Raw genomic sequence first — 115,343 nt, forward strand, 5'->3', positions numbered from 1 at the left:
TTGTTCAACAAAGACTAAGTAATCAACACCTCCATAATTAAAAGTATATTTATTTTTGTATATACCTGAGGAACTTATAGTTGAACAAACCTCTAAGGTTTCTTTATTGAAAATTAATTCATCTGCAAAGTGGTTATCATTAAAAGGTAAATGCACCCATGGAGCAGGTAATCCTGTACTGCTATTAACATCATAAGGGAAATTTAATTTTACTCGTTCATTTGCCACAATAGGAGTATTGTTGTCAAGTACAGAGAAATCATAGAAGAAAAGTTTACCACGTTTAGCTAGTTCACTTTTCTCTGAACTCGTAATGATAGGGTTTGAAAAACTAAAAAGATTAGGACCAGACATTATAGCAGTATTAGGAATAGGTAAAAAGGAAGAAATGAGATGAGAAGAATATGGTTTTATAATCAGTTCATCTGCGGGTACATAATTTCCATATACTTGACCACCTGTGCCTAAGGTATTAAACATTGAGCCGTTTCCATAGTAGTTTCCGTCATTAATGTGAAAGCCAATTCCAAAATTCGGAGTGACATAAAAATAATAATCTGTTTCATTAATAAAATAATAATCAATTTGATTATGCTCAATATTTGATCCAGACCCATAGAAATTGTAAGGGGATTCATAACCAATGTTGGAATCTGAGGTTTGGATGCTTTTATCCAATTGCGTTGATGTTGATGAGGCATCATCTTTTGAGCAAGATAGTAATGTTAATGTTAAACATGCTAATAAAACTTTTTTCATAATTAAATAGTTTAAAAGATTAGTTAGTTAAATTTAACAAAAAATATTTTAACAGATATGATTATTTTATTTTTAATAGTGATTACTGCTTAAATAATCAGTATATTTTTATTTTTTTAAAGTTAAATCAGTTTATTTAAGGTATTTTGAAATGGAGAGATAATTATAAAACATTAATTTCTCTTGCTATATTCAGTCGAGCTTGATTTTCGTATTTTGACTTGAAATAATGAGTATTAAATATAGTTTCAAAGGTTAAAAAATGAGTAAGTGCTTTTTTTCTACCTTGGCTATATACACCATCAGGGTAAATGGCATATTCTTTTCTGATATTTTGATAATAACTTTTGTATTGCTCCCAATCCTCTCCTAAAATACTAAGATCTGCATCCAAAAAGTAATTGGTGTCTGAATTTGTCGATTTTTGATGTTGCTTAGTTGCTACTATTTGATTGAAAATTAAGTCTATTTTTGATTCTGGTAGTTGTAGAATGGTTAATCTCTCTTTTGCAAGTTGAGCACTTTGTTCTTCATTATCTTGAGCGCGGGCATCATAGATGATATCATGATAAAAAACAGAGAATAAGATTGCCTCCCAATCGTTTATTTCAGCACGTATCTCATTTAACTCCTCTAGTATATTCTTGAGATGGGTTAAGTTGTGATAATATCGCCCAGTTGTTTCGTATTGCTTTTTTATTTCAAACCAATAGGATTGTATTAAATTTTGATTTGTTGAATATTGACCAACGATGTGTTGGAATTCAAGTTGAAGAGAAGTATACATATGGATTGGGTTAGTAGAAATAAGTAAAGCGTGGAATAAAAAAATAATACCCTTAGATGTTATGTGCAATTCTCCAAAGTACCCCAGAAGGGTCAATGAGAACAAAATCACGCATTTTCCATGCTCGATCTTCAGGATCTGTCAGAGTGAAAGTAAAGGTATGGTGTAGATTTAATTCTTTTATGTGGCTATGCCAAGCATCTGCATTTTCTACCTGCAAATGGAGCATGGTGTTTTCTGCCCACTCTTTGGTATAAAAATTCTGTAAAAAGAATTTGGTCTGTCCTAGTGCAAATAGACATAGTTGTTCATCTTGCCACAAAATTTCGAAACCCAAAGCGGTGTAAAAAGCTAGAGAAGTTTGAAAATCCTTTGCCGGAATAAAACTCTTTAGTTCTATTGTTTTTAAGTTGAAAGAAGATATGTTCATCGATGCTAACAATTAGAAAATAAAGATAGTTTTTTTATGTATTGAATATAAGGATGAAAGATAATTGGTCGACAAAATTATAAGAAAACGTGATTTCATTCGATAATAAGGTTCATTTGAGAAGTTTAAACTGTCTGCCTACCGTAGTTAAATTAGTTTATCTGCTTAATTTTTAGTATCTTACAAGAATATCATTTAAAATTTAAAAATATGACCTCAAATGAGATTTTTGAGCTAGATACCACTAGCATTTGCGAATTAGTTGGAAAAAGGTTTATGGTTTCGTATAAAGAAGAACGCAATGGAAAAGTAGAATCTGTAAGTAGAGATAAAAAATTAATTGCGTTAGATTATACAGATAAACAACAAGTCAATCATTATATTTTTAGTGATGGTATGCAGCACTTTAAAGTACCTCATGCTCAATTAGTAACAATGACTCAATTGTAAAATAATAAAAAAGGCTCGTGAAAACGAGCCTTTTTTATTATTTTATAGGTTTAATTATTACTCGACCTGGTGTTATTGGGTCTCCAATACCAATATAAGAAGAGTATTCAATATCAAGTATTCTTACATTAGGATAAAAACGTGAAAGTTCTCCATATTGGCAGATTTGATCTGAAACTTGTTGAACAATAGTATATAAAATACCCGTAGGTGGTGTGCCATAAATGGTTTGGTATATTTCTGCTGTAAATTTCTTGTACTTTGGATTCCTATGATCTGTAATTCGGTGGCCATTACTGTCACAAGTATAGAACTCATATCGAAACCAGCCTGATATATCAGGTTTTGGTGCTGGTTTATCATACTGTGCAAAAGCACTAAAAGACAAGAGTAAAGTCAATACTAAAAATAAATTTTTCATAATCGTATAAATTAAAAATTGGTTACCCTAATTTAAGAATAAATACGTATTTTTATTAAAATAAGTCTGATTGTTAACTATTTAGGAGGTTTTTCTGTACTTGTTGTTAAACTTGTTTTTAGGATAATAGTAGAGAAATAAGGAAAGATAGAAAGTCTAATAGCATTGATTTAATAAAAGCATTTTATTTTTTTAAACTTTATCTTTGTTTTTATTTAGTAGACAAACTGCAGGAAGTGAAAATCAAATACTGCAAGATGAACTCATCTAAAGTACTCATGAAGACAAAAGCAAAAGTTGTTCAAGTTCAGCAAAGTGATAAGAATATACCCATTGAATTTTACAAAATCGAAGAGAGTATTGATCTGTTTGAATTTGAGGGACATTATCAGTACGACTTTTATCAAATCTATTGGTTTGTATCTGTCGATTCCCCTCAAGAACACGAAATAGATTTTATATCTTATCCGATTAAACCCCAAGAAATTTGGATTATTTATCCAGGTCAGGTTCACCATTTTGATCCGCGTTTCAGTAGAGGTTATTGCTTAGCTATTGATAAACATTACTTTCACAGTGTCTTGTTTAAAGAAGCCAAACAGCAATTTTTTACAGGGCATAACCAGTTGAAATTCGAGGTTACTGCTGAAGAAAGTTTACGCTTAGAGTATCTGCATTTGTTGATTGAAATTGAATTCAATACGCATCAACGACCTGTCGTTTTGGAGCAATATTTACAATTGTATATTGTTCATTTACAAGATTTACCCCTAATAGCAGAAAAGCATATTGTGTTAGATGAACGCATGCATAAATTATTGCAACTCATAGAAGAACATTATATTACGCAGCGAAAAAACGAGTTTTATGCGGATCAAGTTGCGCTCTCTGTCAAGCGAATGAATGAAATTTTATATCAGGCTATTGGGAAGACATTAAAACAACAGCTACAAGAACGTTTAGCACTGGAAGCAAAGCGATTAGTAGGCTATAGCGAAGAGAATATTCAAACGATAGCTGATACATTGAATTTTTCTGACGTCTCCTATTTCAATCGTTTTTTTAAGAAACTTACAAATCAAACTCCCAAAAATTTTAGAGCCCAGGTGAAAAAAGTCCAAGGATAAGTCCTATTAGGATAAGTTTTACTCTTTAACCTCGACGTATTTTTGCACTTTTAGAAAAAGAGTATGAGTAAGTTAAAGAAACAGCAGTTTATTGTGGTCTTTATTTTGGCCCTATTATCTGCATTAGAGCCTTTTAGTATTGATTTGTATTTACCAGGATTTTTAAAAATCTCACAATACTATCAAACCGATTTAAAGGCAGTTCAATTTTCTATTTCAACGTTTTTAGCAGGGTTTGCTGTTGGTCAATTATTCTGGGGAATTATTTCAGATAAGTATGGACGTAAATGGCCCACGATTGCCTCTTTGTTGCTTTTTATAGCCGCGACTATTGCTTGTATTTATTCCGTGAATATTGAACAGTTTTGGATTGCTCGTTTTTTCCAAGCTTTTGCGGGTTGTGCAGGTGTGGTAATCGCGAGGGCAATTGTCAATGAGTATTTCGAACAAGATGATACCATGCGTGTATTTTCACTTTTAGCTATTATTGCTGGTGTTGCTCCAATTATTGGACCCGTTGCAGGAAACTTTTTAGTGTCGCATTTTACATGGCAATCTACGTTTATTACCCTCTTAGCACTTGGTATTATTTCGTTGCTTTTGGTTGTGTTTTTCTTACCAGAAACGAAAGTCAAGACAATAGCTCCTGTACAAAAGCGCAATTTAATTCAAGATTTTAGAGCGGTATTACGAGTGAAAATCTTCTTGAAATATACCTTAATTGGAAGTGTAACTTACAGTATATTGATGATTTACCTGGCCAATGCACCTTATTTGATCATGGAATATGGTCAATTATCCTCTGCTACATTTAGCTATATCTTTGCTTTTAATGCAGTTGGATTGATGGTAGGGGCTTGGGTATCGAGTGCCTTTACCCGTTGGTGGTCCATTCGTCAGATTATTTTATACACCACGATACTGGGACTCTTTTGTAGTATAATTTTCCTCGGGTTATGTATGATGCAACAACCCATTGAATGGCTTTTAGTTCCTTTGTTTTTTATTATTTTTACCTTGGGTGTTTTATTCCCAGCAACAACTAAATTAGCCTTAGAACCTTTCCATGAAAATAGCGGATCTGCATCTGCTTTGTTGGGGTCTTTGCAGTTGATGTTAACCTTTATTATTTCTGCAGCTACTAATTTAATTCCTGTAGATTTATTGCTCTTAACCGGTTTAGCTCTACTTGTTTGTCATGGGCTATATCTAGCTTGCTATGCAATTAAGGAAGAATAGATTTGTTTGGAATTGATATTCTAACTCAGTTGCGAAAAAGAAGCGAATATATTTTGTAAAAAAAATAGGGTGCCCCAAAAAGACACCCTATTTGTATATTATTTAGGAGTAACGGGCATAGTTGTGTATATTCCACAAACATCATCAGGCATTTGATGAGGCATTAAAGGTATTTGTACTAATATCCCTGTTTGTGTTTGACGATCGTAATGGAACATCCCGTCATACGAGGATACAACCTCTTGATACCAAATACGAGATTCGCTATCTGTACAGCTTTTATGATGTATTCCAATTCGTGTAGAATTTACTTCAACCCCTTGGTTCAATGTTACTGCATAAATTTGTATTTCGTAACAGTTGATTCTTTCTAATCGTTGCTCTTCTTGTTTGTCTATTTCTCCTGTGTTGCCAAATGAACCAAAAGAAAGTGCTAAGGCTAGCCCTACTAGTAATTTTTTCATTGTTATATCGTTTAAAATTGGTTCTTTTAAAGATAGAAGAAGTTAAAATGTTAAAAAAATAAAATACTGATTTTTAACAAGATAGGTGGTTTTTCTTTCTTTTATACCTAATGTATAGCAAACAGTGATATACTGTTGTATTCATTTTTTTGTAAGAGATAAAATGAGAGATATTCTTTGAACAAGTAAACCTGACGGGTATTACCAAGAGAATTATTTGATGGAACTACTACTTTTAGGGTTGGTAATATTCATAGTATTGTATACCTAAAGCATTTTCTAATTTTATAGGGTAGCTATACTTATTATATTCATAATGGTAATCACTATTGTCGAAGCTTTTAATATTTTCTGTTCCTCCAATAAATTTCTTTAAATAATTCTCAGGTAGTGAATATTTACTAATATTGTTTTTATTGTCCAACCAGTAAGTTAATGTTTCTTTATAACCATCATTATAGATATTAGAGGCAGTGATGATATTTTTAGCTGAATTATAATGTAAGGTAACAGTTTGATAAGGCATAGATTCATTACTCTTGTAGAATTCAGTACCAATTAAATCCTTATTTTCATTGTATTTATAGTAAGTGGTATAAGGAATGCCAATTTTTGGAAAAATGTAAGTTGATTTACTTAGCCTATCATTTTCATAGAAAAAATCCTCTTTGTAAAACAAGAAATCACCCATGTAATAGGACCTAGATATTAAATTATTGCCTTCATATTCATAAAAACCGTACTCAATGTCTGGCATGTAATCATGTGTTTTTATCGTTTTTTCTATATATCCATTTGAGCCATAGTAGAACGTAGTATTACTTGTTTGATATTTTGTTTCACTACCTGTGGGAGTTTTTACAAGTTGTTTGTCTATCATTTGCTTCAACTTAAGTTCTGTCTTGTGTAAGTTATTATCTTGGTATTCATTAAGATATGTATTGTCATCGTTACTGCAGGATATTAGGAGCGAAAGTATTAAAATGAGTAGGATATGCTTTTTGATTATAGAAATAAAAGATCTCATTGTTTTTTGTAATTTAAGTTAAATTTGTTTTATATTAACTGCAAATGTAGTTATAATTAACTAATATAAGATAGATGTAGGCAAGAGTTGTTTTGTGATGCTTTGTTTTTAATATCACGAGTTTGGTTGCGAATTTATTCGATGCTTACTGTCTTGAAAGAAGAGAGCATTTAATGAAAGTAAGAGATGATAGAAGAATAAACAATAGGTTGCTTAAAAAAAAAGCTACTAATTTTACTTAGTAGCTTGGTGCTTTTATAGAAAGAAAGTTTTTCTTTTCTTTTACATGATCTCTGAAGGTAATGGCTTTGTTACAACACTGAATCCCAAATCATGACATTGATTTTTTGCTAATAGCTCAGGCATCAAAGGAATTTGGATTCGAACTTCGGTTTTTGGTCAACGGGTTATATCCACCTACACCATCATAAGAGGCTATTATTTCATTATACCACGCCCACGCTTCTGAACTCGTACAGAGATTGCGATGGGTTCCAATTTTCATGGAACCAAGCTTTATCCCTTGAAAAAATTCAACCGAGTATATTTCTATCTGATAACAATTTTGTACTTCTACAACTTGTTCGTTTTTATTGTTTTCTTTGGTGTTGGCTAATGAACCAAAAGAAAGTGCTAAGGCTAACCCTACTAGTAATTTTTTCATTGTTATATCGTTTAAAATTGATTATTTTTAAAGATATAAGAAGTTAAAATGTTAAAGAAATAAACCTTTAATTCTTAACAAGATAGGTAGTTTTTCTTTCTTTCTTTCATAGCGTTCTTTTATTTCCATTTATTTGATCTTTGTTTTTGCAGAAAATAAAAAGAGAATAACCAAGTTCTAATTTTGCATCAAAGAGTGAAGCCTGGATTTGTAATTGGACAACTTGACTGCATTGTTTTATCAGAAATAACAAATTAACTTTACAACAAAAGATAAAGTAACTGCATGAATCAAAAAACCTCCTCCATCTTACCGCCGTTAATTCACAGGATATTGCAAGAGCACAGGAGGTATCATAAAATTTACTTTTCTATCTCAGGTGTTGCGGCTTGCTTCTCTTTGGTTGTACTCCTCGTTGCTATTAATGCTTTTATGGGGCAAAACATAGGTTTTCAATTGGCTTTAGGGCTTATCTTATTCTTTTTTTTTGCGCTATGTAGCTACTTTGCCTGCTATCATTATAAATGGATGAAATCGTTAGATAATACGCTGGATAAAGGGAATTTTTCAGTGATTAAAGGACAATTGGAACGTATACAGTCGTTGCCTAGAAAACGCGTAAGGTATATCATCGATGGACAAGCTTTCGAAAGTACATTAATTGTTCCAGGATTTGGAACATTTCGAGGGATTCAATTTAAGGAGGTTGTTGCTAAAACCAATGAAGCGATAGAACTCTACTTATTACCGAATGGGAAGATTGCTGGAGCTATTTACCCTAATCAAGATCAAGGCATGAAGGACCGACAGGCAACTGCAGAAGATTGGCGAATCGTATCTCGTAGGCAATGGAAAGGGGTAGGGGAATTTGCATTACTTGCAGGGATTATTTTTCTTATCATTCTTGGAACTTTGAGATTAGTTGAATATCAAGAGGGGAGTGCAAGTTGGGACATGTTTGGTTATATGTGTGCCATTTTTGGCTCGACGATCCTTTTACTATTTAGTATATATCTATTGATGAATCTATCCCAAATACAGGCACTTAGAAATAAAAGAGATGCATCAGTAGCAGTACAGGTTTTTCGGGGTACTGCCGCAGAGTGGTATCTGACGGAAGTACGACATAGAAGTGCTGCAACGCAAGAGGGGTGGATTAGATTATCAGGAGGTTTACATCATATTCAATCTAACCTATCAGCTGTCAATAATGCTTTCTTACATTCGGTAGAGATTCCTATGCAGGTAGAATATCTGATTTTTAAAGACCGTTTGATTTTTCTGAGAAGTACGAAAGAAGAAAACGGACTTGGTAATCCGAAAGCCTAGACTTAAGCTTCCTTTAAATAAATAAAAAAAGCCTTCGATTTTTCGAAAGCTTTTTTGTGATCCAGTCAGGATTCGAACCTGAGACCTACTGCTTAGAAGGCAGTTGCTCTATCCAGCTGAGCTACTGGACCATTAAATCATGAATGATTTAAAGACCATCAAAAAGAAATAGTACTGATACTTTCTCATTTTGATGGTGCAAATATATTCTATTTTTTATAGAAACACCAAGGATAATCGCATAAAAATGAAAATAATAAAATAACTGATTGGAAATTAGAAAATTGAATCCTTTTCTTTTTAGCGATTCCCCTTGGTTTCTAAGCTAAATTAGCGGTCATACTGACAACAACCGTGTAAACTGTTGTAAGTTTTGTCCTGTGCTTTGTCAAAAGCAGTATCATGACCTGCCGCTGCAATGACTTTACTTACCTTTTTTTCATCGGTTTTAGCCTTGTCAAAGTTGAGGTGTAATACTTTTGCATTTACATCCCAAGTAGCCGTAGAAACGCCTGCTACACTTTTAGCTGCGGTTTCAATACGCTCTTTACACATGACACAGTTTCCTTTCACCTTCAGCATGGCGTGTCCTTGATGACCATCTTTTGCCATTGGTTTCGTAGGCGTTGCTTGATGTTGATCGTGTTTCATCTGTTCTTGTTGCTTCGGTTTCGCTTGATCTCTGCTATACAAACAACAAGAAGGTAGTGCATCGTAGGCTTTGTCTGATGCCTTATCCAATTCAGTATCATGACCAGCAGCAGCAATGGCTTGACTTACTTTGCGTTGATCTGCTTTGGTTTTATCAAAGTTCACATGTAGCATTTGGTCTTTGGAACTCCAGGTTGCACTTACTACACCAGCTACGCTTTTCGCCGCTTTTTCAATTCGCGCTTTACACATATCACAATTACCAGAAACTGTAAACATCGCATGTCCTTCATTTTCTGCCTGCGTAATAGTAGGTGTATTGTTGTTCATCATGCTTGGTTTTCCTTCCAATTGCGCACTAGAATCAACAGTAAATACCCCTCTAGTTACAATTTCTTCTCCATCTTGTAAGCCTGAAGTGACCACGTAATTATCCCCTAAAGAAGGCCCTAAAACAATTTCTCTCATTTTGAAAGCAGGTGTATTAGTATCAGGTTGTTTCACGTAAATAACAGAGCGTTTTCCCGTCCACAATACAGCTGATTTCGGAATAACCAATTGATTGTTGTGCTCTCGAATTGGTGCTTGAACCGTTGCTGTAGCATACATCTCTGGTTTTAGCGCTTGATCCTTATTGTCTGTTTCCACTCGAATTTTGGCTGTACGAGAAGTTGCATCAATAATAGGATTGATGAAGGAAATCTTGCCACGGTATACTTTTCCAGGTATACTTTGAAGGGTATATTCCAATACATCTCCCTCTTTTAAGAAAGGTAAATCCGCTTCATACGCCTCAAAAACGGCCCAAAGCTTGGTCATGTTCGAAATACTATACAAGACTGATCCCTGATTGATGTAATCCCCTTGATTGACGTTTTTTGCTGTTACAATCCCACTCGTATTTGCTGTTATACTCACATAAGGCGAAACTTTGCCTGTTGAAAGAACTTTGTTGATTTGAGCATCAGACATTTTCCACAACCTCAATTTCTCTTTGGCTGCATCGAGTAATAGCGGTTGGAAATCTGTTAATTTCTTCGCTTCTAACAACTCTTGTTGTGCATTTAATAAATCAGGTGAATAGATGGTTGCAATAAGCTGCCCTTGTTTAACAGATTCGCCAGTGAAATTGATAAATAATTTCTCGATACGCCCATTGACGTGTGACGTTTGGGATTGCTGTAAACGTTCGTCTACCTGAATGGTTCCATAGAGCTGTAGGTCTTTGATTGCATCTTGACGACCTACCACTGTAGTCTGAATATTCGCTAAAGCAACGGCTTCTTTTGACATTTGGATGGCGTCATCATCAATGGCATCATCTCCGCCACCTGAAGATTTCAGTGGAATTAAATCCATCGCACATAAAGGACACTTTCCTGGTTTGTCCATTTTGATTTGAGGGTGCATGGAACAAGTCCAAACGACTGCAGCCTCTTCTGTAGGTGCAGGTTCTCCATTGTGTTCATGCGTAGCTGATCCTCCAAAAACCAACCAGCCCAAAAGAAGTCCAACTAGTAAAATAGCTCCGTATTTTACTGCATTATTTTTAAATATATCGTTTAATTTACTCATGGTTTCTGTATTATAAATCGTTAGGAGTAGCCGTGATATTTTCAATTGAGGCTACAAGCGTATTGTAATTGGCAATGGCTTCTGCTTTTTTAAGCTGATAGTCCAATAATTGGCGTTGAACTTGAATCACATTCGTTAAATCGCTCTTTCCTGTTACAAACTCCTTGACGATTAGGTTAAACGTCGTTTCTGCTAAGGTGGTTTGCTTTTCTAATAAAACAATGGTGCGTTCTGTATCTTCCACTTGATTTTTAAAGCTGTAATACGAAGCAAGCAAAGTATTGTACGTGTCTTTGTACTTCTCCTCACTAGACTTCCACCATTTTTTTCCTTCTTCTTGTTGGGCTCTGTATTTTTTTCTAAATATAGGAAGAGACACCGTTACCATGGGCATGATCATATCTTTTCCATTCATATCACCCATGGCCAGCATAGGGTCATTCGTTTTACCAATAATCATGTATTGGACACCCAATCCGACCATAGGATAGCTCATTTTTTTATCCATGGCCGATTTTGCCTGATACGCCAAACCTTCTTCTGTTAGCATGGCTAACATGGGGTTATTGGACTCAATCATGGTTTGTGCTTCTTCATCCGTGAGGAAAAAAGGCACTTTCTCAATGGCATGCGGTACAGTAACTGCTGCTTGGATTTCTTGGTCAAGTAAGGCATTGAATTTTACCTTTTCAGCTTTGATTTGTGCTTGTAAACTTTCGATGGTATTTTCAATTTCAATGGTTTCCAATCGGATGCGCAATACATCGGACATTCCAGAACCACTACCACCACCGCTCATACCACCCATAGCGCTACTGCTAGAGGATGAAGGAGTAGAAGTAGGTGTATTAGCCGTTGCCGTTGCACCACCTCCCATATTCATGCCTCCCATGCCACCACTGGTATTCGTTGTAGTGGATGCTGCTGGAGTACTTGAAGCCATGCTGTTAGAAGCACTAGCTCCAGAAGGAGAGGAGAATTTCTTAATCGCTAATTGTTCCAATTGCTCCAAGAGATCCTTGTTTTGTTTGGCATTGTTTACTTGCTGCTGTAGCTTTTGTAGTACATACCATTGGGTATGCACTTGTAAAATAACCATTTCTCTAGCTTCTCTATATTGTTGCATCTGCATACTAGCCATGTGATTGGCTTCCTTTTTGGCTGATTTTTTTGTGCCAAACCACGGGAGCATCTGCATTAAAGTAATATCTCCAATTTGTCTTCCTCCTACAATATCCATGGGTTTAGTATAGAAACCCATCGATAGTTCCGGATCCTCAAATGCACCAGCTTGTGGAACTTTTTCTAAAAAAGCTTCATAGGCCAATCGCTGCGATTTCAGCCCAGGATTGTTCTCTAGTGCCAATTGGGTATAGTAGGCCAACGAATCTACCTTGCTTTCTTGTGCCCACATCGTTGTCATTGGTGCAAATAGCCCCATGACAACAAGAAGTATAGCATATATCTTATTCATTTTCGACGATTTTTTCATTTGATTTTTGTTCTTTTTTAATGGCCCATTCTCTCCACCAGCATTGGAATACAGGAACAACAAACATGGTCATGGATTGGATGAGCATTCCTCCAAAGGTTGGAATTGCCATCGGGATCATAATCTCAGCTCCTTTACCGGTTGAAGTCATAACAGGAAGCAGTGCAATTAAGGCCGTAGCGGTTGTCATGGCTGCAGGACGAACACGTTTTAGTCCAGCATAAACAACAGCCTCTCGGATATCGTGTTTAGTTTTTGGATCTCTAGCTTCAAATGTATCGTGTATATAAGTTCCCATCAATACACCATCATTGGTAGCTAATCCAAATAAGGCAATAAATCCGACCCAGACAGCAATACTTAAGTTGATGCTGTGCATTTGGAATAGATCTCGCATATTCATATCTCCAATAGAGAAATTCATAAACCACGGTTGTCCATATAACCACAACAAGATAAATCCACCTGCAAAAGCAACAAATACACCAGAGAAGTGAATCAAAGAAGCAGTGATGGTTTTAAATTGGAAATATAAAATCAATAAAATTGCCAATAAACTCATCGGAACAACAAAAAGTAAGCGTTGTGAAGCGCGTTCTTGCTGCTCGTAATTCCCAGCAAACGTATAGGTCACCCCTTTAGGTAACGTTAGTTCACCCGATTCCAACTTTGTTTTTAAAATTTGATCCGCTTCACGTACCACATCTACTTCTGCTTTTCCACTAATCTTATCAAAAATAACATACCCCAATAAGAAGGTATTCTCACTTTGAATCATCTGTGATCCTTTGGCATAGGTAATATCAGCAACATCACTAAGCGGAATTTGCACTCCGGTAGCCGTTGGAATTAATAGTTTACCTAAAGCATCAGGGCTATCTCTTAATTCTCTTGGATAACGCAAGCGAACAGGGAAGCGTTCACGGCCTTCAACAGTTGTTGTCAGCTGCATGCCTCCAACGGCAGCTCCTAGTACTTCTTGCAAATCCGCAACGGTAATTCCATAGCGCGCCATATTGTTTCGATTCAGGTGAATTTCAACATACGGAGCTCCAACTGCACGGTCGTAGAATACCGTAGACGACATGATAGAAGGGATGTCTTTCAGAGCCGTTTCTAAGGCTTTTCCTCCCTCTTCAATCGATTCCAAATCAGGACCCGAAACTTTTAATCCCATAGGGGCACGCATTCCCGTTGACAGCATCACCAAACGCGCTTCAATCGGTTGAAGCTTCGGTGCTGAGGTTAACCCCGGAAGGTGAGAAACATTGACAATTTGTTGCCAAATATCCTCTGCATTTTTAATTTCTGGACGCCATTGTCTAAAGAATTTACCTTTTTTATCTGGAATTAAACTATCCCTTGGAATTTGACGGTAACCATTTGCTACTGCATAGGTTGAGCCATCCAATAATTCGAATTCGCCATTTTTGGCCACTTTAAAGCGCTCTCGATGTCCATCTTCATCCAGGAAATATTCTGGTTTATAATTGATGGTATTCTCAAACATCTGCGTAGGAGCAGGGTCAAGGGCTGAGTTTACACGTCCCCATTTTCCAATGGTTAGTTCTACTTCAGGAATATTTTGAATGCGTTTATCTAAGGTTTGAATAAAAGCCAAGTTTTGTTCAATTCCCGTATGCGGCATACTCGTTGGCATCAATAAGAAAGATCCTTCGTTTAAACTCGGCATAAATTCTTCTCCAATACCTGGAAAAGCAGCGGAAGATTTCTGCCAAAAGGTGGTTTCTCTAAATGATTTCCATCCTACAGTTTCAAATCCTTTGGCAACAAAACCAAAAGACGTATTGAAGCCTAGCCAAACCAACATACCAAAAACAACCGTAATAATTGGAATAGTCATGAATTTCCAACGATTGGCTAAGGCCCATCGCAAGATTTGTTCATAATAAATTACCAGCAACCACAATACCCCTAGGATAACGCCAATAGCTAAAACAACAAAAACAAAGTTAAGCCCTGTGCTGGCTTGCGTTCCTAAAGGCAACCATTCAATAGCGAGATAGTAAACAGCAATAAATAATGTAATAGCAACATTGACATAATTTGCCGTTTTTTCATTGCGCCAAGTTGGAGTATAAAGGTTGTTAATTCCAATTAAAGTTAGAGCAAATGCCGTGAATACACCGGTGTAAATCCACAAAGCAATACCTAATATACACAAGATATAGTTGGCAATTCTACGCACTTTAGCCTTGTCTGTTTTTATGGAATAGATGTAATAGGCTAGGGTAGGTAAAATGATAATACCCAGTAAAAAAGCAGAAACTAAGGCAAATGTTTTAGTATAGGCTAAAGGTTTAAAGAGCTTCCCTTCTTGTGCCTCCATCGCAAAAACAGGCAAGAAACTGATGATGGTCGTTAGCATGGCTGTAGACAAAGCACTAGAAACCTCAGAAACCGCTTTGATAATCAAGTTGATAAATGCTTGTCCTCGACTTTCTACCCCGCGTTCTCGCTCTTCTTCCATGTGCCGGATAATACTCTCCACAAAGACGACGCCGACATCGACCATAACTCCAATGGCAATGGCAATTCCAGATAAGGCTACAATATTAGCTTCAATTCCCATGTATTTCATGATAATGAAGGTTGCCAATACACCAATCGGTAGAATACTAGAAATAATGACCGAAGCCCTAAGATTGATGACAAGAACAATAACGACAATAATACAGATTAATATTTCATGTGCTAAAGCCGTTTCCAATGTACCAATGGTCTCTTTGATTAAACCAGAACGATCGTAAAAAGGAACGACAGTTACTTTGGAAATTGTTCCATCAGCAAGTGTTTTCTGTGGAAGACCTGCTTCCATCTCTTTGATTTTACCCTTTACGTTGTCAATAACCTGCATTGGGTTTGCGCCATAACGAGCAACAACAACGCCACCAACTGCTTCAATCCCTTCTTTGTCCAAACCACCTCTTCGGGTAGCAGGACCTAAGTTGACAAAGGCAACGTCTTTTATTTTGACCGGAACATTATTTCGTACGGTGATAACAGCATCTTCCAGGTCTTTGATACTCTTGATGTAACCCAAACCGCGAACCAGGTATTCCGCCTTATTAATTTCAATGGTTTCAGCACCAATATCCAAGTTGCTCTTTTGAATCGCACCCATGATATCCATAATAGATACATTATACGCGCGCATCGCATCGGGTTTAACTTCTACTTGATACTCTTTGACATAGCCTCCAATAGAAGCTACTTCAGATACTCCCTCAGCTGCTGCTAAACTGTATTTCGTGTAAAAATCTTGGATGGTACGCAATTCGTCAGGATCCCAACCCCCAGTAGGCTCTCCCGTTTGAGGATTTCGACCTTCTAAGGTATACCAGAATACTTGACCTAAGGCCGTAGCATCAGGTCCTAATGTAGGAATAGCTCCTTCTGGAAGTGTTCCTGCTGGTAGAGAGTTTAATTTTTCTAAAATACGAGAACGACTCCAGTAGAACTCTACATCTTCTTCAAAAATGATGTAGATAAAAGACATACCAAACATCGAACTGCTTCGAATGGTTTTTACTCCTGGAACTCCTAATAAGGAAGTCGTTAGAGGGTATGTGATTTGTTCTTGAATGTCTTTGGGTGAACGTCCCATCCATTCTGTAGCTACAATCTGCTGGTTTTCACCAATATCAGGAATAGCATCTACAGGAACGGGATCACTTGGCAATAGGTTTTGATGCCAATTAAATGGGGCTGTGATTAATCCCCATACGATAACGATAATTAAGATTAACATCGTAATTAATCGATTATGTAGGAAATACTTAATGATTTTATTAAGCATATAGATTTCTTTAAAGTGTTAATAATACGCTAGAGGAAACACCAAGGGCTTCGCATGAATTGATATCTTTCATGCGAATTGAGCAATCTTTTTAGTTAAAGATATAAAAAAAGCACGTACAAATGATTGAAAATAAATCAGTTGTGCGGTCTGTTTTTAGCGTGAACTAAACAGAAATTGGGTTTCGAAAAAATAATGGAAAATCATCTGAGTTAGCTCAAAAAGAGGAAGAACCCTCATAGAGTATGGTGGCTAACTAAGATGTAGCGGTATCATATACGATAAAGACAAATGTAGGAAAGCCGGTCGACGGAAGTAAATTTAAATCCATCACCAGCAATAGGAGTAGTATAAGAAGCGGTAAGATCAACCGATTGTAAATCGGTCAAGTAGTTGGAATTAAACCATTTTACTTGAATTACAGCTCTTTTTTCTTTGTTTTTAGGTGTTGCTGCCGTTTGTTCAATTTGCAAGTCAGCCTGAACGGTATGAATACGCGCCATAGGCGAACAGCAAATCATATCAGCCATATTACTGTGGCTGTCCATGCCATCCGTAGCACAACAAGGCATCACATCTTCCTCCATCTCCATACAACCAGCCATAGCCGTACTCATGTCATTGCAATTCCAACTAATGATCGGATTCGCTGTAACAAGTACGGATAACGAGAGTAATACTATGGATAAATATTTCTTCATTAACTTGAATTAATAGTTAAAAGAGGTGATACATTTCAATACAAAGATACTGTTTTTTTTTAGTTTAGTATAAAATGTTATTCGTTTACTCACTGTTTATCAGTTTACAATAGAATTTAGTAAGAAAACCTTTTTATTTTTGTTATTTAGCACTGTTTTTTTTAACAAGAATAAAATGAAAGAAAGTATTTATAGTGAAGCCTATATTAAAGGTCTTTTTAATCGAATGAGTAGTTCATATGAAAGAGTAAATTATTTATCCTCTTTTGGTTTTTCTCTTCGTTGGAGAAAGCAGTTTTTACGTCCTATGAAAATTTCATCAACTGCTCCAGTTAAGATTATTGATCTAATGACAGGAATGGGAGAAACTTGGGGCGCTATTCATCAAGTGTTTCCTATGGCTAAACTCACAGCTTTAGATTTTTCCGAGGGTATGTTGACTTATGCTCAAAATAAAAATAAAAAGAAATTTAATGCACAAGTTGAAGTAACATTGCAAAATGTATTACATAATGATTTACCTTCTGATTTCTATGATGGTGTAACTTGTGCTTTTGGATTAAAGACTTTAAATCCAGAGCAGGTAGAAATTTTAGCTCAACAAGTAAAAAGAATCTTGAAACCAGGAGGGCAGTTTTCATTCATTGAGGTTTCTGAACCTACTAATATTATTTTGAAATTATTATATTCTTTTTATCTCAGTACAATCATTCCTTTATTGGGAAAAATGTTATTCGGTGGGGTAAGAGAATATAAAATGCTTTGGGAATATACCCATCGATTTAAAAATGCAAAAGAAGTTGAGACTATCTTTCAATCAACAGGTTTAGAAACGACGTATCAATCGTATTTCTTTGGTTGTGCAACAGGAGTATATGGTAAAAAATAATTTGCGGTTGGTCATAGTAAATGACCAACTGCAAACTATTAATTATTTATCGTCAACTGTCAACTGTTAACTAACATTATATCGGATAACTGCATTAGCTCTAGGACTTCTAGGATTACTAAAAAACTGATTTAAACTATACGGAGATCTTGTTTCTTCACATGTTTGTTTAATCTCTTCCATCGAATTTTGAGAGAAAAGGAGTAATTCAAGTGATTTTAAGAAACGTTCTTTTCTTTGATAGTTAGTCAAAGTATCCCCATAAAAGTATAGGAAGTTGTTGTGAAACTCTTCTAGTGATAAATTGTGGTTTTGTAGTAGGGAAAGTAGTTTTAGATCATCGGCAGTTTCTGTTTGTAATAAGTTGTGATAGATGGTTTGATGTTTGTTTTTGTCTTTGAGATAAAAATTAAAATCTAAAAGGAGATCTTCCAGTTGGGTTTCAATTTTGAGGTAAAATAGGTTAACTGTAAATTCCCTATTTGTTGAGATGTGAATGGTTCCAACTAGGGAGCACATTTGTTTGGTTCGATCTAGGCAGTTGAAGTGGATATTGGTGTACGTATTAGCCAGTTGATGACTAAACTTATCCTTAATTTCTTGACGAACTGCTGCTAGTATTTTTTCTCGTTTGTCTTGTTTAATTCTGGTGAATTCAATTTCCCTGATAAGTCCTAAGGATTCATTAAGTGTAAGAGAAAAAGGAGTGTTGTACGTTATTTTGTCTTCACTTTTTTGAAGTTGTGCATAGTTGATATGCAATAGGGCTTCAAATAAGGTAGAGGTCATTGCTTTAAAATTATTAAAGTGATAATGTTGAAAAGCAAGGGAATTTAAATTCCCGCAGGGGGCAATTTTAGAAAAATGCCGTACAAAGTGCTGCAGCGTACTTTGTACTTCTTCAAATAATTCAAGTTTCATAAGGTTAGCTCGTGTTGTTTGTTGGTTAAAATCACATTTATGGGGTAAATGCAATTTCAATGCTAGTTTAGTTAGAATTTCTCAAGTTTCCAAATCTAAAATTAGTAATATTGTAGTTTTTGTCTGTTAAATTACTGAAGGAAGTTTGGTTTTTTACCAAGAAGTATAAGGAACGCAGTTTTTATTTAGCGTTAATATTTAATTATCATTGTGTAAACTGTATGAATTTTAAATTAAATTTTTTTTTCAGTAAAGTCGTTTTTTGTGATAATTTTTAGGAATTATGTGTGATTTCTTGCGTTTTTTTATCTTTCATTTTTGTGAAGTTGAAAGATTCGCTGTGATAGAAGGTTTATTTTTTTTTTATAAGGAATTACCAGTCCGATCGCGCTCACGAATAGTATGTCTCCCTGACGCAGGAAGGGTCGCATCCAGCGCTCACCTATTACTGAACGGGAAATAACTAGTGTTGAGTGACAGATGCGACCCCTCCTTCGTCGGGGAGACATACTGGGGGCAGATTACGAGATGATGATAGATTCTTCTTTAATCGATAAATATCACAAAGAGCAAACCTCACAAAGAGCAAACCTCACCCCCTCATAACCGATAACTCTTTTATGTAACAATCCTCTTTAATCGATAAGACCTACGATTTCACAAAAAGCAAAAAAGCGACTTCACAAAGAACAAACCTCACAAAGAGCAAACCTCACCCCCTCATAACCGATAACTCTTTTACATAACAATCTTCTTTAATCGATAAACCCTACAACTTCACAAAAAACAAGAAAGTTATTCTTCCAACAAGTACAAGTAAGCATTCGGTAAATGATGAGACATTGTATTATCTGGATTATTGAATTTCTTTTGATAAGCTTCATTTTGCAAACCATCTAAGACAATAGGGTTCCCACAACGATTGTAATTGCTTTCTTGACGATATACAGGTTCTCGTAACTCAGGTAATGTTTTTTGGATTTGTTTGAATAAAAACGGGCCGAGTAATTTGGCGTAGCGTTTTACGCTTTTCTTCGTAGGATTGTTGACGCGATTATAAATACCGCGGGCAAACCATCTTTTCGGCCAACTGATTTTTTTAATGGCTTTGTCAATATTATCTTGGCTGAATGGACTAATAGGAGTGAAGTCTTGAAAGCGTTGTGTGGTAGGGGGTACTTCGGGCACCCAATCTTGTGTGTTGACTACAGAGTAGCTCCATTGCTTCATTTCCTTTTCATATTGGTAAGCAAAATATAGATTTCCGGGTTTAGGAGCTGCTAAGGTGTAGGTTTTAAAACGAATATCCTTAGGAAGGATATCTTGTTTTTGCCACTGTTTCAGTTGAGCAGTAATTAAATAGGCAATTACTCCTCCTTGACTATGACCTGATATGATGATTTCTTTGTGATTGGTTTGGTATAAACTATCTATTTTCGGTTTCATGTCTTGTAATAAATAAACCGATGCAATTGCCCATCCAGCGTGAACACTGGCTTTTTCATCCGCTGAGAATTGATAGGCCACAGGTTGATCATGAGTAAGGTAAATGGTTCCATTAGCAGGAAGCATAGCGGCGTAGTAATTAGCCAACCAGCTAATACCTCGGTCAACAGATCCACGAATAACCATTTCAGCTACTTGCTTTTCTTCATTATAATAAAGTCCCCATTGGTTCGTTAATCCCATTTCAGGAGAACGATATAAATTTTTGTAATGAGTGAGTTGATATAAGGAGTCTGTAGCAAATGGTTTTTGAATATCTTGAGCCAAGTGCAAGCTATTTTTAATCTCTTGTATCTCTACCGTAGGTTTTAGTTGTTGAGCAAAAGAAGAGAGACCTAAAAAGGCAAAACAAATACAAGCGAGTTTTCTCATGGTGTTCGTTCTAGTTTAAAATAATTACCTTATAAAATTACAGGATTGAAGTGATTAAATACGTTTTTTAGGAATTTGTTTTTTTCTTTGCTAAAAGAATCTTAGTTTTAGAAATATAAAAGAAGATTTTGTTAGGCTTATAGTGACTTAAAGTGCTAAAAATGTCTTAATAAGGGATTCTAATTATGAATTAAACGATACATTTGAAAAAGGTAAAAAGAAAATCTTATGAAAAAATTGATATTAGTATGTACTATAGTACTTGGAGCTTTGTTTACAGTAAGCTGTGAAGGACCTCGTGGACCACAGGGACCTCCAGGAGGAAATGATATTGCAAATGTATTTGAGTATCATTTAAATTTTAATCAAAATTTAAATGCAAATATTGCAAGTCAAATTGTAAAACACCCAACGAAGGTATACTTAGGAGATGCTGTTTTTGTTTATGTGTTAGAAAAAACGGATAAGAATGGAGATCCAATATGGTCGCCTTTACCGATGCGTTATTTTGTAGAGAATACTACAACACAAAAAGATGAGGAATTAGAGTATATCTATAATTTTGGATTAGATGATTTTGAAATTGTAGCACGTGCAACAGCTCCTTTAGGTATGTTTAATGGAATACCAGGAGATAAAAACAATCCGGGTTATGTGACGGATATGATTTTTAGAGTAGTTTATGTTGCAGGAAAGGATCCGATTCAGAGAAACGCAGCGGTTCAATCCAAGGATGTAGCTCCGTTGAGTTATGATGAATTACTTTTAAAGTATAATTTGACTAACTCACCAGTTAAAAAAATGTAATAAAAAAATAAGGAAAGCGATACCGATGATTCAGTATCGCTTTTTTTGTAGCCTTATGTTTTTGGATGTCTTTCTCGTTTTATAGTATAAGCAAAGCTTAAAGCAGAAGAAGTTTCAGTCTATCGAAGTCTTAGTGAAGATTGAATCCTTTTCTTTAAGTAGTAAAGACCGTACTTACTTGGTAAGTATTGAAAAGATATATTATATAGGAGACAAATGAAATGAACAGTATTCCTATTTTGTAGTAGGAGATAGGTTGGATATTCCTATTGAAAATAGAGGTATAGAAAAATGACTCCTATATCAATAAAAAAATGTCGTTATAAAAGAGTTGATTGGTTAAATAAAAAAACACATAAAAAAAATAGGGGGTATAGTGTTGTTTTTTGTGTTTTTTATTACTTTTGTGTCATCAAAATAGGGGGTGTCCCTTTAAAAAGTGTAATTATGTCAACATTTCGTTTTCGAGCAATTGAAAAAGCAGCCTCAAGAAGTGCTGTGAAGGTAGAAGAACTGGGTAGAAAATCATTAATTTTTGGTGATCATGTCTTTAATGACAAATCGATGCGCCAATTTTTGACACCCGAAGCCTATCAGGCGGTAAAAAATGCACAACTGGGCATTAAGATTGACCGTCGATTAGCGGATTACATCGCATTAGGGATGAAAGAATGGGCACTTTCTAAAGGAGTGACACATTATACACACTGGTTCCAACCTTTAACAGGAACAACAGCAGAAAAGCACGATGCTTTTTTCGAAACACAATTTGATGGAGATCCTGTAGAACAATTTAACGGAGGGCAATTGGTACAACAAGAACCAGATGCTTCTAGTTTTCCAAACGGAGGAATCCGAAATACATTTGAAGCAAGAGGATATACTGCTTGGGATCCTACATCACCTGCATTTATCTTTGGTTCTACTTTGTGTATTCCAACCGTGTTTATCTCATATACAGGAGAAGCTTTAGATAATAAAACGCCACTTTTAAAGGCAATCAATGCAATTGATGATGCAGCAACAGAAGTAGCGCGTTATTTCGATAAAAACGTAAAAAAAGTAACACCAACTTTAGGGTGGGAGCAAGAATATTTCCTTGTTGATGCTGCTTTAGCTGCATCAAGACCAGATATCTTAACAACAGGTAGAACCTTATTAGGACACACTGCTGCAAAAGGACAACAATTGGATGACCATTATTTTGGTTCTATTCCAACACGTGTATTAAACTATATGCACGATTTAGAAAACCACTGTATCTTATTGGGAATTCCAGTAAAAACAAGACACAATGAGGTTGCACCAAATCAGTTTGAGTTAGCACCTATTTTTGAGGAAATTAACTTGGCAGTGGATCACAACTCATTATTGATGGATGTGATGAAAAAAGTAGCGGAAAAACACCATTTCAAAGTGTTATTCCACGAAAAACCATTCAAAGGAGTAAATGGATCAGGAAAACACAACAACTGGTCTTTAGCGACAGATACAGGAATTAACCTATTAAGCCCAAGTAAAACGCCAAAGAGTAACTTACAGTTCTTGACGTTCTTTATCAATACAATTAAAGCGGTAAACGACAACGAAGAGTTATTGCGTTCAGCAATTGCCTCAGCGAGTAATGATCACCGTTTAGGAGCAAATGAAGCACCTCCTGCGATTGTATCTGTATTTATCGGTCAACAGTTAACTAAAGTATTAGAAGAGCTGAAAGAGGTAACCGATGGTAAACTATCACCAGAAGAAAAAACAGATTTAAAATTAAATGTAGTAGGAAAAATTCCAGATGTATTGTTGGATAATACGGATCGTAACAGAACATCTCCTTTTGCCTTTACAGGAAATAAATGGGAGTTCAGAGCGGTTGGATCAACAGCAAACTGCGCGGGTCCAATGACTGTTTTAAATACGATTGTTGCAAAACAATTGAAAGAATTTAAAATAGAAGTAGATCGCTTGGTGGAACAAGATGGATTGAAAAAAGACGAAGCTATTTTCAACGTATTACGCGAATATATCAAACAAAGTGAGCGTATTTTATTCGAAGGAGATGGATACAGTAAAGAATGGGAAGAAGAAGCGGCAAGACGCGGATTAAGCAACCATAAAACTACACCAGAAGCATTAAAGGCTAAAGTATATCCAGAGTCGATTGCTGTATTTGAAGAAATGCAAGTAATGACGAAAGTGGAAGTAGAGGCACGTTACGAAATTGAGTTAGAAGAATATGTAAAACGCATCCAAATTGAAGGACGTGTTTTAGGTGATATCGCTAAGAACCACGTAATTCCTACTGCTATTAAATACCAAAACTTGGTTATTGAGAATGTAAAAGGATTAAAGGAAATTTTCGGAGAAGAAGAATACAGAGAATATGCAGAAGAACAAATGCGTATGTTGAAGAAAATATCGTTCCACATTGCTCAAGTTAATACGAAAGTAGCAGAAATGGTAGATCAACGTAAAATTGCAAATGCCGTTGAAGATATTGAAGAACAAGCGAAAATGTACTGCCATGTAGTAAAACCTTATTTCGATATTATCCGTTACCACAGTGATAAATTAGAAATGATGGTGGATAATGAATTGTGGACATTGACCAAATACCGTGAATTGTTGTTTACAAATTAATGAATTAGAAAAGGGAAATCGGAACGCAGTTTAGATTCATCGAACACCAAAATCAATATAATATAGGTGAGATAAATGGGAGATGAGAAATGTGACAAACCGATAACCAATAACCGATAAAATGTATAGAAGTTTAGGAGGCGACCTTTCGTTCCTCAAGGTAATATACAGACAAGAATCGTAAATCATAGACTAAAAAAAGGATGACTTGCAATCGCAAGTCATCCTTTTTTTTTGTTTACAGTTATCGGTTATTAGTTATGGGTTATCAGTTATGGGTTATTAGTTATCAGTTATCACGCATTCCCCAATTACCTCATAACCCATAACCTCATAACCCGTAACCTCATAACCCGTAACCTCATAACCCGTAACCCATAATCCCATAACCCGTAACCCATAACCCCATCACTCATTTCTCTTATTTCTATACGCCCAATAAAACACTTGAGGCAAAATAGTAAAAGCTAGTATCATTCCGATGATTAATCCTCCAACAATCATAATTGCTAAAGGTTTTTGAATTTCAGATCCCATACCATTAGATAATGCCGCAGGAAGTAATCCCATAGACCCCATAAGAGCAATCATGATAACCGGGCGAATACGGCTTTTTACTCCATCGCGAATAGCATCTTCCAAAGACATTCGCTTCTTGAGGTTTTCTTTCATTACCCCAATGAGGACAATACCATCAATGGTCGATACCCCAAATAGAATAATAAACCCAATACCTGCTGAGATTCCAAACGTTGTACCCGTTACCCATAGTGAAATAAATCCACCAATAAAGGCAAAAGGTAGGGTTAAGGAAGCAATTGCGGTATCTTTTACATTGCCGAAATTGAAGTATAGCAAGATTAAGATCAGTACTAAAGAAACCGGAACAACCAAAATTAACTGTTTCGCCGCTCTTTCCTTACTTTCAAATTCTCCTGCCCATTCCATTTTATTGATTGCAGGTAATTGCACTTCTTTTTCCACTTTTGCTTTGGCTTCTGCAATTGTACTACCTAAATCACGACCTTCGATACTGAAACCAATACCAATATAGCGGCTATTTCCTTCGCGATAGATAAATGCAGGCCCTGTATGATAATCAATCGTTGCAATCTCTTTTAAAGGCACTTGTTTACCATCTAAACTCGGAATTAGAATATCTCCAATTTTCTCTGCAGAGTCACGGTAATCCTTGTCAAAACGCAGGACAACATCAAACATACGTTCGTTTTCATAGAAAGTTGTTGCTGCCTGACCACCAATGGTCATCGCAATTACAGCTTGTGCATCTGCCGTTGTAACAGCGTATTTTGCCATTTTAGAATCGCTCAAAGAGATGCGCAATTCAGGAAGACCAATATTTTTGAATATATTCAAATCGGTAACTCCGGGTACATCTTTGATACTTTTAGCTACTTGAGTGGCGTATTTTTCTAAATCAAAAAGATTGTCGCCAAATATTTTAATAACCAAAGAACTCTTCACACCAGCTACATATTCCTCTACGTTATCTTGAATTGGTTGACTAAACCCAAAGTTAATTCCGGGGTATTTCTCTAAGGCAATACGCATTTCTTCCAGTAACTTATCTTTAGAAATGGAGCGTTTCCATTCGCTTTCAGGTTTTAGTTGGGTGTGAAATTCAATATTAAAGAATCCCGTTGGATCCGTTCCATCATTTGGACGACCTGTTTGAGTTAATACAAATTTTACTTCCTCAAAATCGCGTAAGATGCCTTTCATCTCGTTGGCTAAACGAACCGATTCATTCAAGTTGATACTACTCGGTAAAGTAGCGCGAATATAGATGGCCCCTTCATTTAGTTTCGGTAAGAATTCAGAACCATAGTAGTGAAAACGCACCCCACAAACAACTAAGATTAAACCAAATAAGGCAAACGTTAGTTTTTTGTGATAAAAACTCCAGTTGAACATTTTGTAAATAGAGTTTTTAAAGAATCTAGAAACGAAGTTTTCTTTTTCTTCAATATTCTTCGTTAAAAGGAGCTTACACATGGCAGGCACGTAGGTTAAGCTTAAGATTAAAGAACCTAATAACGCATATCCTAGTGTAAATGCAAGTGGTGAGAACATTTTACCTTCTACTTTTTCAAAAGAGAAAATAGGCATCAAGGCTACGATTAGAATTAAAAGAGCAAAGAAAATATACCCCGCTACGCTGCTCGCACTTTTTCGAATGGTTCCTAATTTAGACATCTTATTGAAGCGCTTCATACCAACAACTTGGGCTTTCTTCTCCAGTCCAACAAAGACATGTTCAACAATCACCAGCGTTCCTTCCAAGAGTAAACCAAAGTCTAAAGCCCCCATAGAGATTAAGTTGGCTGGTAATCCTTGGATTTTTAGCATGATGATAGCAAACAAGAAAGACAAAGGAATAACAGTTGCTACAATAAAAGTGGTACGCCAATTGTATAAAAAGATAAATACAATAACGGATACCAATAAAACCCCTTCAATTAAGTTTTTAGTTACCGTATGAACGGTTGTATTGACTAAATCAGTACGGTCAATAATCGGTACGATTTTTACATTTTTCGGTAAAATACGGTCGTTTAAGTCGTCGATTTTTGCTTTGAGGTTGGTGATCACTTCACTTGGGTTTTCACCGCGTAACATCACGACAATTCCTTGAACCACGTCGTTTTCGTCTTGATATCCAACTTGTCCTAATCGTGGTTTAGCATTGATTTCTACCTTAGCTACGTGTTTAACTAAAATAGGCGTATTGCCTTTTACCTCGATGAGGATGTTTTCGATGTCTTCTACATTGTCCAATAATCCTACACCGCGAACTACATAAGCTTGATCACCGCGTTGAATCACATCACCTCCTACGTTGATGTTGCTCTTTTCTACTGCTTCATAAACATCCAATGGAGATAGGCCATAATTGACTAATTCCGTTGGGTTAATCTGAATTTCGAATATCTTTTCTTCTCCACCGAAACTCACTACATCAGCTACACCAGGTACAGCTAATAATTCTCTTTCAACTACCCAATCTTGTATGGAGGTAACTTCTTTAATCGGTAAGTCACTTTGGATAATATAGCGAAAGATCTCGCCAGTTGCTCCAGATGGTGGTTCAATTTCGAAATCAGCACCATCGGGTAGGTTGACGTTTCCCATGCGGTTTGATGCATATTGCTGCGCATAGAAATCATCGATTTCATCATTGAATATAACTGTAACTACAGATAATCCAAAAAGTGAAATGGAACGAACTTCCGCTTTATTGGGAATCGTATTCATCTCTTTCGAAATCGGTAGGGTAATAAATTTTTCTATTTCTTCAGCACTACGCCCAGGCCATTGTGTAATAATACGCGCACGGGTATTGGTTACATCAGGAAAGGCTTCAATAGGCGTGTGGATGTAGCTATAAATTCCACCAAACAACAATAACAGTACGCCAAAAAGAACGATGAACGTGTTTTTGAGGGAAAAGGCTACAATATTTTTGACAAATTTTTGCATGTTTTACTTCTCTTTTGGATTACAAGTGATTGTTTAATTGCTCGTAAATTAATAATTCATTGGTGGTAATCACCGTTTCTCCTTCTTGTACACCGCCTTGAATGTAGGTGTATTCTTGGTTTTTAGTTAGCGGCGTGATTTGGCGAATTTCTTGGTGACATTTATCCTGATACACAACAACATAATTCTGATTGTTGTCAAAAATGATGGCATTATTCGGTACCGCTAAAGCCTCTCCTTGATTGTCATCAATCAATAAATGAATTTCTGCAGACATACCAGGACGCAATTTCATCTCGTGATTGTTTAACACAATACGCGCTTTCAATACACGCTCTTCTGCATCAAATACCTGTGAAATATTAGATATGTGCCCTTTAAACTTTTCATCGGGATAGGCAAGTGTACTCACTTGTACTTCTGCATTAAGGTTGACATAACGCATGGAAGTCGCATAAACATTGGCTAAAATCCATACATCGTTTAAATTGGCAATGGTAAATAATGGCTCATCCGTGTCGGTGATTGTCATCCCTGTTACAATGCTTTTGGTTACGATATAACCATCTTGTGGAGCAATGATTTGATATATTCCTTCTTTATTCTGACCATTGAACATGGATAAATTGCTTTTTGCTGATCGCAATTTACTTTCCAATACCTGTACGTCTTCTTCCGCTTCTAGTAATTCTTTTTGAGAAGAAATACCATCTTGATACATGGATGAAACCGATTCTAATTCGCGTTTAGCTACTTTTAATTCTGCTTCTGTTGCACGTAACTCTGTTTTGAATTCGTTTAAATCTGTACTTCTAATTTCGGCTAATAATTGTCCTTTTTTGACGAAATCACCTAGTGAAAATTTAGCACTTACCACAATTCCTTCTACTAAACTGTAAAAAGGGATGGTCTTATCTTGGTTGTATTCCACCGTTCCATTTAAACTCATTGTTCGTTGAATGGGACGTTGTGTAACTTTAGCAAAGTTTAAGCCTTTGCCAATTTCTTCTGGAATACAATAAGAATCTTGGGCTTGTGGTGCTACTTCTTGTTGTTTACAAGCCGATAAGGTCAATGCAGCTAAAACAGCATAGCCAATAGTATGTTTTGAGAATGTTTTGATGCTTTTCATATTAAATATCTTTTCCAATAGCGAATTGTAAATTTTCTAGTTGTTCGTTTAATTCCTTTTTAGTTTCGAGTAGAATATTTTTGTTGTCCACATAAGCTTCTACAAAATCTAAATACTCAATCATGCTGACGTTCTTTTTCTGGAAGTTTTTGACATAAGCCTCCAGTAGTCTATCTAGTTGAAGTTCATAATCAGCATCAATTTGGTTGTATAAGTCTTGTGCTTGTGTATAGTTTCTCAAGGCTTCTATGATGTCATTGCTAATTTCATTCTTCTTGTTTTGGGCCTCTAACTCTGCGATTTGAACCCCTAGTTTTGCTTCTTTGATGTTGCCTTTGTTGCGGTCAAATATGGGAAGATCAAATGACAGTCCGAAACCAACAAAATCGCGCATAATATTTCCACCTCGATCATAATCAACCCCTAGTGTGATATTGGGTGTACGCTCAGCTTTTTCAATCTCTACCTGTTTTTTTGCTTGATTGATGAGGTTGTCGTTGAGCATGATATCAGGTCTATTCTCTTGGGCGTGAATAATCCAATCTTCAATTTGTAGTTCACTAACCAGTTTAGTAGGTATTTCTAGCTCATTAGTAACGTAAATCGGTGTATTGGTTCCAATGTTGATGAAATTTTTCAATTCCTTCAAAGCCTCTTCCAATTCCTTCGAAACATCAACTAATTCTTTTTTGAATTGCAATTGAGCTGCTTTTAATCGGATATATTCACTTTGACTAATATTCCCTTGGTTCAGCTGATTTTTATAACCTGTAATCAAGAGGTTGGTATTGTCAATTTGTTTTTGGTAAATCTCTTGCTGTTGTTGTAAAACTTGAATGGACGTTAAGGTATTGCGCAAGGAAAGTTTGGATTCGCGTAAAACGATTTCAAAATCCGTTTGGCGTTCTTCAATACTCAATTTTTGAAGATCAATGCGCTTGCGTCTTTTTCCTGCAGTTTCTATTTCCTGTTCAAGGTGAAGAGAAATTTGCTGGGAAGTTCCCCAATTACCGAAGATAATGGGTTGCTCTTCAATATCTGTGGTGCGCCATACATTGACTTCTGAAATTTCAAAAGTAGGATTCGGCCATAATCTAGCCTGAATCAATTGGGCTTCCGCTTGAGAGATTTCCAATTTTTTAGCCAATAGATCTAAATTTTGTTCTAGAAATAAAGTCTCTATTTCTTCTTTGCTCAATTTTAGTGCTTGCTTTTTTTCTTGTGCTTGTGAAATACACGTAGAAAGAACTAAAATAGATAAGGTTAGTACACGTCTAAACATCTTGCTCATAATTTATGGTTCAAAATTACATTCCTCATATTATAGGGACTTTGGAGTCGCATTAATAGGATATTAAAACTAGATTAGAATTCGATTAGAACTTCTTTATCCTGCTATTTTCAGGTAGATAAACAAAAGGTATGCCAATAAGGATAAATTGTTGATTGAATTACATATTATGCTTTGTTTTATTTTTGTTTTTATGTGAAATAAGGAATTAATGTGTAAGTTAATTTTAAAAATTTTATAAAATAAAATACAAGTTAAGTATTTTTAACAAATTTATCTAAGAGCGTCTATACCTGTAAGGAAAGGTGTGTGATATAACCTAGTATTTTGAAGAGTTTGGTCTATTGTTAGGTTAATGTACTTCGTTTTTTTGGAGTTTTTTTCTTATACTGAATCGAAAGAGAAGGATAAGGAGAAAATTACAATTTAGGAGAGAAATAGGAGAGAGGGAAAATAAAAAAGCCTATTACCGAGCGGTAATAGGCTTTCTTTTATGTTTAGAAATAAAATTATTTCTTTAAATGTTTTCTGTATTGAATGAAAGATAATATACTGATTACACTTACAAATCCAATAGACCACCAAATGATTGTTGGTGTAATTACTTTATCACCTGATGCGTATGAGTGTAATCCGCTTAAGTAGAAGTTTACTCCAAAATACGTCATCATAATCGCGTAGTAAGCAAGAATACTAAATACGTTGTAAATCCACGTACCGCGCATTGCTGGAACTAAACGAGCATGGATAACAAAAGCATATACCATAATACTGATCAATGCCCATGTTTCTTTTGGATCCCATCCCCAGTAGCGTCCCCAGCTTTCGTTGGCCCACTGACCACCTAAGAAGTTTCCTATTGTCAAGAGCACTAAACCAACAGTAAGTGCCATTTCATTGATATAGGTTAATTCCTTGATGTTTAAATCCATTTTCTTTTTGTTCTTGCTGTTGGTTAAGATCATCAAGATTAATGCAACAATCCCTAGAATCATTCCCAGTGTAAATGGACCATAACTCGCTACAATAATCGCAACGTGGATAATTAACCAGTAAGAGTCTAATACAGGTTGTAAGTTTGAAATTGCAGGGTCCATATAGTTTAAATGGGCAGCCCATAAAATCATTCCCGTAACGAAAGCTGTTGAAGCAATGGTTAACTCTGATTTCTTACCGAAATACAATCCGAATAGAGTAGTTGCCCAAGCAACATAGATTACTGATTCATACGCATCACTCCAAGGAGCGTGTCCTGAAACATACCAACGTACCGCTAAACCTAACGTGTGGATAACAAATAAGGCAAGGGTTAACCAATGACCAACTTTGATCGCTTTACTCGCAAATTTATTTGGTTTTAAAATCGTCCAAATGATAAATATGAAAGAGAAAAGCGCAACTATCATATAGTATTTATACAACGTTTTGAAAATATCGTATTGGTTGTATAAAATTTCAAATTTGATTTTACTGTCTGATGGCATTACGTTTTTACCATACGAATGCTGGAACGTATTGATGTGTTCTAAGTATTCTTCTGCCTTTGTGTAATCACTTGTACGTTTCGCTTCAAATAAAGCAGGAACATACATACGAGAGAGGATATTCTTTGTAAAAGTAGAATCCATACCCGTCATACCTGATTCGTTTAACTCTAAAGGAGAAATCCATTTATCGTTATCGTGTTTTGGAATCGGGAAGATGGCTAACATTCTTCCTGTAAAAGCCGCATTTAATAAAGCTACTTTACCATCCAAATCCAAGAAATCAGTTTGGAATTTATTTTTCACGCTCGCGTGGTTGGCCTCGTCTACGTATTTTACAATTTTGTAATTGCCATTTTCATCAAAGAAATCAACAAATGAAGCATGTTTTGTACCCTTAGGTAAACCTAAAATTTCTGTAATTTTATCGTTTCCTCTTTGTAATTCAATGATAGGAGCAAAATACCAAAAGTTTGGAGCGCCTTCCATTTGTTGTGCAACAGTAAATTGCGTAATAGATAAGAAGACTTGATCCGGAGTTAATCCTTGGTAATTTTCTTTTTTATAAACCTTTCTCAATAATTCAGAAGAGAAGGTATTGATTGGTTTCATACGTCCACCGTAATCTTGAATTACCAAAGAACCGAATTTAGCTGCGTGTTCTTTGCTTATTGTATTGGCGTGTATGATTGAATCAATAACAGCAGCGCTTGGTTTTTCAGGTGCATGCATGTGTTGAGCTGAAGCTCCAACAGAGAATAAAAGAACAAGTAGAGTCAACATCGACGCTTTTTTGTCTCTTACTTTATTTAATTTGCGTTTTAAGTCAGCAAAACGCGAGTTTTTGTCAAATAAAATCCAAATTAAACCTACGTATAAGAAGAAATATCCGATATACGTGATCCAAGTTCCCCAGAAATCGTGGTTTACAGATAGGATAGTCCCTTTTTCATCCGGGTCAAATTGCGCTTGGAAGAAACGGTATCCTTGATAATCTAAAATATTGTTCATATAAATACGTGCATCAAAAGAGTTTTCACCATCTAAAACAGTTACTTGACTTTCGAAAGCAGAATAACTCTTTTCTGTACCTGGGTATTTATCTGCGATAAATTTATTCAAACGCACTTGGAAAGGTGTGGTATAAACTTTACTACCATAGAGTAAAGTAAACTCTAAATCACCCAATTGAATTGCTTGAGGTTCACCCATTCTACCTGCTTTTCCTTTCAAGATTACTTCTTTTTCAAGTCCTTGAGAACGCACAGTAACAATAAGCGCATCAGCAGTTTGTAGGTCTTTAAAATTACCGTTAGAAACTACTTTTGTTTTTCCTTTCATTGGCAGTTCAGGTAGTACAAATTGAGTACCTGCCATCGTGTAAAGTGAACGGAAGTTTAAAGGTTGTTTTTCATTAGCAGCTACATCTCCTGTCGATTGATCTGCCATTTTCATGTAATTTCCTGTAAAAGGAGAGTCAATAAAGAACTCGCCATTTTCAGTAGAAATATTGATTGCTCCATCCGTAGGAACGTTATAACTAAATAAAACGCCGTGAATGCTTGCTACTTTTCCTTCTTCTAGGTAGTGTTCGTGGCGTTCACCATCTCCAGATTCTACTAGTTTTAAGAAGTTTGTACCATTGGGATCTGCTTCAATCACTTCTTCCGCAGCCATGATAAAGTCTTTATATTCAACTTCAAAAGGAATTCCGTTGAAGTCTTTTTTCATTTTGAAATGGTTGTCGGTTACTTGTGAAAAGTATTGGTTCATTTCAAATGTACGTCTTCTGGTTTCTCCTTCGTATTCTCCATCAGCCATAACCGTTAAGAAGGTTTTGTCTGAAAAGATACTGTCCGCTGTTTCTCCTTCGCGAATAGGCATCATCCCTTCAAAGCTGATGTATCGCGTGATAAAAGCCCCAATCATAATCAAGATGAAGGCAGCATGCAGCATAAAAGTGGACCATTTTTCTTTGGATAGTAAACGATAACGTTTGATGTTTCCAATAAAGTTGATTAGGAAAATCAACATGATTAACTCAAACCATTTGGTATTGTAGATAAGAATCCGAGCGGTTGTCGTGTTGTAGCGATCCTCAATAAAAGTTCCCAGGGCAAGGGCTACTGCAAATACGATGAAAAGAACAGCCATTAATCGGGTTGAGGAAAAAAAAGATATGATTTTTTTATCCATGAGTTGTTGATACGTTGTTTTTATAATGGAACAAAAATAACCAAAATGCCCAGCAAACCTGTATATTTAACTTATTATTTAGGAATGAAAATAACTTTTTTTATGCGTAAAAAAATCTAAATTTGCAAAGATCTTTACCTCATTTGATCGATGATTAAAAAATCAACAAGGTTTGGTCGCTATTTAGTGAATTAATAAAAAATTAACCATGCCAAAAATCTCTCAAAAAGGCATCCATATGCCTGAGTCTCCGATTAGAAAATTGGTTCCTTTTGCTGAAAAGGCGAAACAAAAAGGACATCATGTTTATCATTTAAACATTGGTCAACCCGATATTAAAACTCCAGTAGATGCTTTACAAGCGGTAAAAGATGCAGATATAAAAGTACTTGAGTACAGCCATTCTGCAGGTTTTGAAAGCTATAGAATTAAATTAGCGAAGTATTATCAAGCGCATCAAATTGATGTAAATGCTCAAGATATCATCATCACAACAGGTGGATCAGAAGCATTAATGTTTGCTTTAGGTAGCACCATGGATCCAGGAGATGAAATTATCATTCCAGAGCCATTCTATGCGAACTACAATGGATTCTCAATTTCAAATGGGGTGAACATTGTTCCGGTAATGTCAACCATTGATACAGGTTTTGCTTTACCTGCTATTGCAGAGTTTGAAAAGTTAATTACACCAAAAACAAAAGCAATCTTAATCTGTAATCCTGGAAACCCAACAGGTTATTTGTATTCAGAAGAAGAAATGAAGCAATTAGCGGCTTTGGTAATCAAACACGATTTGTTTTTAATTGCTGATGAAGTGTACCGCGAATTTGCTTATGATGGATTCAAACATATTTCTGTAATGAGTATGCCAGAGTTGGCGAATAACGCAATTATGATTGATTCTGTTTCGAAACGTTATAGTATGTGTGGAGCTCGTATTGGTTGTATTGTTTCTAAAAATAAAGAGGTAATGGATGCAGCAATGAAATTTGCACAAGCGCGCCTTTCTCCTCCTACATTTGAGCAAATTGCAGCAGAAGCAGCTTTAGATACGCCACAATCGTATTTTGATGAAGTAATCACAGAATACAGAGAGCGTCGTGATGTTTTCATTAAAGCGCTACAAGAGATTGACGGTGTTTTTGTAACGGTTCCGAATGGATCATTTTACTGTGTAGCTAAATTTCCAGTAAAAGATGCGGATGCTTTTGCAAAATGGTTGTTAGAAGAATTTGACTTAAATGGAGATACAGTTATGATTGCTCCTGCTGCAGGGTTCTATTCTACACCAGGTGTTGGATTGAACGAAGCGCGTATGGCGTATGTCTTGAAGAAAGAAGATTTGATTCGCTCTGCTGAAGTGTTGAAAGAAGCATTAAAAGTATATCAAACGATTGAGAAATAATCGTCACTATTATATCGTATAAATGAAAACCACGCCTAGGCGTGGTTTTTTTGTTTTAAACAAACTTTAAATAGTAGAAACTAAAGGATAGGATCATACTTCCTTGAACATTACTAAGGGTTTTCTTTGAGTTTTCTTTGAGTTTGCTTCGACATTCCTTCGACAAAAAGGCCTTTTTACCAAGTATACTCCTAGGATACTCCAAGTATACTCGAACAAAGCTACTTCTATAGTAGTATAAAGGGGCTCTAATTCCTTTGTGATTTACCTAGCATCTCTTTTGTGATGAACTCAAAAAATTAGGTTTATTTGAGCTTAAACTCGTTCAGTATTTAGGAGATTGGTCTGAACTCCTCTTTTTTTATAATATGAAAAACAAGCTACCTTCATCAAGCTATAAAGTATTCAATTTTTAATTACTCTTTTTAATGTAGGAAAAATTACGTGGATTATTTTCCATAGCAACTAAAATAAATCGCTTTCCACAAGATTCGTTTGACACAAAGAAGCAACTTGTTTTTTATTCTTCAGGATTAGATCACAAATAAATTTAACCATCCTTCAGGGGGCAAAACTATAAAAAACGCAAAATAAGACGTACTGTTTGATTATTGTTTTATTCAAGGTCTCTTAGGTGTTAAAATAAATAAAAATGGATTAGCGTTAAAATATGAAGGTCGTTTTTGGATCGAAATATGTGTTTATTCCTTTTATAGGGAAAAAAGGATTTATAGGTCGTTTATTTTTTCTGAAAAAAGGAAAAAAAGAAAGGAATAAAAAACGCAAGTACAAGTTGTGTAATAAGGACATTTCTCTCTCCTTTTTCTCCTATGTTTTTCAATGCTTCAGCAAGACTACAGCTCGTATTTTACTTTTTTTAACAACAAAAAGCGGAATTGACTTTTTACTTATATGATTTATATCATGTTTTTGTACTTTTTTTTCGTACGTATAGAAAATGAAACCTACTGGCTCTTTTCTTTTTATTAACTAATTGATTATTAAGTTTTTAATGTTGATTCATATTGTTGGAATGTAGTCCTTGCTAATAATGTGAAACATGTATTATAGATATAATTGAGATTTTTGTTAAAGAAAAATGATAGCGTGAAAAGCGTTTCATCGCATCGGTTGAATTTGAGTTCAAGCAGAACAAAAAGGAACGAATTGATGCGAATAGAAGAAGTAACAAAATGGACAAATTGAATTGAAGACCTCTGTTAACTACGTCTAGTTTTAATTGCCGAAAAGATATATAAAGAATAATACGACACAAAATAATAAGTTATGAAAAAAAGACTAATACCAATTGCACTTGTTATGGGAGCAATATCAGCAAACGCACAGGTGGGTATTGGAACATCAACACCAAATAAGTCAGCTGAATTAACAGTTCACGCTAAAAAAGGTGATCGAGGAATTTTAATTCCTAATGTGTCTTTATCTAGCACTAAAGATATTGAAACGATCAAGAATGGAAACGTAAATAGCTTGTTAGTATTCAATATTAATACCGTGAGTGATGTTACTCCAGGTTATTACTATTGGTATATTGATACATGGCAACGTTTAACAACAGAGAGCGATATTCCAGCTATTGTTGTAAATAACTTTGAAAATATCCTAAATATGGAAGGTGATAAGGTGACAAACCTTATCAAAAATATTGTTAGAAATACGGAAGGTAATGTAATTTATGAAGGGGATAAATTATATTATATCAATGCCGATGGAGACAAAGTTGAAATCAATTTTGGCGATATCGTTGCGGCGAATGAAAGTAAAACTGTTATCGTTTCTAATACATCAAAGAAACAACAGTATTACATTTCAGAATCGTATTTACAAGTTAATGACACTCCTACACAAGCAACAATCGACACATGGGCTGCAGGTACTATACCAGCAGGCGTGTACGCGATTGATGTAGTAGGAGGTGTTGTTAACAATTTTGAGGAAGTAGTAAATCAAGGGCCTATTAATGTAGATGGACGTACGTTCCCTACAATTAATGACTACATCACGTATTTAACTGAAAGTACAGGTGGATTTACTAAAATTGTTTACGATGTAACAACTGGTGATGCTATTTTCCAAGAATGGGATGAAGTAACAAAAAGCTGGGTAAATGTAAACAATGCTAAATTCAAAAAGATTGTTACAGATAACGAAAGTAAAACTGTTATCGTTTCTAATACTTCAAAGAAACAACAATATTATATTGCTGAAGCTTATTTACAAGCGAATCAATTGCCTACACAAGCGACAATTGATGCTTGGACTGCAGGAACTGTACCAGCAGGAGTTTACGCAATTGACGTAGTAGGTGGAGTGGTAAATAACTTCCAAGAGTTTGTAAACCACGGACCTATTACTGTAGATGGACGTACGTATCCTACAATTAACGATTACATTACTTATTTAACTGAAAGTACAGGTGGTTTTACTAAAATCGTGTACGATAGTCAAAATAGAAATGCAAGCTTCCAACAATGGGATGAAGCTACGCAACAATGGGTAAATGTTATCAACAGTAAATTCAAAAAAATCATTACAGATAATGAGAGCCAAACGGTAATCATTACAGTAAATGATAAACAATACTATGTATCAGAAGCTTATTTAGCTGCTAATGATGGAGTAGTTCCTACAACAGTAGATCCTACAAACTTACCAGCAGGTATTTATGCAATTGATGTAGTAGGAGGCGTAATCAACAACTTTGAGGAAATCGTGAATAACGGACCTATTACAGTTGATGGACGTACGTACCCTACAATCAATGATTACATCACGCATTTGACACAAACAACAGGTGGATTCACTAAAATTGTTTACGATCAAACAACAGGAGATGTAATTTTCCAAGAATGGGATGCTTCTACAAATTCATGGGTAAATGTAGATAACAGCAAATTCGAAACAATCGTTCAAGCAAATGAGAGTCAAACGACAATCATTACGGTAAACGACAAACAATACTATGTATCAGAAGCTTATTTAGCTGCTAATGATGGAGTAGTTCCTACAACAGTAGATCCTACAAACTTACCAGCAGGTATTTATGCAATTGATGTAGTAGGTGGTGTAGTAAACAACTTTGAGGAAATCGTGAATAACGGACCTATTACAGTTGATGGACGTACGTACCCTACAATCAATGATTATATCACGCATTTGACACAAACAACAGGTGGATTCACTAAAATTGTTTACGATCAAACAACAGGAGATGTAATTTTCCAAGAATGGGATGCTTCTACAAATTCATGGGTGAATGTAGACAACAGCAAATTCGAAACAATCGTTCAAGCAAATGAGAGTCAAACGACAATCATTACGGTAAACGACAAACAATATTATGTATCAGAAGCTTATTTAGTTGCTAATGGTGGAGTAGTTCCTACAACAGTAGATGCTGCAAACTTACCAGCAGGTATTTATGCAATTGATGTAGTAGGTGGTGTAGTAAACAACTTTGAGGAAATCGTGAAGAACGGACCTATCACAGTTGACGGACGTACTTATCCTACAATCAATGATTACATCACGCATTTGACACAAACAACAGGTGGATTCACTAAAATTGTTTACGATCAAACAACAGGAGATGTAATTTTCCAAGAATGGGATGCTTCTACAAACTCATGGGTGAATGTAGACAACAGCAAATTCGAAACAATCGTTCAAGCAAATGAGAGTCAAACGACAATCATTACAGTAAACGACAAACAATATTATGTATCAGAAGCTTATTTAGTTGCTAATGGTGGAGTAGTTCCTACAACAGTAGATGCTACAAACTTACCAGCAGGTATTTATGCAATTGATGTAGTAGGAGGTGTAGTAAACAACTTTGAGGAAATCGTAAAAAACGGACCTATCACAGTTGATGGACGCACGTACCCTACAATTAATGATTACATCACGCATTTGACAGAAACAACAGGTGGATTCACTAAAATTGTTTACGATCAAACAACAGGAGATGTGATTTTCCAAGAATGGGATGCTTCTACAAACTCATGGGTAAATGTAGACAACAGCAAATTCAAAACAATCGTTACAGAGAACGAAACAGTAACGGTATTAGTAAAGAATGCAAACGGAACGTTTACATACTACAACGAGAAGGAAATTGATGAAAACGGTCAACCAAAAGCAGGAGCAACAGGTGTAACAATCGATCCAGCTTTAGTAATCGTAGAGGATTTATCTAAATCAAATGGAACTTACGTATTCAAAGATTCAGAAGGAAATCCAATTGCTACAATTGATATTAATTCAGATAATATTCTTTACGACAATACTGATTCAGGTTTAACATCAACGAATGTTAAAGATGCTTTAGATGAGTTAGCGAATACAATTGCAACAACAAAAGGAGACTTAGCAGTAGCAGGAGGATTAGAGTTCACAGGAACAACAGATGGAACAGCTAAATTATTAGCTGATGCTGGAATCCAAATCGCTGACGGTGGAGTTACTACAGATAAAATCGGCGATAAAGCAGTTACTTCAGATAAATTAGATGGAGGGACAGGAGCTGAAGGACGTGTAGGTGTAGCAGGAGCGGATGGAACCATCACATACAAAACATTAGACGAAGTAGTAAAAGCAAACGAAACAGTAACGGTATTAGTTGAAAATACAAACGGAACGTTTACGTACTACAACGAGAATGAAATTGATGAAAACGGTCAACCAAAAGCAGGAGCAACAGGAGTAACAATTGATCCAAAAGAAGTATCTGTTGCTTTAAATACAACAACCAATGTTTATGAGTTCAAAAACGCAAACGGAGATGTAATTGGAGAAATTGACGCCAATGCAAATGCAATTACGTATAATGATAACTCAACTCAATTAGGTGTTACAAACGTACAAGGAGCGATTGAGAAGTTGTTAGAAAAAATCACAACGGTTGAAGGAACAAAAGGAGACTTAGCAGTAGCAGGAGGATTAGAGTTCACAGGAACAACAGATGGAACAGCTAAATTATTAGCTGATGCTGGAATCCAAATCGCTGATGGTGGAGTTACTACAGATAAAATCGGTGATAAAGCGGTTACTTCAGATAAATTAGATGGAGGTCAAGGAGTTGAAGGACGTGTAGGTGTAGCAGGAGCTGATGGAACCATCACATACAAAACGTTAGATGAAGTAGTAAAAGCAAACGAAACGGTAACTGTATTAGTAAAGAATGCAAACGGAACGTTTACGTACTACAACGAGAAGGAAATTGATGAAAACGGTCAACCAAAAGCAGGCGCAACAGGTGTAACAATCGATCCAGCTTTAGTAATCGTAGAAGATTTATCTAAATCAAATGGAACTTACGTATTCAAAGATTCAGAAGGAAATACAATTGCTACAATTGATATTAATTCAGATAATATTCGTTACGACAATACTGATTCAGGTTTAACATCAACGAATGTTAAAGATGCTTTAGATGAGTTAGCGAATACAATTGCAACAACAAAAGGAGACTTATCAGTAGCAGGAGGATTAGAGTTCACAGGAACAACAGACGGAACAGCTAAATTATTAGCTGATGCTGGAATCCAAATCGCTGAAGGTGGAGTTACTACAGATAAAATCGGTGATAAAGCGGTTACTTCAGATAAATTAGATGGAGGGACAGGAGCTGAAGGACGTGTTGGTGTAGCAGGAGCGGATGGAACCATCACATACAAAACGTTAGATGAAGTAGTAAAAGCAAATGAAACAGTAACGGTATTAGTTGAAAATACAAACGGAACGTTTACGTACTACAACGAGAATGAAATTGATGAAAACGGTCAACCAAAAGCAGGAGCAGTAGGTGTAACAATTGATCCAAAAGAAGTATCCGTTGCTTTAAATACAGCAACCAATGTTTATGAGTTCAAAAACTCAAACGGAGATGTAATTGGAGAAATTGATGCCAATGCCAATGCAATTACGTATAATGATAACTCAACTCAATTAGGTGTTACAAATGTACAAGGAGCGATTGAGAAGTTGTTAGAAAAAATCACAACGATTGAAGGAACAACTGGAGATTTAACCTTATCTGGAGGACTTGAATTTATTGAAAGAACGACAGGTGCAGCTAAATTATTAGCGGATGCAAACATCCAAATCGCTGATAAAGGAGTTACTGCTGGAAAATTAGACGGTGGTAAAGGATTAGACGGACGTGTAGGTGTTGCAGATGGTGAAGGAAACATCACATACAAAACGTTAGACGAAGTAGTGAAAGCGAATGAAACGGTAACGTTATTCGTACAAAACGCAAACGGAACGTATACGTATTATAATGAAGATCAAATTGGAGTAGATGGTTTACCAAAAGCTGGTGTAACAGGTACAACAATTGATCCAAAAGAAGTTTCAGTTGCTTTAAACACAACAACAAATGTATATGAGTTCAAAAACTCAAACGGAGATGTAATTGGAGAAATTGACGCAAATGCAAATGCAATTTCTTACGATGATTCAACAACAAACTTAAACGTAACGAATGTACAAGGAGCGATTGAGAAGTTGTTAGAAAAAATTACAACGGTTGAAGGAACTAAAGGTTCATTAACGTCAGCTTCTATTTATGTAGATGGTGGAGCAGATGCTTTATTAAAAGATGCAAAACTAGATCTTAAAGGAGGTTCAACGGATGGACAAGTATTAGTTACGGTTACGAAAGATGTTGTTATCGGAAAAGATGCAAACGGAGCTGACATTACAGAATCTCGTAAAGTAACGGAATGGCAAGATCCAAAAGACGTTGTTGCTACAACGGTAACGGCTAAGAACGGTATCACAGTAGTGAACGACGCAGATGGAAATAGCGAGTTTAGATTAGGAGGAAGTTTAGATGCAGCGACAACAATCACAACAAGTGCTACAAATACATTAGCGATTGCAGGATTGGATACGGTAACAACAAATCCAACAGCAAATAACTTAGTGGTTGCTGATGCAGCAGGTGTGTTAAAACAAACATCTGCGAAAAACATGATTGAAGATGTTATCACACAAGGTGATCTAGAGGCTAAAAAGCTAAAAGGGGTAGGTATTACAGTTACTGCTGGCGAAAATGCTGGAAATAACTTGAATACAGAAGTAGCAAGTTCTTTATTAAAAGACGTGACTTTAGGTATTGCTGATAAAGCGGTAACAGCGGGTAAATTAGATGCAGGTACAAGTACTTCAGAGGCACCACGTGTTGGAATTGCTGATCAAGAAGGAAATGTAACCTACCAAGATTTACAAACAGTAGTACAAGCAGAGCAAAAAACAGTAGTGTTAGAAAATGGTACCAATACAACCGTTTCTAGCCGTGTAAATGCTACAAATCCAAATGAGACTATTTGGAAAGTTGATGTAGCAAATGCTGTTAAAACGGTAGCTGCGGCAACAGCTTTAGTAGCAGAAGATGCTGTAGTATTAGTAGATGCTAATGCAGCACCAACAGAAGGTATCGTTATCACGCTACCAGAAGCAGACGCAAATAACAAAGGAAAAAAATACACCATTAAAAAACTAGACACGAACGAAGACGGTTATGTAGTTGTTGCAGGAAACGTTGCAGGGTTAAACGGTAAAAAGCTAGAAACAGGCTTACCATACTCTGGATGGGACTTTGTATCAGATGGTACACAATGGCAAATCGTTAACAAATTTTAATCACCTTACTTAATCAGAAATTAATCATGAAAAAAATTATATTATCAGCAGCAGTAGCTTTTACAGTATTAACAACATCGAATGTTGTCGCTCAACAAGGATTTGGAACAAACACACCAGATCGCTCAGCTGCTGTAGATATCGTGTCTAGCAAAAGAGGTTTATTGATTCCTAGAATTGATATCCCTAATTTAGACCAAGCAGCACCAGTTGCAAATCCTGCAAATGCCTTAATGGTGTATAATACAGGATCAACAACGGCAGCAGGTTTTTACTACTGGGATGCAACTTATAATAATAATGCAGGTAGATGGGTGCGTTTCGTATCGTCTAACTCAGGAAGCGCAGTAACGGTTTCAGCAGGAACAAATGTTACTGTTAAACCAACAACAGACGGACGTGATACAGATTACAACGTAAGTGTAAAAGGTGGTGCAGAAGCAGGACAAGTATTAGTTACGAAAATAGAAGTAGTAAATGGAGAAACTGTTCACACAACTGAATGGGTAAAGCCAGAAGATTTTATCCAAGGATCAGTAGTTGGTGTAAATGGTGTTACAGCTGAAATAGTTGGTGATAAAGTACAAGTTGGATTAGGTGGAGCTTTAGGTAAAGCAACAACAATTGAAACAACAGCTGGAGAAAAAGGAAATACTTTAGCGATTACAGGTTTAGAAAAATTAGACGGTACTGCTGGAAAAGAATTTGACGCAACTGCACAAAATATTGTGATTATGGGAGCTGATGGAATCTTAAAAGTAGTAACGCCAAAAGCACTTTTAGAAGATGTGATTACAGAAGGAGTAAATGGAAAAGCATTGACTTCATCTTCTATTACAGTGGATACAAATGGAGCTACAGCACTTTTAAAAGATGTAAACATCGAGATTACTCCTGGTGGAGCTGGTGGAATGGTTTTAGTAACAAAAGATGATAATGGAACTAAAACAACAGAATGGGTAACTCCAGAAAGTCTAGGAAATACAGTAACAGCATCGAACGGTTTAACGAAAGATGCAAACAATGATATCGCTTTAGGTGGTGCTTTATCAAAAGCTACTACAATTACAACAGATGAAACAAATACATTGGCATTAGACGGTTTGAAAGAGCAAGATAAAGCAGGTGTAGCTGGTAAAAATGTAGTTCTTGCTGATTCAAAAGGAGTATTAAGCGAAACAACGCCTGCAAATTTAATTGGTCAAGCAATTGAAGATGGAGGAATTGACGCTAAAACATTAAAAGGAGATGGAATTACGGTAACTGCAGGTTCAACTGTAGGCACATCATTAGAAGTAGCAAGTGCTTTATTGAAAGATGTGACTTTAGGTATTGCGAATGGAGCAGTAACAAATGAAAAAATTGATGCAGGAGCTGTAACAGCAGATAAAATGACATCGAAAGATGCAGCGAGTGGAGACAATGCTGAAGCAGGTAAAGTACCTGTAGCTGATGGACAAGGAGGTGTGACATATCAAAATGTTTCTACTGCTATCGGTAAAGATTTAACAACAGATGGAAAAATCGTGATTGGTACAAATAAAGATTCTCAATTAGAGGATGCAGTATTGGTTCCAACTCATTTAAGCATCAAAGAAGGAAGCATTACAACAGATGAAATCGCGGACGGAACAATTGCAAATATTGATTTAGGAAGTCAAGTGGTTTCTGCTGATAAAATGACATCAAATACTACAGCGAATGGAACAGCGACTCCAGCAGGAGAAGGACAAATTCCAGTAGCAGATGGAAATGGTGGAGTTACGTACCAACAAGTAACAGGTGAGTTGTTAAACGGGAAAGCGTTAACCTCTCCAACAGGATCAATTAGTGTAGTTGGTGGAGAAAAAGCGTTGTTAGATGGTACTACTATTGATATTAAAGGTGGTTCTGCAGCAGGACAAGTTTTAGTTACTAAAGAAGTAATTGATGGTAGTACTACTACCTATGTTACAGAATGGGTAACACCAAATGATTTAGGTAATACAGTAACAGCTTCTAACGGTTTAACAAAAACAGATAACGATATCGCTTTAGGTGGTACAATTGATAAAGGAACAACGCTTGCAATTGCGCCAGGAACATCAAATCCTGATGGAACAGTAACTGGAGGAGGTTCTTTAGCAATTACTGGTTTAAAAACGGCTGATTCAAAACAAGGAAATAAAACAGTAGTGGTTCAAGCAAACGGGCAATTAGCAACAATTGACACAGCTGCCGGAAATGTTACAATCAACCAAGGTGGAGATGTAAATATTAGTGATAATTCAGTAGTAAATAACTATCATCCTTCAATGAGCGAAATCGTGATTGAAGTGACATTAGGAGCTACGGATACAAACTTAAACTTACCAGCAGTAAGCGGAACAGAAGGACAAACTATTAGTGTGAAAATTGTAAATCTAAACGAAAATCACGCAGGTTACTTAAATATCAAATCTGAAAGTAATGTATTAGCGTATGGAGCTATGCCACACCAAGGATGGATTATCAAATCGAATGGAACGAAATGGATCGTTGTAGGTCGTAACTAACAAAAAAGAAAAACAAAGATGAAAAAAAGATACATTGGAATTGCAGGACTTGGTTTAGTATTGGCATTAGGTACGCAACAAGTTCACGCACAACAAGGTTTCGGTACAGATAAACCAGCAAAATCAGCAGCAGTAGATATACAATCCTCAAAAAGAGGATTGTTGATTCCACGTGTGGATTTAGTTGAAACAACAAATGGTGTAACACCAATTAATGCTCCTGAAAAATCATTAATGGTATACAACCAAGCAACGACTACTAAAGATTCAGCTACAGATGTTACTCCAGGATACTACTATTGGGATGGAGTAAAATGGGTTCGTTTTGCACAACAAGGAGATATTACTGCAATTAATTTAGCAGGTGACGTAACAGGGCCAACAAATGCTACAATAGTAGGAGCTATTCAAGGTGTTGCTGTATCGAACGTAAATCCAACAGCCAATCAAGTATTGACTTTTGATGCAACAGAAGGAAAATGGAAAGCAGTAAGCTTAACAGAAAATAACCTGACAAGTTCAAAAGGAATTACAGGAACTGGAATTACAGTAAGTGGAGAAACAAATGGAGCGAATTCAACCTTGAAAGAGGTAGCTTTAGCTATTACACCAGGGGCAGCGAATCAAGTGATGGTTACAGATGCAACTGGGAAGTTCACAACTTGGGTGGATCAATCAACGATTGCACCAGCAACGACACATACGATTGGTAAAGTAGAAAATACAAATGGGAATACCCTTATTTCTACTGTAAATGGTGTAGAAGCAACAACAGACATTATTGCTAATGTAAGTAATACCATTACGAATAATACAGTCTTGAATACAACAGTAAATGGACAAACAGGTCAATTAGATTTAGGTCCTGTTATTCAAGCTGGACAAAAAGTTTCTACAGTTGTAGACGGTTTAAACACAACAGTGACATCTACTGTAGATCCTGCAAGTGCAAATACTACAGTATATCAAGTGAATGTATCGAAAGATGCGATTCAAGGAGAGCAAAAAACAACTTCTGTTGTAGGTAAAGATAATAAAGTATCTGTAGTTACTACAGGAGCTGGTACAACGGGAAATAATACAGAATATACGGTAGGAGTAGAACAAGGAAATCTTGATTTAGCTCAAATCGGTGGATCTTTAACACCAGGGCAAATTGCTCCAGGTACAGAAGGACAAGTATTGACAACGGTAAAAAAAGGAGAGGATCTTGCTACTTCTTGGGAAACTCCTAAAGTGCATGAGAATATTTATACGCATGATGGAACGTTGATTAGTTCAACTCCGAATAAAATACAACGTAAAGTTTCTTTTGGAGATTTTCAAAGCTTGTTTTTTGATCGAAATGGAGATGGTCATGATTTTACATTTGATAATTCAAGACATACAGGTTTGAACATGTATGGGGTTATGTCATCTATTGGTTTAATTGCAAGTGAACTTTCTAATGGGATTGAATCAAAGTTGAAATTTATCCATAAAGCAGATTTATCAGAAATCAATGCTAACTCTAATAAAGGATTAAAAATTGCAGCAGGGTATCATAAAGACATTACGTTAGGAACATTTTATTTTAATCCTGGCGAAGACAATGAAACCTATGATCCGGCATTAGTAATTAAAGGAGATAGTGGAGTTCAGGTAGTAAATATCAATAAACCAGCATTCAAAGGAGGAGCAAATGATAAAGTAGTAGTCGCTGATGCAGATGGAGTATTAAAAGCGTTGAAAGCAGTAATGCCAAAATTCTTCTATATGCCATCAGTTATGGTGCCAACTGCAGCGAATCAAGCAACGCAAGAAGGGGTTACTTTTAATAATGATTCTCGTAGAGGTACTATTAATTTGTACACCATCTATCAGAAACAATTTGGAACACCAGTAATGAGCAGCCCAGGAGCAACAGCTTTACCTGTGTTACCAGCAACGGAGCTAGGTTTCCACGTAACATACGCTACTTCAGGAGTATTTACAATTGAAAGCATCGATGCTCAAGGAGTAATGACTTATACTGTAAGTGCTAGTGCGAATGTAAATGTAGGAAGCTTTATTAATATTGTTTTCTCTGTTAAAGAATAACCAAATAATGAAGAAAAATATTTTATATATAACTTTAATTTTTGCTCTGTGCTTTGGTATCAAAACACAGGCGCAAAATGTTATCGCTTATGAAACTAAAGTAAGTAGCTTATCTGCTTCTCAAGCAGAACAAGTGAACTACCTAGCTAAAGGGGTGCCTACTTCAATCTTTGTTACTGAAGAAAATACTTCGGAAATGTATAATGGAGATGAATCAGCCGTTTTGGCTATGAACATCACAAAATCAACTGATTTTGGGAAATTGGCGGCCGATTTTGGAAATAAATTAGCAGAAATAACGATTGTAAATATAGTGTGGGATGGACAGCAAGAATTAGTCCTTCCAACTGGTCTTTTAGATCGAATGCCGAATTTAAAATACATCTATATTCAATCGTATAGTGAATTAAATCAATCTGTGATTTCAACTAGGTTTCCAAGTTTGATGAATCAATTAGAAGGAAGAACAAACGTGGAAGTATTGTATACTACAATGGAACAACCAAGTTAAAAGAAAGTTATGAAAAATTTTATGAAGAATATCGGGGCTTCTCTTTTTTCTTTTTTGATTTTAAGTATTGTATTGTTACATGCAAATTCAACACAAGCACAAATCAGAAAGTCATTTGAGCCTCGCCAATCAACCAAAGCGCCTGCTCCTTATACAAACGTAAAAAATTACAATTTACAAGGTGATTTTTTAATGTTGGGAAATACAAGTCTTACATTAAGTACCTATGCTCTGAACAAGGATAATAGTAATAATTCGATGGTCTATGTCAATGTTGATACTAGTAATGGTATAGTCAATTCTTCTTCAGCAGAGTTAGTATTACCAGGGGGAGAGTGTACAGAAATTGTTTATGCTGGTTTGTATTGGTCAGGTAGAGCACACAATGGAGGACAATCGAGTGACCAATTTACAGTTCGAAAAAATAGAATTGATTATACGTTACACAAACGAAAAGTTAAATTGAAGAAAGGGAGTAATGCGTATATTGATGTAGAAGCTAGTGTAAATGATATTTATTATCCAAGTGATAAAGACGGTAATATGTATTCGGCTTATGCAGATATTACAGCATATGTACGTCAAAATGGAGCTGGAAATTATACCGTAGCGAACTTAGCTTTGATTGAAGGAAATGGTGGAGGAACAGGTTTTTATGGAGGATGGGGAATGGTTATCATCTATAAAAATGCTACAATGAAATGGAGAGATATTACGGTATTTGATGGACATGCGTATGTAGCAGGTGGAAATTATAAGTATGAATTGCCTATTTCAGGATTTAAAGCATCACAATATGGAAACGTAAATGTTACGTTAGGAATGATGGCTGGTGAAGGAGATCGTACGATTGATGGAGATTATTTCGAAATTAAGAGAGGTAATAACTATGATCGTTTGTCTCATGGAGGTAATACAACAGGTAACTTTTTTAACTCTTCAATCGCAGTAGGAAATACAGCTAGAAACCCTTCTTTAATAAATAATACAGGTTTTGATATTGCTAAATTTGATTTAGATAATAGCAGCAATAAATATATAGGTAATAATGCAACCAATGCGACTTTCCGTTATGGAAGTACACAAGATACCTATGTTATTTATAATATTGTTTTTGCAGTAGATGCCTACGTACCTGAGATTATTGGAGAAAATAAAGCTATAGCTGTTGATGGAGTAACTCCAAGCAATAACGGACAAATTTCTCCCGGACAACGATTTGGTTTTGAATTAGACGTATATAACAAAGGAACAGAAGCGGTAAACGATTCAAAAATAGCAATTCCTGTACCGTCCAATTTACATTTTGCAGGTGCAAATGTACAAACTGGATTTCCAGGAGGTGGAAGCGTAAATTGGTTCCCTCCAACAGGTGGTACAAATGATCCTAATGTTACTGCAGGAGGAACTATTGTATGGGATATAGGAGTTTTACCTTTAGATCAACGTGCAGATAAAAGTACTCTATTAGCGAAATTGAAATACTATTTTAAAGTATCAGATAACTGTGTATTATTATCTACGAATGTTTGTGGTTTAGAAGTGCGTATCAACGGTAAAATTTCGGGAGTAGGTGCTACGTCTACAACTGAAGTAGGATCAGATTTAGTGAGAGATTATGGTAGTGGCACTTGTGCAGGACCTGTATATGATGATTTTATTTCTACGATTTCACTGAGTGTTGATTTCTTACAAAACTGTAACCCACCAGTTGAAAATAATGTGATGCAATTCAAAGCTTTTTGTCAGCTACCAGGTAACGGTACAGCATATCCTAGAACGGAAGTTGTAAGTAAGTATCCAATAGGAACAAAATTCTTTAGTACAATTCCATCATCTTATGACTCTACTACAGGGGTAGTATCGAATGATTTTACAGTTAACACAGATGGAAGTAAGAAAATGTACTATGTGATGACACCTGGTATGGGAGCTGGTTGTTATGCTAGATTAGAAATTAGTGTAGACAAGGTGGTAACTGAACCAACAACAAAGGATAGTACTGTATGTTTAGGAGAACCAATCGTTTTAGAAAATGCTTTATCTCAAACAGGAGTGACAAATCAATATGCTTTGGTATATTTTGCTGCTAATGGAACGACTAAACTTGAAGGTGAACCAAATCCTACAACAGTAGGCGTACATAACTACTTTGTAGCAGAAGGAAAAGACGGATGTGTTGGACCAAAGAAACCATTTACGATCACAATTAATGCTTTACCAGTTATCAATGGTGAAGTAGCTGATATGGAGATTTGTTCGAATTTTGATGTTACAACAACAGTGCAAACAACGGGTTCAGGATTGAGTTATACTTGGGAGTATTCAACAACAGGTACAACATGGCAAACGTTAACGGACACTACTTTTTCGAATAAAGTTGTGGTTACGGATAATACGATTGCAGTGAAACATGCGGATAATCAATTAAACGGTACAAAACTGCGTTTAAAAGTAAGTAACAATACTTGTACAGCGACGTCTAATGTATTTGAAATTAAAGTAAAAGATTGTCCTGCTGTAACAAATCCAATGTTGTTAAATTCTGCTATTCAATAATCTAAACGAAAGAGTATGAAAAAAATATATAGCAACCGAGTACTTTTCCTAAGTTTATTAGGTGTTAGTGTAGCGGCAGTAGCACAAGAGAACCAAGCTTCTTTTGTTAACCAAGGGGAGATGGTTGTAGGTAAAGATGGAATTATTTCCACCATCTACAGCTTTGATAACCAGGAGGGAGCTTCTGTAGTGAATGCAGGAACGGCTTATTTTTACCGTGATTTCAACAATAATGGATATTATTCTTTTGATGAAGAAAGAAAGAATAACAGTACAAGTACGGCTGTTTTTACCCGTTATGAAGATGAGCATGGATCACAGTTGCTAAGTGGTAAATCTCCTTCTAAATTTTATAATGTACAGTTGAATAACGATACGAAAGAAGTAGCGTTTGATTTGCAAAACAACATCGACGTACATGGAACAATGGATTTTCTCGATGGAATCATTAAAGTAGATCCTACAATTGATCCAGGAGAAAAAGTATCAAAAGGGATGTTGAGTTTCCACCCTGGATCTAAAGCAACGAATGTAGATGATGCTTCACACGCAGAAGGTTTAGTAGAAAAAATCGGAAATGAACCTTTCCAATATCCAAAAGGAGATAAACAGATGTATCGTTATGCGCGTATTACTGCGCCTAAAGATATTAAAGACGTTTTCCTTGGAGAATACCGTACAGATGACAAACAATTCTTTACTGCGCGCGCAGCAACAGCTGGTGTAATTAAAGAGTTGGATACGGATGAGTACTGGTTAATCGATAGAGGAAGTGATACAAAAAGTGATATCTTATTAACGTTGAGTTGGGATGAGCGTACAACGCCAGCTTCTATTATTGCAGACCCAGAAAACGAATTGCACATTGTGCGTTGGGATGCTAAACAACAACTATGGGTAGATGAAGGTGGAGTTGCAGATATGTCAACGAAAGAAATCACGACGGTAGCAGCAGTAAAAGGATATGGATTCTTTACATTAGCAACCGTGAAAAAAGACTGGATCTTAGATGGTGATATCGTCATTTATAACTTGGTAACACCTGATGGAGATGGTAAAAACGATTACTTTATCATTGACAATATCAATAAATATCCAAACAATACGGTAGAGATTTACAACCGTTGGGGGGTAAAAGTATACGAAACTAAGGGCTATGATCCATCAGGAGACGGAAGTTCAAATGTATTCAAAGGATATTCTGAAGGACGTGTAACCATAGATAAGAGCAAGAAATTACCAAGCGGAACATACTATTACGTAGTAACGTATGAGTACAAAAACCAAAATGGTAGTCGCATGATTAAGAAAGCTGCAAATTTACATTTGGAGTCTAATTAAATCAAAACTAGATGAAATTAAAAAACACAATACAGACGATTGTTCTTGGAGGTATAGGTTTGCTCAGCATGACGCAAACCTATGCTCAACAAGATCCACAATATACGCAATACATGTATAACCATTCCAATATTAACCCGGCGTATGCAGGGAGTAGAGAAGGGTTAAACATCTTCGGTTTATATCGCACCCAATGGGTAGGATTAGAAGGAGCTCCTAAAACAGCAACCCTATCGGTAAATACACCTTTAGGAGATTCAGGATTGGGATTAGGAGTGAACTTTGTGAATGATCACTTGGGGGTAATGGATGATAATACACTATCCGTTGATTTATCCTATGCAATTGATTTGAATTACCATACTAAATTAGCCTTCGGATTAAAAGGATCGGCAAATTTATTAGATGTAAACTACAGCAAATTGCATATTTACAATCCGACAGATCCAGTAGCAGAAAATGATATCAAGAATAAATTCACACCCAATGTTGGAGCAGGATTATTCTTATACTCAGATAAAGCATATGTAGGATTATCTATACCAAACATGTTAACGCGTTCACGTTATAACGACAATGACACGAAAACACTGCGTCAAAAAATGCACGTGTATTTAACAGGGGGGTATGTGTTTGATTTAAATACCAATATCAAATTCAAACCGGCAGCTATGGCAAAAATGGAGCAAGGATCTCCATTGCAAGTGGATCTATCTGCAAACTTTATGTTTGTTGATAAATTTACAGCGGGAATTGCGTATCGTTGGGATGCTTCTGTAAGTGGTTTAGTTGGTTTCCAAGTGTCAGAAAATATCTTTGTTGGATATAGCTACGATGCTGAAACAACGAAACTAGCCAATTATAACTCAGGATCTCACGAAATATTCATGCGATTCACTTTGTTTAACAGCTATAAGCGTATTACTGCGCCAAGGTTCTTCTAATTGTTACAAGTATGGTAAAACAGATAATACAACTGGCAATTTTGAGTGCAGCCTTGAGCTTTAGCTTCTCAGGATACAGCCAGATAAAAAAAGAAAAACAAGCGGATAAAAGTTTTGATCGCTTGGCGTATATTGACGCAATTAAAGTATATGAGCGTATTGCCGATAAAGGATTCGTTAATACTTCAATTTTACAAAACTTAGCGGATGCTTACTATTTCAATGGAAAGTTAGTAGAAGCAAATAAATGGTATACGGAGCTATTTGATGGAAATTACGAAGATAAAGATGTAGCCGCTCTATCTTCTGAATATTACTATCGTTATGCACAAACGCTAAAAGCAGCGCAAGAGTATACCAAATCAAAAGAAATGATGGATCGTTTTGCTGCATTAGAGCAAGAGGATTCTAGGTCAGCGTTGTACAACAAAAACCGCGATTACTTAGAGCATATTGAAAACTTTTCGGATCGTTACGACATTAAATTGTTAGACATTAATACGGAGTACTCAGATTACGGAGGAACCCTATTAGGAGATCAATTGGTATTTACTTCAGCACGTGCAACAGAGCACGAAAGCGGAAGTAAAATTCACTCGTGGACTAACGAAAGTTATACTAGCTTATATAGCTCGAAAATTGACCAAAATGGTTTTGGAGAACCTGTGCTTTTCGCACCAGAGATTGAATCAAAGGTGAATGATGCCACAGCTGTTTTTACACAAGATGGGAATACGATGTATTTTACACGTAACAATTCCAAAGCCAGCGGAAAAAGCAAACAAAATAGAGATAAAACGTCTTTATTAAAATTATACAAGGCAGTAAAGCAAGCGGATGGGAAGTGGGGACTAGTAGAGGAATTACCGTTTAATTCGGAAAATTTCAATACAGCCCATCCTGCTTTAACTCCTGACGATAAATGGTTGTATTTTGTTTCAGATAGAAAAGAAACACTAGGACAATCGGATCTATTCCGCGTAGCTCTATATGAAAATGGAGGGTACGGACCAGTGGAAAACCTAGGAAAATCAATAAATACAGAAGGAAGAGAAAGTTTTCCTTTCATATCTTCGGATTTTCAACTATATTTCTCCTCTGATGGGCATCCAGGTTTAGGAGGAATGGATATATTTGTAGCTAAATTATATCCAAACGGTACTTTCGGTCCTGTGGTAAACATGGGAACGCCAATTAACAGCAGCCTTGATGATTTTGGATTCTATTTAGACCCAAAACAAAACAAAGGATTTGTTAGTTCAAACCGCGCAGAAGGTAAAGGATCAGATGATATTTATTTCCTTGCAGAGAAACCGTGTAAACAAACGATTGAAGGTACGGTATACGATAAGGATACCAATGAAGTATTAGCTGATGCCCTTGTGGTAATTTCTGATGCGATGTATCAAAAATCAGATACAATTTATACAAATAGCAAAGGTTATTACGTTACTTCTTTATTAGACTGTGGACATAAGTACCGCATCAAAGCAGAGAAAAAATTATACAATACTGTTGAAGTTGCTTTCAACGTAAATCGCGAACCAGGGGTTAAAACCGTAAATATCGGATTAGAGAAAACGGAAAAACCACTAGGTGTAAACGACGATTTATTCAAGAAATTAAAACTTCAACCGATTTACTTTGACTTTGACAAGTCGAATATCCGCAGAGATGCTTCGATTGAGTTGATGAAAGTAGTAGAGGTAATGAAAGAATACCCAACATTGAAAATCGATGTTCGTTCGCATACTGATAGTAGAGGAAATGACGAGTACAACATGAGTTTATCTGATCGTCGTGTGAAATCAACAATCAAGTGGATGATTGGACAAGGAATTGATCCAAGCCGTTTAACAGGTCGTGGATATGGAGAAAGCCAATTGCTAAACAAATGTAGTAATGGTGTACCATGTACAGTTGAAGAACATCAGTTAAACAGACGAAGTGAGTTCATTATTATAGAAATGTAATACAAACACATAACAAACAACAAAGCAATTTTTTTTCGATGATCCTGCTGTAGGATTTAAAATAAGCAGCACTAAGCCCACAAGAGCGCTCGATTTATCGAGCGCTCTTACTTTTTATTGGTAGTACATAAAAGAAGTCATACTTAATGAGCCCCCTACATAGGCATCATTGAAGAACATTAACTCATCCTTCTTGTCTTTTAAACCTAAATTGTATAGCATGGGAATATAATGCTCCAGGGTAGGAATAGCAAGGGAAATATGGGGATGTAACTTTTCATAATCAAGCAGTCGCTTAAAATCATACTCAACAATCGCTTGTTGAAGCACAGCATTAATTTCTATCGCCCAATCAAACCCGTAATTGTTTTCCATTTGATCCCAAGATAACAAACGCAGATTGTGAATCATATTACCACTGCCGATTAGTAAAACGCCTTTTTTGCGCAATTCACGCAGTTGTAAGGCCAATTGATAGTGGTAGTCCAATGGTTTATAATAATCAATACTAAGCTGTAAAACAGGGATATTCGCCTGAGGGAATAGATGTCTGGTAATAGACCAAGTACCGTGATCCAATCCCCAATCGTGATCTAAATGAAGATCAAACGGTTGAACCAATTGCTGGGTTTCAACAGCTAAAGCAGGATCGCCTGGTGCAGGATAAGATACTTCAAATAAAGGTTGCGGAAATCCTCTAAAATCGTGTATAGTTTCGGGAAAGTCCATGGCGGTAATCGCACTCCCTTTCGTTAACCAATGAGCAGAAATAACTAATATGGCTTTAGGGGTGGGTAATGACTGGCCTAAACTATGCCAATTCTGTGAAAATACAGTATCCGTGATGGCATTCATAGGCGAGCCATGCCCAATAAATAAGGTGGGCATCACCTGTTCACTATAGGATAAAGTCTGTGAAAAGCGATAAAGATCTTGAAGCGATTGCATAGTATTTGATTTTGATACGTAAAGTTCTGCAATTTATTTTTCTCTTTTGGCTTAAATGTTAAACGTTTAACTACCTAAAGAAAAGAAATAAAATGAATGTATTTGGTTGGAATCCTGCTAAATTCTGAAAATCTAAATCTTAAAATTAGTATAAAGTAATGGTGTTTTTTACTTTGATTTTGTGTTGGAAGGAGGTGGGAAATTTGAATCTTATAGCTTTTGTAGGGCTGTAGTTTTAATAATATAAGGTGTTTAAAATTACCTGCTGTACTCCCTTTGTTTTCTTAATTTTTTATAAAAAGGATGGAACTAATTTTGGTGAGGAAACTAATCAAAAGATACAATGAATTCAAAATTAAGGTATTACTTTCTCTGTTTGTGTTGCTTATTTATTCAGTTTGCACACGCACAAGAGAAAGAACTTGCAGGAACGGTAACAGAAGGCGGCATGCCTTTGCCAGGGGTAACGGTTTTAATTCAGGGAACTCAACAAGGAGTTCAGACGGATTTAGATGGAAAATACACCCTAAAAGTAAAACAAGGGGATGTACTTGTATTTTCATTCATCGACATGAAAGAGGTAAAATACAAGGTAACCAACTCAAGTGTTTTTAATGTTGAAATGACAGCAGAGGAAAACATGCTTGAAGCGGTTGTTGTCACAGCTTTAGGAATCAAAAGAGACAAGAAAAAACTAGGGTATTCTTCCCAAGAAGTAAAAGGGGAAACGTTAGCTGGTGCTGGAGAATCTAATGCGGTAAATGCGCTCTCAGGAAATGTGGCGGGTTTACAAGTAACGGCTCCATCGACGATGGGAGGTTCTACTCGTATTGTATTACGCGGTGTGAAATCTGTAGTCGGAAATAACCAACCTTTAATTGTTATTGATGGAATTCCGCTTGATAATAGCAATTTTGCCGATACGAATATGCAAAGAGGCGCAGGTGGACGCGATTATGGGGATGGATCTGCAGATATTAATCCAGATGATATCGAGTCTGTAACAGTCTTAAAAGGTGGGCCTGCTTCAGCACTCTATGGCAATAGGGGAGGAAATGGCGTAATCATTTATACCACCAAGTCCGCTAAAAATGGTCGAACTGTAATTGAGTTTAATTCAGGGCTAGCCTTTGAATCCGTTAATATCATGCCTCGATTGCAAACGCAATACGGAGGGGGATCAACGGATACATTTAGAAAACAAGATATTAACGGAAAGACCTACAATATTTCAGAGTATATTCTAGATGAAAGCTGGGGGCATAAATTGGACGGAACTCCCTATCTTCCTTGGTATGCGTTTGATCCTGAATTTGAACAAGACTACATGAAAGAAGTGCCATGGGTCAAGGCAAAAAATGATGTGAAATCCTTTTTTAATACGGGAGTAACGTATAACCAATCCGTGTCTATTGCCAAATCCTTCAAAGAAAGCAATATCAGGATGTCTTTCAACAACAACGTAACGGAAGGTATTGTTCCGAATTCAAAACTACAACGCAATAATTTTACATTGAATGCTTCAACACAACTTAGTGAACAGTTAAAAGCGGAAACCAATATCAATTATGTGTATACAAAAGGGTTTAACCGCCCAGAAATTGGGTACGGAGATAATTCGGTTGCGGAACGATTTTTTCAATGGGGACAGCGACAGTTGGATTTCAATAAACTCAAAGATTATAAATTAGCCAATGGAAGTCAACGTTCTTGGAATCGAACGGCTTGGGATAATGGAATGCCCGCTTATTCGGATAACCCGTATTGGGTAGTCTATGAGAATACAGCACAAGATGTACGAAATAGACTGTTCGGAAACGTAAAACTAACGTATAATTTTACCGATAATCTATATGTCGTAGGAACGGTATATGGTGATCGCTATGATCTGAGCATAGAAGAACGCGTAGCTGTTGGATCTCAAAGTATACCTTCTTTTCAAGTAACGAAACGAAACGTTTCAGAATACAATTACGAAGGTCGATTGCATTATGATGCTCAATTTAACGAGATTGGATTCAATGCCTTTGTCGGTGTAAATAGAAGCGAAAAACGCAATGATTTTGTGCGTGGGGAGAGTGTAGGTGGACTAAACTTACCTAACCTATATAACTTGGATAACAGTGTTTCAGCTGCCAAAGCAACAAATAGGTTTATTCATTCTCGTACCAATTCTGTTTTTGGATCGGCTAGTGTGAATTATCGTGAATTTGCCTTTCTAGAAGGAACTGTACGTACGGATTGGTTTTCAACAGTCAAGCAATCGGTAACTTATCCTTCTTTGACAGGAACGTTTATCTTTTCTAATGTACTCAGTGATGTGGATTGGTTGAGTTTTGGTAAAATTCGCTTAGGTTGGGCACAAGTAGGAAATGATACGGATCCTTACAGAACCAATGATTATTATAGGTTGAATGGACCATTCTTAGATCAACCAACGTACGTACTAGAAAATACAGCCAATAATCCCGACTTAAAACCAGAGTTGATGACAACCAAAGAAATTGGCTTGGAAGCGGCTTTTCTCAATAATCGCATCGGATTTGAAGTGTCTTACTATGAAATTAATACCCAAGATTTAATTACTAGAGTACAATATGACGCCGCTACTGGGTTTTCCTATCGATGGATGAATGCCGGAGATATGAGAAATAGAGGAATTGAAGCAACGGTCAATGTAACTCCAATTCAAACAACTGATTTTTCATGGCAAGTCACCTGGAACATAGCAAAAAATAAAAATACGTTAACCCGATTGGCAGAAGGAGTAGAATCCGTAGAAATTGCTAGAGCCCCTTTTCGAGTTTCCCTACAAGGAAAAATAGGAGAAACGTATGGGCAAATCTATGGAACCGACTATGTCTATGACGATCATGGAAATAAGAAAATTGGAGCGGATGGATTGTATTTAGCCTCAGAGGTAAAAGCTTTGGGCTCGTATTTACCAGATTATAATATGGGAATCCGAAATAGTTTTCGCTATAAGAACCTCAATATAGGGATACTAATTGATATGCAAAAAGGAGGAAAGTATTTCTCCACAACGCATATGTATGGGATGTATTCTGGTATGTTGGAGGAAACGGCTGCAGATAATATTCGAGAAACAGGTTTGATATTGGATGGAGTAAAAGAAGATGGAACGCGTAATGATCAAGTAATTAGTGCTATTGATTGGGCAAAAGGATATAACTCTACCGTAGATAGGCAAAATGTTTTTGATGCAGATTATGTCAAGTTGAGAGAAATAACGCTAGGATACGATTTACCAACCAAATGGTTAGGGCCTTTTAAAGGGATTACACTCTCGTTATATGCACGCAATCTCTTTACCTGGAACCTCGCTTGGAAAGGGATGGATCCTGAAATGGCCTCGTATGGAAGTGGGAATATTCAAGCAATTGAAGGGGCATCTCTGCCTTCTACAAGAAGCTATGGGATGAATGTCAAATTTAAAATATAATTGAAGCACATGAAAAAATATATCATTCAAGTTGTATTAGCGATGAATCTTATCCTGTGCATAAGTTGTGATAAGGATTTGGACAATATCAATGTGAATCCAAATCAACCTTTAGAAGTGACAACCAATGGATTGTTTAACAATACCAATAAGGAATTGATGACTCGAACAAGAAGAGGAATGCCTTCTGGGCGTATGGCTCTACCTTGGATTCAATATTCGGCTCAAAGAAATTATACCGCAGAAGATCGCTATTTATTTAGAGGGGAAGTGAATAATAGTTTATATACGGATCTCTTTTTAGCGGTAAAAGGATATAAACAAATTATAGATATTGTAAAGAACCCTGCCAATACAGCTAAAGTAGCTACTTATGGGGATCCTGCGAACCAATTGGCCGCAGCGCGTATTATGATCGCCTATGTACAATTGCAATTGGTCGATATGTATGGGGATGTTCCTTATTATTCGTATGCTACAAAAGATCCCGATTTTCAGGCCATGACCTTGGGAACAGACCAAGAAATAACAACGCCTAAGTTTGCTCCTCAAGAGAAGATTTATACGGATCTGATGAACGAACTGAAGGAAGCGGCAACATCCATCAACATGGAAGCTACGAATGTCTTTAATACTGGAGATTTTTTATTCGGTTCTCCTCTGAAGTTAAAGAAATTTGCGAATTCACTGCGCTTGAGAATTGCCAATCGCGTGAAGGAAGTCATTCCAAGTGCAAAAATGCATATTGCTGAATTAACTGCGGATCCAACAAGTTTGATGCAATCCAATGAAGATAATGTTGGACAAAAATTTCAAAATGATCCAGTGAACCCCGCGCCTTTTTATTTTGATGCTTTTATTTCCAGAAGAAATGACTTTTCACCAACGAATACGTTTGTTGAATTACTAAAGGGAGAAACAAAAACGACACATGCAAATCCTTTTGCCAATATGCTGGATCCTAGATTATTCAAAATGGTTGCGCCAATTAGTCAGCTTGTGAAAGATGACGCCGGAAAAGAAACAGAAGTAACCTTGGCCTTTTATTATGATGCTTCTAAGCCTGAACCGAGTGTGGAAAAAAATGATTACGTGGAGCGTACGCCTGATTTCTATACGGGTATGCCTATTGGAATTATTGATGCCTATACAGGAAGTCAAGCCGACTACGCTTGTCAATTTGGAGGGATTATATATAAAGCGGATTATACCGAAATACTAATGGAATACGCCGAAGTAGCTTTTATATTGGCGGAACTCGGTGTGGATCCACAAGAGAACTATACCAATGGAATTAAGGCTTCGATGCAAAAATGGAATGTAGCAGCTACTGATATTGATGCTTATTTAGCACAAGGCGTAGTTGTAAATCAAGAAACCATACTCACACAAAAATACATTGCTTTATTTTTACAACCGTATGAAGCATGGGCCGAATATAGAAGAACAAAATATCCTAAAACATTGTTGTTCCCCGGGCAAAGCCATGAGCTAATTGCACCAGGGCCTCAACAACAAACCGATTATACATTCACACCTGCCAATGGATTGACTGATTTACCAGAACGAGTTACCTATCCAACAGATTTGAATCTCGTTAATAAAGTAAATAAAGATGCGGCAGCAGCAAGAATAGGAGGGGATCTCATGAATTCTAAATTAATCTGGGCACAATAATTTTTTTTTGTTAACTGAAAATGGATACTCTTTTTAGCGTATCCATTTTTTTTGGAATCAGAAGATAGTCAGCCGTAACTTGAATACAAACAGGGTTTATTCTGCTATTCAATTTAAGTCATTCATCAAAAACAAACAAAGCATCCTAAAAAAACGTAATATTGTAAATAAAAAAATGAAGTATACGTGTGAAAATTGTGGACAAGAACATGAAGATTGGCCTGCATTAGTCTATCCAACGCCTTTGAGTTATGCACAATTGACAGAAGAAGAAAAAGAAGATGCGGAAGTAACCAGCGATTTTTGTGCCATTATTAATCCAGAACATACGTACTATTTTATCCGTGTTGTCCTGATTCAAACGGTAGCAGATGCATGTCAAGATTTAGACTATGGCGTTTGGGTTTCACTCAGTGAAACAAGCTTCAAAGAATACTATGAAAATTTCGAAAATAAAGCATTCAAAACGACCTATTTTGGATGGCTCAATAACCATATTGCTCCCTATCCATTTACAATTTGTATGGAAGTTGGGGTTAATGTAGAAGTAGATAATGAAAGAGGTCGCCCGTTTATTTACCTGCATCAAAAGGAAAATAATGATCTTGTTCGCGATATATACAGTGGAATTAGCTTAGAGGAAGCGACAAACCGAATTCAGGCTGCTCTAGGGAATTAAAAAGAAAACATGAAGCTTTGTTCTAATAATCGAATTAGAAGCTAACAAACTCTCGTAAAACAAAAAAACCTATCCTAACAGCTCGTTGTTTAGAGCGGTTAGGATAGGTTTTTTTTATTGAATTATTTTTTTAAAACGAAAGCTTGATGATGCGATCCAAGTGTTTTTTATTGATATCTGTTGGAGCTGCATTGTACAACTCTAATTTTAAAAGGGAAACAATAGCAAAAAAATCTGTAGCTAAGACTTTATAATACCCTTCAAAATCCTTTTCGGTTTTATCCGCAAGCAGCTTGATCTTTTTGCTTTCTTCCATTAAATTTCCAACACATAGTAAGATTTGATCAAAAGTCTCTGTAGAGGTATGCATCTGTAAAAAACCAAATTCAAAAAGCAAATCTTGCAAGCTGTTTACTTCTCGCTCCAAGGTTTTATCATGACTCAAATGCAGCGTTAGTTTTTCCTTTTGTAAAATAGTATTCAATTGCGTTAAGAAATGAAAGAAAACTTCCTGTTTCTTTTCAAAGACCATGAGGTTTCGCTCTCTTGATTCCTCGCTTTTCGTTTGCCCTTGTAAAAGTAAAACGGTAATAATAGCAGTAATGACTACACCTAATAAGGTACCAAAAAATTGTGCAGGTAAAGAAGTCACTCAGCTCGAAAATTTCAAAAGTAACGGCAGTAATTAAGAATATAATCGTTAAAATAAGCACAGCGCCACGCGAAAAATTTGATTTTAACTTCATTGTCAAAGGTTTGAATAGGTGATACTAAATTGAAATGTTAAGGGATTAAAGTACAACTTATTTTGAATTTAGGTACGACTTTTTTACGATTACACGCGTATAAGTAAGTGGAATTTTAGTATTCCTAATAAATAGGACTTATTTTTATACTTCGTATAATAAGTCTTGTTTTTTTACGTTTAATAGAGGTGTTTAGCCTAAAAACATGAAGTATTAAAAAAATATTAAAATATAGGCTGTAAACTTGATTTGAATAAAAAAAGAAGTATGTTTATACAGAGTAAGATTTAAAATATAGAGTTATGAAAACAAGAATAATGTTGAACTATGCAACGACTATCTTAGAGAGTGTTAGTTTTGACTCGAAATTGTTTTATAAAGAGTTACAAAAAGCATTAAATCATTTAGTGCCTTATGATGTTGAACAATTAGGAAAGTGGGTGAGCAGCTTTGTGCAAGAAAAGCCAGAATTAAGCGATTCACTACATTTATTATCCGTATAAAAAAAGAGCTATCTCTCAGAGATAGCTCTTTTTTTATGTTCATTTTCATGGTAGCTGAGGAGGGATTCTTAGATTCAGCTCCTTTTCTCTATCTTTGAGAGTAAAATGAACCGTAAAATGAAAATATATTCCAATATAATAAACAGGACGAGGTTAATGTTCTTAGCAAATAAGGAGCATCATGACTCTTGTGTTGAGTCAAGCAAGACTAAAAAAAAGAGTAATGAAGGTACGAGTTACAGCGTACAACAGATAACTTACAAACCAGTAAAAGCGTAAACAAAGATGAAATTATATGTAAAAAATATGGTTTGTCATCGTTGTATATTAGCTGTAGAGCAGATTTTACAAGGAATGAACCATACAGCTGTTGCCATTCATTTAGGAGAAGTAGAATTACAAGAACAATTGACTGAGGCAGAAGTACAACAGTTGAGTCAAAAATTTGAGGAAATTGGATTTGAACTACTCAATGACAAAGAACGTCAGGTGGTTACTCAAGTTAAATCCTTGTTGATTGGGTTATTGCAATCAGATCAATTGGCATTAGAAACTCCTTTATCCGCCTATTTATCTGCGCAATTAAATAAAGATTACTTGTATTTGACACAGCTTTTCTCTCAAATTGAATCAACGACAATTGAACAATACTTCATTCATCTCAAGATTGAAAAAGTAAAAGAACTACTAATTCATGATGAGTTAACGCTGAAAGAAATTGCTTTTCAATTAAATTACAGCAGTGTAGCGCATTTGAGTACACAGTTTAAAAAGATAACGGGTATGACGCCTACAGCATTTAAGCAAGTAACGCCATCCCATCGAATACAAATAGATCCAGTATAAAAAGACAAAAGCCCTAAAAAATTAGGGCTTTGTTATATCTAAAAGTTTGATTTTATCATCGTAATTGACAATCTTAATTGTAATCGGGTCATTGTTGGCATTACGACCAGTGATGACATAAAGTTTACCTTTTTCAAAATCAACATTACTTTGATCAAAGTCTACTTTGCCATATTGTAGTGATTTTCGAATATCATCTTCTACAACCCAACCTTCTTTTAATTTAAATTCTGCGTCTGAACTATATTGAACAGGCTTGCTTCTCAAGTCTTTCAATACTCTACAATTTGGTAAATAACAAAACTCTGTTTTCTTTTCTCCAAAAAAGTAAAATAAAAACATGCAGCCAATTAAAAGGCCAAACAAATAATACGCAAGTCTTTGTATAAAACTCATTTCTTTAAAATTTGTACAAAAGTAGCAATATAGCGTTGTAAAACTAAATAATTGGCAAAAAATTAGAACGCAAAAAGTCGAATGTCTTTGTAATCTAAATTGAACCAATCTGCAACCACCTTATTTGTGATTAACCCTTTATACGTATAGATACCAGATTTTAAGACATTATCTGTGAATACGGTACCTTCGAGGCTACCATTGTCAGCAAAATCTAATAAAAAAGGAGTAATGACATTGCTAACCGCCATGGAAGCGGTTTTACAATAGCGCGAAGTAATATTGGGAACGCCATAATGAATGACTTCAAATTTTCGTTTGATTGGATGTTCATGCGTCGTCAATTCAGAAGTTTCAAAACATCCGCCATTGTCAATTGCCACATCAATGATTACGGCATCTTTTTTCATGCTTTCTACCATGGTTTGCGTTACGACAATTGGCGATCGATTTTTACCGCGAATAGCACCAATAACAACATCACATCGCATTAGCGCTTTCAAAAGAATCTTATCTTGAATTGTAGACGTAGAAACAGGAAAGGGAAGGTTATTCTGTAAACGTCTTAATTTTTGAATGGAATTGTCAAAAATACGAACGTTGGCTCCCATACTGATGGCCGTTTTAGCAGCATATTCCGCTACAATTCCCGCACCTAAAATCACAACTTCTGTAGGAACTACTCCTGTGATATTCCCCATTAATAACCCTTTTCCATTATTGGTTGTCGTCATTAATTCAGAGGCAATTTGGATGGATGCGATTCCCGCAATTTCACTTAAAATACTAGTGGCAGGAAAAGAACCGTGTTTATCTTGAATGAATTCAAAGCCAATTGCGGAGATTTTCTTCTTCGCTAAAGCTTTAAAGTAAGTAGGATCTAAGGTTTTTAATTGGATGGTGGACCACAATACACTATGCGGTGTCATGAGTTTAATTTCTTCCAGGGTAGGAGGAACCACTTTCACTACAATAGGGCAGCCAAATACCTTTTTGGGGTCTGTTGTAATTTCAGCCCCTGCTTTGCTATATTCTAAATCACTATAACTAGAAGCCTCTCCAGCTCCTTTTTCAATTAATACGCGATGTCCATAGGCATGTAGGGTTTGCACAGCCTCAGGGGTGATGCAAATTCTCTTTTCAACCTTGAAATTTTCTTTAGGCACGCCAATGAACAATTCTCCTTTGCGCGGCTCTACAAGCAAGCACTCCTCTTGAGGCATCAAGGTTTTTTTAGAAAAAGGATACATTTTGGACATAGGTTTTTAGTTAAGCATTCGTAAGCGTTAATTTTCTTTTTAGCGTATCTAAGATAGCGATTTCTATCGTGCAGTGATTGTCTGGAATTAAATTGGGCGTTTTGTCTGGCCATTCAATAAAACACCAATCTCCACTATATAGATATTCCTCAAATCCAAAGTCATACGCCTCTTCTTCTTCCTCTAAACGATACAAGTCGAAGTGGTATAAAGAAGTATTGGAATCAGGGATGTTATAGGCATTGACGATAGAGAAAGTTGGGCTACTTGTCATTTCTGTGATACCCAATTGTTTCGCTAAAGCCTTAATAAAAGTCGTCTTTCCAGCTCCCATAGGAGCCTGAAATAATACAATTTTATGGGTTAATAAAGGTAATACTTGAGCCGCAATGCTATCAATTTCTTCAAGCTGATAAGTGAATTCCATTTATTTAGGGTTTAATATGATAAAAGGAACAATCATTTCTTCTAGCGATATACCTCCATGTTGATAGGTATTTCTAAAATAAGATACATAATGGTTGTAATTATTTTGATACGCCAAGAAACAATCATTCTTTGCAAAAATAAAGGAACTACTTAGATTTATAGCGGGTAGCTGAATCTTTTTAGGATCTTTCACCATATAGACATCTTTCTTTTCGAACGTTAAGCTCTTCCCTGTTTTATAACGAAGATTTAAACTCGTGTTCTTATCGCCTATAACCTTAGAAGGCGTATTGCAATTGATGGTGCCGTGATCCGTAGTGATAATGAGTTTAAAACCTGCTTGTTGGGCTTGCTGAATAACATCGAGTAAGCTCGAGTTTTTAAACCAACTAGTTGTCAGTGAACGATATGCTTTATCATTGGATGCTAGTTCTTTAATAACTTCCATTTCTGTTTTAGCATGTGAAAGCATATCAACAAAATTATAGACAATCGTAATGAGTTGATTGTGTTTAATTGCATTGAAATTATCAACTAATTTACGGCCATCTTTTTGCCCGACAATCTTAAAATACTCATTGGGGATAGTTAGACGCAAGCGCTGTAATTGCGCTTGTAAAAAGTCATTCTCATGTAAGTTTTTCCCACCGTCATCCGTATCATTCTTCCACCAACTTGGATGCATTTGCTCCATCTGTAAAGGTGTTAACCCAGAAAAAATAGCATTTCTAGCATATTGCGTTGTTGTGGGTAAAATAGAGAAAAACGTATGTTCCGTTTCGATTTTATAGTGATTTGATACAATGGGTTCAAAAGAGCGCCATTGGTCATATCTCATGTTATCTATAACGAGGAATAAAACTTTATTATTCTCTTTTTTTAGTTCAGGAACCACCCATTTCTTAAAAATCTCATGTGAAAAAGTAGGACGATCGGAAGTAGAATTAATCCATGTCTCGTATTTCTTCTCAATAAATTTACCGAATAGACTATTGGCTTCACTTTTCTGACCTTCTAAGATATTGATTAGATTTTGATCCTCAATATCTTCGAGTTTACTTTCCCAAAACAACAGCTTGCGATAAAGCGAAATCCAGTCTTCATAAGTATTGATAGCCATCAAGTCCATCGCAATATTGCGAAATTCCTTTTGATAACTTAAAGACGATTTTTCAGAGACAATTCGAGAATCGTCTAGGTTCTTTTTTAAACATAAAAGAATCTGATTGGGGTTGACAGGCTTGATTAGATAATCCGCAATTTTAGCACCAATAGCTTCTTCCATGATATATTCTTCCTCGCTTTTTGTGATCATCACAACAGGAAGACTATTTTTAATGCTTTTGATTTCGTTTAACGTCTCTAACCCCGTTAAACCTGGCATGTTTTCATCAAGGAAGACAATGTCAAAATGATGTTGATTGACGAGTTCAATCGCATCAGCTCCATTTGTGGCAGTTGTAACAGCGTAGATTTTTTTTTTCTAAAAAGAGAATATGCGGTTTTAATAGATCAATTTCATCATCAACCCAGAGTATATTAATTGCATTCATATAATAAAAGTTCAACTATTTAAATCCATTACAGTAGGCTGTAACAGTTTTTATTTTGAAATATTACAGTTTATAACGTAAAAATTATAAATATATATATAAATATAGGGAGTAAATTTTGTATTCCAATTTAGGAAGCGATATTTTTGTAGTTATTTAAGAAGTTAATGTATTACTCATTTATTATTCCTGTTTACAATCGACCCGATGAAACAGATGAATTGTTGGCTAGTTTAACCAAGCAAACTTTTCAAGGCAACTTTGAGGTGGTAATTGTAGAAGATGGATCAGCTGTTGATTCAAGAGCTATCGTGGAAAAATACCAAGATCAACTGGATATATCGTATTATTACAAAAGTAATTCGGGTCCTGGAGATTCTAGAAATTACGGCATGCGAAAAGCAAAAGGAGATTATTACATTATCTTAGATTCGGATTGTATCATACCAGAAGAGTATTTGCGTGTGGTTGATCAGTACTTACAAGAAAAATACGTCGATTGTTTTGGAGGGCCTGATCGCGCATTGTCTAGTTTTACAGAAGTGCAAAAAGCTATTAATTTTGCCATGACTTCATTTTTGACTACTGGAGGAATACGCGGTGGATCGGAACGACTTAGTAAGTTTCAACCCCGTAGTTTTAATATGGGAATTTCTAAAAAAGCCTTTTTAGCATCTGAGGGATTCGGTAAAATTCACCCGGGTGAAGATCCTGATCTTACGATTCGACTTTGGAATTTAGGATTTCAATCGGAGCTTTTTCCCGAAGCTTATGTGTATCACAAAAGGCGAATTGATTGGAAGAAATTTTTTGTACAAGTCAATAAATTTGGAAAAGCAAGACCGATTCTCAATCAACGATATCCAGAATATGCCAAAATGACGTATTGGTTTCCGAGTCTTTTTATCGGAGGACTTGTGGTAAGTCTTTTGTTCCTATTGGTCGGGTTTTATTCGCTTTTTTCTCTTTATTTATTATATTTTTTCTTTGTTTTTGTGATATCTTTGATGAAAGAAAAGAGTTTTAAGGTGTCGGTATTGTCAATTTGTGCTGTTTTTGTACAATTTTACGGGTATGGTATAGGTTTTGTTAAATCAAACTATATTTTATATATTTTAAGACGCAAACCTGAAGAAGGAATGCCTGAAATGTTTTTCAAATAACAACAAAGAAGATGAGTATTATTGTAGGTTTAACAGGTGGAATAGGCAGTGGAAAAACAACCGTTGCTAAATTGTTTCAAAAGCATGGGGTTCCCATTTATATTGCGGATGAACGGGCGCGATTGCTAATGGAACGCCCAGATGTCGTAGAGGCCGTACAACAAATATTTACAACCTCCGTTATTAATGAAAATGGATTGCTAGATCGCGCCAAAATCAAACAATTGGTTTTTGATAATAAAACACTGTTGGAGCAACTGAATCAGGTTGTACATCCCCGCGTTAAAAAAGATTTCGAAGATTGGCTGGAAGAACATAAAGACAGCCCTTTTGTCATCAAAGAAAGCGCCATATTGTTTGAGAGTGGTTTGGAAACAAGTTGTGATTTAGTTATTCTAGTTGTTGCACCAGAGGAGGTTAGAATTGAAAGAGTTATGGCACGTGATGGAGTTTCAAAAGACCAAGTACTAAAAATTATTGATAATCAAATGAAAGACGAGGAAAAGGTGGGAAGAAGTCAATATATAATTGAAAATAATAACAAAAAAACAATTGAAAGTGATATTATTACGATAATACGTGATATTAATTCAAAAAATCATTTAATTTAATCGGTTAATTTTATGTTAACTACTAGGGAATATACATTATTAATCATAATTTTGAATTGCGATGAATAAATTACGATTTAGAGTACTTGTCGGTATAATGAGTTTTTCATTGATTGGAATCATCATCGTACAATTATATTGGATTGTTAGTTCGTATAACAACAATGAGGAACAATTCAAGTACCATGTTCAACAGGTTATTGGAAATGTAGCAAATGCAATGGAACAAAATGAAGCCATGGAGTTCTACAAAATGTACAATGACTTGAAGGATAGTATTGGCGAACCGCCAAAACAAAGTGAATTAAAAGAGATCGTTTTTTATGAGCGCAATCCAAGAACAAATGAGTCGATATTTTACTCAAACACATTGGTTCTTGAAGATTTTAATTTGCGAAGCTCGTTCTTTGATAAAAGAGCCGATAGCACCAATATTAAAAGTTTTGTTGCTAGGCGAAAAACCGAAATCCACAAAGGAAGTTCCTTTGATAGAGGAGGGGATAATTTACACCAAAACTATCCAGATGAGGTAATTGAGAAATCAGGAAACCTCGGTGTGTTAGATAAAGCGCAATTTGAAATATATTTCAAAGATATTGTTGCACTAAAGCGAGTAGATGAGCGAATCTCAAAAGAAAAGCTAGATGAATTACTCGAAAATGAATTGCATCAATATGGAGTAAATGCCAAATACGAATTTGGTGTGTATAATAAAGGATTGGCAACGAAAATTAAGTCGGATGACTTCGAATACAGTGAAGGATCGACGTATGGAGTGCCAATTTTAAAGAATAATGATGGAAAAAGTAAGTATCATTTGTATGTTACGTTCCCAGAAAAAAGTAAATATTTATTTTCTTCTTTAATTGGGATTACATTTTTGTCTATCTTGTTTACAGTTGTGATTATTGCAGCTTATTTGAATGCGATTAATCAGTTGATTAAACAGAAGCAGATTTCAGAAATGAAAACAGACTTCATCAACAATATGACGCATGAGTTTAAGACGCCTATTGCAACGATTAACCTAGCGTTGGATGCTATTAAGAATCCAAAGGTGATAGGAAATCCCGAGATGGTTGAGCGGTACCTCAATATGATTCGGGAGGAAAACAAACGCATGCATGCACAAGTGGAAAACGTGCTTCGAATTTCAAAACTTGAAAAGAAAGAATTTGAGTCAGATAAAGAAGCAGTTGATATTCACGAGATTATTGAATCTGCCGTTGATCACGTCGGTTTAATTATCCAAGATAGAGGAGGAGAAATCAACCTACATCTTGATGCAAGAAGATCGGATATTTTAGGAAACGATTTTCACCTGACAAGTGTTATGGTTAACATGCTAGACAACGCGATTAAATACTCGAAAGAGAGACCTATTATTGATGTATATACAGAGAATATCAAAGATTTTATTTTGATAAAAGTAGTCGATCAAGGAGTAGGAATGAGTAAAAATGCACAAAAGAGAATTTTTGATAAATTCTATCGTGAACATACAGGAGACTTGCACGATGTGAAAGGACACGGATTAGGGCTGGCTTACGTTCAGCAGATCGTAGAAGATCACAACGCACAGGTATATGTTGAAAGTGAGAAAGGAAAAGGAAGTACGTTCATTATTAAAATGCCATTAATAAATTAATCAATATATATGGAAACAACAAACAACAAAAAGATTTTATTAGTAGAGGACGATCCAAACTTTGGAGCGATCTTGAAAGATTATTTAGCGATTAACGACTTTGAAGTTACGTTAGCTAAAAACGGAATGGAAGGTTTTGAAAAGTTTAAACGCGATACTTTTGACCTTTGTATTCTTGACGTCATGATGCCTTATAAAGACGGGTTTACTTTAGCCAAAGAAATTCGCGATAAAAACAAGGAAGTGCCTATTATTTTCTTAACTGCAAAATCGATGAAAGAGGATGTATTAAGAGGGTATAAAGTAGGAGCGGATGACTATTTAAATAAACCTTTTGATTCAGAGGTATTATTGATGAAAATCAAAGCGATTATTCACAGAAAAACATCTGAAGTTAAAACAGATAACACAAAATTTGAGTTCCAAATTGGTAAATTCCACTTGAACTCTAAATTGAGATTCTTGACTTTCCAAGATCAAGAGCCAATCAAGTTATCCCCAAAAGAAAATGAATTGCTTAAATTATTGGCAATTTATGAAAACGACTTGATGCCAAGAGAAGTTGCTTTAACGAAAATATGGAGAGATGATAACTATTTCACTTCTCGTAGTATGGACGTTTATATTGCAAAATTGAGAAAGTATTTAAAATTAGACGAAGCTGTTGAAATTTTAAATATCCACGGAGAAGGATTCCGTTTGGTAGTAAAAGGAGAAGGAGAAGAGTAATCTTTTCTTGAACAACATAAAAGGGAGTAAGATTTTTTCTTACTCCCTTTTTTATTTTATGATGAGGTTTTTTTCGTTTTTTGTGAAATCGTGAGGTTTGTTCTTTGCGTTTTGTAAGTACAAAATAACGACTTTACATCTTCATATCGATCTACTTATTTCTTTTTTGGGCTAATGATTTTTACATCTTGAAATGCGATTGCGCCGCGAATAATTCCCAATATAGTCTCGTGTAAGGCTTGAATAATTTGAAGCTTTAGATCATTTGTTGTGTGAATCAAACTAATCTCTCTAGCGGGTTGCGGAGAGGCAAACTGCATCAAATTACGTTGATCTTCTGTATTGAGCTGTAAGGTGTGTAAATACGGTAAAAGTGTATAGCCTAACCCTTCTTTAGATAATTGGATTAAGGTTTCGAAACTTCCACTTTCCAATGAAAAGGGACGATCTGTATCCGCACTTTTATTCTTGCAAATATTGATGATACCATCTCTAAAACAATGGCCATCTTGAAGCAATAAAAGCTTCTTTAAATCCAGTTGATCTGTCGTGAGTTTACCATCGAATTCCTGTTGGAAATGTTGGGGAATATAACCGACAAAAGGTTCGTAATAAAGTACCTTTTCACGAATATCTTCTAATTCCAAAGGTGTTGCTACAATAGCAGCATCAAGATACCCGCCGCGTAGTCGAGTGATAATTTCTTCTGTTGTATATTCCTCAATAATCAAATGTACTTTGGGATATTTTCCTACAAAAGATTTGATAAACATCGGAAGTAAAGTAGGGGTAACCGTGGGAATAATTCCCAGTTTAAATTCCCCACCGATGAATCCTTTTTCCTGATCAATAATATCTTTAATTCGATTCGATTCGTTGACTATTTTATGCGCTTGTTCAATGATAACAGCTCCAATGGCAGTCAATTGAATAGGTTTGGTTGTGCGATCAAAAATTTGAACACCTAATTCGTCTTCTAATTTTTGAATTTGCATGCTCAAAGTAGGTTGAGTTACAAACGATTTTTCTGCTGCGAGCGTAAAATTTTTGTGCTCCGCAACAGCCAAGGCATATAGTAATTGCGTGATAGTCATAACTTGAATGATGAAAGATAAAATGAGTATCCAAGATACGACATTAATCCTCTATCTTTTCAAGTTCTTGGTAATTTTTCATCAAGCGTTTGATTAAAATTCCATATACAACGCGGTAGTACAACCAGATGATTCCGAAGAAGATTAAAAATAAAAATAAGAATATACCAATAATAAAGATATAGTAAGACCATCCATGTGTAGGGTCGTTATCTGCAGTTAAAATGGTAATAGCTGCAAAAAGAGACAAGATGGAAATGATCGAAATATTAATTGCGATATAGTAATTAACCATTTTCTTCGTTTGAAGAATCTGTTTCATTAAATTTTTGGTATTATCTGCTACGCAAATTTTGCGATACTTGATGTAAAATGCAATAATGAATATCACGGAGATTAAACCGCTGACGTAATCAATATTATTGACGATAAATTCAAAAATTAGATTGTTGTTCCCTTTTAATTCACTGTCATCATTAAAGAGGAAAAAACTAGCCAAGTTTAAACCTAGAAATTCGATGACACTGATGATAAATATCCACATCACAATAGAAGATGATTTTTTGTGAATCATCCCACTAATCTCGTCCTTTGACACTTTTGGAAAGTTATGGTTGGCGTTCCAATGTTTTTTTAATAAGTCAAGTTCATCCATACTATATAGTGAATCCTTACGGATTTAATATTTTTTTTAATTTACTTTTAATTCGATTCATTTTTACTCGAGCATTGACCTCACTTATACCGAGTGTATCAGCAATCTCTTCATAGGTTTTGTTTTCGAGATACATGAAAACTAAGGCTTTGTCAATGTCATTCAATTGGTGAAGTGCTTGATACATCAATTTGAGTTGCTGTTCTTCTTCTTCGTTGTACTCCTGGTATTCAAAATGATGAATAATCGGATTATAGCTCGTCGTGGTGATTTGCCGGTTTTTCTTCCGGAAAAGTGAAATGGCAGTATTTAAACCAATTCTGTACGCCCAAGTTGTGAACTTGGATTCTCCTCTAAAACTAGGATAAGCTTTCCATAGTTGAATCGAAATTTCTTGAAACAAATCTTTATGAGCAGATTCTTCATCTGTATACAAGCGACAGATTTTATGGATGAGATTTTGGTTCTCTTCCAATAAAGATATAAACTCTTGCTCTACATTATTTTGCTTCATATTACAATTAGTTGACCAAATATGATATTTGTTACATTTTTAGGTAAAATATTTTTTTAATTTCATTTTTTCAAGATAACCATTTCTTTGGAAAGCCGATTCTTAAAATTTAAATAAATACTACGTTAATTTATAATCATTCTGTATTATTTGTAATACGTGTAAAACGAATCGGTTTTTTTAAAATTATTTAAAATAATTATTAAATTTAGTACAAAATAAAAGTATTTGATTGTATAAGTTGTAAAATACTGTCTATTTGGTGTTTTGTTTGTAATTGAGAAAAATAAAGCGTATTTAATTTTGGTATTATTTATGTGGTTATACTCAAGAAGCAAAGAAGGAAGGTTATTAGATGATTTAAAGGATTAATTATTAAAACAAAAATAAGATGAATACACTCTCAAGAAAGATTGTAATGGCAGGGACTGGGTTGTTTCTGTGTTTCTTTTTACTGATTCACTTTTTAGGGAATACACAGTTGTTTCTAGAACCTGAACATGCACAAGAAAGCTTTAATGCTTATTCTCATTTTTTAACTGGGAATCCCTTGGTAAAAGCCGTCTCTTATGTGCTTTATTTATCCATTTTAGGGCATGCTATTTATGCGTTAATCATTACCTCAAAGAACCAAAAAGCAGGAGGTAGTTACAAGCGCGATAATAGAGGGAGAGCCAGTAAATGGTATAGCCGAAATATGGGAGTATTAGGCGTAATTATCTTGATTTTCCTCGTACTGCACTTTCAAAACTTTTGGTACGTCTATAAATTTGGTGAGATAGGGCTAGACGCAAAGGGCAATAAAGACCTGTATACTGTTGTTGTTACGGCATTTCAGGAACTTTGGTTAGTTGTTGTTTATGTAATAGCGATGATTGCGCTTGCTTATCACTTAATTCACGGTATCACGAGCGGTGTTCGTACACTAGGGTTATTTCACCCTAAATACGTACGATGGATTAATGTATTCGGAATCGCGTATGCGGTTATCTTATGTGTTGGTTTCGCTTTAATGCCTATTTATATTTATATCACCCATTAATACAAGTTGTTATGAAATTAGATGCAAAAATTCCTGAAGGACCATTAGAAGATAAATGGTTTAACTATAAAAAGAATGCTCGTTTGGTTAATCCTGCAAATAGAAAAAAGCTGGATGTTATTGTAATTGGAACTGGATTAGCAGGTAGTTCTGTAGCAGCCTCTTTGGGAGAGATGGGATATAATGTAAAATCATTTTGCTTTCAAGATACTCCGCGTCGTGCGCACTCTGTAGCGGCACAAGGAGGAGTAAATGCGGCTAAAAATTATAAAAATGACGGAGATAGTATCTACAGAATGTTTGTGGATACATTAAAAGGAGGAGACTTTAGAGCAAGGGAAGCGAATGTTTATCGCTTAGCAGAATGTTCCGTGAATTTAATTGACCAAGCTGTTGCTCAAGGAGTGCCTTTTGGTAGGGAATACGGTGGATACCTAAATAATCGATCATTTGGAGGAGTTCAGGTGAGTCGAACATTTTATGCTCGTGGACAAACGGGACAACAATTGCTTTTAGGGACTTATCAAGCGCTTATGCGTCAGGTAAATAAAAAAACGGTAGAGCTTTTTTCTTCACATGAAATGTTGGATTTAGTACTGATTGATGGAAAAGCCCGTGGGGTTATTGTTCGAAATCTTGAAACAGGAGAAATTGAAAGACATGCTGCGCATGCAGTCGTTTTAGCAACAGGAGGATTCGGGAAGATTTACTATTTGTCAACGCTCGCTATGGGATGTAATGGCTCTGCTATTTGGAGAGCACATAAAAAAGGAGCCTATTTTGCTTCTCCAAGTTGGACACAAATTCACCCAACATCCTTACCACAGTCTGGAGATTATCAGTCTAAATTGACCTTAATGTCTGAATCATTGCGTAATGATGGACGTATTTGGGTTCCTAAAAATCTAAATGAAACGAGAGTCGCTAATGATATTCCAGAAGAGGAAAGAGATTACTATTTAGAAAGACGTTATCCCGCTTTTGGAAATTTAGCCCCTCGAGATATTTCTTCTCGTGCTGCTAAAGAGCGAATCGATGCCGGTTATGGTGTTGGACCATTGAAAAATGCAGTATATCTAGATTTTTCTAAGGCAATCCGAGAACAAGGACAAGCGAAAATAGCTGAAAAATATGGCAACTTGTTTACCATGTATGAGAAAATTACAGGGACAAATGCTTATAAAGAACCGATGATGATTTCCCCAGCAGCTCACTTCTCTATGGGAGGACTTTGGGTAGATTATGAACTAATGACTACGATTCCAGGATTGTTTGCCTTAGGGGAAGCTAATTTTGCAGACCACGGTGCAAACCGATTAGGAGCAAACTCTTTACTGCAAGCTTCTGTTGATGGTTATTTTATCGCTCCGTATACGATTGCTAACTATTTAGCAGATCAAATTCGAATCGGTAAAATTACAACCGATCATCCCGAATTTGAGAAAGCAGAACAAGAGGTTAAAGACAAATTAGAAAACCTATTGAAAATTAATGGGGATAAAACGGTCGATTATTACCATAAGAAATTAGGTAAATTACTGTATGATTATTGTGGTTTAGCACGTACCAAAGAAGGATTGACATTTGCTATTGAGGAAATCAAGAAGTTGAGAGCTGAATTTTATCAAAATGTCCATGTTCCTGGAACCAATGCAACCATCAATTCAGAATTAGAAAAAGCAGGACGCGTAGCGGATTACTTAGAAATAGGTACGCTGATGTGTTATGATGCTTTAACGCGTGATGAATCTTGTGGGGCTCACTTCAGAGAGGAATACCAAACAGAAGAAGGGGAAGCTGCTCGTAACGACGAGAAATTTCAGTTTATTTCTGCATGGGAATGGCCTGGATCACTAGATCAAGAACCAATTTTGAATAAAGAAGAACTAACATTTGAATACGTAAAACCGACTATCCGTAGTTATAAATAATAGAGGCTATGAAATTGAATCTTAAAATATGGAGACAAAAAGATCGTAAATCGGAAGGTAAACTTGTAGATTATGCGATAGATAATGTAAATACACACATGTCTTTTTTGGAAATGTTGGACACGCTAAATGAACAATTAATTTCAAAAAAAGAAGATCCTATTGAATTTGATCATGATTGTAGGGAAGGAATTTGTGGACAATGTGGAGTTGTGATCAATGGAAATGCACATGGACCGCTAGAAAATACTACAACTTGTCAGTTGCACATGCGAGAATTTAAAGATGGGGAGACGATTTTGATTGAGCCTTTCAAAGCCGCTGGTTTTCCTGTTAAAAAAGATTTGAAAGTGGATCGAAGTGCGTTTGACCGCATCATTTCGGCTGGAGGATATGTCTCAGTAAATACGGGACAGGCGCCAGAAGCGAATACAATCCCTGTATCACATGAAACAGCAGAAGCCGCTTTTGACTCAGCTGCTTGCATTGGGTGTGGAGCTTGTGTTGCTACGTGTAAGAACGGAAGTGCAGCTTTATTTACCTCTGCGAAAATTACGCAATTGGCTTTATTACCTCAATCACAACAAGAGCGAAAAGAACGTGCACTGCACATGATTATGCAAATGGATGAGGAAGGTTTTGGACACTGTTCCAATACAGAAGCTTGTGAGGTAGAATGCCCACAAGGAATTTCTGTATTGAATATTGCTCGAATGAACTACGAGTACAATCGCGCTAGTTTTCTCAAGTTTAAAAAGAAGTAAAATGAAAAGTAAAATTGGGATGATAAAAAGCCTATTTCTCTGTGGAATAGGCTTATTTACTGCAATGAATACTTGGGCGCAAGAGCTTGAAATCGCACAAGATACCATTCGAATTTTCGAAGATAAAATCGTATTGAACGATGCAACGCAAAAATACCCTCAATTTAAAGTGGGAGGGGTTTTCCAAACCCGCTATTTAGATAATTTCAAACGTGGAGTAGATATCAATGGTTTGCATTATGGTGAGGGAGAAGGAACAAATAACTCCTTTGAAATTAAGCGTATGCGCGTTTCGATGAATGCGAAGGTTACAGAAAATTTAGAGGTAGTAGCTTTAGTGAATTTAGCGGATTTTAAATCAGATCCAAAAACGAAAGTTCTAGAAAACGCGTATGCTAAATATACGCTCAATCGCTATTTGCAATTTACGGTAGGACAGTTTAGACCGTTATTTGGCATGGAGGAAACCTATCCCGTGGATGTAGTAAAATCCATTGACTACTCAAATTCATACTATATGTTTGGCGATAATGGATGGACTAGCTTCCAAATTGGAGCTGCTGTTACAGGTAGTGTAGATTTAGGATCTGTTCCTATGAGTTATGGGGTTTCTGTTACCAATGGAAATGGTAAAAACAAAACGGATAATGACGACGGGAAACACTATTCGAGCCGCTTGTTGTTTAATGTGGACCCCAAGCATAAAATTAATGTCGGAATCAGTGGAGGAATTGGCGAAGTACAGCGACAAACTATTTATGCAGTTGGAGCAGAAGCAACCGCCTTTTTTCCAATGGGAGACCGCTGGAGTATTGATTTTCAATTAGAGGCAAAACAAGGGGTGAATCATCAATTGTATTTTAGCCAACCAGTGGATCAACGTCTAGGGGATATCGATGATTATTTGATGAAGAGTTTTTATATTCTACCGAATGTCCGCTATGATTTAGGTAAAAAACGTTTGCAAACTATTGAATTTGCTTGTCGCTATGAATATTTAGATGGTAGTGCGCATTTCAATTCTAATGGTAGACAGACTTGGGTTCCCATGGTGAGTTTAGAATTCTTAAAGAACTATGGCGCTCGTCTACAAGTGGGGATGCAAATAGATAATTATAAAACGAATATTGAGCAGACAAAATCATACAACTCAAATCTTGCCTTTATTCAATTTCAGTGTCGATTACAATAACGTATAAAAACCTCCTTCTATGAAAGAAGTAAATTTAAAAAATTTCGGAATTACCGTAGTAATAGGAATATTACTTTGGTTTTGTCCCATCCCAGAGGGAGTAACACCAGAAGCTTGGCATTTGTTTGCCATTTTTGTGAGTACCATTTTAGGTATTATCCTCAAAGCTGCTCCTATGGGGACCATGTGTATGATTGCTGTGGGACTTACCGCATTCTTTCAATTGTTAGCGCCTGGAAATGCAGGACAATCGATCACGCTTAGCTTAAAAGGATTTGGAGATAAGGTTATTTGGTTAATCGGAATCTCCTTCTTTATTGCCCGAGGTTTTATTAAAACAGGATTAGGTAATCGTATTGCTTACTTGTTTATCCGTGCTTTTGGTAAAAGTACTTTGGGACTAGCTTACGGATTAGGATTGGCTGATTTGGTATTAGCACCTGCTATTCCAAGTAATACAGCTCGTGGAGGAGGAATTATTTATCCCATTATGAAATCGATGGCGATGAACTTTGGGTCTGATCCAACAAAAGAAGAAACGAAAAAGAAAGTAGGTTCTTTTTTAACGTTGAATTGTTATTATTTGAACTTGATTACATCAGCCATGTTCTTAACAGGTACAGCAAGTAATCCGATGTGTCAGAAATTTGCGGCAGATATTGGAATCAATATCAGTTGGATGAATTGGGCTGTTGGAGGTTTTGTTCCAGGAGCGCTTGCGTTTCTCCTTACTCCTTTGGTGTTGTATAAAATTTATCCACCAGAGTTAAAGAAAACAGGGGATGCTCCTAAAATAGCAGCACAGAAATTAAGAGAAATGGGGAAATTAACGTTACCAGAAAAGTTGATGTTAGTGACCTTTTTTATCTTGCTTTTCTTGTGGATTACTGGAGATCTATTCACGATTGATGCAACAACTACGGCTTTTATTGGATTGGCTATCTTATTGTTGACTTCTGTATTAACATGGGAGGATGTCAAATCAGAAAAAGGCGCTTGGGATACCATTGTGTGGTTTGCTGTATTGGTAATGATGGCTAGTTCATTGAATACACTTGGGTTTATTGGCTGGTTTAGTGATTTAGTGAAGGCACAAATGGGTGGGATTGATTGGCATTATGCTTATCCTTTAATTGTCATTGTCTATTTCTTTAGTCACTATATTTTTGCTAGTGCAACCGCTCACGTAGCGGCAATGTATGCCGCACTTTTGGGGGTTGGTGTATCCTTAGGTGTGCCACCCATGTTATTGGCTTTAACCCTTGGATATATGGGATCGATTTACGGTACTTTGACACATTATGGACACGGCCCAGCTCCTGTATTTTTCGGAAGCGGCTATGTTGAATTGAAGTCTTGGTGGACCTACGGATTGATAATCGGTCTTTTCTTACTCGCGATTTATTTAGTAGTAGGAACAACTTGGCTCAGTATTATTGGTTATTTTTAAATAAAAAAAGTTATCTTTAAAGACCCTTTATTAAATAGAATAAAGGGTCTTTTTAGTAGGACTTACTAATATGGAAGAAATTGTGATTTTTTGGTTTCGAAGGGATATTCGCTTACATGATAATGTAGGCTTATACCATGCGATACAGTCAGGAAAAAAAGTACTGCCCATCTTTATTTTTGATCCAGCAATCTTAGCGCAATTTCCAGCACAAGATGATCGACGCATACCATACATTTATCAAGCATTAGCACAAGTCAATAGTCATTTACAACAGTTGAATAGTCAGGTGGTTTGCTACCATGATCATGTATTGGACGTATTCAAACAACTGATGCAAACTTATACTGTTTCAGCTGTTTATACGAATGCAGATTATGAACCTGCAGCTCGAAAAAGAGATGCAGCGGTACAAGCCTTAATAGCTGAACATGCCATTGCTTTTTATGCTTATAAAGATCAAGTGATTTTTGAGACTAATGAATTGCTGAAAAGCGATCAAACTCCTTATAAGGTTTATACGCCTTATTCTAAGTTATGGAGAAGTAGGTTAACAGAACAACACCTACTAGCTTGGACATTGGAATTAAAGGCGGATTATTTTGTAGCTCAAAAGGAGCATCAAATAATGCCAAGTTTAACCCAGTTGGGGTATAAAGAAGAAACAAAACCTCGTTTTGAAGCACCCCTATTTGATTCATTTCTTATTCAAAATTATACAGCCAATCGCGATTTTCCAGCCCTAGATGCTACCACGCGTTTGGGAATAGCGTTGCGATTTGGAACGGTATCTATTCGCGCTTGTGTGCGACAAGCGTTGCGTGATAATGATACCTGGTTGAGCCAATTGATTTGGAGAGACTTTTTTATGGCAATCTTATATCACTATCCGCATTCGGCAAGAGCTTGTTTTAAAAGGGAATATGAAAATATACAATGGCGCAATAATGAGGTAGAATTTGAGGCTTGGTGCAAAGGGGAAACAGGATATCCACTCGTGGATGCAGGTATGCGCGAATTGAATCAAACGGGATATATGCACAATCGCGTGCGTATGGTAGTGGCTAGTTTTCTAGTGAAACACTTATTGATCGATTGGCGTTGGGGAGAAGCGTACTTTGCTCAACAACTCAACGATTATGACCTGGCTCTAAATGTAGGAAATTGGCAATGGGCTGCGGGATGTGGTTGTGATGCTGCTCCTTATTTTCGAGTGTTTAATCCCACTGAGCAACAAAAGAAGTTCGATAAAGATTTTAATTACATAAAAAAGTGGATTCCTCAGTATGACGAATCTACTTATATAACTCCTATAGTGGAGCATAAGTTAGCTAGAGAACGAGCGTTACTAGCTTTTAAACAAGCATTAAAATAAACACACATAAAACCCTTGAACTATGAAAAAATGGAAAATCTGGGTCGCTAATTTAGCTTTAGCAGCTTTTTTACTACCTGTAGCATCAGATGCTTATGCGTGTACTCGAGTGGTATACAAAGGACCTAATAACACAATTATCACAGCGCGTTCGATGGATTGGAAAGATGAAATTGATCCAAATATCTGGGTTTTCCCAAGAGGAATGGAGCGCACCGGTGAAGTGGGGAAAGCATCAGCGAAATGGAAATCAAAATACGGAAGTGTTATTGTATCGGCATTTGATATTGCTACAACTGACGGAATGAATGAAAAAGGTCTTGTGGCCAATATTTTATGGTTAGTAGAATCACAATATCCTGATTACGATCCGAATGGAAAGCAAAAAGGAATGAGCTTGGCTATATGGGCGCAATATGTATTAGATAACTATGCAACAGTAGCAGAAGCTGTAACGGATTTACAGAAAAATCCTGTTGCAGTGGTTACAGCTAATACCCCAGGTAGAACAACATTAGCTACGGTGCATTTGACGATGTCTGATGCAAAAGGAGATAATGCCGTTTTAGAGTATATCGACGGAAAATTAGTGGTATATCACGATCCTTCTTATACAGTAGTTACTAATTCACCTACTTATGATAAGCAATTAGCTATTCGAGATTATTGGGCATTTTTACCAGGGAACCAAGTGTTACCAGGTACAGGAAGATCAGAAGATCGCTTTGCAAGAGCCTCTTATTATGCAACAGCAGTAGATCAAAGTGATGATACGATGGTGGCTGTAGGATCGGCATTTAGTGTAATCCGCAACTGTTCTGTTCCGTATGGAGTACATATCGAGGGATATCCGAACTTGTCTTCTACTAAATGGAGAGCTGTGTCAGATCAAAAGAATTTAGTTTATTATTATGAAGATCCATTGACATTATCGCCTTTGTGGTTGGATTTGAAAACATTGGATTTCAGCGAAAAAAATAAAGTGAAAAAATTAGATGTTTCTAAGAGACAACAATATTTCGGTTTAGCGAATAATCAATTAGTAGAGAGCAAACCGTTCCAGTTTATGGGAATTTAGTTTGAATTAAATGGAGAAATACAAAAGCAATGCCGTAACGCATTGCTTTTTTTATGGAAACGGGTTAAAAACAAAAATAGGTTAGAAATGCTTAACTTTGAGAAAGGTTAATATAAAATGAGTTATGAAAAAATATGAAATCCTTGTTTTAGTAGGAGGTATGTTGATGTTAGGTAGTTGTTCTTATAAACACGCCTATCAGCCAATTGCATTTTCTAAGTTGGATACTACTGAAAATTATGAAGCCTTAACCCAACGATATGCTATGGGGGAAGAAAATGAGTTTACTCCCAATGCGAAACAGAAAGAACTATATTTAGAAGTGAATCAGGGAGTTGAAATTCCAAATGTTTCGAATGTTCGAGAATTAGGAGGGATTATCACACAAGATCAACGGGTAATCAAATCGGGACATTTTTATCGCAGTGGTCATTTAGGGAAATTAAAAAAGAAGCATTTTAAAACGCTAGAACAATATGCAATTACGCAGGTCATTGATTTAAGAACCGATCGAGAAATTAAAAAACACCCAGATCATCTACCGACTACTATTCAATATTACAATGAACAGGCGTTTGAAGATTCAGAAGACATGTTTAGTAAGGCAAAAAAAGAGGTATTAAAAGGAAGAGTAACAGTAGAAGAATCAAATAAAGCAGTGGAGGATTTTTATGGGGTTTACGTTTTGGATAATCCTCAAAAGATTCGCGAGATTGTTTTGCGTATGCTAGATCATGACGAAGCTACTTTGTTTCACTGTTCTGCAGGAAAGGACCGTACAGGAATGATTGGCGCTATACTATTGAGTATTCTCAATGTTGATCGAGAAACCATTATGGAAGAGTATTTACGCTCTAACAATGAGCGTATTGACGATGTTTCTGGAAGAATGAAATTAGCGAAGTTTGGCAAGCTTATTTTTCCTAAAATTGACTATGAAGTAATTGAGAATTTCTCGTGGATTAAACCCAATTATTTAGAGGCGATGTTTGCTGCAATAGAAGCAAAGTATGGATCGATGGATAATTATATTCACGATGGATTATCCATTACAAAAGAACAACGTCAAAAGTATATCGAAAAATATACCGTTATTTTAAAGTAAATTTGTCATTCAACTGTTGGAGAAAAAGTATATGAATCATTTGAAACAAGAGCATTTCGCCCTGTTAGGGGAGATTGCAAAGAATAATAATAAACCTTGGTTTACTGAAAACAAACCGCGAATTGATGCTGATTTTACAGAAGTAAAGGGCTTTTTTAAAAGCGTTTTTGACGAGATGGCAGCAGTGGATGAGGTTGAATTATTTCACGTTCATCGCTTGTATCGAGATGTGCGTTTTTCAAAAGATAAAACCCCATATAAAACCTATTTTGGTTTACACATTGGAAGAAAAAAGCCTTTACTACGTGGAGGATATTACCTCAATGTAGAACCTGGGAAGAGTTTTGTCGGAGGAGGATTTTGGGAACCCAATAAAGATGATTTATTGCGTATCAGAAAAGAAATCGCCTTAGATGATTCTGAATTACGTGAAATAATCACTAATCCTGTATTTGTACAAGCATTTGGAGGATTAGTAGGAGAGGAGTTGAAAACGGCTCCTAAAGGCTTCGATAAAGAACATCCTGCTATTGATTTACTGCGCAAAAAACAGTTTTTAGTTATGCGATCTTTTACAGATGAAGAAATGATACAACCAGGATTTATCAAAGAAGTAATACAAACGTTTGAAGCAATGAAGCCCTTTTTCGATTATATGTCTGAAGTATTGACAACAGATGTCAATGGAGTCAGTTTGTATGATTAATGGAAAGTGGAAAATGGAAATGAGTATACGATGAAAAATCAGTAGTGGCAAATGGCAATTTGCCAATTGGCTGGAAAAAATGGAAAGTGGAAAGAGAGAAATGGGGATGTGATGAAAAATCAGTAATGGCAAATGGCAACAGAAAGCATTTATGGAAAATTACTCAATCACATAAAAAAAGAGGAACTCGACGAGCTCCTCTTTTTTTATGTTTAGTTTTCCGTTCTCCACCTAGTCAATAATCTTGATTTCAAACATTTTATTCCAGTTCTTACCTGTTACAAAGAATGTATTTGTTTTGGCGTTGTACGCAATACCGTTTAATACATCTAAATCAGCATGTCTTTCAACTAAATCATACAGCTGAGAAAGATCAAGAACCCCTTCTACAGATCCAGATATTGGATCAATGACAGCTACACCACTTTTACCGTAGAAATTAGCGTAAATCTTACCATTTACCCATTCTAGTTCGTTGATGTTTACTAAGATTTCTCGTTGCGCGGCAACTGTTATCTCATCTACTTTCTCAAACGTATCTGGATTTAATTTGTAAATCTTTTCAGAACCATCTGTCATATAAAGATGCGTTCCATCATTACACAATCCCCAACCTTCCATTTTTTGGAAGTAAGGAAGTGTCGCGATTTTTTCAAAGGTATCTGGATTGTAAACATAAGCCTCATTGTTTTTATAAGTCAACTGATACAACTTGTTGTTTAGAATCGTACAACCTTCTCCAAAGATTGCTGCCGGAAGTTCTTTAATCTTGATTACTTCTCCAGTTTTAGGATTGATTTGGCGAACACTAGATACCCCTTTAGTACCCGTTCCGATTCCTTCACCATTTCCTGTGCTTTCAAATAAAATACCATTGTGGAATTCTAGTCCTTGCGTATAGGCTTTGATATCATGTGGAATAGTATTGACAATCGTATAATTAATCATTTGAGGAGCAACAGAAGAAAGAATAGCGATATGAGAAGAAACTTCTTTACTCTCTTTATTGAGATAAGCTGTTCCTTTTAGTGTGTATTGCCCGAATTTTTGCCCTTTCAAAGGAGCATTTAGTATTTCATTTCCCTTTACTGCACCTAAACGAATATCGTTTAAGTGATAAACTACAGAGTCTAGCTCGGTGTTTGGCGCGAGATTTAAGCTTAATTTTATAGCCTCTTTATCGTTGTAAACCTGCTTTAATTCGGATGTATTTAAAGAAATTACATTTTTTTCTAAATTATTTTTTTCAGAACAGCTGAAAATAGCGAAAGATAAGGCTAAGGGTATAAGCATGTTATGTCTTTTCATCGGTCATTTTAATTTTATTACAATATACAAAAGTTATTATAATAGTTGTAAACACTTGGAAAAATATAAAATGGTTGTATATTTGCAACGGCAAGTCCTACACGACCAGCTCCTGCAGAATCCTCCAGGGTGGGAACGCAGCAAAGGTATGTGGTTGTAGCGGTGCGATGTAGGTAGCTTGCCATTTTTTTCTTATTTGATCTCCTTCTTAGGGGATTTTTTTTGCCCTTTTTTGTTTTGTTACTTGTAAACTGTTTGAAAAATTCGTCCGGAAATAGATCCGTTGTTTCCCTAATTTATCTTGTTACTTGGCAAATTGCCATTTGCCACTACGAGATTTTACATCTCATCGCCTCATCCTCTCACCACCACACCACCACACCACCTCACCTTCTATCTCATTGGATTATATTTGTTTTCGTATTCGATGAATCTTCACTACGTTCCGATTTCACCATCTCACCCTCTCATCGCCACACCTTCCCCTTTCACATGAAACCTAGGATCTGCCATATACGGAAGTTTTGCCATTTTTAGAACCTGTAAGGTAGGTACCTCATATTCGATTTGAATAGTACCTAGTAACAAATAGCATCCACTACCTTGAAAAGGATATTGTTGTAGACTATGCGGAAAGTGCACGCTGTCAAAATAATCCCCCTGGCTGTCAATCCACGTACCGAAGTACATGAGTCCGCTTTTGATTTGGATAGGCTTTAACGCGATTAAATAGCCTACTAAGCGCGTATTTTCATCCTTGTGGCATAAGAAGTCCTTGGTTGTTATTTCTCCTCTAAATTTCGTCTGTAATAAGCTAAACGGACTAGAAGTAACAGGAAAACCTAAATACTCTAGTTCATCAAAGGCATCTTCTGCTTCTGTTCGCTTCAATTGAGGAAAAGAAAAAGACTTTATGGGTTCTTGTAGCAATTGCCAAGTGGGATTGGATTTGTTTTTGTGATACAATAATTTAGCTTGAATAAGTAATTCGTTTTTTTGGAGTCCGGTGAATTGAAAGGCACCAATAAAAATAAGTGTTTCTAAAGCTTCGAGGTTAATATTGACGCGTTGGATGAAGTTTGCTAAGGAAGTGTAATTTCCATTTCTTTGACGTTCTGTCAACAACGTATCGATTAAAGCAGTATTTAAATTTTTAATCAATTGAAAGCCCAAGAAGATATCGCGTCTTCGTAAGGTTGCCCCTAGGTTACTACGGTTGATACAAGGAGGAAATACACGTGCGCCAGACATCTTCGCTTCGTGAACGTAGACTTCGGTGCGGTAGAATCCCCCTTGGTTGTTGATGACAGCAACGATAAACTCTAAGGGGTAATGTGCTTTTAAATACAAACTTTGATAGCTCTCAATCGCATAAGAAGCGGAATGAGCTTTACAGAACGAATACCCCGCAAACGATTCTATTTGACGGTAAATCTCTTCACTAAGGGCTTGTGGATGCCCTTTTTCCTCACACAGCGCGAGGAAACGTTGACGAACCGCTTGCAATCCTTCTTTAGAGCGACTCTTTCCACTCATCGCACGACGGAGGATATCCCCATCCTCTGCAGGTAAGCCACCGTAATGAAGAGCAATTTTAATCACATCTTCTTGATAGACCATGATACCGTAAGTTTCTCCCAATTGATCTTTGAAAACATCGTGGAAATACTCAAATTGAGTGGGGTTGTTGTGTCTGTAAATATATTCTTGCATCATACCGCTTTGCGCAACCCCTGGTCTGATAATAGAAGAAGCCGCTACTAGTGTTTTATAATTATTACATTTTAGTTTTCTCAATAAACCACGCATAGCAGGACTCTCAATGTAAAAGCATCCAATGGTATTGCCTAGCTGTAAATACGCATTGGATTTTACTTCGTTTTTAGAAAGCGAAATATCGCGGATGTCTACGGTAATTTGTTGATTTTGTTCGATTAACTCTACCGTTTCATTGATATGTCCAATGCCTCGTTGGCTGAGAATATCAAATTTTTCAAAGCCAATATCCTCTGCAATATGCATGTCAAATTGAGCTACAGCATAGCCTTTGGGTGGATAATCCAACGCTGTAAAATGCGTGACGGGATCTTCCGAAATAATTATCCCACAAGCATGCATGGTACGTTGGTTTGGAAACCCTTCTAGTAATTGACTATACTGATGAATCAGCTGTACAATGGAGTTGTTGTCTTGGTATTCCTTCGTATGACGCTGATTCAATTGATCGAGCTCTTCTTTAGCTAAACCGTACACTTTCCCAATCTCTCTTGCCATCGAACGCGTTTTAAAGGTAGACATGGCTCCACAAAAAGCAACGTGCTCTTCCCCATACGTTTGGAAGATATAATCAATAATAGCATCGCGATCCGTCCAGGACCAATCAATATCAAAATCAGGAGGTGATTTGCGGTTAACATTTAAAAATCGCTCAAAGTATAAATCGAGTTCTAGCGGACAAACATTGGTAATCCCGATGCAATAGCCCATTAAGCTATTGGCTCCACTTCCTCGACCAATATGCATAAAGCCACGTTTTGTGCTATATGAAATAATATCCCAAATGATTAAGAAATAGCTGGCAAAAGATAGTTTTTCAATAACATCAAGTTCCTTTGCTAAGCGTTTTGTTGCCTGTTCGTGGTTGGCACCATAGATGCGTGTTAATCCCTCTTGCGCAAGCGTAGTAAGCAGTTGTAAATCATCGGCTTTGTTGGCTGTGAAATGCAGCTTATTTCTACTTTTTTTAAATTCAAAGGAGAAGTTTGATTCCCTTACGATATGTTGCGTATTGGCAATCAGCGTAGGGAAAGATTTAAAATGGCGTAATAATTCCGCTTCAGATAGTAATATTTCATCCGGTGAAGCACAAGTAGTCGCATCCAACTTACTTAATAGTGTATTTTGATCAATGGCTTGGAGGATACGGTGTAATTCATATTCACCTGCTTGTTGAATTGTCACAGGATGGAGGATAACCATTTTGTGAATCAATTGCTTCCATTGCTCTTGGTATAGTAAATTGCGTTGGTTTAATTTAACGCCAATATATTCGTGATCGGCTAGCGTTGGCGGACAGTTTTCCAGTGGATAGATGACAAAAGTATGTGCAAAATCGGGGGCTTTTTTAGGAAAAGGCTGTTTGGTTTTATTGTGTAGAGTTATGCATTGATTCATTGCTGCAAATCCCAATTGATTTTTAGCAATTCCAATGTATTGTAGGCGTTGATCTACGCGAAATTCAGCACCAATAAGCGGTTTGATATTCGCTTGTCGACAAAGGCGAATAAAATCGTAAACACCATAAAAGGTATGAATATCTGTGAGTGCTAAGGCAGAAATCTGTAGTTTTTGTGCTGCAGCAACCAATTGCGCTAGTGGAATAGTGCCAAAGCGTAAACTATAGTAAGAATGACAATTTAACAACATAGTTATTTCTTTTTAGATTTGAGTAGGGCACTGGAGCAACGGTGAACTGCCTGCATGCCGTATTGTTTTTTGATGTGATCCATGGCTTCATACAGTGCCATGATTTCCTGGGAGTCTTCAAATAGATTAATCTGATAATTTCCGCGGACTAAACCACTGAAATTGATGCCAATTAAGCGGAGACGCATCCGACGCTGGTAGTGTTTTTCAAACAAATCCAACACATAGGCATTGAGGACGTGATCTGCGGATGTATAGGCAATTTTACATTGCTTGGTCTCGGTATCGAAATTGGTATAGCGAATCTTGACAGAGACAACAGAAGTAAGCCAACCTTCCGAACGCAATTGAAAAGCCAATTGCTCTACCATTCCCAATAACGTTGTCCGCAATAAGGTCAAGTCAATGGTGTCTTGTGAAAATGTATGCTCGGTTGATATGGATTTGCGTTCTCGATAAGGTTCAACAGGGGTAAAATCAATACCATTGGCTTTTCTCCAAAGGTCTAAACCATTTTTACCGAGCAATTGGGACAAAATTTCAGCAGGCATGGTAGATAGCGTTTCAATCGTTCGAATACCCAAACGCGCCAAAGAATCATAAGTAGCCTGTCCCAGCATGGGGATTTTTCGAATGGATAAGGGATTGAGAAACGGCTGTACTTCTTTTTCGGGAATAATCAATGCGCCTGAAGGTTTGGCTTCATTGGTTCCCATTTTAGATACTGTCTTATTGATGGACATGGCATAGCTCAACGGTAGATGCGTTTCTTTTTGGATGGTAGCGATCAATTCAGAGGTCCATTGAAGGGTACTATGAAAGCGATCCATTCCCGTTAAATCAAGATAGAACTCATCAATACTGGCTTTTTCCATTACAGGAGCTTTTTCAGCTATAATTTCGGTCACTTCTGCAGACATTTTACTATAAAGTTCCATGTCGCCTTTGATGATTTTGGCTTGGGGACACAAACGCATGGCCATGCGAATTGGCATAGCAGAACGCACGCCAAAAGCACGAGCTTCATAGGAGCAGCTCGATACCACGCCGCGGTCCCCGCCACCTATAATAAGAGGAATACCAGCGAGTTGTCGATTAGTTAATCGCTCACAAGAAACAAAAAAACTGTCCAGATCTAAATGTACAATAGCGCGTTGCATCTTCCTAATAGTAAATTATTTTAAACAAACTTACTACGTATGTTAGCAATTATTAGTATATTTGATGCTATAAATAATAGCAAATGTCATACTTATCAGATAACATCAGGTATTTACGAGCACAGAAAGAATTGTCTCAGCAAAAAGTAGCCGATTCGCTACTTATTACGCGTGCCCGTTATTCAAAATATGAAGAAGGAGCCTCTGAACCTCCTTTGGAAGTTTTGTTGAAAATCTCTCGCTATTTTCATGTGAGTGTGGATCTACTCATTTCAGTTGATTTGAGAAAGGTACCTATGCAGGATTTATTAAAATTAGAGGATAATCGTATTTTATTGCCGATTATGGTAGATCCCAATGGCAATAATTTTATTGAAATAATTCCGCATAAGGCAAGAGCAGGATATTTATCTGGATATGCAGATCCAGAATTTATTCAGAACCTTGATCAGATTTCCTTGCCTTTTCTACGAGAGGGCAAATACAGGGCTTTTCCGATTGAAGGAGATTCTATGCCTCCACATCAGGAAGGTTCGTTTATTATTGGTAGTTATATTGAGCAATTAGAGGATATCCGCAATGGGCGAACGTATATTATTATGACCGCAAATGAAGGAGTAGTGTATAAACGCGTGTATCGCATTGATAAGGAAACGTATGAATTGCATTCAGATAATACATTTTATGAACCGTACCGCATTAAGGCTTATGATATCTTGGAAATTTGGGAGTATGCTTCGAGTATCGCTACAGAAGAATTTAAACCAGAAGATTTAGGAGAGGCAGATACCAAAGCGATGTTTCAGGAAATTCGTCACATGTTGAAAGATGTAATGAAAAAGGTAAATTAAGGTGAGGCGATGAGAATGGGTGAGGGGTGCTCTTTGTGAGGTTTGTGCTTTGTGAGGTTTGTACTTTGTGAGGTTTGCTCTTTGTGAGGTTTGCTCTTTGTGAGGTTTGTGCTTTGTGAGGTTTGTACTTTGTGAGGTTTGTGCTTTGTGAGGTTTGTGCTTTGTGAGGTTTGTACTTTGTGAGGTTTGTACTTTGTGAGGTTTGCTCTTTGTGAGGTTTGCTCTTTGTGAGGTTTGCTCTTTGTGAGGTTTGCTCTTTGTGAGGTTTGCTCTTTGTGAGGTTTGCTCTTTGTGAGGTTTGTGCTTTGTTAGATTTATCGATTAAAGAAGAATTTTCTTTAGACAAACTCCTAACCCTTAACTCATAATCTCTTGACTCATAATTCCTTAACCCTTAACTCATAATCTCTTGACTCATAATTCCTTAACCCTTAACTCCTAACCCTTACCTCTTAACTCACAAAAAAACACCCTTCGCAATGATATAAAAAAAGTGCTAACCTTCTTGGTTAGCACTTTTTTTTATTCTTCTTGTTGTCCCATCATCATCAAATACGCTTTTAAGAAAGCATCAATTTCACCGTCCATCACCGAATCAACATCTGTTGTTTCATGGCCTGTTCGTACATCTTTGACTAATTTATACGGATGCATAACGTAATTGCGAATTTGCGATCCCCATTCAATTTTCTTCTTATTTGCTTCAATCTCATCGCGCATGGCTTGTTTTTTCTTCAACTCAATTTCGTAAAGCTGAGATTTTAAGAGCTGCATCGCTTTGATTTTATTATCCAATTGAGAACGAGTTTCAGAATTTTCAATGATAATACCCGTTGGGTGGTGTCGTAAACGAACCGCAGTTTCTACTTTGTTTACGTTTTGTCCACCTGCGCCACTAGAACGCATGGTTTCCCAAGAAATATCTGAAGGGCTAATTTCAATTTCAATCGTGTCATCGGCTAATGGATACACGTAAACAGAGGCAAAAGAAGTATGACGTTTGGCATTACTGTCAAAAGGAGAAATACGAACTAAACGATGTACGCCATTTTCACCCTTTAAGTAACCAAAAGCAAACTCGCCTTCAATTTCTAAGGTTACCGTTTTTACACCTGCAACCTCACCTTCTTGATAGTTGAGTTCCTTTACTTTATACCCGCTGTTATCAGACCACATGATGTACATACGCATCAGCATAGCAGCCCAATCACAACTCTCTGTTCCACCTGCACCAGCAGTAATTTGCAAGACAGCACTCATGTTATCTCCTTCATCGGATAACATGTTTTTGAATTCCAAATTCTCAATTAGTTCGAGTGTACTCTTATATTGTTCTACAACTTCTTCTTCCGCTACTTCTTTGGCGTTGTAGAATTCAATTAGAATCTGAAGCTCTTCCAAATAATCTTTGGCTTGCTCATAATCCTCAATCCATTTTTTCTTGGATTTTAGATTTTTGACAATAATTTCAGCTTCTTTTGAATTATTCCAAAAGTCTGGAGCAAACGTTTTTTCTTCTTCGTTTGCAATTTCAATTAACTTCTTATCGACGTCAAAGATACCTCCTTAACGCACCAAGGCGATCAATAATGTCCTTCTGTTGTTCTGTGGTTACCATAATTTTTAATACTTTTACAAGCAAAAATACTTATTCCTGCGAATTTATGGAAATTAATTTAATTAGCGATACAATTACAAAGCCTACTCCTGAAATGTTAAATTATATGTTGAAAGCGAGAGTAGGAGATGATGTTTATAAACAAGATGGTAGTACCAATGAATTAGAAACGGCTGTGGCTGAATTGTTTGGAATGGAAGCTGCTTTGTTTTTCCCTTCGGGAACTATGGCTAATCAAGTTGCTATCAAACTACATACACAACCTGGAGATCAATTGATTTGTGATCGAAGCTCCCATATTTATCAGTTTGAAGGAGGGGGAGCTGCGGTGAATCACGGGGTAAGTAGTGCCTTAGTTGATGGAGATCGCGGACGAATTACAGCTGAAGATGTGCTCTATCACTATACTGACCCTAACAATATCCATTTACCTGTTACCAAATTAGTTTGTTTAGAAAATACGACGAATATGGGCGGAGGAGCGTGTTATGAGTTAAGTGAAATTGAACGCATCAAAGAAGTATGTGAAGCGCGCAATATCAAATTGCATTTAGACGGTGCACGTTTGTGGAATGCTTTAGTAGCTAAATCTCAACATCCAACGCAGTTTGGAGCACTATTTGATACTATTTCTGTTTGTTTTTCTAAGAGCTTAGGAGCTCCTGTAGGTTCTGTGCTATTAGGATCTAAAGAATTGATTCAACGTGCCATTCGCTTGAGAAAAGTAATGGGAGGGGGGATGAGACAAACGGGATACTTAACGTCTGCCGCTTTGTTTGCGTTAAAAAATAATGTAAGTCGCCTACAACGAGACCATTATCGCGCCAAGCAAATTGAAATGTTACTCAATAAAAAAACATGGGTAAAAGAGATTTTACCTGTACAAACAAATATTCTGGTTTTTCGATTGGAAGATGATGCGAATATCAAACCCTTTTTAGATAAGCTCAAACAAAAAAATATTCTAATTAGCGAAATCGGCAAAGGATGGTTGCGCATTGTAACGCATTTAGATTATCGCGAAGTGATGCATGAATATGTACTAGAAACACTGAATCAAATTGAACTATAAAAAATATAAAAGCCATTCATTTGAATGGCTTTTATATTTAAGTAAAAATTAGTTTTTTACTACTCAAAAAAAGCACTACTTTTGTTTAGATTTAAAATAAATAAATGGAAAAGTTAAAGCAACGTTGGGGACTTACTTCTAATTTTCAAGTTGTAATAATAGTAATCGTATTTGCAATTACGGGTTCAACAGCAGCGTTTATTTCGAAACCTATCTTGACTTATTTAGGAATAGAAAGAGGATTGACCCATCCTTTGTTGTATTGGGTACTATATGTTTTAATTATTTTCCCCATGTATAAAGTCATCTTGATTTGTATCGGAACTTTATTTGGTCAACGTGAGTTCTTCTGGAATTTCGTAAAAAAAATGTTGACTCGAATGGGATTAGGGTTCATTTACCCCAAAGAAAAAACAAAGTAAGACTGGATCAGTCCATCATATAAAGGAATAATAAAATAGCGAAGCTTCTGCTTCGCTATTTTTGTTTGCAGTTTTACCTAGCACAATGTGATAAAAGTAAAAAACGAAAACACGACCTCACAAAAAAAAATTATATTTGTTAGAGACTCATAAGTATAGATTAGATGACTAGATATGTAATACTAAGTGTACTCTTCTTTGCAGCAGTAAGTTGTAAGAAAGGAGAGGTACAAAAAGAACCTTTTGGATTAGAAGGAGTCGTGGAGGATTATCATGTACTTTTAGAAGCTGTTAATCACCAAGATGACAAAATGTACGTGGTGAATTTTTGGGCCACTTGGTGTGTACCTTGTGTAAAAGAATTACCTGATTTTGTTCAATTGTACAATGAAAATAAAGAGCGAACTGATTTTGAAATGGTTTTGGTTAGTTTGGATCGAGCTCGCGATTTTGAAACCAAAGTAAAACCCTTTGTTACAGCACATCAGTTAACCCCTCCTGTGGTAGTATTGGCAGATGTGAAACGGATGAATGAATGGATTCCCGCTATTCACAAATCTTGGAGTGGAGCTATTCCCGCTACAGCTATATATAAAAATGGTAAACAAGTGTATTTCCATGAAGGAATACTCACTTATGATGAACTTAAAAAATTAACGCAATAAAAAAATAGAATTATGTTGAAAAATGTTGGTTTAGCAGTACTGTGCAGCCTTGCTTTTATGGCTTGTAAGAAAGATCCAAACAAAATTGAGGCTATTGACCCTACAGAAGAGGTGATCGAGCCTGTAAATGACTTTAAAGAGGTTTCAGGATATAAAATTGGGGATGTGGCGACTGATTTTAGTTTAATCGGAACAGATGGTCAACAACACCGTTTAGCTGATTTTGCTGAAGCAAAAGGGTATATCGTTATTTTTACTTGTAACCACTGCCCTTATGCACAAGCGTATGAAGAACGCATTGTAGCTTTAGATCAAAAATATAAAGCATTGGGATACCCAGTCGTAGCGATTAATCCGAATGATCCTGTTGCTCAGCCAGAAGACGGATTGGAGTTGATGAAAGTGAGAGCGAAAGAAAAAGGGTTTACATTTCCTTATTTATTAGATGAAGGGCAAAAGATTTATCCACAATATGGAGCAACAAAAACACCACATGTCTTTATCTTGCAAAAAGAAGAAGGTAAAAATGTCGTGAAATACATCGGAGCTATTGACGATAACTATGAAGATGCAAGTCAAGTTTCTGAAAAATACGTAGAAAAAGCAGTCAATGCTTTACTAACAGGAAAAGCAATTGAACAGACGACAACTGTAGCTATTGGTTGTACAATTAAGGTGAAAAAATAATGTAGTGGAGAGGAAAAATGGAGAGGGAGATGGGCGAATCACAATGTAGGAAATAAGTAATAAAACAAAAGCGAAAGATTTTATCTTTCGCTTTTGTTTTATGATACTTTCGGTAGGTCAAAATTATTTCATCATTCCGTTCTATTCTCCTATTTTCAATAAGATTTGATGTAATCCAATGCGATTGCCTTCAGAATCTTCAAATTCAGCAACGGCAAAACCTGCGTCTTCATGTCGATGAATAGGGAAGAGGATTTTGGCACCTTGGTGTACCACACGTTGTATTGTTTGTTCAATATCAAAGGTATTGAAATACAGTAAAACACCTTTATGGGTAGGTTTGTAAATTTCTCCTTTTACCAAAGCACCACTAATGCCTTTTGCTTGTGTGTCTAAAGGAAAATAAGCCATTTCAAGGTTGTCAAAAAAATCTTCTTCTAGGGTTACTTCAAATACCGCACTGTAAAATTCAATGGCACGTGGCATATCGGTAACGGGAATTTCAAAATAAGACGCTACATTCATTTGGAATTTTAATTTTTATGTAGAATAAAAATACAAGGTCTTTTATGCAAATCAATTGTAGTTCTCTTCCAGGCAGTTATTGGTTTCGTTTGGATGAATTCACTTTCTAGTGTAATATCACAAGCGATACACAGTAACGTATTGGGATGTAAGGTTTGAATTAAATCTTGTAACAGTTGATTATTTCTATATGGAGTTTCGATAAAGATTTGCGATTGACTCTTTTCAAAAGACAAACGTTCAAACGTTTTTAAAGCTCCTTTTTTCTCATTTTTATCTATGGGAAGATAACCATTAAAGGCAAAACTCTGCCCATTCATTCCAGAAGCCATTAGGGCAAGTAGAATAGAAGATGGTCCTACTAAGGGTAATACGCGAATGTTTTGTTTGTGCGCTAGTTCAACAATAGTTGCGCCAGGATCAGCAATACCTGGACAACCTGCTTCACTAATGACTCCTACATCTTTGCCTTCTAGTAATGGCTGTATGTACTGTTTGTATGTTGCAGGGTCTGTGTGTTTATTTAATGGGAATAAAATTAATTCCGATTGTTTCTTATCTGGTGCAATTCGCTTGATGAATTTTCGAACTGTTTTTTCATTTTCGACGATGAAAATAGTCAATCGATCGATTGTCTCTTTAACAGCTTGCGGAAGTACTTGCATGGGATCATTGTCTCCCAATGTGGTCGGAATCATGTACAAGTTTCCCGTTTGAGTGGCTTTATCCATAATATTTTGGAACTGTGTTTAAACTACAAAGGTAAGTAAAGCAGTTTAGAAAAAATAAAAGGAAGAAATACAATTTCCTCCTTGAATCTATTATATAAATTACTAAGATTTTAAATCTTTAGCGATAAGCGTACACGCTTCATCAACCAGTTGAAAAACATGCTCAAATCCATCAGGACCTCCGTAATACGGATCGGGAACTTCTGCTTTTTTACCTGGATGAATGACATCCAATAACAGGCGAACCTTCTGTGCATCTTCTGGCTTTTCTGCCAACTGAATTACATTGTTGTAATTCGATTGATCCATGACAAAAATATAATCAAAAGTAGAAAAATCACTCTTTTTAAATTGTCTGGCTCTTTGTGTAGTTAAGTCAATACCGTATTTTTTAGCTACTGCAATGGAACGTTGATCGGGTAATTCACCCACATGCCAATTTCCAGTGCCCGCAGAATCTACTAAAAAGTCTTCTTGGGGAAGTTTAGCTTGTAGAATACCTTCGGCCAAGGGTGACCTACAGATATTACCTAAACAGACCATGAGTACTTTTGCTTTCATTACATATTGAACTTTTGGTTAATTTCATCGTGGAATTTCTTGAATTCCTTATCCGTTTCTAATAGGTTATCTACTGTTTTACAAGCGTGTAATACGGTAGCGTGATCGCGTTTTCCTATTTGAGAACCAATATTAGCCAAAGAAGCTTTCGTGTACTTTTTAGCAAAGAACATGGCTAATTGTCTTGCTTGTACAATATTGCGTTTACGCGTTTTTGATTTCAATGTTTCAATATCCATTTCAAAGTAATCAGAAACCACTTTTTGGATGTAGTCAATTGAAATTTCTTTTTGCGTATGCTTGATGAATTTCTCAATAACTTGACGAGCTAAATCAATAGTAACTTCTTGTTTGTTGAAAGAAGATTGAGCGATTAATGAGATAATAGCCCCTTCTAATTCACGAACGTTTGTCGATACATTTTTAGCCATATACTCGATGATGTTTTCTGGCATTGTCACACCATCGCGGTATAAAATATGTTTAACAATCTTAACTCTAGTTTCAAAATCTGGTGTTTGAATCTCCGCAGATAATCCCCATTTAAAACGAGATAATAAGCGTTGCTCAATATCTTGCATGTCAACAGGAGCCTTATCTGAAGTTAAGATAACTTGTTTTCCATTTTGGTGTAAGTGGTTGAAGATGTGGAAAAATACATCTTGCGTTCCCGACTTACCGGATAAGAATTGAATATCATCGACAATTAATATATCAATTAATTGATAAAAATAGATGAAATCATTTCTTGTTTGTTTGCGAACAGAGTCCACATATTGTTGTGTAAATACTTCCGCAGAAATGTAAAGTACAGTTTTGTCAGGAAAGTATTCTTTGATTTCTACACCAATTGCATGTGCTAAGTGAGTTTTTCCTAATCCAACGCCACCAAAAATCAATAAAGGGTTGAATGAAGTTCCTCCTGGTTTTTTAGACACAGCCATACCTGCAGAACGCGCTAAACGGTTTGCATCTCCTTCTAAGAAGTTATCAAAAGAATAGTTTGAGTTTAATTGTGACTCAATCTTTACATTTCGAATTCCCGGTATAATGAAAGGGTTTTTTAGTTCAGGATTTTTATTCTGAACAGGAACATCCAATTCTTGTGGTTTTACAGGTCCTCGTTGTGAACTAGGTAACTGTTCTGTAAATGGCTGCTTGTTGCCAGATACATTTTCCATTTGTATTTTATATAGTAACTTTGCATTTCCACCTAACACTTTTGTCAACGCAACTTTCAATATACTTACGTAGTGCTCTTCTAGCCATTCATAAAAGAATTTGCTAGGCACTTGTATATAGAGCTTGTCTTCAGTTAATTCAATGGCTTTAATAGGCATGAACCAAGTCTTAAACGCTTGTTCGCCTATGTTGTCCTTTATGAATTCAAGACAAGCATTCCAAGCAGATTGCGCTGTCATGTCTTTGTATTCGTGCATTTTTGGTTAGATTTTTAAAAAAACAGTTACTATTTTTGAATGTTTTTTGGATTGATGTCGGTGTCGAATCAGATGGCAAATATGTGAACAATTTTTGGGATAAAAAAACGAATTAGTCATTGTAATTTTCAAAAAAAAATGGTAAGTACATTTATAATTCAATTAGTCAAATAAAATTTAAAAGGAATATGAAAAAATTCGATTACACAGTACGTGTGCGTTATGCAGAAACAGATCAGATGGGAGTCGTGTACCATGGTAATTATGCACAATACTTTGAAATAGGGAGAGTTGAGTGGTTGCGAAACTTAGGGATTTCGTATAAGCAAATGGAGGAATTGGGAATCATGCTTCCAGTCGTATCCTTAACCATGAACTATAAAAAACCAGCAAAGTATGATGAAGACTTATGTATTCGCACCATATTTAAAAAATGCAGTGGGGTAAAAATTGAATTCGATTATGAATTATATAATCAAAATAACGAGTTATTAACAACGGGATATTCCATGTTGGTGTTTGTTGATATGCAAACAGGTCGTCCAACTGTACCTCCTCCGTATGTGTTAGAAAAAATAAATACAATGCTAGAGGAATAATTTTTTTTATTCTTTGAAGTAATTATATCTTTATCAAAACAAACTAGTAAATTATGAAAAACCTATTGGCGTTATTGAGTATAGTATGTATTGGCTTGAGTGCTTATGCTCAAAGACCAACTTTAATAGATGGACGCGTTCGATTGTACAATGGACAAATTATTCCAGTTTCTATTGAAAATAAAAATACAAAGGAGAAAACTCAATCGGATCAAACAGGTTATTTTTTAATACAAACCCATTTAGGTGATACACTGCGTTTTTCAAGTGAATACAGTGCAACAATGCTCTATGTAATTGATGAAGGTGATTTACAAACAAAACGAATCACTCCCGTATTAGTAAAACCAGGGCAGAAATTAGAAGAAATCGTAATCGTTAAAAAGGAGTTTGGTGAAGGTGAAATGAATTTTGGCGGTAAGAAATTAACACCAGCCGAAAAGCGATACAATAAAAATAATCGCATATTCATGTCGACTAGCGATTTAAAAATGGGAATTACAATTGATGGAATTATCAATCGATTGAATGGAACGCGAAAACGCGATTTGCAAATGATCGAATATGAAAAGATCGAAAACAATGTTGCCTCTTTTTATAAACAATACCCAAGAGAAGAGCTAATGAAAGATTTGGGAATTCCAGAATATCACGTTGATGCTTTTGTTATTTATTTTGTTTCTCAACCCGATACAGATAAAATGAAAGTAGATCAAAGTGAAGGCTATCAAATACTCTTAGCCCAGTATTACGATGAATTCCTCACTTTTATTAAAGGAGAATAAACGCTATATCGCGATATAAACGAACGAAAGGATGAATGTTGTAATTCATCCTTTTTTTTGTTGATGAGGAAAGGAGATAAGGTTTCTTAATTTATATTGTGGTATCTTGCTGATAATACTAAAATTAGCTTTTCTATCTAGAATAGAAAAAAAGAAAAATCAAGCAAGATGAATCAAAAAAGAGGTAAGAAAATTAATTTCCTTCCGATTATTATCGTGTTAATTCTGTTATCCGCAGGTAGTTCATGGGTGCTTTCTATTGTTAGTCTACCAGTTCAAATGGGACAAGCTCTTGTTACGGGCGAATTGTATACAGGACGATTAGAACGAGTTGTAGATGAGCGAGGGAGTGTGGCTGTCGGAATTACTGCTACTGGATCAGACGGAAATCAAGTGTTTATTCCTGCTGAGCGGCTTGAAGATATTACGCATGATTTCTTTTCGGATGTAGATCAAGCGGTATTCCTAGATGCAGAAGGAGGTACGTTTTGGTTGACTTATGAAGATCTGATTCTGGCTTATATTATTCTTGTTCTGGCCTTTTTAGTTTGTAGAATGGCTTTGTTTTTAACTTTATTTGTCTTGCATGCGTTTGCAATTATTACAAATCAGACTGCAGCAGCTACTAGAAAGGGAATTCACCTGTTGATTAAACCTTTGCGTATGCTAATGGTAGGCTATATACTCGTTGTTTTTTATCAATATCGAATTTTTGGTTCCAAAGAAGAAGCGGAGAGCTTTTCTATCTTTATCCTTATTTTTGCCTTGTATGTTCTCTATGTAATTAGTAGAAGGCTGATGGATATACGCGGCTCTTGGATAGTGCAAACAAAAAAGGATAGGCTAATGCCTCCAACTACTACTGGTAGTTCTTCAGAAAAAGCAGAGACACCAACAGCAATGGAGAAACAAGTATTCCAAGATAATGAGTTGATAAAGCGTCAAAAAACAACATTTAAGCACCAAACTTCGCGGTACAACTAAGCAGTTCTCATTGTATGTTTTTTATGATTCTATTCTCTATGATTTTTCTCAGTTTGACTTTATATGGCTGGAGTGGGGTTTTAGCGCTGCTTTTTGGCCTTTGGTTGACCTATAAAATAGGACAACGTCGTTTGCACGCTGGAAAAGGTGGGCTAGGGTGTCTTGGCTTTGGGTATGTTTTTTTGGTGGTAACGATTGTGATGGTTTTTGCAATAAGCATAACCATAGGCATGGGGTCGTCTCTCTATAAAACAACCCAATTGGTAGTAAATGGACAGCGTTATGAAGCAAAAGTTATTTCTTATTCTTCTTATGAAAGCCATGATGCAGATGCGGGAACTACTACAACTATGTTTACACCAACAGTTGAATTTACAACTTTGTCTGGCGTGTTAGTAGCTCATACCTTGTCGTATTCTTCAAGTAGTCAACCAACAATTGAAGCGACTGTAACGGTGTATTACGATGAAACTTCAAAGGATAGTGTGAGTTTTGGTTTTGGTACATTTGCTTTATTTTTTGGTACCTTGCTCATGATGGTCGTCTTGGTATTTGCCCTTTGGGGAATCTTGCTCTATGCAATGAATTACAAGATGGAGTACTATTTGAACGTAATTAAATACATTGGACTTACCTTTTTTATACCAATTGTCATGGTACTTTTTGATGGGTTATTAATTTACGCCTTGTTTTATGGTAATGAGGTCCCTCTTTTTGTCAGTGGAATTCTAGTATTCTTTATTTTGATGCTCACCCTAGGTATTTGGGGGTATATTAAAATGATTCGAACGCATGATATGGTCTGGAAGAAAACAGGACCTACTAGCTGGGCAGCAAATCCAGTTCCTAAAAAGACAAAGAAGGAAAAGGCGAGTACCTGGATCAAGCGAAATTAAAAAGAACTTTTTCGATGAAAGTAGGAAGTACTACTTTTTTAAATCACTAAAATCAAATCAAGCTATAGGAGGCTGTTTAGTAGCTTCAAGTGCACTATTTACTAGTGTTTTGTTCTGAATCACGTAGTTAACTCTGTTGTATCCTTGTGTTTGTTTTTGTTTTTATTTGTGATATTTTACAAAAATAATGGTTTTATTTATGTTAATATTTTAATTTTAAGATAAAATTTTAATCTTTAAAAATTAAAGTATGATGAAAAAATGTTATTTAGTACTCGTTTTTAGTTTGACCTTATCTGTGTTTGGTCAACAAGTAAAACCGCCTGTTTTTTCTGCTGCCAGTGGATTTTATGAACAGGCATTTACTTTACATCTTAGTCATGAAAATTCTAATGTGCAGATTGTCTATACGCTCGATGGATCAGAACCGACCCTTGAGAATTTAGGAGGGAGTACATTTACTTATAAAACCAAATATCCAGAACGCGGAGGTCAATTGCCTTTTGAACTACACCAAGATACGATACGCTCATTGATGTATACAACGCCAATTGCCATCTATGATAGAACGATGGAGCCTAATCGACTAGCGAATATATCGACTACTTTTGAATCCAATCCGTACTTCCCCGCTACTCCTGTAGATAAAAGCTTTGTAGTGAGAGCCAAAGCTTACCTCGATAACCAGCATTTTTCTGAAACAACCACAAGGGTATATTTGATTAATAAAGAATATGCGTTTCCTGTGGTGAATATTAATGTGAATGATGATCAACTCTTTGGTTATGAAAATGGATTGTGGGTAGCAGGAAAAACATTTGATGATTGGCGATTAGCAAATCCACAGGTTGATCAGTATGAAACCACAGTCCCAGCTAATTATTGGGCGAGTGGCTCAGCATCGGAGGTGCCTGTTAACTTCATTTATTTAGCCCATGGAGGGGAGAAAATCAATCAAACGGTAGGTATAAGAAACCACGGCAATGGATCGCGACATTTTAAAAATAGATCCTACCGCATGTATGCAAAATCAGAGTATGGAAAGAAGGATCTGAAGTATAATTTCTTTGATGAATATCCCTACGATAGTTTTAAGCGATTAATTGTAAGAAATTCTGGAAATGATACGTATAGAACGATGTTTAGAGATGCCTTTGTGCAAAAATTAAACGAACATCTGCATTTTGAAACCCAAAAATACCAACCTGTTGTAACGTTTGTCAATGGCGAATATTACGGTTTGATGAATTTACGCGAGCGATATGACGAGAAATATTTTGAACGAGTATACGATATAAAAGAAAGAGACCTCGACTTTTTAGAAAATGCTGGATTAGCAGATGTGGGAGATAATGTACAGTACTTGAAAGTGGTTGATTTTTTTACAAATCAAAATTTAAAAAAGAAGAAAAACTATAAAAAAGCATTGACGTATATTGATGAGGTGAATTTTACCGATTTTCAAATTGCCGAAATCTATGCGGCTAATTTTGATTGGCCACACAACAACAATACCTATTTTAGAAAAAGAGTAGAGTATACCCCTGATGCCCCTTATGGACAGGATGGTCGATTCCGCTGGGTATTCAAAGATTTAGATGCAGGTTTTAATGGAATTGATGAATGGATCAACAATTCTTATAGCCATAATACGTTAGCGTCGGCAATAGCAAGTGAAGATCATATTCTAAAGGGACTCCTCGCTAATGAGACATATAAAAATTATTTCTTAAATCGATTTGCCGATTTAATGAATACGAGCTATAAAGAAGAGCATGTTATTGCGTTGATTAATGAGATGCAAGAACGTATTCGCCCAGAAATGCCCAGATACATTGAACGATGGAATTTACTGACTTCCATGCAAGATTGGGAAAATCGAGTGGAACAAATGAGGGAATTTGCTCGTTTGAGACCGACTTATCAAGACCAACACATTCAAACGCATTTTAATTTGAGTGGAAAGTATCGCTTGAAAGCGCATATTAACGATAAAGACAGAGGATTTGTCAAAGTCAATACCATTGAGATTAACAGCAGTACTGTAGGAGTAGGTGATGAGTATGAGAACTGGCAGGGGTATTATTTTAAAACGATTCCCGTTACAGTAGAAGCCATCGCCCTACCAGGTTATCGCTTTGTACGTTGGGAAGGAGATGTTCAATCCACGCAATCTAAAATTATCATCAATCCTAGAGCAAATTTTAAAGTAAAGGCAATTTTTAAGCGAGCTCAAGGAGAACGCGCAGTGGAACAATTGGATTTTGTACTTTATCCAAATCCAACAACAGATATTTTACATGTTACCTCGGAGTCAGAAAGCGCCATTTCGTATCGCATTTTTGATGCAATTGGACAGGTAATCCAACAAAATACGGTTACAGATCAAGGGATAAATGTAAGTCAATTAAACAAAGGAGTGTATTTGATTGAGTTGAACCAGGATAACAAGCGAGTGGTTAAGCGTTTTGTGAAGAAATAAGAATAGTAGGCATCCTTTTGGATGCCTTTTTTTATCCCATTATCCAGCAATTAATCTCTTTAGCTATACAGCGTTAATAGGGTAATATTTAAGATAAATTAATTTGAAAAATAAGAAGTTAAAAGGTTGTGTTATTTATCTTATCTTTAAAAATTAAAAAATTATACCACCTGAAAATTATGAAACAAATTCTTGAAAACTTGCAAAATTGGCAAACAAAGAAAAAAAATAAAGCTGACATTACAGCTATTTTAATAAAGGCAGAATATTTTGATATTCATTATCTTAAAGGTGATGATGAAGCTAAAAGTTATCATATATACCCGGCATTAGAGATTATTCAAGATAAAGAGAAGAAGACAAAAGAGTATAAATTCATCTTGTATATGGTTGCTGAAAATAAGGATAACAAAAAGTTTTTAGATGATTATAAGGGGGATTTTAATGAAATTATTAGAAAATTTAATGTTGTAAATTATACGCTTGGTGAAGATGTGGAGATTTCTGAAAAAGAAGCAAAAGAAAGAAAAGAGAGATGGAGTAAGGAAATAGCAGATTGGGTGAAAAATAATGAAGTGTTTGATGTATTTGATATTCCGATGGAAGATTTTAATTTCACCAATAAGTGGATTAGCATGGAAGGACATTTTGGTATGAAAGATTGTAATGAAAAAGAAGGTGAAAAAGAAGATAAAAAAGAAGCCCCTATTGAAAAAGCATCTCCTGATATCGTTATTTATCAAACAAATTCAGAATCTAAAGAACAAGCTTTTTTTGATATGGCTAGATTAAGCCCTCCATTTAGGCATACAAAACCCAAAGAAGAATTTGCTTTGCTTCAATATGAAATAGAACCTAAATCACTGGAGTAAAAAAGAAGATGAATGATTACTATTTAGTAATAGCGGATGTTGTAACTGGGTTTATTACGTGTATTACTTTTATTTTGTGTTTAATCAATTTGGCTTTATTCAAACAAGTAAACAAGTATTGTAAAGCACTTTCGTTGTATATTATTTTTTGTTTTTTGTTTGATTTTTCTAATACTGTACTTATTTATTTCCAATACCCAAATGTTGGGTTATTGCCGTTGTTTAATGTGGTTGAGCTGGTACTGCTAGGAACCTTTTTGCATCCAATTAATCCATATCCGAAAATGAGTAAGATTTTTATCGGAGTTGGAGTTTTACTTCATATCTGTGAATTGGTATATTATTTCAATACAAATGATTATATATTGAATAAAGGCCGGGTATTTAACGCTATACTTTTTTTAACCATCTTGTTCAGTATTTTGTATAGAAGTAGTAATGATTTGAAGATGTTACCCTTAATCCACGTCATGATTATTTATTTTGTGATATGTTTTATACAATTTATATTATTAGAGTTTTTAGTTAATATACCTCATGATTCAATCTTTATTACTTGGATGTTATATGCTCTTGCAGGAGGTGTACTGTATAGTATTTCAACGTATTATTTATGGAAAAATATCAAGACCTCGAATATGTAATTCCTTATGTCATAGCATTGGTATTGTTTGTAGTGATCGTATTAGTTGTTTTTACAAGAATACACTTAAAGGCACAAAAGAAAATATATGAGGCACAAATTGAAAAAGGTAAATTAGAAGTTCAACATCAAAAAGATGTTTTGAATAAGGTGATTCAAGTTCAAGAAGAGGAACGAAAAAGAATAGGACGTATTATTCACGATGACATTGGTAATAGGATTCATGTACTATCTATGTGCGTTCAACAAATTGAGATGGCTGAAGGTCGAAGTAAAGATCTTTTGCTAAATCAATTACCTTTATTGAGTGACGCAACTAGAAATATTGCACATGAAATGTATCCCATAGAAATAGAATATTTGGGCTTAAAAGGGATGTTAGAAGAAATGCAAATCCATTTGTATGGACAGATTAATTTTCAATTAGAAATTCCTAAACTGTTCAAAATACAAGATATTCAAATCGAAATTCAAATCTATAGGATTGTTCAAGAGTTCATCAATAATGTGATTAAGTATGCTGCTGCAACGGAAGTAATATTGTGTATTCGCCAAACAGGACAGATGCTTGCTATTTCACTTCATGATAATGGTAAAGGATTTGATTTAACGGAAGTGAAGAAAGGGATGGGAATGAAAAATATCGAATATCGAGTTCAATCTCTTTTTGGAATTTACAAATGGAAAAGTGCTCCTCAAAAAGGGACAACTCTTCTTATGAAAATTAAAATTATACATGAAAAATAATATTACAATTGGTTTAGTAGATGATGATTTACTCTTATTGGAAGGGCTAAATTTAGTATTATCTTCTTTTCCAAAATTGAAAATAACGCTATCAACTACTTATCCAGATAAGGTAATGGAACAGTTGGCAGGATTGAGCGCTATTGATTTTCCAGCTGTATTATTCGTTGATATCAAAATGGAGCCTATGAATGGGTTTGAATTAGTAGAAATACTGAAAGAAAAATATCCATCATTAAAAATCATTATTTTATCTTCTTATTATCGTCAGACCTATTTAGGACAAATGGTTAAACTAGGTGTCTCTTCTTTTTTACCTAAGAATTCTTCTAAAGAATTATTGTTTGAAGCGATTCAAAAGGTGAATGAACACGGGGTTTTCTTTACAGCAAAAGACCAAGAAATGATTGTAGGTTATTTGCAAAATAAAAAATCGCGATATGAAGAAGAACCTACATTTAGCTCAAGGGAGCTAGAGATAATTGAATTAATATGCAAGGAATTTACTAATCAAGAAATTGCTGATGCTCTATTTTTAAGCAAAAGAACGGTAGAAACTCATCGCCAACGTATATTAGAGCGAATTGGTGCTAAAAATACGGTTGGGCTCGTTGTTTATGCCGTGGCGAATCAACTCTATAGTTTGTACTAATGAAGTATTACGTATAAATACGGAAGAATAGATTTGGTATTTAATACTGATTTATTTTTTAATCAACTAGACTTTCTTTGTCTTGTTCGAATGGATATCATTTGAACAAGACTTTTTTTTTGTCCTTTTTTTAAGGGGAAAAAAGGACAGAAAAAATAAGGCTTTTTGACTGATACAAAGAAAGCTATAAATCACTGAATTTACGGGTCAAAGAAGCTTTAGGATCAAGTTAAAAGAGGTGTCTAGTAACCACTTAAAAAACAGGGCATAATCCGAAAAGCCTGAGGAGTAAGAAAATAAAATTTTAAAAGTATGAAAACAATACAAGTCTCGAACGCAAATGATTTGAAAAATCTGTATGACAGATTTCCTGAATTTACAAAAATGCTCACGAATTTAAATTTTGAAAAATTAGCTGATGCAAATAATTTTAGTTTTACCAATTTATTGCAAAGCTGTGAAACATTTGAACCATTTGAAATACTGGTAGTTGAAGATAACACTGTTAATCTGGACGAAAAGTATTTTGAAAACATTGACAAAAAGAAACCAATTATTATCCAAACGGATACAATTAAGTTTCTTGCGAGTAGAATAAAAATACAGGATAGAGAAGGAATTGTATACATTCAGGCTAAAGCAGCTAATGCTGAAATAGGTATTAGTGTAGTTGATATTGTGTATTCAACTACTGATGGTCAAAATGGTAAAAAGGAAAAGGATGGAGAAAAAGGAAAAGATGGCAAAAAGGGAAAGGATGGTGATAATCCATTTATAGGGCCTAGAACGCTAGCGGAAAAGGGAGAAAATGGAGAAAAAGGAAAGGATGGAAAAGTGGGAAGTCATGCAATGAATGCTTTAGATCTTCAGAATTTAACCTTGGAGATTGAAAACATTAGTTTTTTGAAAATAAATATTAATGTAAAACCTGGAAACGGTGGAAACGGTGGTGATGGAAGCAATGGCGGTGCTGGTGGTAATGGCGGCGCTGGTGGTAATGGTCAAGCAAATAGATTTGTAGATGATATTGCTCCAGCAGAAGGCGGAGATGGTGGAAAAGGAGGCGATGCAGGTAACGGTGGAAATGGTGGCAATGCGGGAAATTGGGAGTCAAATTGTTATATCACCATTAAGAATAAGGAAAGCAAAATTACAACAAGCCTTGATTTAGGAAATGGAGGAAGCGGAGGTAAAAGCGGAAATGGTGGTATTGGCGGAAATGGTGGTGCTGGCGGACAAGCTGGAAAAGCAGGGAAGGATAATGCAAAATCCGGAACGGCTGGAGCATCTGGTAATCCTGGAAATGATGGCAGTGTAGGGAAAAAAACGAAAGATGGAGCTATAATAATTTTAAAATAGTTTAAGTATGATTATACCAGAATATGTTAATAGTGTTTTTAAATCTGTTTCAACGATTGAAGAAGGTTTTGAAGCTGCTATTGAGCTTCAGTTGATTGTTCAATACTTTTCAGATTTAAGTAATCAAACAACTTCTATAAATGCTGAAGGATTAAAGGTAAAGAAAAATGACTTTTTTCTAATTGATTCTTTAGCGCGAGTTTTAGCTAGAAACCCCAATACTGTATCTGAGATTAGTATTTATCCAGCTTTAATGGATTGTAATTTATCTTACAATACATGCAATGAAATTCAGTTTATAGAAATATTTCCAAGAACACTTAATTCAGAAATGAGTTCATCCATTACAGATGACGAAGGAACAAACAAAAATAGTAGTCATTCATATACTAGTGGGTCCTCAAATAGTCAATCCAATTCTTTTGGTGTCAACATAGGATATTCCACACTCCAAGGATTTTCTGCAGGTGTTGATTATCGCTTAGCAATAGAAAATAGCAGTCATAGAAGTAATACGATTGCTAATGATACGGGGTATAGATTAGGACAATCTGTACAAGTTTCAATGAGTATAAAAGATTGGGGAGCTTTTGGAATTATCAATCAAAAAGAAAAACAAGTCGATTGGAAATGGGGACAAACCTATCCATGGGATGCAATTTCATTCAATCAAAGAGATTATGAGAATTTTATCCTATTACCTGGATATATGACTCGTAGATTATTAATCAATGAAACAAAGAGTTTAACCTCACCGAATCATCTCTCTATGTATGGAGTAGATTTTCTAATGACCTCAAAAACGAAGATTAAAATTACAGATAATACTCCTGAAAATTCCTTTATAAAACCTGTATTCAATTTGGAAATGCTCCAAGCCAAAAATGCAATAATTCCGCAAGGTGAAAAAGTAGATGTAAAAGTTAAAATAGATCCCAACAGTAGAACATTAGTTTTGCATTCTGAAGAAAAGATTGATTTGTATCAGGTTTCTCTAATTCAATTATCAGAGAAAAACTCCTTACACAATTGCAATATTTTTTTTGACACGGATCCTTATATTTATTTTAAAGATAAAAATTTTAGAGTGAATTCTTCCATCAATAATTTACTAATTGATGGGCTAAATTTTAATTTTTCTAAGGAAAAGGGGCTTGTTGCCCTAGATGAAACGTCGGAATTAGAAGTTTTCTTTAAAATAATAGACAATGCCGTCAATTATGATTTGATCCTAATGCATTGGTTAGAGGGCAATAATACAGGAGTTCAGTTGCAAATTGAAATTAATGATTGTTTTGAAACTACGCTTGAAGTTAATTTTACTGAAGGTAAAGGGGGGCATAATAATAGAAGTGTCATTTCATTGAGAAATACTGAGATTTTAATTCTGCTCATTTTCATGATTATTTGTTGTTAGGATTGAATAAAATTAAAATTAAAATCAAGAAAAAGGACCCTAAGACGATTTATAAATTGTATGGAATTTCTATAACCTAAAAATAGCCTATGGGAAAATTTTTAAGGAAAAAATTTAGGCAAAGAAGTACAAAACGAGACAGAGCAATGTCTAGTTCTAGTGTATGGTCACCTAACCGTCAGAGCTCACGGTACTATCAACGATATACGTTAGATAATGACAAAACGTTGACAAATGCTCAAAATAGACAAAGAGCTTTTCGAACTCTTAGAAAATATAGAGCAGCCTCGAACGCAACAATTCATAGACATAGTAGTGGTTATCACGAGGTAGTGCCTACAGATTTTATAGAAAAAATAGTAGAGGTTAACCATGTTCAAAATACAATAACACGAAGTTCACTGACAAGATTTAATGGTATTACAATTAATCCAGATGTTCAAGCTTCATTGCAAACGCTAGCAGATGGTTTTAGAACAGATACTGCAAGAACAATCTTATCAAGTGCGCAAGGAAGAGTGGCAGGACATTCTGGTTCAGGTATTATTCAGACTAATCAGGCGGAAGCTCATGATATGCTAAGAAATGCGACTTTTAAATTATTAGAAATGCCTTTAAATGGGCTTGGACTTTCTGAAAAATCTGTGGCATGTGTGTTGGGATCTATTGCTGTAACTTCAATAGCCCCTGGTATGTATGCAAGAAATGTTCAAGGAGGAACTCGAAATTTAAAAGACACTGATTTCAAATTGAATTATGAACAGGCAAGAGAGGAAGCGAAAAGTAGGGTGGAACACTTGTATGGTGATTTGACCCTCAGTGAACAGTCTTTTGTTTATGAGCATGCTTCAAACTTTATACAAACTGTTTCTCCACCAGCAACGAGAGGAAGACAACAAGAAAGACTGATTCCTCAAGGAAGAGCTACTTCACCTAGAAGAAGTTTGGATGTAAGAACAGATGAAGTTTCAGGAGGAGCCTATTTACAACAAGGTGGAGTACATGTGCTTTTACCTCAAAAAGATATACCACAAGATATTGAAGCAATAGGGTTTTGGATAACAGAGCCATTTCGAGCAGATAGAAGACAGTAAACAAATAATAACCAATCAAAAAAATAAAAATAAGATGAATCAAACACCAACAGTAGAAGGATGGGCTATTCGAATTAATTCAAAATCAGAATATTTAGAAATTTATCCCAATAGAGAAATTAGAGAAGGATCAAGTAATCCTTCTCAATTTGCAGATCATACCTATGTTGTCTTTCATCACCCTGAAAAAAGATGGGGATGTTTTGGAAGAGATAAAGGAGGGCGCCAGTTACTCGCTGATAAAGGGGATTTTAACGGAGCTGAAACAGCTGCTCACCCTAATGGACAGGCGGGTATTATCTATGGTATTACAGGAGTATGTCATCAAGCAGCTAATCGAATATTAAGAGGAGCTGGTAGCCCAAAGACGGTTAAAGATGCAAAAGGATATTGGGCTTCTTATTTCCTTTATGGTACTTATGGCATTGGTAGCAGTTTTGGATTGGAATTCGAAGCCTTAATTAATAGGGATGAATTAGCAAATTTAAGTGGATATGCTAAAGCAATGGCTTTAAATAGCTTTAAAATTGAGTTTGCAATAAACAATAAACTGCAATACAATATTGAAGAAGTCAAAATCCAACAATTAGCCGAGATCCTCACAACCTATAAGTATGAGACACAATACTATTTAGAAGCTGCTGAAGCGAACTATAATGAGATTATCAATAAGTTGTTAGAGAGTTTTGGAGCCGTTTTATCTAATAAAGAATATGAAGATTTGTTCGATTTTCCTAAAAACCAATATATTATTTTTTAAAAAATATTATATAAAAAAAGAAATCCTTACTATATATCTTGATGAATTTAGTACCATTCATACAAGTATTTGCTTCTAAATTCTTGATTGAGTTCAAAGAAAAAATAATCAATCAATTGGATTGTATGGAAGTGGAAATAATAGCCTTAGTCTATGAAAACACTGCATAATTAACCCCAAATGTAAAAAGGACATCTACTACCAGATGTCCTTCTTCTTTTGTAACTAATGTAGAATAAATAGGGAAAAGATTGCAGTAATTTACTCCTTACTCTTGCCATACAGTTGTCATACGACAGATATAATTTTGTATTGTTCATTCAACGATGATCAACGAAATGAACGCAAGCAATTTTAGAATGATTAAAACAACAGCATGTCTAAAGAAATAGAAACTTATTATCCTCAAAGCAGAGAAGAATGGAGGCAATGGTTGGAAGAAAACCATCAGTCTAAATCCTCTATTTGGCTTGTTTATTACACCAAAAAGTCAAATATTCCTTCCATTAGTTGGCGGGAAGCAGTAGATGAAGCACTTTGTTTTGGTTGGATTGACAGTACAAGAAAAAAAGTGGACGATTCTTCATCTATCCAGTATTTTAGTAAACGCAAACCTAAAAGTATTTGGTCTAAAATCAATAAAGAGATTGTCCAATCCCTCATTGATAGCAACAGCATGACCAAAGCTGGTTTTGAAAGTATTGAAATTGCCAAGCAGAATGGATCTTGGACTATCTTAGACGAAGTAGAAGAACTAATCATACCAGATGATCTAGAACTAGCTTTTACTAGACACAGCGGTTCAAAAGAGTATTTCTTGAGTTTGAGTAAGTCGACCAAAAAAATACTATTGAGTTGGATTGTCCTGGCCAAACGACACGAAACAAAACAGAAACGGATAGAGGAAGTCGCCGAAAGTATGGGAGGAAAGCAAATGCCAAAACAATTGAAATAATCCTTTTTGTAGTGATTTTTTCAGATATATCCTAAACAAAAAAAGACACAATCATCGATTGTGTCTTTTTCTTTTGTAGCGAAGACGGGAGTTGAACCCGTGACCTCAGGGTTATGAATCCTGCGCTCTAACCAACTGAGCTACCTCGCCAAATGTTGGTTTTTTATTCTATTTCTAGAATGCGAGTGCAAAGTTACTATTATTTTGATATAAAGCAAACGGTAAGCTTCTTAAAAAATATTTTTTTATTACCAAAATATGTTTATATTCGAGGAATTATAACTTTTTTAAGTACAGCTATGAAAGAAAAATATGAATTAGAATTTTCAATAAATTCGTCCCCTCAATTGTTATATCAATACGTGTCAGATCCCTCAGGATTAAGCGAATGGTTTGCTGACAACGTAAACTCAAGAGGAGAAGTATATTCTTTTATATGGGGAGATTCGGAGGAAAAAGCAAGGGTAGTTACACGAAAAACGGACGAAAGAGTACGATATAGATGGCTAGATGAAGAGGGCGATGATACCGAATATTACTTTGAAATTAAAATAATACGCGATGAATTGACAAAAGATGTCACCATTATTGTAACTGATTTCGCAGAAGCAGATGAAATAAATGAATCAAAACAATTGTGGGAAAATCAAATCATGGATTTAAAACAAGTGTTAGGTTCTGCCTAATTTCCATAAAATATAACTTATATTTGCCGTTAATAGTAATCACAAATTAGAACTATGATTAATGTTAACGGCAAACTTGTTTCTACTACAGACCTTGCGATAGAAAACAACCGCGGTTTTTTATATGGAGATGCTGTTTTTGAAACAGTGAGAGTCTTAGATAAAAAAGTTTTATTCGCGGAAGACCACTACTTTAGATTGATGTCTTCGATGCGAATCATGCGTATGGAAATCCCCATGCAATTTACCTTAGAAAATTTTCAAGAAGAAATTATAAAAACAGTTGATGTTAGTGCAAGCGAGGCAAAAGCATTTCGCGTGCGCTTAACTGTTTTCCGTGATGCGGAAGGAAAGTACTTCCCTAAAGAAAATAAAACAATTGGATTTGTACTAACTGCAGAAGTTTTAGAAGATGCAGTATATACGTTTCAAGAGAAGCAGTATGAAGTTGAACTGTACAAAGATTTTTACGTAGCAGCCAATTTACTGTCAACGGTAAAAACAACGAATCGCGCAGTCAATGTACTAGCTAGTATTTTCGCAGCAGAAAATGAGTATCAAAACTGTTTATTGGTGAATGACAAGAAGAACATCATCGAAGCAGTTAATGGAAATTTATTTGTAGTAAGTAAAAACGTAATTAAAACCCCTCCATTAGACGAAGGCTGTGTAAAGGGTATAATGCGCAAGCAAATCATAGAACTCCTCGGAAAACACCCTGAATACACGTTAGAAGAGAGTCCTATTTCTCCATTTGAATTGCAAAAAGCAGATGAGATCTTTATTACCAATGTAATTATAGGGGTTCAACCAGTAACAAAATACAGAAAGAAAACCTTTACGACGCAAGTAGCGAAAGATTTAGTCGATCGCTTGAATGCAAAAATTCGCTTGATGTAGTTTTTTGGGTTATGAGGTTATGGGTTAAAGGTTATGGGTTAAAGGTTATGGGTTAAAGGTTATGGGTTAAAGGTTATGGGTTACGGGGAAATTTTCTAAATAGTAAATTTATCTTTTAATTGATAAAGCTCACAACTTTACAACTTCACAAATAACAACTTCACAAATAACAACTTCACTCAATAAAAATTTATTGATAAAATAAAAAAAGCTTGGATTAGATTTTTAATAGATCTAATTCAAGCTTTTTTTTTGTTTACGGCTTATGAAGTTTATTGATTTTATTCATATGAATACTTATCCAACACCCTCTCATCGCCCTACGATCTCATCGCCTCACCCTCTCATCCTCTCACCATCTTACAACCTCACCCTCTCATAAACCCATCACTCTTAACTTATAACTCTTAACTTATAACTCATAACCAAAAAAAATCAATTCAAATTAGGATTCTCTGGTGCATTAGACCAAATACGAAAATCTTTACCCAATGTTTGTATCGCTTGTTTCCAGTAAGATTTTGTTGCTTGCTCAAAGAGGTTGAAGGGCAAAGTTGATGTTTTTACCCAATTTTGGTTGGTTAATTCCATTTCCAATTGGCCATTGTCCCAGCCAGAATATCCCATGAAAAAACGCAGATCCAAATGAGTGAGTAGTCCCATTTCAATATGGCTAAAAATCGCGCTAAAATCACCTCCCCAATATAGTTGATCCGTGATTGCAATACTATCTGGAATTAAATCGGGGCATTTGTGAATACAAAACAAGCGATCTGATTCAACAGGACCTCCGTGATAGACT

The 115,343-nt window shown here is 35.8% G+C and carries 90 protein-coding genes, 2 tRNA genes, 1 other RNA gene and 1 pseudogene (2 of these 94 cut by a window edge); 57 read left to right on the forward strand and 37 right to left on the reverse strand.

Annotated features, from left to right (window positions below; all coding sequences use genetic code 11):
- The 3 genes from M2306_RS01890 to M2306_RS01900 form a co-directional block, all read right to left on the reverse strand.
- Window positions 1-759: the 5' portion of a hypothetical protein gene (locus M2306_RS01890; RefSeq protein WP_259189052.1), read on the reverse strand. It extends 42 nt beyond the left edge of the window; 759 of the gene's 801 nt are visible here — the first part of the coding sequence; the start codon lies at window positions 757-759; its stop codon lies beyond the left edge, outside the window.
- 163 nt (window positions 760-922) lie between these two features.
- Window positions 923-1,546, reverse strand: coding sequence for an HD domain-containing protein (locus M2306_RS01895; protein ID WP_259189050.1), 624 nt, complete (start codon window positions 1,544-1,546; stop codon window positions 923-925).
- 52 nt (window positions 1,547-1,598) lie between these two features.
- The gene (locus M2306_RS01900) at window positions 1,599-1,976 is read right to left on the reverse strand and encodes a VOC family protein (protein WP_115091002.1); all 378 of its coding nucleotides are present in this window, start codon (window positions 1,974-1,976) and stop codon (window positions 1,599-1,601) included.
- 210 nt (window positions 1,977-2,186) lie between these two features.
- Between M2306_RS01900 and M2306_RS01905 the strand changes: the two genes are divergently transcribed.
- Entirely contained in the window at window positions 2,187-2,426 is a 240-nt protein-coding gene (locus M2306_RS01905) for a hypothetical protein (protein WP_002986538.1), read from the forward strand.
- A 37-nt stretch (window positions 2,427-2,463) separates the two neighbouring features.
- Here M2306_RS01905 and M2306_RS01910 read toward each other — a convergent pair whose 3' ends face one another.
- Window positions 2,464-2,847: a hypothetical protein gene (locus M2306_RS01910; protein WP_259189049.1), complete on the reverse strand. Its 384-nt coding sequence runs from the start codon at window positions 2,845-2,847 to the stop codon at window positions 2,464-2,466.
- Between the two features lie 257 nt (window positions 2,848-3,104).
- On the opposite strand from M2306_RS01910, the gene M2306_RS01915 reads away from it, so the two are divergent.
- Together M2306_RS01915 and M2306_RS01920 are read left to right on the forward strand one after the other, a co-directional pair.
- Window positions 3,105-3,974 (forward strand): helix-turn-helix domain-containing protein, encoded by an 870-nt coding sequence (locus M2306_RS01915; RefSeq protein ID WP_259189048.1) that lies wholly within the window; start codon window positions 3,105-3,107, stop codon window positions 3,972-3,974.
- A gap of 63 nt (window positions 3,975-4,037) precedes the next feature.
- Window positions 4,038-5,213, forward strand: coding sequence for a multidrug effflux MFS transporter (locus M2306_RS01920; RefSeq protein ID WP_259189047.1), 1,176 nt, complete (start codon window positions 4,038-4,040; stop codon window positions 5,211-5,213).
- Between the two features lie 98 nt (window positions 5,214-5,311).
- Here M2306_RS01920 and M2306_RS01925 read toward each other — a convergent pair whose 3' ends face one another.
- The 3 genes from M2306_RS01925 to M2306_RS01935 form a co-directional block, all read right to left on the reverse strand.
- Entirely contained in the window at window positions 5,312-5,677 is a 366-nt protein-coding gene (locus tag M2306_RS01925; protein ID WP_259189046.1) for a hypothetical protein, read from the reverse strand.
- A gap of 235 nt (window positions 5,678-5,912) precedes the next feature.
- A complete protein-coding gene (locus M2306_RS01930) occupies window positions 5,913-6,434 on the reverse strand; it encodes a hypothetical protein (protein WP_259189045.1) in 522 nt (173 codons plus the stop codon).
- 628 nt (window positions 6,435-7,062) lie between these two features.
- Window positions 7,063-7,368, reverse strand: a complete 306-nt coding sequence (locus M2306_RS01935; protein ID WP_498882738.1) for a hypothetical protein — start codon at window positions 7,366-7,368, stop codon at window positions 7,063-7,065.
- A gap of 285 nt (window positions 7,369-7,653) precedes the next feature.
- Between M2306_RS01935 and M2306_RS01940 the strand changes: the two genes are divergently transcribed.
- The gene (locus tag M2306_RS01940; RefSeq protein ID WP_259189044.1) at window positions 7,654-8,697 is read left to right on the forward strand and encodes a hypothetical protein; all 1,044 of its coding nucleotides are present in this window, start codon (window positions 7,654-7,656) and stop codon (window positions 8,695-8,697) included.
- Window positions 8,698-8,754: 57 nt separating this feature from the next.
- Here M2306_RS01940 and M2306_RS01945 read toward each other — a convergent pair.
- The 5 genes from M2306_RS01945 to M2306_RS01965 form a co-directional block, all read right to left on the reverse strand.
- A tRNA-Arg gene (locus tag M2306_RS01945) sits at window positions 8,755-8,828 on the reverse strand.
- A 199-nt stretch (window positions 8,829-9,027) separates the two neighbouring features.
- Entirely contained in the window at window positions 9,028-10,923 is a 1,896-nt protein-coding gene (locus tag M2306_RS01950) for an efflux RND transporter periplasmic adaptor subunit (protein ID WP_259189043.1), read from the reverse strand.
- Window positions 10,924-10,933: 10 nt separating this feature from the next.
- A complete protein-coding gene (locus tag M2306_RS01955; RefSeq protein ID WP_259189042.1) occupies window positions 10,934-12,397 on the reverse strand; it encodes a TolC family protein in 1,464 nt (487 codons plus the stop codon).
- The gene (locus tag M2306_RS01960; RefSeq protein ID WP_259189041.1) at window positions 12,390-16,235 is read right to left on the reverse strand and encodes an efflux RND transporter permease subunit; all 3,846 of its coding nucleotides are present in this window, start codon (window positions 16,233-16,235) and stop codon (window positions 12,390-12,392) included. The genes M2306_RS01955 and M2306_RS01960 overlap by 8 nt, the downstream gene beginning before the upstream one ends.
- 272 nt (window positions 16,236-16,507) lie before the next feature.
- Complete coding sequence (locus tag M2306_RS01965) at window positions 16,508-16,936, reverse strand: hypothetical protein (RefSeq protein ID WP_002986216.1); 429 nt, start codon at window positions 16,934-16,936, stop codon at window positions 16,508-16,510.
- A 175-nt stretch (window positions 16,937-17,111) separates the two neighbouring features.
- Here M2306_RS01965 and M2306_RS01970 point away from each other — a divergent pair, with 175 nt between their 5' ends.
- Complete coding sequence (locus M2306_RS01970; RefSeq protein ID WP_259189040.1) at window positions 17,112-17,825, forward strand: class I SAM-dependent methyltransferase; 714 nt, start codon at window positions 17,112-17,114, stop codon at window positions 17,823-17,825.
- 66 nt (window positions 17,826-17,891) lie between these two features.
- Here the strand turns inward: M2306_RS01970 and M2306_RS01975 are convergent, their stop codons facing one another.
- Both M2306_RS01975 and M2306_RS01980 read right to left on the reverse strand, forming a co-directional pair.
- Window positions 17,892-18,746 (reverse strand): hypothetical protein, encoded by an 855-nt coding sequence (locus M2306_RS01975; protein ID WP_259189039.1) that lies wholly within the window; start codon window positions 18,744-18,746, stop codon window positions 17,892-17,894.
- Between the two features lie 795 nt (window positions 18,747-19,541).
- Window positions 19,542-20,624 carry a lipase family protein gene (locus M2306_RS01980; RefSeq protein ID WP_259189038.1) on the reverse strand — a complete coding sequence of 361 codons (1,083 nt, stop codon included), beginning with the start codon at window positions 20,622-20,624 and terminating at the stop codon, window positions 19,542-19,544.
- Window positions 20,625-20,852: 228 nt separating this feature from the next.
- On the opposite strand from M2306_RS01980, the gene M2306_RS01985 reads away from it, so the two are divergent.
- Together M2306_RS01985 and M2306_RS01990 are read left to right on the forward strand one after the other, a co-directional pair.
- Window positions 20,853-21,431, forward strand: coding sequence for a hypothetical protein (locus tag M2306_RS01985; RefSeq protein ID WP_115090974.1), 579 nt, complete (start codon window positions 20,853-20,855; stop codon window positions 21,429-21,431).
- Window positions 21,432-21,878: 447 nt separating this feature from the next.
- Window positions 21,879-24,065 (forward strand): glutamine synthetase III family protein, encoded by a 2,187-nt coding sequence (locus M2306_RS01990; RefSeq protein ID WP_115090972.1) that lies wholly within the window; start codon window positions 21,879-21,881, stop codon window positions 24,063-24,065.
- A 408-nt stretch (window positions 24,066-24,473) separates the two neighbouring features.
- Here M2306_RS01990 and M2306_RS01995 read toward each other — a convergent pair whose 3' ends face one another.
- The 4 genes from M2306_RS01995 to M2306_RS02010 all read right to left on the reverse strand — a co-directional run bounded on the left by M2306_RS01995 (window position 24,474) and on the right by M2306_RS02010 (window position 33,669).
- Window positions 24,474-27,566 (reverse strand): efflux RND transporter permease subunit, encoded by a 3,093-nt coding sequence (locus tag M2306_RS01995; protein WP_259189037.1) that lies wholly within the window; start codon window positions 27,564-27,566, stop codon window positions 24,474-24,476.
- Window positions 27,567-27,585: 19 nt separating this feature from the next.
- The gene (locus M2306_RS02000) at window positions 27,586-28,698 is read right to left on the reverse strand and encodes an efflux RND transporter periplasmic adaptor subunit (RefSeq protein WP_115090966.1); all 1,113 of its coding nucleotides are present in this window, start codon (window positions 28,696-28,698) and stop codon (window positions 27,586-27,588) included.
- A 1-nt stretch (window position 28,699) separates the two neighbouring features.
- The gene (locus M2306_RS02005) at window positions 28,700-29,989 is read right to left on the reverse strand and encodes a TolC family protein (protein WP_259189036.1); all 1,290 of its coding nucleotides are present in this window, start codon (window positions 29,987-29,989) and stop codon (window positions 28,700-28,702) included.
- Between the two features lie 509 nt (window positions 29,990-30,498).
- Window positions 30,499-33,669, reverse strand: a complete 3,171-nt coding sequence (locus M2306_RS02010; protein ID WP_259189035.1) for a cytochrome c biogenesis protein CcsA — start codon at window positions 33,667-33,669, stop codon at window positions 30,499-30,501.
- Between the two features lie 208 nt (window positions 33,670-33,877).
- Between M2306_RS02010 and M2306_RS02015 the strand changes: the two genes are divergently transcribed.
- The 9 genes from M2306_RS02015 to M2306_RS02055 all read left to right on the forward strand — a co-directional run bounded on the left by M2306_RS02015 (window position 33,878) and on the right by M2306_RS02055 (window position 54,689).
- Complete coding sequence (locus tag M2306_RS02015; RefSeq protein WP_115090960.1) at window positions 33,878-35,077, forward strand: pyridoxal phosphate-dependent aminotransferase; 1,200 nt, start codon at window positions 33,878-33,880, stop codon at window positions 35,075-35,077.
- Window positions 35,078-36,364: 1,287 nt separating this feature from the next.
- Window positions 36,365-42,748: a beta strand repeat-containing protein gene (locus M2306_RS02020; protein ID WP_259189034.1), complete on the forward strand. Its 6,384-nt coding sequence runs from the start codon at window positions 36,365-36,367 to the stop codon at window positions 42,746-42,748.
- 26 nt (window positions 42,749-42,774) lie between these two features.
- Window positions 42,775-45,282 carry a beta strand repeat-containing protein gene (locus M2306_RS02025; RefSeq protein ID WP_259189033.1) on the forward strand — a complete coding sequence of 836 codons (2,508 nt, stop codon included), beginning with the start codon at window positions 42,775-42,777 and terminating at the stop codon, window positions 45,280-45,282.
- Between the two features lie 18 nt (window positions 45,283-45,300).
- Window positions 45,301-47,361: a phage tail-like protein gene (locus M2306_RS02030; protein WP_259189032.1), complete on the forward strand. Its 2,061-nt coding sequence runs from the start codon at window positions 45,301-45,303 to the stop codon at window positions 47,359-47,361.
- A 7-nt stretch (window positions 47,362-47,368) separates the two neighbouring features.
- Window positions 47,369-47,872, forward strand: coding sequence for a hypothetical protein (locus tag M2306_RS02035; protein WP_259189031.1), 504 nt, complete (start codon window positions 47,369-47,371; stop codon window positions 47,870-47,872).
- A gap of 9 nt (window positions 47,873-47,881) precedes the next feature.
- Window positions 47,882-50,431, forward strand: a complete 2,550-nt coding sequence (locus tag M2306_RS02040) for a hypothetical protein (protein ID WP_259189030.1) — start codon at window positions 47,882-47,884, stop codon at window positions 50,429-50,431.
- 15 nt (window positions 50,432-50,446) lie between these two features.
- Window positions 50,447-51,772: a T9SS type B sorting domain-containing protein gene (locus M2306_RS02045; RefSeq protein WP_259189029.1), complete on the forward strand. Its 1,326-nt coding sequence runs from the start codon at window positions 50,447-50,449 to the stop codon at window positions 51,770-51,772.
- A gap of 11 nt (window positions 51,773-51,783) precedes the next feature.
- Window positions 51,784-52,716 carry a PorP/SprF family type IX secretion system membrane protein gene (locus M2306_RS02050; protein ID WP_002986172.1) on the forward strand — a complete coding sequence of 311 codons (933 nt, stop codon included), beginning with the start codon at window positions 51,784-51,786 and terminating at the stop codon, window positions 52,714-52,716.
- A gap of 11 nt (window positions 52,717-52,727) precedes the next feature.
- On the forward strand, window positions 52,728-54,689 hold the full coding sequence (locus M2306_RS02055) for an OmpA family protein (RefSeq protein WP_002986169.1): 1,962 nt from the start codon (window positions 52,728-52,730) through the stop codon (window positions 54,687-54,689).
- Window positions 54,690-54,803: 114 nt separating this feature from the next.
- Here the strand turns inward: M2306_RS02055 and ygiD are convergent, their stop codons facing one another.
- Window positions 54,804-55,637 (reverse strand): 4,5-DOPA-extradiol-dioxygenase, encoded by an 834-nt coding sequence (gene ygiD, locus M2306_RS02060; RefSeq protein ID WP_115090947.1) that lies wholly within the window; start codon window positions 55,635-55,637, stop codon window positions 54,804-54,806.
- A 343-nt stretch (window positions 55,638-55,980) separates the two neighbouring features.
- Here ygiD and M2306_RS02065 point away from each other — a divergent pair, with 343 nt between their 5' ends.
- The 3 genes from M2306_RS02065 (at window position 55,981) to M2306_RS02075 (ending at window position 61,456) form a co-directional block, all read left to right on the forward strand.
- Window positions 55,981-59,100 (forward strand): SusC/RagA family TonB-linked outer membrane protein, encoded by a 3,120-nt coding sequence (locus M2306_RS02065; protein ID WP_259189028.1) that lies wholly within the window; start codon window positions 55,981-55,983, stop codon window positions 59,098-59,100.
- Window positions 59,101-59,109: 9 nt separating this feature from the next.
- Entirely contained in the window at window positions 59,110-60,777 is a 1,668-nt protein-coding gene (locus M2306_RS02070; RefSeq protein WP_259189027.1) for a SusD/RagB family nutrient-binding outer membrane lipoprotein, read from the forward strand.
- A gap of 175 nt (window positions 60,778-60,952) precedes the next feature.
- The gene (locus tag M2306_RS02075) at window positions 60,953-61,456 is read left to right on the forward strand and encodes a DUF2199 domain-containing protein (RefSeq protein ID WP_259189026.1); all 504 of its coding nucleotides are present in this window, start codon (window positions 60,953-60,955) and stop codon (window positions 61,454-61,456) included.
- Between the two features lie 130 nt (window positions 61,457-61,586).
- Here the strand turns inward: M2306_RS02075 and M2306_RS02080 are convergent, their stop codons facing one another.
- Window positions 61,587-62,108: a hypothetical protein gene (locus M2306_RS02080; protein WP_498882739.1), complete on the reverse strand. Its 522-nt coding sequence runs from the start codon at window positions 62,106-62,108 to the stop codon at window positions 61,587-61,589.
- A 396-nt stretch (window positions 62,109-62,504) separates the two neighbouring features.
- On the opposite strand from M2306_RS02080, the gene M2306_RS02085 reads away from it, so the two are divergent.
- On the forward strand, window positions 62,505-62,705 hold the full coding sequence (locus tag M2306_RS02085; protein WP_002986158.1) for a hypothetical protein: 201 nt from the start codon (window positions 62,505-62,507) through the stop codon (window positions 62,703-62,705).
- A 285-nt stretch (window positions 62,706-62,990) separates the two neighbouring features.
- Window positions 62,991-63,551: a helix-turn-helix domain-containing protein gene (locus tag M2306_RS02090; RefSeq protein ID WP_259189024.1), complete on the forward strand. Its 561-nt coding sequence runs from the start codon at window positions 62,991-62,993 to the stop codon at window positions 63,549-63,551.
- Between the two features lie 21 nt (window positions 63,552-63,572).
- On the opposite strand, the gene M2306_RS02095 is transcribed toward M2306_RS02090, so the two are convergent.
- The 4 genes and pseudogenes from M2306_RS02095 to porX form a co-directional block, all read right to left on the reverse strand.
- Complete coding sequence (locus M2306_RS02095) at window positions 63,573-63,947, reverse strand: DUF4258 domain-containing protein (RefSeq protein WP_115090937.1); 375 nt, start codon at window positions 63,945-63,947, stop codon at window positions 63,573-63,575.
- Window positions 63,948-64,009: 62 nt separating this feature from the next.
- Complete coding sequence (locus tag M2306_RS02100; RefSeq protein ID WP_115090935.1) at window positions 64,010-65,206, reverse strand: alanine dehydrogenase; 1,197 nt, start codon at window positions 65,204-65,206, stop codon at window positions 64,010-64,012.
- Between the two features lie 10 nt (window positions 65,207-65,216).
- Window positions 65,217-65,633: a tRNA (adenosine(37)-N6)-threonylcarbamoyltransferase complex ATPase subunit type 1 TsaE gene (gene tsaE / locus M2306_RS02105; protein ID WP_259189023.1), complete on the reverse strand. Its 417-nt coding sequence runs from the start codon at window positions 65,631-65,633 to the stop codon at window positions 65,217-65,219.
- Window positions 65,634-67,188 (reverse strand): annotated as a pseudogene (gene porX / locus M2306_RS02110) (T9SS response regulator signal transducer PorX). It abuts the gene before it with no gap.
- 167 nt (window positions 67,189-67,355) lie between these two features.
- Here porX and M2306_RS02115 point away from each other — a divergent pair.
- The 4 genes from M2306_RS02115 to M2306_RS02130 all read left to right on the forward strand — a co-directional run bounded on the left by M2306_RS02115 (window position 67,356) and on the right by M2306_RS02130 (window position 71,339).
- Window positions 67,356-68,351 carry a glycosyltransferase family 2 protein gene (locus M2306_RS02115; RefSeq protein ID WP_259189022.1) on the forward strand — a complete coding sequence of 332 codons (996 nt, stop codon included), beginning with the start codon at window positions 67,356-67,358 and terminating at the stop codon, window positions 68,349-68,351.
- 11 nt (window positions 68,352-68,362) lie between these two features.
- Window positions 68,363-68,962: a dephospho-CoA kinase gene (coaE, locus tag M2306_RS02120; RefSeq protein WP_115090926.1), complete on the forward strand. Its 600-nt coding sequence runs from the start codon at window positions 68,363-68,365 to the stop codon at window positions 68,960-68,962.
- Window positions 68,963-69,023: 61 nt separating this feature from the next.
- Window positions 69,024-70,610, forward strand: a complete 1,587-nt coding sequence (locus tag M2306_RS02125) for a sensor histidine kinase (protein WP_115090918.1) — start codon at window positions 69,024-69,026, stop codon at window positions 70,608-70,610.
- Window positions 70,611-70,619: 9 nt separating this feature from the next.
- The gene (locus M2306_RS02130; RefSeq protein WP_002986137.1) at window positions 70,620-71,339 is read left to right on the forward strand and encodes a response regulator transcription factor; all 720 of its coding nucleotides are present in this window, start codon (window positions 70,620-70,622) and stop codon (window positions 71,337-71,339) included.
- Window positions 71,340-71,494: 155 nt separating this feature from the next.
- Here the strand turns inward: M2306_RS02130 and M2306_RS02135 are convergent, their stop codons facing one another.
- Genes M2306_RS02135 through M2306_RS02145 form a run of 3 tightly spaced genes read right to left on the reverse strand, consistent with a single transcriptional unit; the run spans window position 71,495 to window position 73,602 of the window.
- Entirely contained in the window at window positions 71,495-72,433 is a 939-nt protein-coding gene (locus M2306_RS02135; RefSeq protein ID WP_002986135.1) for a LysR family transcriptional regulator, read from the reverse strand.
- Window positions 72,434-72,476: 43 nt separating this feature from the next.
- On the reverse strand, window positions 72,477-73,088 hold the full coding sequence (locus tag M2306_RS02140; RefSeq protein WP_115090915.1) for a DUF8845 family protein: 612 nt from the start codon (window positions 73,086-73,088) through the stop codon (window positions 72,477-72,479).
- 16 nt (window positions 73,089-73,104) lie between these two features.
- Window positions 73,105-73,602: an RNA polymerase sigma factor gene (locus M2306_RS02145; RefSeq protein ID WP_002986131.1), complete on the reverse strand. Its 498-nt coding sequence runs from the start codon at window positions 73,600-73,602 to the stop codon at window positions 73,105-73,107.
- A 391-nt stretch (window positions 73,603-73,993) separates the two neighbouring features.
- Here M2306_RS02145 and M2306_RS02150 point away from each other — a divergent pair, with 391 nt between their 5' ends.
- From M2306_RS02150 to M2306_RS02190, 9 genes are all read left to right on the forward strand, one after another.
- Window positions 73,994-74,644, forward strand: coding sequence for a succinate dehydrogenase cytochrome b subunit (locus M2306_RS02150; RefSeq protein WP_002986129.1), 651 nt, complete (start codon window positions 73,994-73,996; stop codon window positions 74,642-74,644).
- Between the two features lie 11 nt (window positions 74,645-74,655).
- On the forward strand, window positions 74,656-76,575 hold the full coding sequence (locus tag M2306_RS02155) for a fumarate reductase/succinate dehydrogenase flavoprotein subunit (protein ID WP_115090913.1): 1,920 nt from the start codon (window positions 74,656-74,658) through the stop codon (window positions 76,573-76,575).
- 8 nt (window positions 76,576-76,583) lie between these two features.
- Window positions 76,584-77,339, forward strand: a complete 756-nt coding sequence (locus M2306_RS02160) for a succinate dehydrogenase/fumarate reductase iron-sulfur subunit (protein WP_259189021.1) — start codon at window positions 76,584-76,586, stop codon at window positions 77,337-77,339.
- A gap of 1 nt (window position 77,340) precedes the next feature.
- A complete protein-coding gene (locus M2306_RS02165) occupies window positions 77,341-78,531 on the forward strand; it encodes a porin (RefSeq protein ID WP_115090909.1) in 1,191 nt (396 codons plus the stop codon).
- Window positions 78,532-78,550: 19 nt separating this feature from the next.
- On the forward strand, window positions 78,551-79,981 hold the full coding sequence (locus tag M2306_RS02170) for an anion permease (RefSeq protein ID WP_002986121.1): 1,431 nt from the start codon (window positions 78,551-78,553) through the stop codon (window positions 79,979-79,981).
- A gap of 70 nt (window positions 79,982-80,051) precedes the next feature.
- A complete protein-coding gene (locus M2306_RS02175; RefSeq protein ID WP_259189019.1) occupies window positions 80,052-81,356 on the forward strand; it encodes a cryptochrome/photolyase family protein in 1,305 nt (434 codons plus the stop codon).
- Between the two features lie 22 nt (window positions 81,357-81,378).
- Window positions 81,379-82,434, forward strand: coding sequence for a linear amide C-N hydrolase (locus M2306_RS02180; RefSeq protein WP_002986118.1), 1,056 nt, complete (start codon window positions 81,379-81,381; stop codon window positions 82,432-82,434).
- A 124-nt stretch (window positions 82,435-82,558) separates the two neighbouring features.
- Window positions 82,559-83,539, forward strand: a complete 981-nt coding sequence (locus tag M2306_RS02185; RefSeq protein ID WP_259189018.1) for a tyrosine-protein phosphatase — start codon at window positions 82,559-82,561, stop codon at window positions 83,537-83,539.
- Between the two features lie 31 nt (window positions 83,540-83,570).
- A complete protein-coding gene (locus tag M2306_RS02190; RefSeq protein WP_259189017.1) occupies window positions 83,571-84,245 on the forward strand; it encodes a DUF2461 domain-containing protein in 675 nt (224 codons plus the stop codon).
- 231 nt (window positions 84,246-84,476) lie between these two features.
- Here the strand turns inward: M2306_RS02190 and M2306_RS02195 are convergent, their stop codons facing one another.
- The gene (locus M2306_RS02195) at window positions 84,477-85,553 is read right to left on the reverse strand and encodes a glutaminyl-peptide cyclotransferase (RefSeq protein ID WP_259189016.1); all 1,077 of its coding nucleotides are present in this window, start codon (window positions 85,551-85,553) and stop codon (window positions 84,477-84,479) included.
- An 88-nt stretch (window positions 85,554-85,641) separates the two neighbouring features.
- Between M2306_RS02195 and ffs the strand changes: the two genes are divergently transcribed.
- Window positions 85,642-85,740, forward strand: an RNA gene (gene ffs, locus M2306_RS02200) — signal recognition particle sRNA small type.
- A gap of 272 nt (window positions 85,741-86,012) precedes the next feature.
- On the opposite strand, the gene M2306_RS02205 is transcribed toward ffs, so the two are convergent.
- On the reverse strand, window positions 86,013-88,979 hold the full coding sequence (locus M2306_RS02205) for a DNA polymerase III subunit alpha (protein ID WP_259189015.1): 2,967 nt from the start codon (window positions 88,977-88,979) through the stop codon (window positions 86,013-86,015).
- 2 nt (window positions 88,980-88,981) lie between these two features.
- Window positions 88,982-90,139 carry a DNA polymerase IV gene (gene dinB, locus M2306_RS02210; protein WP_115090899.1) on the reverse strand — a complete coding sequence of 386 codons (1,158 nt, stop codon included), beginning with the start codon at window positions 90,137-90,139 and terminating at the stop codon, window positions 88,982-88,984.
- 83 nt (window positions 90,140-90,222) lie between these two features.
- Between dinB and M2306_RS02215 the strand changes: the two genes are divergently transcribed.
- Entirely contained in the window at window positions 90,223-90,990 is a 768-nt protein-coding gene (locus tag M2306_RS02215; RefSeq protein WP_002986099.1) for an XRE family transcriptional regulator, read from the forward strand.
- Window positions 90,991-91,512: 522 nt separating this feature from the next.
- Here the strand turns inward: M2306_RS02215 and prfB are convergent.
- Window positions 91,513-92,608, reverse strand: a protein-coding gene (prfB, locus tag M2306_RS02220; RefSeq protein ID WP_259189012.1) for a peptide chain release factor 2 whose coding sequence is annotated in 2 segments (ribosomal slippage) — window positions 91,513-92,544 and window positions 92,546-92,608 — 1,095 coding nt in all. Because the reading frame shifts where the segments join, the coding sequence is not laid out codon by codon here.
- Window positions 92,609-92,654: 46 nt separating this feature from the next.
- Here prfB and M2306_RS02225 point away from each other — a divergent pair.
- From M2306_RS02225 to M2306_RS02240, 4 genes are all read left to right on the forward strand, one after another.
- Window positions 92,655-93,680 carry a threonine aldolase family protein gene (locus tag M2306_RS02225; protein ID WP_002986095.1) on the forward strand — a complete coding sequence of 342 codons (1,026 nt, stop codon included), beginning with the start codon at window positions 92,655-92,657 and terminating at the stop codon, window positions 93,678-93,680.
- 104 nt (window positions 93,681-93,784) lie between these two features.
- Window positions 93,785-94,102, forward strand: a complete 318-nt coding sequence (locus M2306_RS02230; RefSeq protein ID WP_002986093.1) for a DUF6787 family protein — start codon at window positions 93,785-93,787, stop codon at window positions 94,100-94,102.
- A 164-nt stretch (window positions 94,103-94,266) separates the two neighbouring features.
- Window positions 94,267-94,767, forward strand: a complete 501-nt coding sequence (locus M2306_RS02235) for a TlpA family protein disulfide reductase (protein ID WP_259189010.1) — start codon at window positions 94,267-94,269, stop codon at window positions 94,765-94,767.
- Between the two features lie 12 nt (window positions 94,768-94,779).
- Window positions 94,780-95,454 (forward strand): thioredoxin family protein, encoded by a 675-nt coding sequence (locus tag M2306_RS02240; protein ID WP_259189009.1) that lies wholly within the window; start codon window positions 94,780-94,782, stop codon window positions 95,452-95,454.
- A gap of 141 nt (window positions 95,455-95,595) precedes the next feature.
- Here the strand turns inward: M2306_RS02240 and M2306_RS02245 are convergent, their stop codons facing one another.
- From M2306_RS02245 to dnaA, 4 genes are all read right to left on the reverse strand, one after another.
- Window positions 95,596-95,979, reverse strand: a complete 384-nt coding sequence (locus M2306_RS02245; protein ID WP_259189008.1) for a VOC family protein — start codon at window positions 95,977-95,979, stop codon at window positions 95,596-95,598.
- Window positions 95,980-95,987: 8 nt separating this feature from the next.
- Window positions 95,988-96,710: an SAM-dependent methyltransferase gene (locus M2306_RS02250; protein ID WP_115090889.1), complete on the reverse strand. Its 723-nt coding sequence runs from the start codon at window positions 96,708-96,710 to the stop codon at window positions 95,988-95,990.
- A gap of 102 nt (window positions 96,711-96,812) precedes the next feature.
- Window positions 96,813-97,271 carry a low molecular weight protein-tyrosine-phosphatase gene (locus M2306_RS02255; protein WP_259189007.1) on the reverse strand — a complete coding sequence of 153 codons (459 nt, stop codon included), beginning with the start codon at window positions 97,269-97,271 and terminating at the stop codon, window positions 96,813-96,815.
- Entirely contained in the window at window positions 97,271-98,710 is a 1,440-nt protein-coding gene (dnaA, locus tag M2306_RS02260; RefSeq protein WP_259189006.1) for a chromosomal replication initiator protein DnaA, read from the reverse strand. Before dnaA ends, M2306_RS02255 begins: the two co-directional genes overlap by 1 nt.
- Window positions 98,711-98,898: 188 nt before the next feature.
- Here dnaA and M2306_RS02265 point away from each other — a divergent pair, with 188 nt between their 5' ends.
- The 15 genes from M2306_RS02265 (at window position 98,899) to M2306_RS02335 (ending at window position 112,955) form a co-directional block, all read left to right on the forward strand.
- Window positions 98,899-99,309, forward strand: a complete 411-nt coding sequence (locus M2306_RS02265) for an acyl-CoA thioesterase (RefSeq protein ID WP_002986080.1) — start codon at window positions 98,899-98,901, stop codon at window positions 99,307-99,309.
- A 53-nt stretch (window positions 99,310-99,362) separates the two neighbouring features.
- On the forward strand, window positions 99,363-100,094 hold the full coding sequence (locus M2306_RS02270) for a hypothetical protein (protein WP_115090884.1): 732 nt from the start codon (window positions 99,363-99,365) through the stop codon (window positions 100,092-100,094).
- Window positions 100,095-100,262: 168 nt separating this feature from the next.
- Window positions 100,263-101,078 carry a hypothetical protein gene (locus tag M2306_RS02275; protein ID WP_259189003.1) on the forward strand — a complete coding sequence of 272 codons (816 nt, stop codon included), beginning with the start codon at window positions 100,263-100,265 and terminating at the stop codon, window positions 101,076-101,078.
- Between the two features lie 38 nt (window positions 101,079-101,116).
- Window positions 101,117-101,974, forward strand: coding sequence for a DUF3592 domain-containing protein (locus tag M2306_RS02280; protein WP_259189002.1), 858 nt, complete (start codon window positions 101,117-101,119; stop codon window positions 101,972-101,974).
- A 250-nt stretch (window positions 101,975-102,224) separates the two neighbouring features.
- Complete coding sequence (locus tag M2306_RS02285) at window positions 102,225-104,456, forward strand: CotH kinase family protein (RefSeq protein ID WP_259189000.1); 2,232 nt, start codon at window positions 102,225-102,227, stop codon at window positions 104,454-104,456.
- A 179-nt stretch (window positions 104,457-104,635) separates the two neighbouring features.
- Complete coding sequence (locus tag M2306_RS02290) at window positions 104,636-105,328, forward strand: hypothetical protein (protein ID WP_259188999.1); 693 nt, start codon at window positions 104,636-104,638, stop codon at window positions 105,326-105,328.
- A gap of 8 nt (window positions 105,329-105,336) precedes the next feature.
- Entirely contained in the window at window positions 105,337-105,972 is a 636-nt protein-coding gene (locus M2306_RS02295; protein WP_259188997.1) for a hypothetical protein, read from the forward strand.
- A complete protein-coding gene (locus tag M2306_RS02300) occupies window positions 105,942-106,718 on the forward strand; it encodes a sensor histidine kinase (protein WP_259188996.1) in 777 nt (258 codons plus the stop codon). The genes M2306_RS02295 and M2306_RS02300 overlap by 31 nt, the downstream gene beginning before the upstream one ends.
- Complete coding sequence (locus tag M2306_RS02305) at window positions 106,708-107,370, forward strand: response regulator transcription factor (protein ID WP_259188995.1); 663 nt, start codon at window positions 106,708-106,710, stop codon at window positions 107,368-107,370. The genes M2306_RS02300 and M2306_RS02305 overlap by 11 nt, the downstream gene beginning before the upstream one ends.
- 312 nt (window positions 107,371-107,682) lie before the next feature.
- Window positions 107,683-108,729, forward strand: a complete 1,047-nt coding sequence (locus M2306_RS02310; RefSeq protein WP_310503473.1) for a hypothetical protein — start codon at window positions 107,683-107,685, stop codon at window positions 108,727-108,729.
- 7 nt (window positions 108,730-108,736) lie between these two features.
- A complete protein-coding gene (locus M2306_RS02315; protein ID WP_498882740.1) occupies window positions 108,737-110,146 on the forward strand; it encodes a hypothetical protein in 1,410 nt (469 codons plus the stop codon).
- Between the two features lie 146 nt (window positions 110,147-110,292).
- Window positions 110,293-111,240, forward strand: a complete 948-nt coding sequence (locus M2306_RS02320; protein ID WP_259188992.1) for a hypothetical protein — start codon at window positions 110,293-110,295, stop codon at window positions 111,238-111,240.
- A 34-nt stretch (window positions 111,241-111,274) separates the two neighbouring features.
- Complete coding sequence (locus tag M2306_RS02325) at window positions 111,275-112,000, forward strand: hypothetical protein (protein ID WP_259188991.1); 726 nt, start codon at window positions 111,275-111,277, stop codon at window positions 111,998-112,000.
- Between the two features lie 41 nt (window positions 112,001-112,041).
- Window positions 112,042-112,170 carry a hypothetical protein gene (locus M2306_RS02330; protein ID WP_259188990.1) on the forward strand — a complete coding sequence of 43 codons (129 nt, stop codon included), beginning with the start codon at window positions 112,042-112,044 and terminating at the stop codon, window positions 112,168-112,170.
- 206 nt (window positions 112,171-112,376) lie between these two features.
- Window positions 112,377-112,955, forward strand: coding sequence for a YdeI/OmpD-associated family protein (locus tag M2306_RS02335; protein ID WP_259188989.1), 579 nt, complete (start codon window positions 112,377-112,379; stop codon window positions 112,953-112,955).
- Between the two features lie 76 nt (window positions 112,956-113,031).
- On the opposite strand, the gene M2306_RS02340 is transcribed toward M2306_RS02335, so the two are convergent.
- A tRNA-Met gene (locus M2306_RS02340) sits at window positions 113,032-113,105 on the reverse strand.
- A gap of 149 nt (window positions 113,106-113,254) precedes the next feature.
- Here M2306_RS02340 and M2306_RS02345 point away from each other — a divergent pair.
- Together M2306_RS02345 and M2306_RS02350 are read left to right on the forward strand one after the other, a co-directional pair.
- The gene (locus tag M2306_RS02345) at window positions 113,255-113,641 is read left to right on the forward strand and encodes an START-like domain-containing protein (RefSeq protein ID WP_036462682.1); all 387 of its coding nucleotides are present in this window, start codon (window positions 113,255-113,257) and stop codon (window positions 113,639-113,641) included.
- Between the two features lie 54 nt (window positions 113,642-113,695).
- Entirely contained in the window at window positions 113,696-114,541 is an 846-nt protein-coding gene (locus tag M2306_RS02350; protein WP_259188986.1) for an aminotransferase class IV, read from the forward strand.
- 435 nt (window positions 114,542-114,976) lie between these two features.
- On the opposite strand, the gene M2306_RS02355 is transcribed toward M2306_RS02350, so the two are convergent.
- A protein-coding gene (locus M2306_RS02355; RefSeq protein ID WP_259188985.1) for a YqgE/AlgH family protein crosses the window boundary here: on the reverse strand, window positions 114,977-115,343 show its 3' portion. Its footprint extends 197 nt past the window's final position; the window shows 367 of its 564 coding nt (coding positions 198-564); the start codon falls outside the window, past its right edge — the gene reads right to left on this strand; its stop codon occupies window positions 114,977-114,979.

This window comes from Myroides gitamensis (assembly GCF_029894455.1).
GTDB lineage: Bacteria > Bacteroidota > Bacteroidia > Flavobacteriales > Flavobacteriaceae > Flavobacterium > Flavobacterium odoratum.

Excerpts from the sequence above, each read along its gene's own strand:
- M2306_RS01895 (WP_259189050.1), bottom strand. The coding sequence starts at position 1,546 with ATGTATACTTCTCTTCAACTTGAATTCCAACACATCGTTGGTCAATAT.
- M2306_RS01900 (WP_115091002.1), bottom strand. The coding sequence starts at position 1,976 with ATGAACATATCTTCTTTCAACTTAAAAACAATAGAACTAAAGAGTTTT.
- M2306_RS01905 (WP_002986538.1), top strand. The coding sequence starts at position 2,187 with ATGACCTCAAATGAGATTTTTGAGCTAGATACCACTAGCATTTGCGAA.
- M2306_RS01910 (WP_259189049.1), bottom strand. The coding sequence starts at position 2,847 with ATGAAAAATTTATTTTTAGTATTGACTTTACTCTTGTCTTTTAGTGCT.
- M2306_RS01915 (WP_259189048.1), top strand. The coding sequence starts at position 3,105 with ATGAACTCATCTAAAGTACTCATGAAGACAAAAGCAAAAGTTGTTCAA.
- M2306_RS01920 (WP_259189047.1), top strand. The coding sequence starts at position 4,038 with ATGAGTAAGTTAAAGAAACAGCAGTTTATTGTGGTCTTTATTTTGGCC.
- M2306_RS01925 (WP_259189046.1), bottom strand. The coding sequence starts at position 5,677 with ATGAAAAAATTACTAGTAGGGCTAGCCTTAGCACTTTCTTTTGGTTCA.
- M2306_RS01930 (WP_259189045.1), bottom strand. The coding sequence starts at position 6,434 with ATGCCAGACATTGAGTACGGTTTTTATGAATATGAAGGCAATAATTTA.
- M2306_RS01935 (WP_498882738.1), bottom strand. The coding sequence starts at position 7,368 with ATGAAAAAATTACTAGTAGGGTTAGCCTTAGCACTTTCTTTTGGTTCA.
- M2306_RS01940 (WP_259189044.1), top strand. The coding sequence starts at position 7,654 with ATGAATCAAAAAACCTCCTCCATCTTACCGCCGTTAATTCACAGGATA.
- M2306_RS01950 (WP_259189043.1), bottom strand. The coding sequence starts at position 10,923 with ATGAGTAAATTAAACGATATATTTAAAAATAATGCAGTAAAATACGGA.
- M2306_RS01955 (WP_259189042.1), bottom strand. The coding sequence starts at position 12,397 with ATGAATAAGATATATGCTATACTTCTTGTTGTCATGGGGCTATTTGCA.
- M2306_RS01960 (WP_259189041.1), bottom strand. The coding sequence starts at position 16,235 with ATGCTTAATAAAATCATTAAGTATTTCCTACATAATCGATTAATTACG.
- M2306_RS01965 (WP_002986216.1), bottom strand. The coding sequence starts at position 16,936 with ATGAAGAAATATTTATCCATAGTATTACTCTCGTTATCCGTACTTGTT.
- M2306_RS01970 (WP_259189040.1), top strand. The coding sequence starts at position 17,112 with ATGAAAGAAAGTATTTATAGTGAAGCCTATATTAAAGGTCTTTTTAAT.
- M2306_RS01975 (WP_259189039.1), bottom strand. The coding sequence starts at position 18,746 with ATGAAACTTGAATTATTTGAAGAAGTACAAAGTACGCTGCAGCACTTT.
- M2306_RS01980 (WP_259189038.1), bottom strand. The coding sequence starts at position 20,624 with ATGAGAAAACTCGCTTGTATTTGTTTTGCCTTTTTAGGTCTCTCTTCT.
- M2306_RS01985 (WP_115090974.1), top strand. The coding sequence starts at position 20,853 with ATGAAAAAATTGATATTAGTATGTACTATAGTACTTGGAGCTTTGTTT.
- M2306_RS01990 (WP_115090972.1), top strand. The coding sequence starts at position 21,879 with ATGTCAACATTTCGTTTTCGAGCAATTGAAAAAGCAGCCTCAAGAAGT.
- M2306_RS01995 (WP_259189037.1), bottom strand. The coding sequence starts at position 27,566 with ATGCAAAAATTTGTCAAAAATATTGTAGCCTTTTCCCTCAAAAACACG.
- M2306_RS02000 (WP_115090966.1), bottom strand. The coding sequence starts at position 28,698 with ATGAAAAGCATCAAAACATTCTCAAAACATACTATTGGCTATGCTGTT.
- M2306_RS02005 (WP_259189036.1), bottom strand. The coding sequence starts at position 29,989 with ATGAGCAAGATGTTTAGACGTGTACTAACCTTATCTATTTTAGTTCTT.
- M2306_RS02010 (WP_259189035.1), bottom strand. The coding sequence starts at position 33,669 with ATGGATAAAAAAATCATATCTTTTTTTTCCTCAACCCGATTAATGGCT.
- M2306_RS02015 (WP_115090960.1), top strand. The coding sequence starts at position 33,878 with ATGCCAAAAATCTCTCAAAAAGGCATCCATATGCCTGAGTCTCCGATT.
- M2306_RS02020 (WP_259189034.1), top strand. The coding sequence starts at position 36,365 with ATGAAAAAAAGACTAATACCAATTGCACTTGTTATGGGAGCAATATCA.
- M2306_RS02025 (WP_259189033.1), top strand. The coding sequence starts at position 42,775 with ATGAAAAAAATTATATTATCAGCAGCAGTAGCTTTTACAGTATTAACA.
- M2306_RS02030 (WP_259189032.1), top strand. The coding sequence starts at position 45,301 with ATGAAAAAAAGATACATTGGAATTGCAGGACTTGGTTTAGTATTGGCA.
- M2306_RS02035 (WP_259189031.1), top strand. The coding sequence starts at position 47,369 with ATGAAGAAAAATATTTTATATATAACTTTAATTTTTGCTCTGTGCTTT.
- M2306_RS02040 (WP_259189030.1), top strand. The coding sequence starts at position 47,882 with ATGAAAAATTTTATGAAGAATATCGGGGCTTCTCTTTTTTCTTTTTTG.
- M2306_RS02045 (WP_259189029.1), top strand. The coding sequence starts at position 50,447 with ATGAAAAAAATATATAGCAACCGAGTACTTTTCCTAAGTTTATTAGGT.
- M2306_RS02050 (WP_002986172.1), top strand. The coding sequence starts at position 51,784 with ATGAAATTAAAAAACACAATACAGACGATTGTTCTTGGAGGTATAGGT.
- M2306_RS02055 (WP_002986169.1), top strand. The coding sequence starts at position 52,728 with ATGGTAAAACAGATAATACAACTGGCAATTTTGAGTGCAGCCTTGAGC.
- ygiD (WP_115090947.1), bottom strand. The coding sequence starts at position 55,637 with ATGCAATCGCTTCAAGATCTTTATCGCTTTTCACAGACTTTATCCTAT.
- M2306_RS02065 (WP_259189028.1), top strand. The coding sequence starts at position 55,981 with ATGAATTCAAAATTAAGGTATTACTTTCTCTGTTTGTGTTGCTTATTT.
- M2306_RS02070 (WP_259189027.1), top strand. The coding sequence starts at position 59,110 with ATGAAAAAATATATCATTCAAGTTGTATTAGCGATGAATCTTATCCTG.
- M2306_RS02075 (WP_259189026.1), top strand. The coding sequence starts at position 60,953 with ATGAAGTATACGTGTGAAAATTGTGGACAAGAACATGAAGATTGGCCT.
- M2306_RS02085 (WP_002986158.1), top strand. The coding sequence starts at position 62,505 with ATGAAAACAAGAATAATGTTGAACTATGCAACGACTATCTTAGAGAGT.
- M2306_RS02090 (WP_259189024.1), top strand. The coding sequence starts at position 62,991 with ATGAAATTATATGTAAAAAATATGGTTTGTCATCGTTGTATATTAGCT.
- M2306_RS02095 (WP_115090937.1), bottom strand. The coding sequence starts at position 63,947 with ATGAGTTTTATACAAAGACTTGCGTATTATTTGTTTGGCCTTTTAATT.
- M2306_RS02100 (WP_115090935.1), bottom strand. The coding sequence starts at position 65,206 with ATGTCCAAAATGTATCCTTTTTCTAAAAAAACCTTGATGCCTCAAGAG.
- tsaE (WP_259189023.1), bottom strand. The coding sequence starts at position 65,633 with ATGGAATTCACTTATCAGCTTGAAGAAATTGATAGCATTGCGGCTCAA.
- M2306_RS02115 (WP_259189022.1), top strand. The coding sequence starts at position 67,356 with ATGTATTACTCATTTATTATTCCTGTTTACAATCGACCCGATGAAACA.
- coaE (WP_115090926.1), top strand. The coding sequence starts at position 68,363 with ATGAGTATTATTGTAGGTTTAACAGGTGGAATAGGCAGTGGAAAAACA.
- M2306_RS02125 (WP_115090918.1), top strand. The coding sequence starts at position 69,024 with ATGAATAAATTACGATTTAGAGTACTTGTCGGTATAATGAGTTTTTCA.
- M2306_RS02130 (WP_002986137.1), top strand. The coding sequence starts at position 70,620 with ATGGAAACAACAAACAACAAAAAGATTTTATTAGTAGAGGACGATCCA.
- M2306_RS02135 (WP_002986135.1), bottom strand. The coding sequence starts at position 72,433 with ATGACTATCACGCAATTACTATATGCCTTGGCTGTTGCGGAGCACAAA.
- M2306_RS02140 (WP_115090915.1), bottom strand. The coding sequence starts at position 73,088 with ATGGATGAACTTGACTTATTAAAAAAACATTGGAACGCCAACCATAAC.
- M2306_RS02145 (WP_002986131.1), bottom strand. The coding sequence starts at position 73,602 with ATGAAGCAAAATAATGTAGAGCAAGAGTTTATATCTTTATTGGAAGAG.
- M2306_RS02150 (WP_002986129.1), top strand. The coding sequence starts at position 73,994 with ATGAATACACTCTCAAGAAAGATTGTAATGGCAGGGACTGGGTTGTTT.
- M2306_RS02155 (WP_115090913.1), top strand. The coding sequence starts at position 74,656 with ATGAAATTAGATGCAAAAATTCCTGAAGGACCATTAGAAGATAAATGG.
- M2306_RS02160 (WP_259189021.1), top strand. The coding sequence starts at position 76,584 with ATGAAATTGAATCTTAAAATATGGAGACAAAAAGATCGTAAATCGGAA.
- M2306_RS02165 (WP_115090909.1), top strand. The coding sequence starts at position 77,341 with ATGAAAAGTAAAATTGGGATGATAAAAAGCCTATTTCTCTGTGGAATA.
- M2306_RS02170 (WP_002986121.1), top strand. The coding sequence starts at position 78,551 with ATGAAAGAAGTAAATTTAAAAAATTTCGGAATTACCGTAGTAATAGGA.
- M2306_RS02175 (WP_259189019.1), top strand. The coding sequence starts at position 80,052 with ATGGAAGAAATTGTGATTTTTTGGTTTCGAAGGGATATTCGCTTACAT.
- M2306_RS02180 (WP_002986118.1), top strand. The coding sequence starts at position 81,379 with ATGAAAAAATGGAAAATCTGGGTCGCTAATTTAGCTTTAGCAGCTTTT.
- M2306_RS02185 (WP_259189018.1), top strand. The coding sequence starts at position 82,559 with ATGAAAAAATATGAAATCCTTGTTTTAGTAGGAGGTATGTTGATGTTA.
- M2306_RS02190 (WP_259189017.1), top strand. The coding sequence starts at position 83,571 with ATGAATCATTTGAAACAAGAGCATTTCGCCCTGTTAGGGGAGATTGCA.
- M2306_RS02195 (WP_259189016.1), bottom strand. The coding sequence starts at position 85,553 with ATGAAAAGACATAACATGCTTATACCCTTAGCCTTATCTTTCGCTATT.
- M2306_RS02205 (WP_259189015.1), bottom strand. The coding sequence starts at position 88,979 with ATGTTGTTAAATTGTCATTCTTACTATAGTTTACGCTTTGGCACTATT.
- dinB (WP_115090899.1), bottom strand. The coding sequence starts at position 90,139 with ATGCAACGCGCTATTGTACATTTAGATCTGGACAGTTTTTTTGTTTCT.
- M2306_RS02215 (WP_002986099.1), top strand. The coding sequence starts at position 90,223 with ATGTCATACTTATCAGATAACATCAGGTATTTACGAGCACAGAAAGAA.
- M2306_RS02225 (WP_002986095.1), top strand. The coding sequence starts at position 92,655 with ATGGAAATTAATTTAATTAGCGATACAATTACAAAGCCTACTCCTGAA.
- M2306_RS02230 (WP_002986093.1), top strand. The coding sequence starts at position 93,785 with ATGGAAAAGTTAAAGCAACGTTGGGGACTTACTTCTAATTTTCAAGTT.
- M2306_RS02235 (WP_259189010.1), top strand. The coding sequence starts at position 94,267 with ATGACTAGATATGTAATACTAAGTGTACTCTTCTTTGCAGCAGTAAGT.
- M2306_RS02240 (WP_259189009.1), top strand. The coding sequence starts at position 94,780 with ATGTTGAAAAATGTTGGTTTAGCAGTACTGTGCAGCCTTGCTTTTATG.
- M2306_RS02245 (WP_259189008.1), bottom strand. The coding sequence starts at position 95,979 with ATGAATGTAGCGTCTTATTTTGAAATTCCCGTTACCGATATGCCACGT.
- M2306_RS02250 (WP_115090889.1), bottom strand. The coding sequence starts at position 96,710 with ATGGATAAAGCCACTCAAACGGGAAACTTGTACATGATTCCGACCACA.
- M2306_RS02255 (WP_259189007.1), bottom strand. The coding sequence starts at position 97,271 with ATGAAAGCAAAAGTACTCATGGTCTGTTTAGGTAATATCTGTAGGTCA.
- dnaA (WP_259189006.1), bottom strand. The coding sequence starts at position 98,710 with ATGCACGAATACAAAGACATGACAGCGCAATCTGCTTGGAATGCTTGT.
- M2306_RS02265 (WP_002986080.1), top strand. The coding sequence starts at position 98,899 with ATGAAAAAATTCGATTACACAGTACGTGTGCGTTATGCAGAAACAGAT.
- M2306_RS02270 (WP_115090884.1), top strand. The coding sequence starts at position 99,363 with ATGAAAAACCTATTGGCGTTATTGAGTATAGTATGTATTGGCTTGAGT.
- M2306_RS02275 (WP_259189003.1), top strand. The coding sequence starts at position 100,263 with ATGAATCAAAAAAGAGGTAAGAAAATTAATTTCCTTCCGATTATTATC.
- M2306_RS02280 (WP_259189002.1), top strand. The coding sequence starts at position 101,117 with ATGATTTTTCTCAGTTTGACTTTATATGGCTGGAGTGGGGTTTTAGCG.
- M2306_RS02285 (WP_259189000.1), top strand. The coding sequence starts at position 102,225 with ATGATGAAAAAATGTTATTTAGTACTCGTTTTTAGTTTGACCTTATCT.
- M2306_RS02290 (WP_259188999.1), top strand. The coding sequence starts at position 104,636 with ATGAAACAAATTCTTGAAAACTTGCAAAATTGGCAAACAAAGAAAAAA.
- M2306_RS02295 (WP_259188997.1), top strand. The coding sequence starts at position 105,337 with ATGAATGATTACTATTTAGTAATAGCGGATGTTGTAACTGGGTTTATT.
- M2306_RS02300 (WP_259188996.1), top strand. The coding sequence starts at position 105,942 with ATGGAAAAATATCAAGACCTCGAATATGTAATTCCTTATGTCATAGCA.
- M2306_RS02305 (WP_259188995.1), top strand. The coding sequence starts at position 106,708 with ATGAAAAATAATATTACAATTGGTTTAGTAGATGATGATTTACTCTTA.
- M2306_RS02310 (WP_310503473.1), top strand. The coding sequence starts at position 107,683 with ATGAAAACAATACAAGTCTCGAACGCAAATGATTTGAAAAATCTGTAT.
- M2306_RS02315 (WP_498882740.1), top strand. The coding sequence starts at position 108,737 with ATGATTATACCAGAATATGTTAATAGTGTTTTTAAATCTGTTTCAACG.
- M2306_RS02320 (WP_259188992.1), top strand. The coding sequence starts at position 110,293 with ATGTCTAGTTCTAGTGTATGGTCACCTAACCGTCAGAGCTCACGGTAC.
- M2306_RS02325 (WP_259188991.1), top strand. The coding sequence starts at position 111,275 with ATGAATCAAACACCAACAGTAGAAGGATGGGCTATTCGAATTAATTCA.
- M2306_RS02330 (WP_259188990.1), top strand. The coding sequence starts at position 112,042 with ATGAATTTAGTACCATTCATACAAGTATTTGCTTCTAAATTCTTGATT.
- M2306_RS02335 (WP_259188989.1), top strand. The coding sequence starts at position 112,377 with ATGTCTAAAGAAATAGAAACTTATTATCCTCAAAGCAGAGAAGAATGG.
- M2306_RS02345 (WP_036462682.1), top strand. The coding sequence starts at position 113,255 with ATGAAAGAAAAATATGAATTAGAATTTTCAATAAATTCGTCCCCTCAA.
- M2306_RS02350 (WP_259188986.1), top strand. The coding sequence starts at position 113,696 with ATGATTAATGTTAACGGCAAACTTGTTTCTACTACAGACCTTGCGATA.